Source organism: Mesorhizobium sp. M1312 (assembly GCF_040318115.1).
Classification (GTDB): domain Bacteria; phylum Pseudomonadota; class Alphaproteobacteria; order Rhizobiales; family Rhizobiaceae; genus Mesorhizobium.
The window spans coordinates 1-108,814 of record NZ_JAMYLQ010000011.1 but is presented as its reverse complement, the minus strand read 5'-3'; the positions used below and the strand labels follow the sequence as shown (position 1 = coordinate 108,814).

Genomic DNA, 108,814 nt, shown 5'->3' with positions numbered 1-108,814 from the left:
GATCTTCACTGTGCCGCTCACGCTGCTGTCGTTCGCATTCGGTCTCTTCGTAGGACTGGTTGCGGCGCTCATCCGGCTGTTCGGACCGAAGCCGCTGGTCGCCGTGGTCCGCTTCTACGTCTGGATCTTCCGTGGCACGCCGCTTCTGGTGCAGCTCTTCCTGATCTTCTACGGCCTGCCCTCGGTCGGCATCCTGCTCGACGCTTTTTCAGCTGCGTTGATCGGCTTCACGCTCAACATCGGCGCCTATACGTCGGAAATCATCCGCGCCGTCATAGGCTCGGTGCCGAAGGGGCAGTGGGAGGCGGCCTATTCGATCGGCATGACCTGGGGCCAGGCGATGCGACGCACGATTCTTCCACAAGCAGGGCGCGTCGCAGTGCCGCCGCTGTCAAACACCTTCATCTCGCTGGTCAAGGATACATCGCTGGCCGCCGCCATCACGGTGCCTGAGATGTTCCAGGCGGCGCAGCGCATCGTCGCCACCACCTATGAGCCGCTGATCCTCTATGTCGAGGCGGCGGCTCTCTACCTGGCGCTGAGCTCGGTGCTGTCGGCGTTACAGACGCGCTTGGAAAAGCGGCTCAACCGCTACGGCGGCTTCCTGGAGGCGCGCTCATGATCGGTCTCACCGACATCGAGAAGCGCTTCGGCGACAACCTTGTGCTGAAGGGCGTGACCGTCACCATCGAGGAAGGCAGCGTCACAGCACTTGTCGGTCCCTCGGGCGGCGGGAAAAGTACGCTTCTGCGCTGCATCAACCTGCTCGAGATCCCGACTTCGGGCACAGTGCGCATCGGTGACGACGCGCTCGAATTCCATGCCGGCGGCAAGGTTTCCGGCAGGGCCATCCAGCGCCTGCGGCTGCAGACCGGGATGGTGTTCCAGAATTTCCAGCTGTTCCCACACCGCACCGCTATCGAAAATGTCATGGAGGGGCTGGTGACCGTGCTGAAATGGCCGGTCGAGCGAGCGCGCGAGAGGGCGCTCGCTCTGCTGGAAAAGGTCGGGATGGCGCACAAGGCCGATGCCTGGCCCGCGACCCTGTCAGGCGGCCAGCAGCAACGCGTGGCGATCGCCCGGGCGCTGGCGCCGTCGCCGAAAGTGCTGCTGTGCGACGAGCCGACCTCGGCGCTCGATCCGGAACTGGCGCAGGAGGTGGTCGACGTGCTCGGTAAGCTCGCCCGTGAGGGTACCACAATGGTGATGGCGACGCATGATCTGCGCCTCGCCTCCAAGATCGCGCAGGAGGTGGTGTTCCTCGACGCCGGCGCCATCGTCGAGAAAGGCCCCGCCGCTGTCCTGTTCAGCAATCCGGAGCGGCAAAGAACCAAGCGATTCATCGCGACGCTGAAGCAGGAGGCGGAGAAGGAAGGCGGCGGCGAAGGTTAATGCATGTCGCCCAAAAGTGCGTAGCGGTTTTGGGATAACGACATGCATAAAAACAAGAACTTAAAGCGCGTCGCATCAATCCTTCAGACGCGACGCGCTTTAGGCAAGCCCGTTCGTCGGCGCGATGCCGTTCGATCTCCAAAAACAAAAAACCCGGCGCGAGGCCGGGTTTTTCCAAATTCGAAGGCGAGAAGCGCTCAGGCTGCTTCTTCCTGCTCGGCTTCTTCGTTGTCGGCCTTGGCGCCGCGCTTCGGACCCTTGTTGAGGTTCACTTCGATGAGGCGCACCGCTTCGGTTTCCGACATGCGGTTGACGGCCGCGATCTCGCGCGCCATGCGGTCGAGTGCCGCCTCATAAAGCTGGCGCTCGGAATAGGACTGTTCCGGCTGGTTATCGGCGCGGTAGAGATCGCGCACCACTTCCGAGATCGAGATTAGGTCGCCGGAATTGATCTTCGCATCATATTCCTGGGCGCGGCGCGACCACATGGTGCGCTTGACGCGGGCGCGGCCCTGCACGACCTTCAGCGCGCGATCGACATAATCCTCTTCCGACAGCTTGCGCATGCCGATGGAGGTCGCCTTGGCAACCGGCACCTTCAGACGCATCTTGTCCTTCTGGAAGTCGATGACGAACAGTTCCAGCTTGTGGCCCGCAACTTCCTGCTCGTCGATCGAGACGATCTGGCCGACGCCATGCGCCGGATAGACGATGTACTCGCCGGTCTTGAAACCGTGACGCGCTGCGCTGGACTTCTTCTGCGGGGTGATAGTTGCCATTACGCCATGAACTCCTTGGTGTGGTACCGGCATTCTGCCGGCCGAACTCGCGCGATCGGGTAACCGATCGTTAGCCGCACAACGATGAACCCACCGGAAAAGCCGAGGCCGGCAAACCGCATACTTGCGACCGCCTGCCCCAGATCACTCTGGTCCGGATTGAGAAATTCACCTTTCAGTGATTTGGGGCGTTTGCGCCATAAATCGACGTTGTGTCACCGGCATGTTTGGTTGATGTAGCACAAAAAGTCGGAAGAATCAAGGTTTTGCTGCACGCGCGAAGGCCATGCGCCATCGCCGCCTGTCAAGGCAGTTAATGCACCATGCCTTTTTCGCGGGGTTATGCTGACTGAATCAGCGGTCTTGTCAGTCGCCCTCGCCGGGCTCGGGGGAGAAATATTTCTCAAACTTGCCGGCTTCGCCGTCGAAGGATTTGGCGTCGGCCGGAGGCTCCTTCTTGGCGGTGATGTTGGGCCATTTATCAGCGTATTCGGTGTTGATCTGCAGCCATTTGTCGAGACCCGGCTCGGTGTCGGGTTTGATCGCGTCGGCCGGGCATTCCGGTTCGCAGACGCCGCAGTCGATGCATTCGTCGGGATGGATAACGAGCATGTTCTCGCCTTCGTAGAAACAGTCGACCGGACAGACTTCGATGCAGTCCATGTATTTGCATTTTATGCAATTGTCGGTCACGACATAGGTCATCAGTCGGCTCCGGGACGTCCCGTTTTTGTTGGGCTTTTTTGGTGAGGTAACGTCTTTGCCCGCCGCTTGCAAGGGCAGCCATTGCGCGCGATACCGGTGTTTCCGGAATGGAATTCCAGAGGGGCGATGCGGCGAAACCTGGTTATACCGTCAGTCGTCGCCGAACAACCGGTCGGTCTCCCGACGTTCCTTCTTGGTCGGGCGGCCGCTGCCGGCATCGCGCAGCGCGGGAATCGCATCGGCAACGGCCTCGCCCTTTGGCACCGGCGGTGGCGACATATCCTCGTAGAGCATGCGCGCTTCCTCTGCGGGGCCGCGCCGGCTCCCGGTGCCGAGCACCTTCCAGACGCAGATGCGCCGCTCGAGAGTGATGGTCAGGACGTCGCCGGCCCGGACCAGATCGGAGGCCTGCGCTGCTTTGTCGCGATTGATGCGGACGCGTCCGGCCACCGCCAGCTTCGCTGCCAGCGAGCGCGATTTCACCGCACGCGAAAAGAACAGCCATTTGTCGATGCGCTGGCGGCCTTCGGCGACCATCGGAGCGAGCGAACTTACTTCTTCAGCTGGTCGCGCAACGCGGCGAGCTTGGCGAATGGAGAATCCGGGTCGAAGCGCACGGGACGCTCCTCGCGAGGCTTAGGCTGGAACGCGGGCTTTCCACCTGGCGCGCCACCCTTGCCGTCCTGCCTGCCGCCCTTCCAGTCAGGCCGGCTTTCGCGACGATCGGAACGCTCGCCCTGCGGCTTGCCATCGCGCCGCTCTCCCGTCTCGCCCTGGGGCTTGGGCTTGAATTTGCTGCGGTCGAAACGCGGCTTGCCGTCGCCGTCGCGGCGTCCGGGCCGGCTGCCTGGAGCGCCGGCCGGTTGTCCGCCGGTGGCATCTGCCGGTGCGTCGCCACGGCCATCGCGCGCGGCTTGCCCGCTGCGTGGGCGATTGTCCTTGTCACGGGACCGGTTGTCGTGGTGGCGGTGGCGCGGGCGCTGGTCGAAGCGGCCCTGCCGCCACAACAGGATGGGTTTTGGCTCTTCAGGCTCTTTCTCGGCCTCTGGAGCAGCCTCGACGGTGGCGGCTTCCGCCGTCGCGGCAGGTTCGGCCGATATCGCTTCCATTGCAGGCGAGGCTTCGGAAGCCGGCCCTGCCGGTGCGACCTCAACCTCGGCGGCTTCGGGTTCTGCCTCTGGCCGAGCCGCTGATACCGCAGGCACTTCGGCTGCAGGCAGCTCCTCCTCCGTGACCTCAGCCGGAGTTTCCAGCTGAGCTTCCGCGACAGGTTCCGCTTCGGTGGCGGGTTCCGCGGAAACTTCGGCTGCGGCCTCTGCCACGGCAGCCGCATCCGGCTCCGAACTCTCGGCCGGAGCCGCGGCGGCTGCGTCCGCAATCGCGGCTTCCGCTGCCTTGGCCTGCTCGGCTTCTTCCGCCGCCTGCTTGGCCACGGCGGCTTCACGCGCGGCATTGTCCTGTGCCTCGAGCCGCGCCCTTACCTCCACTGCCGGCTTCGGCTCCGCCCGGTAGCCGAGGCCTTTCAAAATCTCTTCCATGTCGTCGGCCGTAGCGCCGAGGATCGACATCATCGGCGGCGTCACCATGAAGGACTGACCGTCATAGGCGCCGTCGGGGCGCTGGCCGAGGCCCGGCTTCCAGTTGGTTGCGGGCCGGATCAGGTCGGCCAGCCGTTCGAGGATGTCGACGCGCACCGCGCGACGGCCGAGATTGCGGTAGCCGGCCAGTTTGTAGAAGGCCTTGTCGAAGGTGGGATCGATGACCACCGAGGTGCGGCCGGAGGCCAGCGCGTGAACCACGTCGCCAAATCCGGGCTTGTCCTTGCCGTCGTTCCTCAGCGCCCACAACAGCGTCACCAGTCCGGCCGGGGCCGGCTTGATCAGCGCGGGCACGAAGACGTGGTAGGCGCCGAAGCGCACGCCGAGCCGGCGAAGGGCAGCGCGGCCTTCCTGGTCGAGCGACTTCATCTCCTCGGCGATGTCGCGGCGATTGATGAGGCCGAAATGCTCGACAAGCTGGAAGGCGATGCCGCGGCCGATGCCGGTGATCTGCTCGGCGTTCTTGAGGTTGACCAGCGGCTTCAGCAGGGACTCGATCTGGAAATTGACGAAGCGCTCGGCGCGCGCCGCGACCTTGTCGCGGGCGGGTCCGGTGAGCTGCTCGTCGGCCAGCAGCACAAGGCGCGGCTTCAACGGCTCGTCGCCTGCGACCAGCGTGCCGATCGGCGCGCCGATCCAGCGCAGCGTGCCATCGGAGCCGAGCGCGATGTCGCCATTGGCCGAGGCGCCGAAGCGTTCGGCCCGCGCCTCAAATTCGGCTGCAAGCGCCTTCTGGGCTGCTGTGCGCACCGCCTTGGCGTCCTCGCCGCCGGCGCTCTGGTCGGCGGTGAAGCGGAACCCCTGCAACTCGCCGACATGATGGCCTTCGACGAGGACGGTTCCGGTTGGACTGATTTCGGCTTCAGGCATGGTATTTTCTCTAAGGCGCCGCATGAGGACGGAAGTCCTGCGGTCTACGAAGCGTTTCGTCAACCGCTCATGCAGCGCATCCGACAATCTGTCTTCGATTTCGCGCGTCTTTTCCTGCCAGTGTGCCTGATCGGCCAGCCAGCCGGGCCGGTTGGAAACGAAAGTCCATGTGCGGATCTGGGCGATCCGGTGCGACAGCGTGTCGATGTCGCCCTCGGTGGCGTCGGCACGGCGGACCTGCTCGGCCATGTAATTCTCGTCGACATGGCCATACCTGGCAAGGTCCATATAGATCGAGGCGATCAGGTCGGCATGCTGGGCCGGTGCGATCTTCCTGTAGTCGGGAAGGGCGCAGGCCTCCCACAACAGCGCCACGCGCCTGGCGTCGGTGGCAAGCGCCCGAATGTCCTCGTCGCGGGACAAATGCTCGAGCGCCTGGGCATCCACCGCCGGCAGCGCGCGCGTCAGGCCTTCAACCGGCGCGTTGGTCTCGATCGAGCGCTTCAGCGCGTCGAGGTTGGCGAAATCGAAACGCGCGGTGCGCCATTGCAGCACCTTCACCGGGTCGAAATCATGCGCTTCGATCTTCTTGACCAGTTCCTCGTCCAACGGATCGACCTGGCCGGTGACGCCGAAGGTTCCGTCGCGCAAATGCCGGCCGGCGCGGCCGGCGATCTGGCCGAGCTCGGCCGCCGTCAGATTGCGGTACTGGTAGCCGTCGAACTTGCGGTTCTGGGCGAAGGCGACATGATCGAGATCGAGGTTGAGGCCCATACCGATCGCATCGGTGGCGATCAGATAGTCGACATCACCCGATTGGAACAGCGCCACCTGCGCGTTGCGGGTGCGGGGCGATAGCGCGCCGAGCACAACGGCCGCACCGCCCTGCTGGCGGCGGATCAGTTCGGCGATGGCATAGACCTCATCGGCGGAAAAGGCGACGATCGCCGTGCGTCGCGGCAGGCGGGTGAGCTTCTTCGAGCCGGCATAGGCGAGATGCGACAGCCGTGGCCGCGTCACCACCGACACGCCCTTCAGCAGCCGCTGGAGGATGCCGTGCATGGTGGCTGCGCCGAGCAGCAGTGTCTCCTGGCGGCCGCGCAGATGCAGGATGCGGTCGGTGAAGATGTGGCCGCGCTCGAGATCGCCGGCCAGCTGGACCTCGTCGATAGCAACGAAGGCGGCGTCGGTCTCGCGCGGCATGGCTTCCACGGTGCAGACCGAATATCTGGCGCCGTCGGGCTGGATCTTCTCCTCGCCGGTAATGAGCGCCACCTTGTGAGCACCGACCTTCTCGCAGACGCGTGAATAAACCTCGCGGGCGAGCAGCCTGAGCGGCAGGCCGATAATGCCGCTTTCATGCGCCACCATGCGCTCGATGGCGAGATGGGTCTTACCGGTGTTGGTCGGCCCGAGCACGGCAGTCACGTCGCGGCCCGACAGGATCAGCGGTTCAGTGTGTTTCGGCTGGATGTTCATCGACCTGGAAATAAGGCTCTCCGCCTCGCGTTGTCGGGAGCGCCCCGTGGCGGCGCGTGACAAGCGACACATAGGGATTTCGGGCGCGAAGCGAAAGCGGAATGTTCCGACGGCAGCTCGAAGGCTCTCGTCTGGCGTTGTCAACCGGTCCTGATTTAACAGTTGGAACGAGTCTGGAACAAATCAGCTACGAATCGCTGACTCGTGCTGATTCAGGTTTTGTTCACGGCTACATCTGGGTTTTTCACCAGCAAGTCTCACCACATGCTGAATCGCCGAACTGGCCCGATTCATGCAGGGCGGACGCGTCGTTAACATCTGCCGATGAACGATCGGCGCATGCCGGCAGGCGTCACCTAACCTTCTGAAATTATTGATCTTTCCTAACGTGCCTTAACGGTTTGAGGGATGTTTCGACCTTTGTCGTTAACCTTCCGGTCAAAACCGGAACGAAACGGCGACGAATCGGCGCTGGCGGATATTTCCCGTTTTGTTCACCCCAATATGTTGTGTCGTGAACAGGTTTTCCACCGAGAATCCACAGGTGGGGAACAGGGTTTTGCACAGGCTGCGCGGCTGCCGTTAACCTTTGCGTGCCGCTTCGGCACAGATCGGCGCCACGTCCATCGGTCGACGCAGTCGCTACACGAGGACCAGACCGAAAATGCTGAACGGCTGGTTCAAGGCGCGTCCTCGCCCGCGGCATAGCGCTGCAAAGTAGGGCCGACGGTCCGGATGATCTCGTCGTGGGACAGGGCGACGACGGGCGGAAGCCGCAGCAGGTATCGGCACATCGCCAGACCCAGCAACTGGCTCGAAACGAGCCCGGCACGTCGACCCGCATCGGCGGGGTCAGCGACCGCCGCAACCACCGGCCTCACCTGGTTGGCAAACACGTCACGTAACTTTTCGGCGGCGAATTCGTTCGACGTCGCCGAACGCAGCAGAATTGCCATGCCAGGACCGCTGGCCGGGCCTTCCCAGATTTCGAGAAAACGCCTGATCAGCGTTTCGCCGATGGTGTTTCGGTCGATCACCCGCAGTGCCGGCAATTGCAGATCGACGACCGCCGCCCGGGCGAACAGCTCGTCCTTGCTGCGGAAATAGCGGATCACCATGGCCGGATCGATCGAGGCATGCGCTGCGACGTCGCGGATGGAGGCGCCGTCATAGCCGTGCTCGGCGAACAGGAGCCTCGCGGCCTCGAGGATTTGGGCGCGCGTGCGGTCCGATTTGCTGGGTTTCTTCGGCTGATTCTCGGTCATGAAATTCATATGCCAACGGCCGTTGACAAAAGCAATGGGTGCGGCTAAAAAGTCAACAATCGTTGACAAATGGAGAGAAAAATGTTGCCCGATACAACGGAAGTCCTGATCATCGGCGCCGGCCCGACCGGCATGGCGCTGTCCATCGTGCTGCACCAGGCCGGTGTCGATCACGTTCTGATCGACAGGTTGGCGCAGGGCCTTCAGACCTCGCGGGCTGGCGTCATCCACGCGCAGACGCTGGAAACGCTGGAGCCTCTCGGCGTTACGCAGCGGCTGAGCGAACTTGCCCTGAAGCTTCAGGATTTCGCCCTCCGCGACCGCAATCGGGCGCTGCTCAAGCTCGATTTCAGCAAGCTTCCATCGAGGCATCCTTATCTGATGATGCTGCCTCAGAACCTGACCGAGCAGGTGTTCGCCGAACGGATCGCGGCCCTGGGCGGCGTGATTCACCGCACGGTCGAGGCCAAAGCGGTCGTTCAGGACGTTGACGGAGCGCGCGTGACGGTGGTCGAGAACGGCCGCGAGAGACTGATATCGGCACGCTATGTCGTTGGTGCCGACGGCATGCAAAGCCTGGTGCGCAGGTCGACCGGCATCGAGTTCGATGGCGCGGCCTATGACGCTTCGTTCGTACTCGCCGATGTTCGTCTCGACTGGCCGGTTGGGCCGACGGAAGTGTCGCTGTTCTTTGCACCGGCCGGGCTGGTGGTGGTGGCGCCGCTTCCGGACGGATCGTACCGGGTCGTCGCAACAATGGATGACGCACCGGAAAAGCCCGAGATCGCCGATATCCAGGCGCTGCTCGACAGCCGTGGACCGACCAAAGAAAGGACGCGGGTGCTCGAGCTGTCGTGGAGCTCGCGTTTTCGCGTGCATCACCGCCTGGTCCGCTCGTACCGCAAGGACCGATTGTTCCTCATGGGTGATGCCGCTCACGTGCACAGCCCGGCGGGAGGGCAAGGCATGAACACCGGCATCATCGATGCGGTCGTGCTTGGTCAGTTGCTTGGCGACGTGGTGAACGGCGTGCGCCTGGAAGCGGAGCTCGACCTCTACGAAACGCTGCGGCGCCCGGCGGCCCAAGAGGTGCTTGAACTGGCGGGCACGATGACAAACATGGCGCTTATCCGCAGTCCGGTGAAGCGGTTCGCCCGCAATCTCGTGCTTTCGGTGCTGAACCTCAACCCATTCTTGAAACGTCGCATCGCCTTGAAACTGTCAGGCCTCAGCCGGGCGCTGCTTGCCCGCCTGCCGGCACCTTCGCGCGAGCCGGTCCGATCGCCCAGACCAAGCCTGCAGCCGAACCAGGGCTGAAGCTCGTCGCCTGACCGCCGCGATTGTGCGGCTCCCAGCCTCGGTCTTGGCCGTTCGGGCGTTGGGCCGGTGCATCAGTCACCGGCCATGGGCCGACGCCTCAGGTGATGTACTGGCCGCCATTGGCGGAGATGGTCGAGCCGGTGATGAAGCCGGCATCGTCGGAAGCGAGGAAGACGACGCAGCGTGCGATCTCTTCCGGCTCGCCGAGGCGGCCGACCGGGATCTGCGGGATGACGCGCTCGTTGAGCACCTTCTCGTCCATCGCCCTGACCATCTCGGTGGCGATATAGCCGGGGCAGATGACATTGACGGTGATGCCGGCCCGCGCCCCTTCCTGGGCGAGCGCCTTGGTGAAGCCGATGTCGCCGGCCTTCGACGCCGAATAGTTGACCTGGCCGGTCTGACCCTTCTGGCCGTTGATCGAGGAGATGGTGATGACGCGGCCGAACTTGCGGTCGCGCATGCCGCCCCACAGCGGGTGCGTCATGTTGAAGACGCCGGAAAGATTGGTGTCGACGACCTCTTTCCATTGCTCGCGCGTCATCTTGTGGAACATGGCGTCGCGGGTGATGCCGGCATTGTTGACCAGAACGGAAACCGGGCCGAGATCGGCCTCGATCTGCTTGATGCCGGCGGCGCAGGCATCGTAGTCGGCGACCGACCATTTGTAGACCGGGATGCCGGTCTCTGCCTTGAATTTCTGCGCCGCTTCGTCATTGCCGGCGTAGTTCGCGGCAACTTTGTAGCCGGCGTTCTTCAGGCCGATCGAGATCGCGGCGCCAATACCACGCGACCCGCCGGTGACGAGTGCTACCTTTGTCATGATGTCCTCCCTTTTAATTCCTGAGTGGCGGGCGGGGAACGCTCTAACGGCGATTGAGCCCCGTTCGCCCCCGACTATTTCATGGCTTGCCTTGCGCATGAACCCCGAAAATCGAAATCGATTTTCGGAAAGCTACAGCGTCCTTTGCGCGTCCAAGGGACGCCCGGCGCTCTGTCTTCATAGCGCTTCCACGCACATGGCAACGCCCATGCCGCCGCCGATGCACAGCGTGGCGAGGCCCTTCTTGGCGCCGCGGCGCCTCATCTCGTAGACCAGCGTGTTGAAGATGCGGGCGCCCGACGCGCCGATCGGATGGCCGATGGCGATGGCGCCGCCATTGACATTGACGATGGACGGATCCCAGCCCATGTCCTTGTTGACGGCGCAGGCCTGGGCGGCGAAGGCCTCGTTGGCCTCGACCAGGTCGAGATCGCCGACCGACCAGCCGGCCTTGGCCAACGCCTTGCGCGAGGCGGGAATAGGCCCGGTGCCCATGATCTGCGGATCGACGCCTGCGGTTGCCCAGGAAACGATGCGCGCCAGCGGTGTGATGCCGCGCTTTGCGGCTTCGGCTTCGGTCATCAGCAGCACGGCGGCGGCGCCGTCATTGATGCCAGAGGCATTGGCGGCGGTGACCGTGCCGTCCTTGTCGAAGGCTGGTCTCAACTTGGTCATGGCGTCGATTGTCGCGCCGTGGCGAATATATTCGTCCTGGTCGACGATGGTGTCGCCCTTCTTGCCCTTGACGGTGAAAGCTACGATCTCGTCCTTGAACTTGCCGGCCTTCTGCGCAGCCTCTGCCTTGTTCTGGGAGGCCAATGCGAGTCGGTCCTGGTCCTCGCGGGTAATCTGGAACTGGCGAGCGACGTTTTCGGCTGTGTTGCCCATGTGGTAGCCATTGAAGGCATCCCACAGCCCGTCCTTGATCATGGTATCGATCGTCTTGTAGTCGCCCATCTTGACGCCGGCACGCAGGTGTTGGGCATGCGGGGCCAGCGACATCGATTCCTGCCCGCCGGCGACGATCACCTTGGCATCGCCGGTGGCGATCTGTTGCATGCCAAGCGCGATGGCGCGCAGACCTGAGCCGCAAACCTGATTGAGGCCCCAGGCGGTGGTTTCCTTTGGCAGGCCGGCATTGATAGAGGCCTGGCGGGCGGGGTTCTGGCCCTGAGCCGCGGTCAGCACCTGGCCGAGGATCACCTCGTCGACCTCCGCCGGCTCGACACCGGCACGCGACAGCAGTTCCTTGATGACCACGGCGCCCAGTTCGTGCGCCGGGGTGGCGGCAAAGGCACCGTTAAAGGAACCGACGGGCGTGCGCGCCGCGCTGGCGATGACAATGGCATTGGAAGCGGACATGTTCTTCTCCAGACTTCAGGGGGTATGGTTAGGGCTTTTCTTGCCCTTTCCATGACCCAAGTCAAACCGGAAATGGGCATGCCGGCCATGCGCCGCAAGCAGGTTGCGCATCGTCATGGAAACGGCCCGCCCATTGCTGCGCAGCATATTTAGGCCGCCCTGCAGCATTAATTGATCCCGCACTGCACAAACCACTTGGAATTGTGACGCTTTTGCGCATATCCTTGAAAAGGCGCAACCGTTACCGGCAGCTTACTCAAGTGCGCCGGTGTCCTGGGAGGATGCTGATGGCCGCGAAAGACGAACCGATTATCATCAAGAAGTATGCCAATCGCCGCCTCTACAACACCGGCACCAGCACTTATGTGACGCTCGAGGACCTTGCCGAAATGGTCAAGAAGGGCGAGGAGTTCACCGTCCAGGACGCCAAGACCGGCGACGACATCACCCATCCTGTGCTGACCCAGATCATCTTCGAACTGGAGAACAAGGAGGGGCAGAACATGCTGCCGATTCCGTTCTTGCGCCAGTTGATCGCCTTTTACGGCGACCAGATGCAGATGATCGTGCCGAGCTTCCTCGAACAATCGATGATCGCCTTCTCAAAGGAACAGGAACGCTTCCGCGAGCAGATGAAGGGTGCCTTGGGCAAGTCGCCGCTGGATATGATGAAGATCGCCACGCCGATCAAGGCGCTGGAAGAGCAGACGCGCCGCAACATGGAGATGTTCCAGAACGCCATGCGCCTGTTCACGCCATTCCCACCCGCAGGCTCGAATGGTTCTTCCCCAGCGCCGGCAGAGCCGGCCAGAAAAGAAACGTCGGAAAAACCCGACGACCTTCAGGAGTTGAAGGAACAGATCGCCGCCATGCAGCGCAAGCTCGATACTATGTCGTGATCGCCGGCCGGACTAAGCCCGGCCGAAATCTCTCATCAGCAGGCCGTGTCAGAGCATCTCCGCCTCGAATGAGGCTGAGTGCCTCCGGCCACGCTATTTTGTCGTCACCGTCACCAGCGCGGTAACGGGTTTGCCGTCCACAAGAATGGGCTTGTGATGATCATCGGCAAGTAAGACGCCGATCACGTGCTTGCCGGTGGCATTCGGACAATGGCCGAAACGAGCCTCGATAAGGACGCCGCCAAAGTCGCTGTTCATGCCGTTGTACGGCTTACCGGGAATGTTGCAGGTATCTCCGGCGGGATCGATCTTCATATGCACGTGGGCGCATTGGCTGACGCCGTCGCATTCACCCGCAGGCAATAGCGTGAAGTTGCTCCTGACGACGACGCCTATCGCCTTCTCGGGATCGGCGCCGAGTTCGATGGCCGAACCGGCCGCCGGCCAGACGATTTCCAGAGTTGGCCGATCTTCGGCCTGGGCAGACCCGAGCGATAACAAGGAGAAAGCGAGGGCAGTCGTTGCGATGATGCGAAGCATGGTAACCTCCGTTGACGTTGTAATCAGTGATTACATGTGAATCGCTTGGACGCAAGCAAATAATCGGCGATTACATCTCGGTCTCGTGCTATTGGGCAGGCATGACGAGCACCACGGATTCCGACGAAGCCGCCAACCCTAAGCGCTATCATCACGGCAATCTGGCTGAGGCCTTGATCGCTGCTACCGTGGAGATCATCGAAGAGCGCGGAGCAGAGCATGTCTCTGTGCGTGAGGCCGCAAAGCGTGCCGGCGTTTCGCCCGGCGCGCCATTCCGGCATTTTCGATCGAAAACAGCACTGCTGACCGCAGTCGCCGAACAGGCCATGAACCGGCTGACCGAGGCCGTTGCTGATGCACAGTCAATAGTCGACAGCGCAGATCCCATAGTGGCCTTCGAAGCGATCGGACAAGGCTATCTGGAATGGGCGATCAGCAATCCGACGCATTTCCAGATCATCAGTTCTCGAACGCTGATTGATTTCGACGCGTCGGATAGTCTTCGTGATCAGAATGAAGCCGTTCGCCGGAAGATGATCGACCTGCTGACCCAAGCGCAACAACAAGGTCGGCTTGCTCCGGACACCGACTTTGACCATCTTGTGCTTGCCGCGCGCGCCTTTGTCTACGGGTTGGCGCGCATGGCGATCGATGGTCATTTCCCGGAGTGGCATCCGTCCGAGCCGCCATCCCTCGCCGCGCGGAGGGCCCTCCATCTTTTCATGAGCCGGATGACCATTCCATCCAAAACGCAATCTCAGGAGCACCCCAAAGTGGCTTCCCGGGATCGCTGACAAAACTGTTTTCACACTGTCTGTCAGGCGCACAACTTCGAGTGAGGTGTCCTCATTCATGACGAAAATTTCATGGCATCGCCAAATCCGTGCCGCTGTTCTTGCGCCACACGAGACATATATGCTGCACTGCAATATGTCTCCGTTAGCACGCACTGAAGGATTTCGCCTTGCCCAGCAGAAAAACCGCCATCGTCACCGGTTCCACCTCGGGCATCGGGCTGGCCATCGCCCATGCGCTCGCAGCGGAAGGGTGCAACATCGTCGTCAATTCCTTTTCCGACACGGCCGACGACCAGGCGATCACCGATGCGATCGCCAAACATCACGGCGTGAAGACCGCCTACATCAAAGCAGACATGTCGAAGCCGGCCGAATGCCGGGCGCTGGTCGCAAAGGCAGCCGAGACCTTCGGCTCGGTCGACATCCTGGTCAACAATGCCGGCATCCAGCATGTCGCGCCGGTGGAAGAATTTCCGATCGAGAAGTGGGACGCGATCATCGCCATCAATTTGTCGTCGGCCTTCCACACCATCGCCGCCGCGATCCCGCTGATGAAACAAGCCGGCGGCGGCAGGATCGTCAACATCGCCTCAGCCCACGGGCTGGTCGCCTCGCCGTTCAAGTCGGCCTATGTCTCGGCCAAGCACGGCATCATCGGGCTGACCAAGACCGTCGCCTTGGAACTGGCGCGCGATAAGATCACTTGCAACGCCATCTGCCCCGGCTATGTGCTGACGCCGCTGGTCGAGGCGCAGATCCCCGACCAGATGAAGGCGAACAAGATGGACCGCGACACTGTGGTCCGCGAGGTCATGCTCGAAAAGCAGCCGACCAAGGAATTCGTCACGGTCGAGCAAGTTGCCGCTGCCGCGGTGTTCCTGTGCTCGGATGCAGCAGCGCAGATCAACGGCACGCATATTCCGGTCGACGGCGGCTGGACCGCCCAGTGAATTTGGCGCGCGGAACAAATCTCGCCGACAAATCAAGGGCAACGCCATGACGACGAACGGCAAGGTGGAGCAGCCCAAAAAGATCAACGTTGCGCTGCAGGGCGGCGGCTCGCACGGTGCCTTTTCCTGGGGCGTGCTCGACCTGCTGTTGGAGGACGGACGGCTCGACATCGCGGCGGTTTCGGGCACCAGCGCCGGCGCCATGAACGCGGTGGCGCTGGCCGACGGCTTCGTCCGCGGCGGCGTCGAGGGGGCGCGGCAGAAGCTCGACGACTTCTGGCACGCGGTGGCGCTGAAGGCCGGTTTAGCCCGGTGCAGCGCATGCCGTGGGACGTCGCCTGGGGCAATTGGTCGATCGAGCACACGCCGGGCTATCTCTTTTTCGACACCATGTCGCGGGTGTTTTCGTCTTATGTCGCCAACCCGCTCGGCCTCAACCCGCTGCACGACGTGATCGAACAGGAGATCGATTTCGGCAATGTGCGCGCCTGCAAGTCGATGGAGCTGTTCATCTCCGCGACCAATGTCGAGACCGGGCAGTTACGCGTCTTTTCCGACGGCGAGATCGATCTCGACACGGTGATGGCGTCGGCCTGCCTGCCGCAGCTGTTCCGCGCCGTCGAGATCAAGGGCGTGCCCTACTGGGATGGCGGCTATGGCGGCAATCCGGCGCTGTTCCCGTTCTTCAAGTCGGCTGTCACCGAGGACGTGCTTTTGGTGCAGATCAATCCGGTGGTCCGCGAGGGAACGCCGAAGAGCGCCAACGAAATCCAGAACCGCATCGACGAGATCACCTTCAATGCCGGGCTGCTGCGTGAATTCCGTTCGATCGCATTCGTCAAGGAACTGATTGCCGCCGGCCGGCTGCCGCATGGCGAATATCGCGACATTCGCATGCACCGCATCGACGCCGACGAGGCGTTCAAGGATCTGTCGGCATCGTCCAAGATCAATGCGGAATGGGCGTTCCTGACCTATCTGCGCGACCTTGGCCGCACCGCCGCCAGTGATTGGCTGGAGGAGAAAGCCGTCGGCAAGCGGCCGACGCTTGATCTCTCGGGCGAGCTCGACGACGGCTTCAAGCCGGTGCGCGGTCCGGCACCGGGGCGGCGGGTCAAAGAGTTCCTTGCAGCACGCAAGAAGCCCGAGGCAGCGCGCCGTCAGGTCTAACCTCACCCGGCTTTCAGCGCGAGGTCGATCACCTTGATCAGCGCGGCCGCAGCCTGCCGCTGCTCGTCCGGATCGCTGATGCGCGTCTTCATACCTTCCAGGCCGTCAAGCAGCATGTCGGCCAGCAGTTTTGCCGACAGGCCCTTGGCCGCCAGATCGACGGTATTCTGCTCGGCCTCGTTCCGGATTGCCGTGGTGATATGCTCGACAAGGCCGCCGCGCCAGCAGCCGACCAGGTCGGCGAGGCTCGACTTCATGTCGAGGAGTTCGGCGCCATGCGGCGAGGCGTGGACGGCACGCATCATCGAGATCAGCGCCTCGTCGACGGCCCGCATCATGCGCTCGGCAAACGGTCCTTCGCCGGCGAGTGCCGTTTTCGCCTGCTCGAGCGAGCGGGAAAGCAGCATCAGCGCGATGGCGCGATAGATGTCGGTCTTGTTCTTGAACTGGAGGTAGAGCGCCGGTCGCGACATGTCGGCGGCACGCGCAATGTCGTCCATGGTTGTGCGGGCGAAACCATAGGCCAGAAACATCTTCATCGCGCCGTCCAGAATGCGGGCGCGCTTGGGGTCTGTGGTGATGTCCTCGATTTCGATCATGGTGCAACCTTATCCTGTAAAAGCTCTGTTGACAAAATGACGTAATTTGTCAATATGTACGAAATGGCCGATCGGCCATTGGCCTCGGGCTGTGACGACAACGAAGGGGATTCCCATGCGCCTCACCGTCGACGGGCAGGAATTCGACGTCAATGCCGATCCCGAAATGCCGTTGCTGTGGGCGCTGCGCGATCTCATGGGCAAGACCGGGCCGAAGTTCGGCTGCGGCATTGCCGCCTGCGGCGCCTGCACGGTGCATGTCGATGGCCAGCCGGTGCGCTCCTGTTCGTTGCCGGTCGGTGAGGTCACCGGCGCGGTCACCACGATCGAAGGCATCGGCACCGAAGGCAGGCTGCATCCGGTACAGCAGGCATGGCTGGAAGAGCAGGTCGCCCAATGCGGCTACTGCCAGGCCGGCCAGATCATGAGCGCGGTGGCGCTGCTCGACAAGGTTGCCGACCCGACCGACGCCGACATCGACGATGCCATGGGCGGCAATCTCTGCCGATGCGGCACCTACCCGAAGATCCGTGCGGCGATCAAACGAGCGGTCGTGCTCAAGACGGCGGGGATCTGACCATGGCCAGTGTCGGCAAGATCGCCCGCCGCACGTTTCTCATCGGTGCGGCTGCCATCGCGGGCGGCATCGCCGTCGGTTATTATTACTACCGCAAACCCTACCCGAATCCGCTGGAAGGCGACCTCGCCGCTGATGAAGCGACCTTCAACCCCTATGTGAAGATCGGCGCCGACAACACCATCACCATCGTCGCACCGCGCGCCGAGATGGGCCAAGGCATCTCAACGACGCTTGCTGCCATGGTTGCCGAAGAGCTCGATGTCGACCTCGGCCAGATCAAGGTCGAGCACGGCCCGGCCTCCTATGCCTATTACAACTCAGCGATCCTGGAAGAGGGCGGTCCGTTCGCCTTCTTCGACGAAAGCATGACCGCGGAAATAGTGCGTGCCGGTATGGGCGTGGTCGGAAAATTCCTCGCCCTGCAAGGCACTGGCGGCTCGGCCTCGACGCGCGACGGTTTCGACAAAATGCGGCAGGCCGGCGCCGCCGCGCGGCAGATGCTGATTGCAGCGGCCGCGCAAAAACTCGGTATAGCTGCCGCCGATCTGGAAACGGCCAATGGCTCGATCCTGCACAAGGCGTCGGGCAAGTCGCTGACCTATGGCGCTGTCGCCGCGACCGCCGCGACGATGGCGCCGCCCGCGGATATCAGTCTCAAAGACAAAGCCGACTGGAAACTGCTCGGCAAACCGCAAAAACGCATCGACATGCTGGCCAAGGTCACCGGGGCGCCGATCTTCGGCATCGACGTGACGCTGCCGGAGATGCTGTACGGCACGGTCAAGATGAGCCCGCGCTTCTGGGCCAAGCCGGTCAAGGCGGATTTTTCCAACGCCGAGAAAATGCCTGGCGTCATCAAGATCGTGCCGATCGAAACCAATTACGGCCACGGCTTCGGCATCATAGCCGAAAACACCTGGGCGGCGTTCAAGGCGGCGGAGGCGATCGACGCCGAATGGGCCGATCCCGAATATCCGCTGGATAGCGCCGGCATTTCAGAGGTGCTGAAGCAGGCGCTCGGCACAAAAGGGTCGGTGATGCGCGACGATGGCGATGTCGATACCGCCTTCGCCGACGCGCCGCGCGGAAAGATCGTCGAGGCCGACTACGCGGTGCCTTATCTGGCACATGCGACGATGGAGCCGATGAACGCCACGGCGCGGTTGAAGGACGGCGTCCTCGACATCTGGTGCGGCAATCAGGCGCCGACATTGGTGCGGCAGCTTTGCGCCAATGCTGTCGGCATCGAGCAGGACAATGTCAACGTCCACACCACCTTCATGGGCGGCGGCTTCGGCCGACGTGTCGAGGTGGATTATGCGCTCTGTGCCGCACTGATGGCGAAAGAAACGGCAGGCCGGCCGATCAAGGTGATCTGGACGCGCGAGGAGGACATGCGCCACGACGCCTACCGGCCGGCTTCAGTCGGCAAATTCCAGGCGCGGCTTGGCGACGACGGCATGCCGGTGGCCATTGACATGACAATTGCCTCGCCATCGATGATAGCCAGCACCTTGCGCCGGCTGTTCCCCTCGATATCGCCGCTTGGCCCCGACAAGTCCATCGTCGACGGTGCCCACAACCAGCCCTATACGATCCCGAACTACCGGGTGACCGGCGTCGCCGCACCCGTCTCCATCCCCGTTGGCTCCTGGCGGTCGGTCGGCAGTTCAATCAATGGTTTCTTCCATGAAGGATTTCTGGACGAGATCGCTGTCGCCGGAAAAACCGATGCGGTCGAACTGCGCAAGAAGCTGATGGCTGCCTATCCGGCAGCGGTGAAGGTAGTCGAGAAGGTCGCCGAAATGGCGAAATGGGGCGAGGCGCTGCCCGCCGGCAAGGCCAAGGGCATGGCGTTCACGCTGTCCTTTGGCAGTTGGGTCGGCGAGATCGTCCAGGTCGCCGACACGCCGTCCGGAATCCGCATTGAGAAGGTGTGGATCGCCGCCGATGTCGGCACCGCGCTCGATCCTGGTATCATCGAGGCGCAACTCATCTCCGCGGCCATCTATGGCCTGTCGGCGGCGATGGTTCAGGAGATTACTTTCGCCGACGGCATGGTCGAACAGTCGAATTTTCACGACTACGATGCCATGCGCATCTTCCAGTGTCCGGCGTTCGAAGTCGCTATCCTGGAGAATTTTCACAAGATGGGCGGCGTCGGCGAAGTCGGCACGCCGCCGGCGGCACCGGCACTGGCCAACGCCATCTTCGCACTGACCGGCAAGCGCATCCGGACACTGCCCTTGTCGAAGGAGGTGACCTTTGCATGAAATATTCATCATGCTGACGGCTGCTGCCATGCTGTTTTGCTGGCGCCTTTTCCCAACGGCACTGGAAAGCCGGGCACGGCACCGATGATGGTCGATGCAGCCAAGACTTGCCCGAGGGACGCGGTCTGGCGGTTGCTTTCAGCATCCCGCGCTGCGCCGAGTGCGATGTCGCAGACGAACGGCTGCGCTGGTCCGGCCCGCCTCATCGCGGCGGGTGCATCCTGTCCAGCGAAGTATTACCCATCAACTTTTCTGACTATATTGCGGTGCAACTTTGATGTAGAAGCTCGTTCGCCGATCACGGCAAGTTGAACACGGCCTTGCGCGCACCCATATCGGCGACGCGCCGAGTTAGAAGACGCGGCCTGGCCGAACCCCGCGCACTGGAAAAACGACGATGCCGAAATACAGGTTTCACAAGCTTGCAGCCATTGTTGTGCTTGTCGGGTTCGCTGCATGGATGGTGACGGGCGAGTTCTCGTCCGTCGGCAGCGCGGCCGCCGACAACGAACCCAAGGCGGGGGAGGTCGAGCGGCCAAAGGCGGCTGACGCAGGCAAGGCCAAGCCCAGTGAGGCAGAGCAGCCCAAGGCGGCCTTGCGCACCGTCGCGACCATAACCCCGCCCAGGCGCACCTATGCGCGCGCCATCCGCATTTCCGGACTGACCGAAGCCGACAAGCGCGCGGTTCTGGCGACGCGCGTCGCCGGCGTCATCGACAAGCTGCCGGTCAAGCAGGGACAGCGCGTCAAGACCGGCGACCTCGTGCTGATGTTGGCAGCCGAGGAAAAGCTTTCGGCGGTCAGCAACGCCAAGCAGCTTCTGGTTCAGCGTCAGGCCGAACTGGATGCAGCATTGCGGCTGATGAAAACCGGTAATCTGCCCAAGCTGCAGCTCGATACGGCTCGCTCCAACCTGACGCTGGCCCAGTCGCACCTGGAAGCCGCGCAGGCCGAGCTTGACCGCAATGAGGTGAAGGCGCCGTTCGACGGCGTCATCGACCGGGTGCCGGTGGAGCTCGGCAGTTCCGTGATGCAGGGCGGCGAAGTGGCGACGATTCTGAGCCTCGATCCGGTGATTGCCCGCGGCGAGGTCAGCGAACGTGATCTCGGCTATCTGAAGATCGGCGACAAGGCGAATGTACGGTTGGTCAGCGGCCAGAATGTCGAGGGCACCGTGCGCTATATCAGCCGCGACGCCTCGTCTGCCACCCGCACTTTCCGCGTCGAGATCGCAATCCCCAACCCCGAGGGCACTATTCCGGCCGGGATGACCGCTGAGATCGCGCTAAGCGCGCAGCCGACCGACGCAGTCATGCTGCCGCGCTCCGTGGTGACGCTGGGCGACAAGGGCGACCTCGGCATTCGCGCCGTCGACAAGGACGACAAGGTCGTGTTCTTCCCGATCGATCTGGTCGACGACACGCCAACCGGACTGGTGCTCGGCGGCATCCCTGCCGATGCGCGCATTATCGTCGCCGGCCAGGAACTGGTGAAGGAAGGCGAAGTGGTCAAGCCGGTCGAGGCCGACCAAGCGACCATCCAGAAGCTGTTGGGCGAAGCGACGGCCGGGACGCAGTAATCATGGATATCGTCAAACTAGCAATCAGCAATGCCCGGCTGACCATTTCGGTCCTGGTCTTCCTCATCCTTGCGGGTGCGGTCGCCTATCAGTCGACACCGAAGGAAGCGGAACCCGACGTTCCGATTCCGATGATGTATGTCAGCCTGATCTATCAGGGCATCTCGCCCGAGGATTCGGAACGCCTTCTGCTGCGGCCGATGGAAGCCAAGCTGAAAAGCCTCAAGGGTCTCAAGGAGATGCGCTCGGCCGCCTTCCAGGGTGGCGGCTATGTGCTGGTCGAATTCCACCCGCAGACGGATCTGGCGACGGCGTTGCAGGACACACGCAGCAAGGTCCAGGATGGCAAGGCCGACCTGCCTCAGGCAGCCGAGGAGCCTGTAGTCTCCGAAGTCAACGTCTCCGAATTCCCCGTCCTTGTCGTGACGCTGTCGGGCGAGGTGCCCGAGCGCATGCTCACGGCGGCGGCGCGCGAGTTGCGCGACCGCATCGAGGAAGTGCCGGGCGTGCTGGAAGGCTCGCTGCAAGGTGCGCGCGACGATCTCGTCGAAGTCGTCATCGATCCGATGAAACTGTCTTCTTACGGGCTTCAGCTCGAGCAGCTGATCGGTGCGGTCGGCGATTCAAACAGTCTCGTCGCCGCCGGCAACATCGAAGGGTCCGAGGGCAAATACGCGGTCAAGGTACCGTCGCTGATCGAAACGCCGGAGGATGTGGCGGCGCTTCCGATCGTCGCCGGCCCCAATGCCGTGGTGCAGGCCAAGGATATTGCCACCGTCCGCTCCACCTTCAAGGACGCCGAGACGGTGACCCGTCTCGACGGCAAGCCGGCGATCGCCATCGAGGTGAAGAAGCGCATCGGCTCCAACCTGATCGATACGATCGCCCAGGTGAGGACCGTGTCCGAGGCCTTCATAAAGACCATGCCGGAAGGCATGCACGTCACCTACACGCAGGACAAGTCGGTCTTCGTCAACCAGCTGCTCGGCGACCTGCAGAACCACGTCATGATCGCCGTGATCCTGGTGTTCATCGTCATTCTCTACGCACTATCGGGCCGTGCATCGCTGCTGATCGGACTGGCCATTCCATCGTCCTTTCTGATCGGCATCCTGCTGTTGGCCATGATGGGCTACACGATCAACATGATCGTGCTGTTCAGCCTCATCCTGGCGGTCGGCATGCTAGTCGACGACGCCATCATCGTCACCGAATTCGCCGAACGACGGATGAGCGAAGGCATGCCCAAGGCACAGGCCTTCGAGCTTGCCGCCAAGCGCATGGCCGGTCCGGTCATCGCGGCGACGATGACGCGCATCGCCGCCTTCTCGCCGCTGCTGTTCTGGCCGGGCATCATCGGCGACTTCATGAAATACATGCCGATCACGCTGATCGTCACGCTCTCGGCCTCGATGCTTTACGCACTGGTCTTTGCGCCGGCGCTGGGCGCCTTGTTCGCCAAGGCGCCGCCGCATCACGAGAATGACAACCGCGACGGCTGGTACATGGCCGTGGTCAAGCAGGCGGTGCGCTTTCCCATCACCGTGCTTCTGCTCACCGTCGGCCTTTTGTTCGGTGTCGGCTTTGCCTATTCGAAATACGGCGCCGGCGTCGAGTTCTTCCCGAATGTCGAACCTGACTACGGCCTGCTCTATGTGCACGCCCGCGGCAACCTTTCGCTCGCTGAAATGGATGCCGCCACGAAGACCGCGGAAAACCGGCTTCTCGGCTGGCCAGGGGTGAAATCGGTCTATACCCGAGTCGGCAAGACGCAAGGCGGCGGCCAGGACATTCCTGAAGACGTGGTCGGCGTGATCCAGTACGAGTTCGTCGACTGGCGCGAGCGCAAATCGGCGAACGCGATCCTGGACGAACTGCGCGGCGTCATGGCCGGCATTCCCGGCGTCGACGTCGAGGTTCGCGTGCCCGAGGCCGGCCCGCCCACCGGCAAGCCGATCCAGATCAGGCTTTCGGCCGTCGACCCGAAAGGTCTCGACGACAAGGCGCGCGCCGTCGCCGCGCGCATTGCCAAGGTGCCAGGCGTCATCGATATTTCAGACGGCCTGCCGCCACCCGGCGTCGACTGGGCGCTCGACGTTGATCGCGCCAAGGCGGCGCAATACGGCATCAGCCCGACCTCTGTCGGAACGGTAGTGCAACTGGTGACGAACGGGCTGAAGCTTAGTGAATACCGGCCAGCCGGTGCTGACGACGCCGTCGACATCAGGCTGCGACTGCCCGAGGACCGGCGCACGCTGTCGACACTCGACGACCTCAGGGTGCAGACTTCGCAAGGGTCGGTGCCGATCTCGAACTTCGTCGTGCGCAAGCCCGAGCCGACGGTCGGCATCCTCAACCGCATCGACGGCGCGCGCACGGTGGTCGTCCAGGCCAATGTCGCCGCCGGCGAGCAAGTCGCTTCTGTCCAGCAGCAGGTCACCCAGGCTGTCGCCGATATGGATCTCGGCAGCGGCATACGCTGGAAGCTTGCCGGCTCGAACGAGGACAGCGCCGAGGCCAGTGCCTTCCTCAGCAAGGCCTTCGGTGCCGCGATCTTCCTGATCTTCCTGGTGCTTCTGATGCAGTTCAACAAGTTCACCAGCGTCTGGCTGGTGCTGTCCTGCGTGGTCATGGCTACGGTCGGTGTGTTCTTGGGATTGCTGTTGACTGGAGAGGCGTTCGGCATCGTCATGTCGGGCATCGGCGTCATTGCGCTGGCCGGTGTGGTGGTGAACAACAACATCGTGCTGATCGACACTTATGACCGGCTGCGTGAAGAAGGCTGGGACAAGATGGACGCGGTGCTGCAGACCTGCCGTGAACGTGCCCGCCCGGTCGTGCTGACCGCGGTGTCGGCGATCCTCGGCGTGCTGCCGATCGCTTTCGGCCTCGGTCTCGAAATCTTCCATCACGAGACGACGATCAACGCGCCGTCGACGCAATGGTGGATTTCACTGTCCTCGGCGATCGTCTTCGGCCTGTCCTTCGCCACCTTGCTGACGCTGGTGGTAACACCGTCGATGCTGATGGTGTTCACGCGTAGTAAGAACAGCCGCTTCTATGCATTCTTCCGTCGGGTGTTCCGACGCGGCAAGACAGTCGGTGCGACTGTAGAGACCTCCGCAAGACCGGGCTCGCTTGACGAGCCGGCGATCGCCTTCCCGAAGGCAGCCGAATAGGCCAAATTTGCTTGGAGCGCCGCGCGTATTCTGAACGCGCAAAGAAAAGGCCGCCGGGAACAACCCAGCGGCCTTTTGCATTGTCTGTCATGCGACACCTCAAAGCGCGGAGTTTTTCATGACGCTCAGCACCATTCTCGTCATCATTCTGATCCTCATTCTGATCGGCGCGGTGCCGGCATGGCCTCATTCGCGTTCCTGGGGTTATGGTCCCTCCGGCATTGTCGGCGTCATCCTGATCGTCCTCTTGGTGTTGCTGCTGATGGGCAGGATTTGACCCGGAGTTTGGTGCGCTCGACAAAGTGCAGCGCTGCGCGCCTTTTGCGGGCGCAGCGCTGTAGCATTTGAATTTTGGCTGTCCTTTCCGAGCCTTCGGTTCGGATCGTACATTTTTAGGCAGCTTTCGAAACGCCATCAATCGTGGCCACACCGATATCATCGAGGGCTTCTGCCACCGCCCTATCCAGCGGCGTATGCGGGATCGTGCCGATGATACCTTCCAGCCTTGCCGAGACCAGCTGGTGTGGCTCGAAGCGGAGATAGGACATGGAGACGAGCTCGCCCCACATCGCCACGAACGGGCTGCCGGCGCGGAGCACCCACCACGGCATCGACGTGAGTTTCAGCGTGCGCCCGAGCGCCTGTTCCGCGGCGGCCTTGATCTCCAGATCGGTGACGGCGTGGCCGGGAAAGTTCAGCGCTTCGTAGGCGCCGAGCTTGTCGCGATTCTCAGTCAGTCCGACGAAAGCCTTGGCCATATCAGGCAGATAGGCCCATTCATGCACGAGATCGGCCGGCCCGGGGGCGGTATAGACGCCCTTCTCCATCTTGGCGGCCACAACCAGATCGAACCACGAGCCGGTGCCGGTGCCGCCGAAGAAATCGCCGGCCCGCAGTAGAATGGTGCGTACTCGACCCGCTTCGGCCTCACGGCGAAAGAGGTCTTCCATGGCGACGCGGATGCGGCCCTTCACGGTCGTCGGGTGGAACGGCGTGTCTTCGGTGATGACCGCCGGCATCGGCGAGCCGTAATTGTAAACGTTGCCTGGAGCGAGGTGCAATGCATCGTTCGCCCGGCAGGCGGCCATGACGTTCTCGGCCATCGGCAGGCACTTGCCCCAGTCGGTGTAGATCGGGTTGAGGCCGGCGAAGATGATGTCGACGCCTTCGGTGGCGCGGATAAGCGCTTCGCGATCGAGGCCGTCGCCGGCGACGGCGGTGGCGCCTGTGAGTTCTGCCGGTATCTTGCGGGTGATGGCCCGGACATCGTAGCCGGCGTTGATGAAGGCCTTGGCCACCACGCGGCCGAGCCGGCCATTGGCACCCAGAATTGCGATCTTGGTCATTTTTCGTCTCCGTGTTGGTGTTGCGGTCACAATATGATCCGCTCGCAAACGAATAGAAATTGACTGAGTTTGGCGATCTGATATTCAGTTTTGAATGGAAGTCGACTGGAACCTGATCAAGAGTTTCGTCACCGTGGCGGAAACCGGCAGCCTGTCCGCTGCCGCGCGCAAGCTGGCCGCAAGCCAGCCGACGCTGGGCCGCCATATCGCCGAGCTGGAGCATGCGCTCGGCGTCACCCTGTTCCGGCGCGGGCGGCGCGGCTACGCGCTGACGGAAGCCGGCAGCACGCTCTATGAACGCGGCCGGGCGGTGAGTGAGCAGGCGAGCGCCTTTTCGCTATTGGCGCTGGGATCGGTCGAGGCGATAGAGGGCACCGTGCGCATTGCCGCCAGCGAGGTGGTGGCGGCCTATGTCTTGCCCGAGATGACGGCTCGGCTGGGTGCCGAGGAACCCGGCATCGAGGTCGAAATCGTCGCGTCGAATCAGGTCGAGAACCTTTTGCGCCGCGACGCCGATATCGCCATCCGCATGGTCAAGCCGGCGCAGAACGAACTGGTGGCGCGCAAGGTGACGGACATTCCGCTCCGCGCCTGCGCGGCAAAATCCTATCTCGACCGGCGTGGCCGTCCGCGCGAACCCGGCGATCTTGCCGGCCACGATCTGATCGGCTTCGACCGCAGCGATGAGATCATTCGCGGGCTTGCCCAGTTTGGTGTCCCGCTCACCCGCAATGCGTTCCGCTTCAGGACCGACAACCAAATCGTGCTGTGGGAGGCGGTGCGGGCGGGGAACGGCATCGGCTTTGGCCAGGAGCCGCTGGCCGACCGCGATCCGCTGATGGAAACAGTGCTGCCGGGGCTGGCGCTGCCGACGCTGCCGGTATGGCTGGCCATGCACCGCGACGTGCGCACCAGCGTGCGCATTCGCCGTGTCGCAGATTTCCTCTATGAGGAGCTGAAGCGCTATTCTGCCGGTGCGGGCTCGGGAGAAAATTCTGCGCGGTGAGCGAGCCCGGCCATCAAAAATACGACGACCAGCAGTCCCGACAAAGCAACGAAGATCGGACCGAAGCTTGAGTGCTCGGCGATGAAGCCGATTGCCGACGGCGCCACCAGAATGCCGGAATAGCCCATTGTGGTGACGACGCTCATGCCGGTGCCGGACGACATGCCTTCCTGATTGCCGCCGGCCGAAAACAGGATCGGCACCATATTGGCGATGCCGAAACCGCAAAAGGCAAAAGCTGAGATGGCGAGCCAGGGTGAGGGTGCCAGCCCGGCCACCAGCATACCGGCAGCGGCGACAAGGGCCGAGACGCGCAGTGTCGTCACCGCACCGAAACGGTTGCGGACCCCGTCGCCGAGGAAGCGCATGACGGCCATGACCCCAGAAAAGGCGGCGTAGGCAAGGCCAGCGATGGCAAGATCGGCACCGAGTTCCTGTTGCAGGTAAAGCGCCGCCCAGTCGAGCACCGCACCCTCGGAGATCATCGTCAGCAGCGCCATCAGTCCGACCAGATAGACCAGCGGATTTCCAGGCAGTGCGAATTTGTGATGCTCAGTCACCTGAGGCTTATCCTCGGCGACTAAGTAGCGGACTGCCACTGCAATCACGGCGAAAGCGAGAGCCGTCACGACCGTCGCGTGGGCGAGATGACCGTAGTTCTGGATGGCGAAGCCACCGAGAGCGCCACCGGCGAAACCGCCAAGGCTCCAGAAGCCGTGCGAGGACGACATGATGGCGCGGGACAAGCGTCGTTCCACCGTGACCGCATTGGCGTTCATGGCGACATCCATGCCGCCGATCGAACCGCCGAAGATGAACATGGCGATGGCCGCCAGCGGCACGTTGGGGGCCAGCGCCACAACCAGCAGGCCGAAGCTGCCGATGAGACCGAACCAGCGCAGCACGGTGCGCGACCCATGCCTGGAGATCAGGTGGCCGCACCAAGTCATGGCTGTGACCGCGCCGGCGCCGAACAGCAGGATCAGCAGGCCAAGCGTAAACTTGCTGATATCCAGCCGGGTCAGGACCACCGGAATCTGCGGCGCCCAGGCGCCGGTCAGAAAGCCATTGGCGAGGAAGATGGCCGCCACGGCCCATCGTCCACGAATGGCGGTCTGCATGACGTTTAGCGTGTCCATCGTGTAGAATCCGACGCGAAAATAGCTTCGCGCGGCAAATTAGATCGATTCAATCCTCAGTCAAGCGCTCGTTCTTGAAAAGTGCTTGGGCCAAGCGACTCACTTGAACCAGCGTTGGTGAGAGCCGATCGGGTTAGTGATCCCTGGGGCGTCTTGCCTCGAACTCCGCCTTCTTGGCATCGGAGGCCTCGGTCTGGTTGAGCGCCTGCCATTCGGCGTAGGGCATGCCGTAGATGATCTCGCGCGACTGGTCTTTGCTGAGATCGACGCCCTCGGCCTCCGCGGCGTCGCGATACCAGTTTGAGAGGCAGTTGCGGCAGAAGCCGGCGAGATTCATCAGGTCGATATTCTGCACGTCCGTGCGTTCGCGCAGATGCGCGACCAGTCGGCGGAAGGCGGCGGCTTCGAAATCGCGTTTCTGCTCGTGGCTGAGTTCGGTCATCGAAACCTCCTTACACCAGCCCGGTGCGCGAGCCGAATCGTTTGACCTGATGTATATCGGGACGGCGGTTGATCGCGTCAACGATCGGCGCCAGCCGTTCGGCCCAGGCGACCGCATCCTTCAGATCGGCGATCAAATCCTGGCGGATTTCGATCAGCGCATGGGCAAAGCCGTTGACGATGGCATGCCTGAACATGGTGTCGCCGCGCAGCGCGCCGTCGTAAGGCTCGTTGTCGCCGACGATAAGTCTTTTGTCCTCGGCAAGCATGTCGATCAGCGGTCGCGCCACGCGGTCGTCGCGATCCCACAAGATACCAACATGCCAGGGGCGTACGAATCCCTGCATGAACGGGGTGAAGGAATGGACCGAAAGGATGAAGGGGGCACTTGCGGAAGCCTGCGCCACCGAGGCGATCATGGCGCCGACGGCGTCATGATAGGGCCGGTAGAAGCGGTCGAGCCGCCTTTCGCGCTCTTCCCAGGCCATGGGATAGTTTCCCGAAATGACGGTGCCGTCATAGAGTTGGCGGATCAGCGTCGGATCGTCCTCGCCGCGATTGGGATCGATCAGAAGACGCGAAAAGTTGGCGAGTACCGCCGGCACGCCGAGCAAAGTCGCCAATTCGCGCGTCGCCGTCTCGACACCGATGTCGTAGGCGATATGGCGGTCGAATTCCGTCGCCGGCAAGCCGAGGCTGCCATACTCTTCCGGCAGGTCGCGACGGGCGTGATCGGCCAGGAGCACGATGCCTCGCCTGCGGTCGCCTTCGACGATGTCGAAAGGCGCGAAAACTGTGGAACGGGTCATCGGCGGGAATTGGTCTGTTCGCTGGCTTCCGGGGAGGGTGTTATCGTCATTCCCACGAAGGGGACGCTTGCGCAATGCCGTCGTTTGGCCACGGTTTCTGCGGAAATCTGGCAGAAGGCGACGGACCGTGCGCCGAAGCCTTTCTAAATCGATTGGAATTGAGCAAAAGGGCGCGTTGACATGCGCCCGGACTTTTCCGAAAAGGGGCGTTGAGAGATGCAAATGTGGTTCTTGAGAGGTTTCAGGATGGGTTCCGCCGGCAGGCCGCGCGTGCGCTATGCCTTCGCCATGCCGCTCCTGACCTTTGCTGTGGGCCTCGCCTCGCCGGCGCGCGCCGATTTCCGTGTCTGCAACGCCACGCAGAATCTGGTCGGCGTTGGCATCGGCTATCGCGCCAAGGCCGGCTGGATCACCGAAGGCTGGTGGCACATCGAAGGATCGAGCTGCAAGACGTTGATCGAAGGGCCGCTGTCATCAAGGTTTTACTATCTCTATGCAGAAGACGCCGAGCGCGGTGGGCGCTGGGATGGCCCGATCAACATGTGCGTGGCCGAAAAAGAGTTCAAGATCGCCGGCGTTGCCGATTGCGTCGCCCGGGGCTTTCAGCGCGCCGGATTCCAGGAATATGACACGGGCGAGCAGGCAAGCTGGATGGTCCAGCTGACCGATGACCCCGCAACGGGGGGCGTTCCAGCCGCCCCGGGAACAAATAGTCAATGAGACGCAGCCGCAAGGTCAAGATACTCGCCACCATCGGTCCGGCCTCCTCCTCCGAAGACATGCTGAAGAAGCTCTTCGAAGCCGGCGCCGACGTGTTTCGCATCAATATGAGCCACACCGATCATGAGTTGATGCGCACCCTTGTCGGTCGCATCCGCACCGTCGAGAAAGCGGTCGGCCGGCCGATCGGCATTCTCGCCGACCTGCAGGGGCCAAAGCTTCGGGTCGGCAAATTCACCAACGGCAAGGAGCTGCTGACACTCGGCCAGACTTTCACGCTCGATGACAATCCCGAGCCCGGCAATTCGGCCAGGGTCTATCTGCCCCATCCCGAAATCCTGAGATCGGTCGAGGCAGGTCACCGTCTTTTGATCGACGACGGCAAGCTCGAGCTGAAGGCGGTGAAGAGCGATGGCAAGGCGATCGTCTGTACCGTCGTCGCCGGCACCAGCATCTCCGACAAGAAGGGCGTCAGCCTGCCCGACACCGATCTGCCGGTCGGCGCGCTGACCGAAAAGGACCGCAGAGATCTCGATGCGGTGCTGGCCACCGGCGTCGACTGGGTGGCGCTGTCATTCGTCCAGCGGCCGGAGGATCTGGCGGAAGCGCGCAAGATCGCGCGCGGCCGGGCGCTGATCATGGCCAAGATCGAAAAGCCGCAGGCCGTCGCCCGGCTCGCCGAGATCATCGAACTTTCGGACGCCTTGATGGTCGCCCGCGGCGATCTCGGCGTCGAAATGCCGCTCGAAGCCGTGCCCGGCATCCAGAAGCAGATCACTCGCGCCGCGCGCCGCGCCGGCAAGCCGGTGGTGATCGCCACGCAGATGCTGGAATCGATGATCACCGCGCCGGTGCCGACCCGCGCAGAGGTGTCGGACGTCTCGATCGCCGTGTTCGAAGGCGCCGACGCCATCATGCTCTCGGCGGAGTCCGCGGCCGGCGCCTACCCGGTCGAGGCGGTGGCGATGATGAACCGCATCGCCAGCAAGGTTGAAACCGACCCGACCTATGCCGGCATCATCAATGCGCAGCGCTCGGAGCCCGAAGCGACCGGTGCCGACGCCATCTCGCTCGCCGCCCGCGAAATTGCCGAGACGCTGAAACTGTCGGCGATCATCAGCTATACGGCGTCGGGCACGACCGGCCTGCGCGCCGCGCGCGAGCGGCCGCAGGTGCCGATCGTCGCGCTGTCGCCGATCGTCAACACCGCGCGGCGGCTGTCGCTTCTGTGGGGCACGCATTGCGTCGTCTCGCCCGACGCCATCGACCTCGACGATATGGTCGACCGCGCCTGCCGCATCGCTTTGGACGAAGGGTTCGGCAAGCCGGGCGACCGGGTCATCATCACGGCCGGCGTGCCGCTGAGGACGCCGGGCTCCACCAACATGCTGCGCATCGCCTATGTCGGGTCGGACGTGCAGGCCCGCCGCTGATGCAAGTCGACCGAGACGCGCAGCGATCTTGGCATGACAACAACGACTTAAAGCGCGTCGCGTGAATCCCTTCGAACGCGACGGGTTTTAGGCCGCTCACCGGCGAATTCACCAAACTGAAGCTCGCCTCGATGGGGCTAGAAGCGCAGCGACTTACCGGCTCCAACCGAATCAAGTCGGTGAGGCGACGGCGAGTACGATCGAGATTATCAGCAAGAGCGGCCCCATCCATTTGAAATGGCTGGGAAGGCGTGCCAACCAAGCCTGTTGTCCAGCTTGGGGTTGGTTTGGCATCTGGAGGAACCCGTAGCCGACGCCCGACATCCATAGACCGGCGCAAAACATTATGAATTCGTCGATGTAAGCTGCAATCATGATTGCCACTCCAATACTGGACAGGAAACCACACGTCGCGCTCACCGACAAGCACTACCGAGACAGGTGAAGCGACGAGATTGCTGATTTCACTGACCGGATGGTGGGCGGCTTGCGGTTAGCATCATCAGTTTCCAGGCCTGATGCACTCGGGGATCATCTCAAACGGTTTGCGTCAGACTGCGCCCGGCTTGAGGCAGGTCGTAGGTTCCCATCGTACTTGAGCTTGAAGTCAGTTGAGGTAGTGTCTCCGAGGGAAAGAGGAGGTGATCCAATGTGGACTCGCACCGATCTTCTGAAGCTCCTCGGCATTGAGCACCCGATTATCCAAGCGCCGATGAGCGGCATCGCCACGCCGGACCTCGCGGCGGCAGTCAGCAATGCCGGGGCGCTTGGCTCGCTCGGATGTGGCATTCTGCCAGGGGCCGCCATTCGGGAGCAACTCACGGCGACACAGCGCGCTACCAATCGTCCGATTAATGCCAACTTCTTTGCGCACCCGTTGCCATCTCATGATGATGAAGCGGCTCAACACATGCGCGATCGCCTTCACGGCTATTACGACGAGGTCGGCCTCGGGCCCGTGCCCCAGCCGGGCGAGCCCTTTCCCACCTTCGATCAAGCGCGCCTCGACATTGTGCTCGAACTACGCCCAAAGGTGGTCAGCTTCCACTTTGGCCTGCCCGACACCAAAAATCGTGCAGCAGCTGAAAGAGGCCGGCTGTACTCTCTTGTGCTCGGCTACCACCGTCTCAGAAGCACGGCAGCTTGAGGCTGCGGGGGTGGATGCTATCATCGCTCAGGGATACGAGGCGGGCGGTCATCGCGGCACATTCACCAGTGACCCTGCTATCGGCACAGTCGGCTCGATGGCGCTGGTGCCGCAGATCGTTGATGCCGTGCGCGTGCCTGTAATTGCAGCCGGCGGTATTTTCGACGGTCGCGGCATTGCTGCCAGCTTTGCACTCGGTGCTTCTGGTGTGCAGATCGGCACGGCTTTCCTGGCGTGCCCCGAGGCCAATGTGCAGCCAGTCTATCGTGCGGCGTTGCGCTCGGCCACTGACGAGAGCACGTCGGTGACCCGCTGCTTCACTGGCCGCCCGGCGCGCGTGGTGCCCAACCGGTTTGTGATGGAGATGGCTGGCGAGGAACATGCCGCACTGGCGTTTTCGTTGCAAGCGAGCCTGGTCTTGCCGCTTTCAATGGCAGCGGATGAAAGCAGGCGGGCTGATTTCTTGCCCATTTGGGCCGGGCAGGGCTTTGCGAGGTTGCGGGAGATGCCGGCAGCTGCCCTTGTGGAGAAACTCGTCGCGGAAGCTGGTTCATATCGGCACTGAATGCCAACTGCAGAAGAGACGTCGGTAGCTGGAAACGTCGCATGCGCCCTTGAATTGGGGCCGACGCGACAGTCTCACCAGACTTTCGGTCTCGACGCCGCCGGCATCAAATCCCTTCGCCGGCAAGTTCTTCCGAAAGCGTGCCGACCTGATCCTGGGCGCTGCGCATCATCGGATAGATGCCGAGCACGCGCTGCCAAGCCTCCAGCGCCGACTGCTTGTGGCCGGTTACGGCCATGATCTGCGCCAGGCCGGACAGTGCGCCAAAATGGCGCGGCTCGAGCTGCAACGTGCGGTCGATGTCCGACATCGATTTTCCAAAGTTATTCATCATGAAATGTACGGTGGCGCGCCGGTTCCAGCCTTCCGCATAGGCCGGTTGCAAGGTCACCACCTGGTCGAGAAAATCGAGTGCCACGTCGAACTTCTTTTCTTCGATCGCCTTTTGCGACCATTGCATCATCAGATCGATCGAAGCACTGCCGGATTGCGACCACTCGTGCGAGATGCGAGCGGCGATGCGCTCGGCGGCCTTTTCATTGCGCTGGCGCTTCAGGTCGACGAACAGCTGGTCGAGCCTTGCCTCCCTGGTCGTGCCAACCGGAGGGGCGACCGCATCGTCCGCTTGAGCCGGAAGCGGGGCGGAACCGAACAGAAAAAGCGCCGCGAAGAGGGCAAAAAGAATCCGCATGGCCGAGAATCTAACCCCGGACAGCAGATCGTCAAACTGAATTTAACGTGAGAGGGCCGGCAGGCCGGTACTAGAGCGTTACGCGTCCTTTTGGACGCTTAACGGACGCTCTAACATTTTGAGTTCCTCGCATCGTAATTTCCGAAAATCGATTCCGATTTTTGGGTCGATGCGGTAACATCATGCAAGCGCGGAGGCAGGCGCCCCCACGCGAAAAGACTCAACCCTGACGCGCCTTGTAGCGCGGAGCGGTCTTGTTGATGATGTAAACGCGGCCCTTGCGGCGAACCAGCTGGTTGTCGCGATGACGCGCCTTGAGCGCCTTGAGGGAATTCTTGATCTTCATGGTCTTGCCCGTCGGTCTGGGCCCGGTCTTGGGCCGAATTATTAAGGCGCGCTCGGAAAGCGCGCCTCTCAACTTGTGCGTGGCTCATAAACGAGGAGCCTTGCCCGTGTCAACCGCAAGCATGCTTCATGGACGATGCTAGTGTGGCGGATTTGATTTCCTGCTCATCGGCGACATTAGGGCGGCCCAATCCGATCGCCTCAACGGTGCCGGCTCATTCGCGTAAAATGACCCATCTTGCGGCCGGGGCGCGCTTCGGCCTTGCCATAGAGATGCAGCATCAGATCGGGCTCGGCGAGCAAGGCCGGGACACGCAGGACGTCGTCGCCGATCAGGTTTTCCATGACGCAGTCGAAATGGCGGCCGGGATTTCCCAAGGGCAGGCCGGCGACGGCGCGAATGTGCTGCTCGAACTGCGAGACGATACAGGCGGCTTCCGTCCAGTGACCGGAATTGTGAACACGCGGGGCGATCTCATTGGCCAGCAGCGCGCCGTCGGCAAGGACAAAGAACTCGATGCCGATGACGCCGACATAGTCGAGTGCGGCAAGTATTTCTGCCGCCGCCGCCTGCGCCGCAGCGGCCGTTTCGGACCCTATCCTGGCCGGCAGGGTCGAGCTGTGCAGGATGCCGTCGCGGTGGACGTTTTCTGCCGGATCGTAGGCGGCGAGCGAACCGTCCATGCCGCGCGCCGCGATGACCGAAATCTCGCGTTCGAAGTCGACGAAGGATTCGAGGATCAGCGGCACGTTGCCCATCGCCTCGCAGGTGCCGGCAAAGCCGCCGGTTTCCATGTTGCGGAAGACGCGCTGGCCCTTGCCGTCATAGCCCATGCGCCGCGTCTTCAATATGCCGCTGCCGTCGAACTTTTTCAGCGCCGCGGTCAATTCGCCGTCATTGTCGACGGGACAGAAATCCGCGGTGGGAATGCCGATGCCGTTGAGGAATTTCTTCTCCGCCACCCGGTCCTGCGCCACTTCCAGTGCGCGCGCCGGCGGATGGACCGGAACCGTGACGGCAAGCGCGCTGGCGGCCACGACCGGAACGTTCTCGAACTCGTAGGTGACGACGGCGCTGACTGCAGCCAGTTCGGCGAGCGCGGCCGTATCATCGTAGGCAGCGGTGATCTGCCGGTTGGCGACCTGTGCCGCCGGGCAGTCCGGCTGCGGTTCCAGCACGACCGTGCGGTAGCCGAGGCGGGCGGCGGCCATGGCCAGCATGCGGCCGAGCTGGCCGCCGCCGATGATGCCGATGGTCGATTCCGCGGGCAGGCTCATGGCGTGTCCGTCGGCTCGGCGGCGACCTTGGCGGTCTGGGCGGCGCGCCAGGCATGAAGCCGGGCGGCGAGCTTTTCGTCGGTCAGCGCCAGCACGGCCGCAGCCAGGAGGGCGGCATTGATGGCGCCCGCCTTGCCGATGGCCAGCGTGCCGACCGGAATGCCGGCCGGCATCTGCACGATGGAGAGCAGCGAGTCCTGTCCGGAAAGCGCCTTCGATTCCACCGGCACGCCAAAAACGGGAAGTGGCGTCATCGCCGCCGTCATGCCGGGCAGGTGCGCCGCACCGCCGGCGCCGGCGATGATCACCCGAAAACCGGCCGCTTTGGCGCCCTTGGCGAAGTCATAGAGCCGGTCGGGGGTGCGATGAGCCGAGACGATCAGCCGCTTGTGCGGGATGCCCAGCGCCTCCAGCGTTTCGGCGGCGTGGCGCATCGTCGCCCAGTCGGACTGGCTGCCCATGATAATGGCGACGTCGGCGCGGTGATCGTCCAAGCTTCTGCTCCCGGCGGCAAAGGCGCGCATTAGCGGAATTCGGGATCGACGGCAAGGATACCATGCCTCTGTGCAGCATTCGGCCGGATGGCGCTGTCGTTACCTAATCCGGCCAGCGCAGGGCGCCGGCGCTATCCTTGCGGGCGGACTTCATCGCATCCGCCGGACGCTCGGCCGCGCTCAACACAGCCTGCAGGCGCTCGGCGACGATTTCCGCCTCGCCGGGATGAAGGTTGCACGGATCGAGGAAGAAGTGATCGCGCTCGACCTCGTGGTTGCGGACGATGATCGGGGGCGAGCCGGCCGCCAGCGCCGAGGCGAGGCCGGCGGCGCTGAAGCGGCTTTCCGGACGGACGAAAACCTGCAGGCGGTCGAGCGGATTGGCGGTCGGATCAGGGATGATCTCGACGCCGATACCGGGCAGCCCTTGCAATGCGTCCTTCCACAGATTGAGCGCCGCTTCTTCCCGCTTGCGGATGCCGGCATGGTCGCGCCGCTCCCAGGCCTCCAGTGCCGCCATGGTGCCGGCGATGCTTTCCTTGCCGACCTTCATCGCCCGAGCAACGCCACGATTCTGGAGATAGGCGGCCCGCACCATATCCTTGCGCCCGGTGACGATGCCGCTTGTCGGTCCGCTGAGGAATTTGTGCCCGCTATAGACGACGATGTCGGCGCCGCGTGCGAGAAAACCGCGCAAATCGTATTCGGAGGCGGCGTCGACGATCACCGGGAGGCCCTTGGCGTGGCAGATCTCGCAGAACTCCTCGAGCGAAAGCATGCCGTATTGCACGGTGTGATGGGCAACGACATAGAGGCCTGCCGCAGTGCGTTCGCGGATCGCCTCGCGTACGTGATAGTCCTGCGTCACGCTGACCGTGCCGGCCGGTACGGTCCTGGCCCCGGCAAGCCGGATCGACTGGTCATCGGCGCGCCATAATTGACGATGTGGCCGAGTTGGACGATGACCTCCGACTTGAGGCCCTCGGTGTCGTCCGGCAGCCGCTCGATCGCCAGAAGATTGGTGCCGGTCATCGTGCCGGCAATCGCCATGGTGATGCCGCTGGCGCAGCAAGCCGTGACGAAGCCGGCCTCGCCTCCTGTGAGGCGTGCGACGATCGTGCTTGCGGCGCGTTGCAGATCGTCCATCTCCACCCACTGCGAAGCGATCTCCGACATCGCAGCGATCGCTTCCGGGACGATGATCGAGGCGCCGAGCGCCGTCATCGTGCCGGAAACGTTGATGATCGGGCGAAGGCCGAGCCGTTGGCGGATTGTCGTGTTGGAGCCGTTTGCGGAATAGGTTTTCATCTCTAGAGATCCCATTGGTAGACTCAGGCGGCAATCTCGACGACCGCCTCGATTTCGACTGTGATGTTGCCCGGCAAAGAGCCGGCACCGATCGCCGAACGGGCGTGTCCGCCGATACTATCAAAGACAGCGGCGAAAAGGTCGGAGCAGCCGTTGACCACCTTCGGATGGTCGCTGAAGGTCGGGATCGCGTTGACGAAGCCAAGCAGCTTGACGACGCGCACGATGCGGCCGAGGTCGCCTGCCGCGGCATGCATAACGGCGAGCAGATTCAGGCCGGTGAGACGGGCATGCTTATAGGCCTCTTCCACCGTGACGTCCTCGCCCACCTTGCCGGTGCAAAGCGTACCGTCGCCGCGCAGCGGCCCTTGGCCGGAGAGGAAGATCAGCCGTCCGCTCTCGGCATGGGTAACGAAATTGGCGATCGGCGTCGGCGGCTCGGGCAGCGTCAGGCCCAATTCGGCGAGCCGGATGTAAGGCGTCATGAAAAGGCTCCTTGCGACAGCTTTCGCCGTCCGGTGTCAGAAATGCGAGGCACGAAACCGCGCCAGGAAGCTGCGAAGGCGTTCATTGTCGAACTCCGCCGCCAAGATCTCGGCGGGTGGTCCGACGGCACTGACGCCGCCATCCGCCATGAAAACGATGCGGCTCGATGCATCGCGCGCAAAGGCCATCTCGTGCGTGACCATCAGCATAGTCATGCCGTCTTCGGCCAGGCTGCGCACGACTTCGAGCACCTCGCCGACGAGTTCCGGATCGAGCGCGGAGGTTATCTCGTCGAGAAGCAGAATTTTCGGCTCCATCGCCACGGCGCGGGCGATGCCGACGCGCTGCTGCTGGCCGCCGGAAAGTTCGGCGGGCAGGCTGTCGGCCTTGTGGGCGAGGCCGACCCGGCCGAGCCAGTGCTCGGCAATGGCGCGGGCCTCGGTATTGCTCTTGCCGCGCACTTTGCGCAGGCCAAGCATGATGTTGCCGGCCGCCGTCAGATGCGGGAACAGGTTGAAACTCTGGAACACCATTCCGGTCTCGGCCCGCATCTTCGCCAAGTCGCGCTCGCTGCGGCGCTGGCGTGTTCCCGTCTCGCGGAAGCCGACCTCCTTGCCGTCGATGCGGATGGAGCCGCTGTCGTAGCTCTCCAGGAAGTTGACGCAGCGCAGCAGCGTGGTCTTGCCGCTGCCGGAAGGTCCGATGACAGTCACCACTTCGCCGCGTGTCACCTGCAGGCTGACGGAGCGCAGGACCGCGACGGATCCAAAGGATTTGGAAACCTCGGAGACATCGAGAAGCGCCGGATTGGCGGGCGGGGTGACGGACATCTTGTTATTCCCGGATGAATGAGAAACGCCCCTCCAACCGTCGGCTGGCCAGGGAGAGGGCGTAATTGACGGCGAAATAGATGACCGCGCCGAGGATGTAGAGCGGCATCGCTTCGTAGGTGCGGCCGATGACCTGGTTTATGGCGTGCATCAGGTCGGTGATGCCGAGCAGCGAGACCAGCGCGCTGCCCTTCACCGCATCGGTGACGCCATTGATCCAAGGCGGCAAGAAGCGCCTGAACGCTTGCGGGAAGATGACGTAAGCCAGGCGCTGGCGAAAGGTCAGCCCGATCGCCATCGCCGCTTCGGACTGCCCCTTCGGTATGGAACCGACCGCACCGCGCAGATATTCGATGACCTGCGCCGTCTTGAACAGCGTGAGCGCCAGCACGGCTGCCCAGAAGGATTCCAGATGGATGCCGACGGCAGGCAGGCCGTAATAGACGAAGAAGATGAGCACCAGGATCGGAATGCCGCGTATGGTATCGCTGAAAATGCGCACCGCCCAGCGCAGCGGAGCCGGGCCATAGACAAGCCCGACGCCCATCACCACACCGGCGACGAGTGACAACACCACGACCAGCAGCGACACCCATAGCGTCACGGCAAAACCTTGGGCCAGGAAGGGCAAGGCATAGGCGATCTGGCCAAGCATCTAGTGCGCCGCCCTGAACCGGCGCTCGACAAGCCGAAGCGCGTGAAGAAGCGCGTAGCCCGTGAAGAGGTACATCGCCGTCACCACAAGATAGACCTCGACGATGCGGAAGGTGTTGAAGTTGATCCACTGGGCGCCGTAGGTGAGCTCGGGCACCGAAATGACCGAGGCAACGGACGTGTCCTTGAACAGCGATAGGAACGTGTTGGAAAGCGCTGGCAGCGTTATCCGCAGCATCGTCGGCAGGCGCACATGGAGCAGCCTTTGCCATGGCGTCAGGCCGATCGCCTTACCGGCGTCGATCTGTCCGCGCGGAACCGCTTCGAGACCCGAGCGGAACACCTCGACCAGATAAGCGCCGCTATAGAGCGACAGTGTCGCAACGAACGAGGTCTGCGCGCTGTAGGCGATGTCGACCACCGTGGGCAGGCCGTAGAAGACGAGATAGACGAGCAGGATCAGCGGCACGTTGCGGATGAACTCGACATAGGCGGCGATTATGGACCGCACGACGCGCCCGGCCGACACGTACCAGACCGCCAGAAGCAGCCCGATGATGATGCCGATCGCGATGGAGATCACGGCCAGCTCGAGGCTGAGCAGCAGCCCGCCCCACAGCTTGTCGAAATGCCGCCAGATCAGGTTGAAGTTTAGGGTATAGCCCATGTGTCCCTGTCATATCCGAGGGCTGTCGACGAGAAGGAGGCGGAAGGGCGCGGCCCTTCCGCCGGCGTGCATCAGATGACCGGGAAGCCTGGATGGCGCGCCGGCGGCTCCTGTCCGAAATAGTCTTTGAATGCAGCGTCGTAGAGCGCCGTCTCATGGCCGAACATGGCGGTGGTGAAGGTCGTGTTGACGAAGGTCAGCCAGTCGAGGTCGCCTTGCCGAAGTGCGGCGCCATAAAGCATCGAGAACCAGCTCTTGCCGGCATCGAAGTATTTGTCCGGATTACGCGACGCGAGCCAGCGGACCGTCGACAGATCGACGGCGGCGGCGTCGACACGCTTCGATTCCAGTGCCTGCAGCACGTTGGCCTGCGTGTCTATCTGCATCACCTGCGCTTCCGGCAGGACAATGTGCACATTTGCTTCGGCATCGACATTCTGCAGGATGGAAATCCGCGTTGCCGAACCGCCGGCAAGCAGCTTGTCGACGGTCTTGTTTTCGGCATTCGGAAGGGTCAGCAAGGCGATGCCTTCGACGTAATAGGGCCGGGAGAAGTGGATCAGCTGCGAGCGCTGGGCGGTCATGGTCATGAACTGGATCGAGATGTCGACCTTGTTGGTGGTCACGTTGGGAATGCGCTGTGCCGGATCCTGCATGACGAATTCGACCTTGGTCGTATCGTCGAAAAGCCCCTTGGCAAGAATGCGCCCCATGGTGATGTCCATGCCGACCAGTTCGCCGGCATCGTTTTCGAAGTGCCAGGGCGCGTTGGTGCTGCCGGTGCCGACGATCACCTTGCCGCGCTCGAGAACGGTGCGCAGCAGACTGTCCGGTGCCGCTTGCGCCGCTGCCTTCTGAACATCGACTGTTGCCGCTGCGCCCACCACTCCGGCCGTTGCAAGCCCAGCCATTCCCAGTTTCAGAAATTCACGTCTTTTGGATGTGTCGTTCACGGCGACCTCCTTCGTGTTGGTGTTCCCCTTTGCCGATACATGCATCTGTGATCTGCTGGATTGTCTCTTACAAAAGACACATGTATCCTGTACAAGACAGATACTAACATCAGGAATCAGTAATGCAAGATGGCAATGCCTTCGCAGTTCGGCCGGACGCTGGTCCGGACGAAGATAAGATTTCGGGCTCCCGCGAGAAGGGTCTCAACCGGGTGCTCCATATCCTGGAGTTTCTTCACGCGAACCAGCGTGCGATCGGGATTGGCGATCTCGCCAAGGGAGTGAATGCGCCGCGCTCGACGATCTACACGCTCGTGCGCTCGCTCGTGGATGCGGGCCTGCTGGAAATGGCCGGCGACGGTAATCGGGTCTATTTCGGGAAGAAGCTTTATCTCTACGGAATGGATTATGTGCGCGGCAACGACCTGCTCAGGCGAGGGCGTCAGGAAGTCGACAACCTGTCGCGCGAGACAGGCGAGACCTCCGAATTGTGCATGCTGCAAAGCGGCCGCTACACGATTGTCCATTCCAGTCCAGGCACCAGGCCGTTCCGGATCAGTTCGGCCACAGGTCTGCAGATCCCGCTTCCCTGGACCGCTTCCGGGCGGTTGCTTCTCGCCGGTTTCGAAAGGGCGGTGATCGAAGACATGGTGTCCGAAGATGATCTCGTCCTGCCAGACGGCCGCAGATTGCTGCTGGACGACTTCATAGCTGATATCGCTACGGCTGGGGCTGCCGGCTACTGTGTAACCTCAGGTCTTGTCGACGCCTATACAAAATGCCTTGCCGCGCCGGTCTTTTCAGCTGCCGGCAAGGTCGAGGCGACGATGTGCCTGGTGGTTCCAATCGACACTTCCGAGGAGAAGACAGGCGAACTCATCGCCCTGCTGCGCGAACGCGCCGCAAGGCTTTCGATCACGGGATGAGCGGAATTTGTCGCGACCGTAAGTGGGATTCGCTCACGCGATGATGTCGGGGATGATTCGGTCTTCCAGCGCCATCAGCCGGTCTTTCAGGAAAAGTTTTTTCTTCTTCATGCGCTGGATCTGCAGAGGGTCGCAGTTCATGGCGATCATCGCGTTGATGGCCGCGTCGAAATCGGCGTGCTCCTGCTTCAGCCGAGAATATTCGAGGCGGATATCAGCCTGTTCCTGTTCGGACATTATCTACCGTCTGCACGTCTGCGGCGCCCAAAAATGGGCCTGATTGGGCGAGGCCGGAGGTATCTTGCACCGGCGCGCAGCCAATAACACATTTCGTATTGTCGTGGAATGCTACCACGCAGCATTCGACATCGGTGCCCGATAGTGGCACACTGTCATTATGCCGTCACAGAAGCGAACTTGCGGTGGACGCGCCTTGGCGGCTGCAATCGAGGAAACCATGAAAGGGAGAACCAATCATGTCTCTTGCATCCCATCTTGATGAGCTGCAGCGGAAACACGGCGACATCGAACGCGAAATCGATAATGCGATGAACCATCCATCGGTCGACGACCTCGAAATCGTGAATCTCAAGCGGCGCAAGCTGGCACTCAAGGACGAGATTGAGAAATTGAAGGCGAAACCGACCAAGCACTGACGCTCTTCTACAGCGCCGCGCGTCCTTTGGACGCGCAAAGGACGCTGTAGTACTTCTCATTTGGCGCATGATCCCCAGCGAAAATCGATTCCGATTTTCGGGATCATGCGGAGGGACAGCTCGCCCCTTTCGGCGCGCGACCATCTTTCCGGTGGCAGCCATGCCGCCGGAATTCCCTTTATTTTGTTCCAGCGATGGACACGACAAATGGTTGGCGCCGTCTTCCTGCCATCGATTTGGCAGGTCTGCCTGCCTGTCGCCATTGACAAGCCATCTTTGCTCCTCCACCTCATGCCCGGACCTTCTACAGCGCCGCGCCTCCTTTCGGACCCGCGAACGACGCTGTATTTTGATTTTTGCGCATGATTGTTTCCGGAACCGATTCCGGAATTCGGCGCTAACAAAGGGCAGCCGGCCATGACCGGATATTTTTCTTCTCCCTTCCCGCGCCGCACGTCGGTCGGTGTCGATGTCGGCGGCGTGATGGTCGGCGGGGGTGCCCCTGTCGTCGTTCAGTCGATGACCAACACCGACACCGCCGATGTCGACCAGACAGTCGCTCAGGTTGCGGCGCTGCATCGCGCCGGCTCCGAGATCGTGCGCATCACGGTCGACCGCGACGAGAGTGCTGCCGCCGTGCCCGCCATCCGCGAGCGGCTCGAACGGCTCGGCATCAACGTGCCGCTGGTCGGCGATTTCCACTATATCGGCCACAAGCTGCTCGCCGACCATCCCGCTTGCGCCGAGGCGCTGGCCAAATACCGCATAAATCCCGGCAATGTTGGCTTCAAGGACAAGAAGGATCGGCAGTTCGCGGCGATCGTCGAGATGGCGATCCGGTACGACAAGCCGGTGCGCATCGGCGTCAACTGGGGGTCGCTCGACCAGGAGCTTCTGACCCGGCTGATGGACGACAATCAGCGCCAGGGCTTTCCGCTGACCGCACAGGAAGTGACGCGCGAGGCGATCGTGCAGTCGGCGATCCTTTCGGCCGAAATGGCCGAGGAGATCGGCCTTGGCCGCGAGAAGATCATCCTGTCGGCCAAGGTCAGCGGCGTGCAGGATCTGATCGCCGTCTACACCGAGCTTGCCACCCGCTCCAACCACGCGCTGCATCTCGGCCTCACCGAGGCCGGCATGGGTTCGAAAGGCATCGTCGCCTCGTCCGCGGCGATGGGCATCCTGCTCCAGCAAGGCATTGGCGATACGATCCGCATCTCGCTGACACCGGAGCCGAACGGCGACCGCACCCGCGAGGTGCAGGTGTCGCAAGAACTCCTGCAGACCATGGGGTTCCGGCAGTTCGTGCCGATCGTCGCCGCCTGCCCCGGCTGCGGCCGCACGACCTCTACCGTGTTCCAGGAGCTCGCCCAGAATATTCAGGCGGATCTGCGCAAGAACATGCCGGTATGGCGTGAAAAATATCCCGGCGTCGAGAACCTCAAGGTCGCAGTGATGGGCTGCATCGTCAACGGTCCGGGTGAATCCAAGCATGCCGACATCGGCATTTCGCTGCCCGGCACCGGCGAGACGCCGACGGCGCCGGTGTTCGTCGATGGCAGGAAGGCGGCGACGCTGCGCGGCCCTACGATCGCCGCCGACTTCGAGAAAATGGTCGCCGACTATATCGAGCGGCGGTTTGGGCAACACGGCAAGGCCGCGGCGGAGTAGGTCGATGCGGCGCTTCCCCTGGGCGACGCCGGTCTTGTTTGGTGGATTGGTTCTGCTTTGTGGGCTGGGGTTGACGACAGCCCACGCCGATCCGCCGCGCTCCGCCAAGCAGAGGCTGCTCGACCGGGTTTGCAACCTGATCGAGGCTCATGCAGATCAAAACGGTCTGCCCAAGGATTTCTTTGCCCGGCTGATCTGGAAGGAAAGCCGCTTCGATCCAAACGCGGTCAGTCCGGTCGGCGCCGAAGGCATAGCCCAGTTCATGCCGGGCACCGCCAAGTTACGCGGCCTTGCCAATTCCTTCGATATCGAGCAGGCCATCCCGGCCTCGGCAAAATATCTCGCCGAAATGAAAACCGGCTTCGGCAATCTGGGCCTCGCCGCCGCCGCCTACAATGCCGGAGAAAACCGGGTATCGCGCTGGCTGAGTTCCGGTGGCTTCCTGCCGATGGAGACCGAAAACTACGTTCTGGACATTATGGGCGAGCCGGCCGACAGGTTCACCGACACCGCCTATGCCGGCACCATCCGGCCGCTTGACAAGAAGGCGAGCTTCGCGGTCGCCTGCCGCAGGCTGCCGGTCATCAAGTCCCAAACCGTGGCCATGGCGTCGATCAACATCAAGCCGTGGGGCGTGCAGGTGGCCGGCAATTTCCGCCGCGCCGCGGCGCTCAGTCAATGGAATGGTGTGAAGCGCCGGTTTCCGGCCTTGCTGAAGGGCCATGATCCGGTCGTAAGTCGGGTGCGCTCGCCGATCGGCAGGCGCGGCATCTATGCGGTCCGGATCGGCGCCGACTCCAAAGCCAAGGCCGACAACATCTGCCAGAAACTGCAAAGCGTCGGCGGTGCATGCATTGTCGTGCGGAATCGGTAAGGGCACCGACCGATTGGCCGCCAAACCGCCGAAGCTGTGCTTCACTTCACGAATTCTGCTGCTCCATGGCTCCAGCTATAGGTTTACCATGACCGACCGTCTCTATAGCGATCCCGACCTCGTCCAATTCTACGATATCGAGAACGAAGGCGGCGTGGACTTCGACTATTGCGTCGGCTTCGCCAAGGATGCCGGCTCGGTTCTCGACCTCGGCTGCGGCACTGGACAATTGGCCGCCGCGCTCGCCGACCGGCGCAGCGTGACCGGCGTCGATCCCGCGTCGGCGATGCTCGATATCGCCCGCCGCAGAGTCGGCGGGCAGAGGGTCGACTGGGTCGAGGCCGATGCGCGAAACGTCCGGCTCGGACGACGTTTCGATCTGGTGCTTTTGACCGGGCACGCCTTCCAGGTGTTTCTGACGCCAGAAGATCGAGAGGCGGTGCTTGCCACGATCGCCGCTCATCTGGCTCCGGCTGGGTGCTTCATCTTCGACACGCGAAATCCAGTCGCGCAGGAATGGGTCGAGTGGACGCCGGAACGGTCCCAACGGGAACTCAGTCATCCCCAATTGGGCACGGTAAGAGCGTGGAACGATTTCCGGCACGATCCCGCTACCGGTGTCGTCACTTACTCCACCCATTACGAAATTCCCGACAGCGGACGGGTGCTCAGCGCCGAATCGAAAATCGCCTTCCCGACAAAGGAAAGCCTTGCGCAGATGCTGGACCAGACCGGGCTGGTCGTCGAAGAGTGGCTCGGCAACTGGCGTGGCGAGCCATACGCTCTGACATCGCCCGAAATCATTCCGATCGGCCGGCTGCGCTAGCCCGGACGTTGCTCCTTGAGCGGTTCCCCATCCTCGACGTGACCGACTTGAGCACGCGGATAATCCGAAGGCATAACCGACCAATTGCGGCGCTGCGCTGGCGACGTGCCCATCGATGCAACTCGTGAGCATCGCGCAGATTTGGCTGTTCTGAACGCATTGCACCTCCTCGGCGGTATTTTGGATGCTGAGGAGGGAATCATATTATGTATCGCACGTGCCGATAATCGGTGATAATTTCCGTTCATCTGTGACGAATTGGAATAGATGGCATGGACCGGTCAGAAACGTTGGGTGTGTTCCTGTCGGTTGTCGAGGAAGGCGACTTCTCGGCAGCGGCACGCCGGCTGCGGATGAGCCCATCGGCTGTCAGCAAGATCATCGGGCGGCTTGAGTCCCGCCTTGGCGTGCGATTGGTGCAACGCTCGACGCGGCGGATCAGCTTGACGGCGGAAGGCAGCACCTATGCCGATAGCGCCCGCCGTATCCTGAACGACATCAAAGAGGCTGAAATCGCGATTCAACCCGGCGCAGAACCGCGCGGCCGGCTGCGCATCAGTCTTCCGAGCGCCTTCGGCCATCGTTTGATCGTGCCGATGTTACCGGCTTTCATCGAACGCTACCCGGCCATCGAGCTCGAGCTGATGTTCACAGATGCGATTGTCGACGTATTGGCTGAGGAAACGGACGTCGCCGTGCGCGTTGCCGCCCAGACCGATTCCAGGCTGGTGATGCGGCGGCTGGCGCCCAGTCACCGTGTCGTTTGCGCGTCAGCTCAGTATCTCGAAAAACACGGTATCCCGATGACGCCAGGCGATCTTCAACATCATACCTGTCTTGGCATCACATCACGCGGCGGCCTCAACATCTGGGAATTCGATGGCCCGGACGGTCCGCAAAGCATGCGTATCCGCAGCCCGATAGAGGCCAACAGCACGGAAGCCCTACGCCGGCTGGCGCTCGCCAGTGTCGGCATCATCCGCATGTCGGAGATATTGGTCGGACCGGATATCAGGATAGGCAGACTGACCGCATTGCTCACCGGATACAATCATCATGACGGACCGCCAATCTGCGCCGTCTATCCGCCTGGTCGAATCCTGGCGCCGCGTGTGCGCGTGTTCGTGGATTTCCTGGCCGAACAATTCGCCAACCCTCCGTGGCTACACGGCGCGCCGTAGGGCTGGAGTACAGTTTGGAACAGCATCAGCTGTTGCGGGCCGCCACGAATTCCGCGGCTTGCTTCAGAAGCATGGCGTCTTCGCCATAGGGATAAAGCAAGGCGTGGGCCTGGTCGACGAGGCCTTGAAGCTGGTCCCGCGCCCAGTTCGCGCCGTGCAGTGCCACCAGCGTTGCCTTGCCGGCGGCGGCATCCTTGCCGGTCGCCTTGCCCATCTGGTGCGCATTCGCCGTCAGATCGAGCAAATCGTCGGCAAGTTGAAAGGCAAGCCCGATCGCCGAGCCGAACTCCGCCAGTCTTTCACGGTCGGCCGCTGGCGCGCCGGCAAGGATTGCGCCCGCCTCGCATGCGAAGCGGATCAGTGCGCCGGTCTTCATTGCCTGAAGCCGGATGATACCGGCTTCGTCCGGCCTGATACGCTCGGCTTCGAGATCGAGCATCTGGCCGCCGACCATGCCACCGGCTCCGGCGGCGCGGGCCAGCGCCAGCACCAGCGCCGCCCGTCGCTCGGCCGGCAGCATAGTCGCTTCGTCGGCAATGATGTCGAAGGCGAGCGCCAGCAAGGCGTCGCCGGCGAGGATAGCGGTCGCCTCGTCGAAGGCCTTGTGCACGGTCGGCTGGCCACGGCGCAAATCGTCGTCGTCCATGGCCGGCAGATCGTCATGGATCAGCGAATAGCAATGCACGCATTCGAGCGCCGCCGCCACGCGCAGCGCCGCCTCGCCGTCGGCGGAAAACAGCGCGGCGCTTTCAATGACCAGGAAAGGGCGCAGGCGCTTGCCGCCGTTCAGCACGCCGTGGCGCATCGCCTCCATCAGACGTTGCGGCCGCGCGATCTCGCCTGAAAGCGGACAGTCGTCGAGCAGTCGCCTGAGCAGCGCCTCGACCGGACCTGTGCGCGCGACAAGCGCTGCCTCGAACGGCATTTGATCGTCTTTCGTCATGCCGGGGACGGGTAGCCGACACTCAGACGTTGCGCAAGAAGCCAAGCGCCATTATGCCGGGGGCAGGGAGCAGCATGGATTGAGCGGCTTGGCGGAACCGATCGTCGATCACGAAACCGAAGGGCTGGACATGGTGAGGCCGAAACGCGGCAACCGCACCGGTCTCAAACGTTGGCCCCGGCACTGGGTCCGGCGCGGTATCACCGTCGCCGTCGTGCTGGCGCTGATGCCCGTGGTGCTGACCTTTCTCTATCTGCCGCCGTTCGTGCATCCGGTATCGACACTGATGCTGAAGGATCTGGCGACGTTTTCCGGCTATGACCGGCGCTGGGTCTCGATCGACGATGTGGCGCCGGCGCTGGCGAATTCGGTCACCATGTCGGAGGACGGGCAGTTCTGTTTCCATCGCGGCATCGACCTTGGCGAGTTGAGGGGCGTCGTCGACGATGCGCTGGCCGGCGAGATGACGCGCGGCGCCTCGACCATCACCATGCAGACCGTGAAGAACCTCTATCTCTGGTCGCGGCCGCTGGGCTCGGTCCGGAAAGTCGTCGAACTGCCGCTGGCCGTCTATGTCGACATGGTGATGTCGAAACGGCGCATCATGGAAATCTATCTCAACATCGCCGAATGGGGGCCGGGCATCTATGGCATCGAGGCCGCCGCCCAGCACCATTTCGGGGTTTCGGCAAAACGATTGTCGCGTCGCCAGGCGGCGCTGCTTGCCGTCACCCTGCCGAACCCGATCGCACGCAACCCGGCGAAGCCCGGACCGGGGCTGAGACGGCTGGCCTCGCTGATCGAACGGCGCGCGGGCCGGTCCGGCGCCTATGTCGGCTGTCTGCGATAGTTTAAAAAAATTCGCGGCGGCGCTGGCCAAAACGGCGCAGGGCGTGTATAGGCACCCGACTTTCTCAGATTCCGGCCCCTGATGCGGCCCTTTCACGAGGGCAGCCGGGGCATTTTGACCATGTAATGGAGCATATCCATGGCCGTACCGAAACGAAAAACCTCTCCGTCGAAGCGCGGCATGCGCCGTTCGGCCGATGCCCTGAAGGCCCCGAGCTATGTCGAGGACAAGAATTCCGGCGAGATGCGCCGCCCGCACCATATCGACCTGAAGACCGGCATGTATCGCGGTCGCCAGGTTCTGGAGCCGAAGGAAAGCTGAGAACGCTTTCGACGGTTTTGTGACTCCCGAAGACCGGCCATTGCGCCGGTCTTTTTGCATTATGCGCGGATGATCGCCCATTTTCGAACAGCCCAGCAGCCGTGTCGGGTGGCAGCCGTGCCGGCTGGCACTGTTATTTCGCACGGTCTCTGTCCGTGTTTACGGTCGTGTACGAAATTTCTTGACGGCGAACGCCGGGCGCATACTACAGAAAGCTGTCCAACCGGAGCTTTCTGATGTTCGGTGCCATCCCGCTGCTGATCGTGCCCTTCGTCCTCTATAATCTCGGGCTTCTGGGAATATTCGGCGGCGGCGACGATCCTTGGGCAAGCGAAATGTTCTCGATCCGCATGATGTCGGGCGGAGTGTTCTCGATGACGCTCGGCGATCTGATCGTGCTGATCGGGCTGCTTCTCTTCTTCGTCGAAATCGTGAAATCGACGCGTACGACAAACGCCTCGATCATGGACCACCTGTTGTCGACCTTCGTCTTCGTGGCGTTCCTGGTCGAGTTCCTGCTGGTGAAGGGCGCGGCGCACTCGGTTTTCTTCACGCTGATGGTCATCGCACTGGTCGACGTACTGGCTGGCTTCTCGGTGTCGATGCGAGCGGCCACCCGTGACATAAACATGGGCTAGAGACCCGGCCTCAACAGCGCCGATGGTGGCGCCGGCCTCGCGCGGATCAGCACCCGCCGGTGACGAGCAGGACACGCCCGCGCCGGGACGTCGGAGACACGCCGGCGATTTCAGATGGGTTATCGAAGATTAGAGCGCAGTGCGACGCGCAAAGGACGGTCTGCAATTTGAATCGCGCAAGCGGAAACCGATTCCGGCTTCCAGCATTATGCGCTGCGAACCAGCCCTATTTTTTCTTGGCGCGCGCCGGCTTCTTCACCGGGGCAGCCGGCGCATTGGCGAGGTCTTCCGCTTCCTTGGCAAGGCGGAGCGCCTTCAGTTTGTTGGTCTTTATCTGGCGGGCGTCGCTCTCGGCGACATATTCCGCCATCGCCTTCTGGCGAACCGTGGCTGCCTCTTCCTGCTTCTTGAAACGCAAATCGGCCCGCGCGCGGGCAGTATCCTTAGAGTTCTCAACCAAGGGCTTTTCCAATCCCGTAAATTATAGTTTTCAACCCCTTTAATAGCAGAGCCGGCCTGCGATGGGGAAAATAAGTTGGTCAGGCACAGGGATCGCACGCGGCGCCCGGTGCCTTTCGGGCGACAACTGCCTTGTATCCGGCCTGCAAGGTGGCACGCACGGTGGCATCCGGCGGCGTGTCGGAAGGTGTGCCCAGATGTTCGTGGCGCAGCTCGTCCATGAACTTTTCCCACATCGGCGGACCGCCCTTCTCCAGAAGCTCGGCGCGGATCGAGAGCTCCTCGCTGACGGGCAGCCAGACACGACCCCAGGCGCCGAGATGCGCCAGGATCGGCACCAGCGTGATCGCCATTTCGGTCAGGCTGTAGATTGCCTTCTGCTTGTGGGTGGGATCGTCCGCCCTAGTCAGTATGCCGAGCTCCATCAGCCGCTTCAGCCGATCAGCGAGGATGTTGGACGCGATGCCTTCCAGAGACCCGTTGAGCAGGTCGCGAAAGTGGCGTTTGCCGCCGAAAATCATGTCGCGAAGGATGATCAGGCTCCACCGGTCGCCAAACACTTCAAGCGACAGGTTGATCGGGCACCCAGACCGGCGATCGATGCTCATGCGATTCTCCGACAGAAACCGGTTGCATTATTATATCAGTCTTATTATCGTGCAACTGATTGCCAAATGCAATCGGTTTTGCAGAGAGGAGATTGCGATAATGACAAAGGCAGCGGAACCGGAAATCGCGTCGCAGACGTTTGGTGATCCCGCGCATCCACCAATGCTGCTGATCATGGGCGCCATGGCTTCGATGCTCTGGTGGCCGGAGGCGTTCTGCCGGAAACTGGCCGGCAAGGGTCTGTTCGTGATCCGCTACGACAATCGCGATACAGGCCGTTCAACCAAGTATGCGCCGGGCGAACCGCCTTACACATTCGACGACATGGTGGACGACGCCATCCGCGTCCTCGACAGTTATGGCATCGCGAAAGCGCATGTGGTCGGCATGTCGATGGGCGGCATGATCGCGCAGCTTGTGGCGCTGAAATATCGGTTGCGGATCATCTCGCTTACGGCGATCAGCACTTCGCCAATCGGGATCGACACGTCGCATCTGCCAGGGACGACCGAAGCCTATATGAAGCATTCGGCCGAAGGCGCTGATGTCGACTGGTCGGACCGAGTCCAGGTGGTCGACTTCATCGTCAAGGACGCGCACGCGATCGCCGGCACAGCGCATCCCTTCGACGAGACGCGGACGAGGACGTTCGTCGAACAGGATTACGACCGATCCGGCGGCTTCTTGAGCGCGACCAATCATTTCATGCTCAAGAGCGGCGAAGATCGGGGCGGCGAGGACCGGAAGGGCCGTCTGCACGAATTGAAGGTTCCGCTCCTCGTTATCCACGGCACGGTGGATCCGGTCTTTCCGGTCGAGCATGGCGTTGCTCTCGCAGAGGCGGTTGCCGGCGCGAGGCTTGTCCGTATCGAAGGCGGCGGCCACGAACTCCATCCCGACGATTGGGCCGCAATCGTCGATGCCATCGTCACCCATAGCCAAGCCAGATAAGCGCGGAGCTGGACCTTGACACACCATCTCTGCGGGAATAGTTAAGTAATTGCTTCAGTGTTTGGCTGTCTGTAAACCATGCGGTGGCGAACCACCAAGGAACGAGCAAAACAATGTCCTTGACGATGCATCTCCATCCGCTGGCCTTCTTCTGCTGGAAGCGGCTGATCGCGCTCTATGAAAACGGCACGCCGTTCACTGTCATCATCGATTTCGGCAATGAACAGTTGCGCGCTACCACGACCGGTTGCTGCAACGGCCGTCGGTCGCTCGCGTGATCGAGGAAGCACAGCCCTATTTCAAGCTCTTCCCCTACAACAACGGCTAAGCCCGATGCTGCACGATACCGCCCAGCTCGACCTGATGTTCCAGGCGCTCGCCGACCCGGCGCGGCGGCACATGGTGGAGCGGCTGTCGCGCGGCCCCGCCTCGGTCAGCCAGTTGGCAGAGCCGCTGGCGATGTCGCTGTCGGCGGTCGTCCAACACCTGAACGTGCTGGTGACGAGCGGCCTCGTCCGCACCGAAAAGCTCGGCCGGGTGCGCACTTGCCAGCTCGAGCCGAAGGCGCTGAAGACCGCCGAACACTGGATCAACGAACGGCGCCTGAGCTGGGAACAGCGGCTCGACCGGCTCGGCGGCTTTCTTGCGGAAACCAAGGACGAAACCGAAGGAAACTGAGGAGGCCAACATGAGCGAACGCTCCGTCGTCCATTCGACCATAGTGCTCGAACGCAGCTACGACGCTTCGCCGGCGCGAGTGTTCGCCGCCTGGTCCGATCCCGCCGCATTGCAGCGCTGGGGCTCGCCCGGCGAGGGGTGGGAAAGCAGCATTGACCGCTTCGAGTTCCAGGTGGGCGGCATTGCGCTCAGCCGTTTCGGACCCAAGGGTGGCGAGAGTTATGTGAACGAGACGCGCTACCTCGACATCGTGCGCGACCAGCGCATCGTCTCGGCTGGCGGCATGACCAGCAGCGGCGAGCGTTTGTTTGTCGGGCTGCTGACAGTTGAATTCAGTCCAGAAGGCACAGGTTGCCGGCTGGTGATGACCGAGCAAGGCGCCTTTCTTGACGGCCATGATCAGCCCGAAAACCATCAGGCTGGCTGGAGCCAGATGCTCGACAATCTGCGGGTGGAATGCGCATGAGCGCCGCAGCCTGAGCCAAAGATCAGCAGAATCGGGAGGATAGAATGAAACTCTACTGCGGCATCGGTCCGAATTCCTATCGCGTCCGCATCTTCATGGCCGAGAAAGGCATCGACGTCCCGCGGGTCGATGTCGACCTCACAAAAGGCGAGCACAAGGCACCGCAATTCCTTGCGCTCAACTCACTCGGCCAGATTCCCGTGCTCGTGCTCGACGCCGGCACGGTGATCACCGAAAGCATTGCCATCTGCCGCTATCTGGAGGCGGTTCATCCGACGCCGGCACTGTTCGGCTCGGACGCGGTCAGCCAAGGCAAGGTCGAGATGTGGAACCGCCGCGCCGAGATCGAGATCTTCGGAACCATCGGCAGCATTGCCCTGCATTCCGATCCCATGTTTGCGGAGCGGCTTGTGCAGTTCCCGGCTTTCGCCGAAACCCAGCGCGAAGCCGTTCCGGCAAAGTGGGCGTGGCTTGACCGCGAGATCGCCGATGGCCGCCCGTTCATCGCCGGCGACCAGTACTCCGTCGCCGACATCACCGCCGCCGTCGCAGCCTGGCTTGGCGCATTCTTCGGAGCCGACATTCCGGACGCGCTCGTCAATGTCCATCATTGGCTCGACCGCGTTCAGAAACGTCCAAGCTGGAACGCTTAGCCCGATGCCTGACATTGTTTCAATGAGATGTGCGGCTCAACGCCAGCACCTGAATCCGGAGGAGCTTTCGCCATGCCTGTCAAAAGCAGATCGGATCTGATCCGCAGTTACTTCGCCGCCTACCAGGCCAACGACCGCAGCGTCATCGAGGCGGTGCTGACAGACGATTTCACCTTCACCAGCCCCTATGACAATGCCATCGACCGCGCGACCTACTTCGCGCGCTGCTGGCCGAACAGCACGCTGTTCAAGTCAGTCGCCGTCGAGAGGATTTGCGAGGACGGTAACGACGCCTTCGTTCGCTATCGCTGCGAAACGCTTGACGGCAAGGTTTTCCGCAACACCGAATTGCATTCGTTCCAGAACGGCAGACTGCACAGTGTCGAGGTCTATTTCGGTGCTGCCTACAAGGACGGCGTTTTCGTCCCGCAACAACCATCGAGCTAGCTCATCGGCCTGCCGAGGAGATATGACCGACGGCCATGATGTCCCTGCCACCCGCGAGCATGGCACGGGCGAGCTGCTCCATGCGCTTGGCGCGTCGCTGGCCGGGAGGTGACGGCGCATCTCAGCTTCCGGGGGAACCAAGCTGCTCTGCATCCCAGAACTGGTCGAGCCAGATGTTTAGCTTCAGGAAGCCGGCACTGCTGACCGTATAGACGCGCCTTGTCCCTTCCGGCTTGGCGTTGACCAGCCCGGCGTCGAGCAGCACTTTCAGATGCTGCGAAACAGCCGGGCGCGAGACCGGCAACCCGGCGGCCAGTTCGTTGACGGTCTTCGGGCCGCGCCGGAGCTCTTCCAAGAGATAGCGCCGGTTGGGATCGGCAATCGCCATGAAGGCGTCGGAAAACATCATGCCTTATTTGTGAGGCAAAGTTTTCCAAATCTCAACCGTTGGTTTCAGGCTTTCTGCGCGGATCGAGCCGCAAGGCTTCCGGCGTGATCGAGCGCTCGGCCGGTTGTGTCGTGAAGGCGTCGCGGTCTTCGATCGGCACCGGTGCGCGCCGGCTGATGCGCAGCAGCGTATAGCCCGCCAGGCAAAGATGCGCGAGGGCCGTTGCAAGGAACAGGCTTTCCGGCCGCATCCAACCCATCAGGCCGGCGGCCAGCAGCGGCCCGATCATCGTGCCGAAACCATAGAGCAGCAGCAGGCCGCCGGACACCTTGACGAAATCCTCCGCTCGGGCGTGGTCGTTGGCATGAGCCACAGCGATCGAATAGAGCGTGTAGGCGAAGGCGCCGTAGGCGGCGGTGCAGACGATGACGAAGACGCCGGAGCGCGGCTCGAACAGGAAAAGCGCGAGAGCGAACAGCGCGGCACCGAAGGCCAGGCCTGCCAGCACAAAGCGGCGGTCGGTCTTGTCGGAGAGACGCCCGGCCGGAAGTTGCATGGCGGCGCCAGCGACGACCACCAGGCTCATCATCAGCGCGATCTCGGCCGTGGAAATGCCGATGCGGGCGCCATAGACCGCGCCAAGCGTGCCCCAGGCGCCGTTGGCGACGCCGATCAAAACGCAGGCGATCGCCGACACCGGCGAATTGACATAGAGCCCCTTGACGTCGAGCGAGACGTCCTGCAGCGGCTTGGGATGCGAAGCCGTCGACACTGCGGTCGGAATGAGCGACAGGCAGAACAGGATACCGGTGATCATGAACAGCGAGGCCGACTTCACGTCACCGCCGGCAACGATCATCTGGCCGCCCATGATCGAGGCATAGGTGACCATCATGTAAAGCCCGAAGACGGCGCCGCGGTTCTCGTTGGTGGACTTCTCGTTCAGCCAGCTTTCGATGACCATGAAGGCGCCGGCCATGGTGAAGCCGGTGAAGGCGCGCAGCAGGATCCAGACATATTCGTCGATGATCAGGCCGGTGAGCAGTGCGACGATGGCTCCCGATGCCGCAAAGGCACCGAAAGCGCGTACGTGACCGGCCCGGCGCACGAGGCGCGGCGCAAAGAAGCAGCCGGTGACGAAGCCGCCGGCCCAGGCCGTGCCCATCAGGCCGAGCGATGCGGTCGAGAAACCTTCCAACTGGCCGCGCAGCGGCAACAACAGCCCGTGCAGTCCGGTCGCCGCCAGCAGGAAAGCGGTGCCGCGAAGCAGCGAGAGAATCGGTCGGTAGCTTGCAAACATTTAGCTGATCCGGCTGGAATCTGGGGTGGTCTGAAGACAGTCGCATTCGAGCTTTTCGGCGGCGGGCGCTTCGGCTCTGGAAACTATTCGCGGCGGAACAGCGCCTCGGCGGCTGATTTGGTAATGCTCTTGGTCTTGAGCTCGGCTTCGAGCCGGGCGATCTCGTCGCGCAAGATGGCGATCCGCTCGGACAGTTCATCGACGGAAAGCAGCGACAGGTCCTGCCCGATCTCACGCAGGCGCGCTTTCTTTTTGGGTTCGTCGTCGAAGATCGCCATCGTCGCTCCTCGCTCATGCGCAACAAATTAAACTGCTACAGCGCCGTTTGCGCGTCCAATCGCACGCCGGCGCTGCAGTGGCCATTTGCCTGATTTGGCAATCAGCATACATAGGGCAGGGGCATGGATGCAAACAGTCGGCGAGAAAACCGGCAGCCGGCAAGAAACTGGCGAAGCGAGACGGGAAAATTCATGGCGAGCGGACAGAACAAAATTCCGGCGAAGATGACGGCAATCGCGATCTCGGAACCCGGCGGACCGCGGGTGCTGAAACCGGAAACGCGCGACGTGCCCGTGCCCGGTCCCGGCGAAATCCTGATCCGGGTGCGCGCCGCCGGTATCAACCGGCCGGATGTGCAGCAGCGCAAGGGCGTCTATCCTCCGCCGCCCGGTGCGTCGGACCTGCCAGGCCTCGAAGCGTCAGGCGAAGTCGCGGCTCTTGGCGACGACATATCGCGCTGGCGCGTCGGCGACCGCGTCTGCGCGCTGACGCCCGGCGGCGGCTATGCCGAATACGTCAAGGTCCATGCCGGCAGCGTGCTGCCGCTGCCCGCCGGCTTTACCCACACCGAAGCAGCGGCGGTGCCGGAAAACTACTTCACCGTCTGGCATAATGTCTTCGAGCGCGGCGGCCTGAAGAGCGGCGAGACGCTGCTCGTCCATGGCGGCTCGTCCGGGATCGGCACCACGGCGATCCAACTCGCCTCGGCCTTCGGAGCCTATGTCATCACCACCGCCGGCAACCAGGAGAAGTGCGACGCCTGTCTTAAACTTGGCGCCGACCGCGCGATCAACTACCGCGAGGAGGACTTCGTCGCGGCGGTCAAGGACGCGACCGGCGGCAAGGGTGCCAACGTCATCCTCGATATGGTCGGCGGCGACTATGTGGCGCGAAACTACGAGGCCGCCGCGGTGGAAGGCCGCATCGTCCAGATCGCCACGCAGAGTGGGGCGGTGGCAAGCGCCGATTTCTCGAAGATGATGGTCAAGCGGCTCACCCACACCGGCTCGACGCTGCGGCCGCGCACCGTCGAATTCAAGGCGGCGATCGCCGCAGCACTGGAGGCGCAGGTGTGGCCGCTGCTCGGCACCCGCAAGCTAGCACCCGTCATGGACATGATCTTCCCGCTCAAGGAGGCGTGGCGGGCGCATGAGCGGATGGAAGATGGCGACCACATCGGCAAGATCGTGCTCGATGTCGGCTGACGGTCGGCAAACACGCTGAACAAACCCTTAATTGTGCAATGCAACAAACGCATTGCGGCCATGCAAAAGCGTCTGTTCAACTTTTCATCAACGATGCCTATTTGAGCGGCATCGAAACGATGGAGGACTACCATGAACCCGATCCGTGCTTTCCGTAACTGGCGCATGTACAATGAAACCGTGCGCGAACTGAACCGCCTGAACGCCCGTCAGCTCAATGACCTCGGCATCAACCGTGGTGACATCGAGAGGATCGCCCGCAAGGCGCTTTGATCTCGATCTGATCTCGCCCGAAAGCATCAAGCCGCTTTTCGCGAAGTGGTGCTTCGGTCCGAGATCAGCTTTAGAAGCCAGAGCCGCAGCAGACGGGTTTCCCGTCGCCGGTTCCGAGCCCGCTGGACCCTGTCCGGCGGGTTTTGTCGTTTTGAAGTCCGTGCAGCAGCAGCTGCGATGATCGATCGGTGCCACGAAGGCGCCGCCGGCAAGATGCTGCAAAAAGCTCCACGCCCCCAGCGGCGCAACACTCCCACAAACTTCTGCATTCTCCGGTCCTGCAGCCATGCTGCCCGCTCATCCCAGCCTCCGTTCGCTGGTGATCAAACCGGACAACTCATCTGCTACCTAATTCGGACAACTCATCTGCTTACGACAGGACCTTCCAAAAGCGTTGCGAAACGGCAACGGAGTGGTTATATACGCAGCGAATTTCCCATTTTGGTGGCTCTAAAACCACCGCCCGCGCGGGAACGCGGGCGAACGAGAAGGATATCTCATAATGGCCAATACGCTGCTGATGCCCAAGGCGACCGCCGTCTGGCTGGTCGACAATACCGCGCTCTCCTTCGAGCAGATCGCGCAGTTCTGCGGGCTGCATCCGCTCGAGGTCAAGGCGATCGCCGACGGCGAATCGGCGCAGGGCATCAAGGGCATGGACCCGATCATGACCGGCCAACTGACCCGCGACGAGATCGCACGCGCCGAGAAGGACCCGAACCATCGGCTGAAGCTGTCAGACCCCAAGGTGCGGGTGCCGGAATCCAAGCGCAAGGGTCCGCGCTACACGCCGCTGTCGAAGCGCCAGGACCGGCCCAACGCCATCCTCTGGCTGGTGCGTAATCATCCCGAGCTGAAGGACGCGCAGATCGCGCGCCTCGTCGGCACCACCAAGTCGACGATCGATCAGATCCGTGACAGGAAGCACTGGAACTCGGCCAATCTGCAGCCGATGGATCCGGTGACATTGGGTCTCGCCTCGCAGATCGACCTCGACATGGAAGTCAACCGCGCCTCGCGTGGCCGCGAGCAGGCACAGCCGGCCGGCGACACCCTGCTGCCGGCGGCATTGACCGAGCGCCTCGTGCCGGCAGCGGAGAAGCCAAAGGACGAGGATGCGGAACTCGACGCCAACGCCGTCTTCGCCAAGCTTTCGGCGCTGAAGTCGAAGGACAAGGACGAGGAAGCGGACGACGAGTAAGCCAACGTCCGTCGCCGGCAAACAACCCCATAGCCCTCATCAAAAAGCCCGCTTTCGAGCGGGCTTTTTTCTTAGTATCAGGTTCGCGCGGCCCGGTCCGGCGCCATGCCGTAGTCCTCGCTTCGCTCCACCGCACGGTAGAAATCGGCGAGCTGCTTGCCGCGCTCCGGCTTGAAGACGCGGCCGGCGATGACCACCGAAGCGATGCGGTCGATGCGGAAAGCGCGAAAATCGTCGCGCATCTCGCACCAGGCGACCAGCGTCCACACCTTGCCCCAGAACCACAGGCCCAATGGTCTGATGTCGCGCGCGGTGCTGCGACCTGCTTCGTCGGAGTAGTCGATGGTCAGCACCTGGCGTTTTTCCACCGCGCGCTCGATCAAGTCGATTGCTTCGCGGGCGGCGTCGCTCACCACCCACATCGGCGTGTGGATCTCGGTGCGGGCGATGCGGTCCTTTTCGGCATCGGGCAGCACGGCGCCGATCTTGACCAGCGCCTCGTCGGCGGCCCGCGCCATGGCAGCCCCGCCAAACGCGCGCACCATGCGGGCGCCGGCGACCAGCGCGACGATCTCGTCACGCGTGAACATCAGCGGCGGAAGGTCGAAACCCTCCCTCATCATGTATCCGACGCCGGCCTCGCCGTCGATCGGCACTCCGGTCGACTGCAGGTCGGCGATGTCGCGGTAGATGGTTCGCTCGGAAACCTCGAGCCACGTACCCAGCTTCTGAGCGGTGACCAGCCGGCCACCGCGCAGATGCTGCACGATCTGGAAGAGCCTGTCGGCGCGACGCATCGTATGGTCCCTCGGTGTTGTTTCTATGCATGTCGTTTTCCCAAAACCGGTTCGCACTTTTGGGCGACATGCATTATGATTCGAGCCCTTCGCGCTTGCGCTGCGCGGCGACGAAAGCCGCGCCGAAGGACAACTTCCCTGTTGTCGCCGTCTTTGCATCCAGCACCCGCCAGAACGGCGCGATGTCGCTCAGCGTCATGCCGCGTTCCAGATCCTCGTTGGCGGCCTCGGCGACGGTGCGCAGATGATAGCCGATGGTGACCGGACATGTCACTTCGGCGCCGTGCTCGATGGCGAGCGCGGTGCGCAACGCGCGGACATCCATGGCCACGCCCTTTGGGATGGAGCGGATGAAATCATCGACCTGCCGTGCCGTCGGCACCAGCATCGGCTGGCCCTCGACGACGTCGCCAACAGTGCGCGGCGTCGGCTTGATGCCGTCGGTGCCCGGCGTATTCAGCCTGTCGCTCCAGCTCTTTACCATGCGCCACCTAGACGAAGAGCCCAAAGCTGTTGCCGTCCGGGTCCAGGCAATAGGCAAATGTGCCGGCCGGAATGGAGATCGCCGGCGAGACGACCTGACCGCCGTTCTGCCTCACCCGTTCCATTGCATCCTCGATCGGCGCGGCAACCGACAGATGGATAGTTGGCCCGGTTCCCGATGCTGCGGGTTTTCCGGGGTAGACATGCCCGGAAGCCGTTCGGTCCTGCGCGGCGAACATGGCCATCGGGTTCGGGCCGCTCTCCTCCAGAGTGAGATCGTTCTGAAGCACTGACCCATAGAAGGCGCGCGCCCGATCCATGTCGGTGACGGGGATCTCGAACCATGCCGAGGCTTTTGCAGGGGTGAAGGCCATGTCTGTCTCCTGATAGTATCGCACTATTGCATGCCGCTCCTGACACCATACTGTCAGGATGCTTCAGCATATTCCCCTTCAGCATACTCCTTGGCGAACAGCGTACGCATCTCAGCGAGGTCGCTGCTTCTCTGGGGATAGAGCGTCTTCAAATAGGCAAGAGCGAACGTGCCGGGAGCCGAACCCGGCGCGGACACGATGCGACCGTCGGCGACCGCATAGGGCACGTCCTGATAGTTCTGGGCGCCCGGGTAACCCGGTTCCTTTTCGTTGATCCAGTCACGACCATTGCTGGTGTGTTTGGCCTTGCCGAACAGGCCGGCACGCGCCAATGCCAGCGTACCGGCGCAGATGCCGCCGACCACGCCGCCACCCGCTGCGACCGCTGTCAGCAGTCCGGAGATATCAGGCGGGGCATCGACCCACTGGTCGGAGCCGATGACTGCGACAGCGTCGAGATCGGTATTTTCATCAACCTCGGTGGAGCGGTCGGGCGTCAGCATAAATCCGCCGGCCGAAGTCACCGGCTTGCCGTTTGGCGTCAGCGACACCGCGCGTGCGCCGAACCATTCGACTGCCGAAGCCGCCAGTAGGCCGTATTCCCAGTCGGCAAAGCGATCGATGAAAAGGACGCCGATGGTTTTCTGTTCGGACATTTCCTGCTCCGTCTTTTCGGCCCGCCGGACCTATTTATCTGGGCGCTGTGGCGTCCGCATCCAACTGCTGCCGCGAAAAAATCGCCTCAATGGCCGCGGCCGTGGCGGCCTTCGTAATTATCCGGCCAACCGATGTCCTTGCGGATGCTCTGCGGCAACCCGTTCATGAAACGCCGGGTGCGGATCTCGTTGCGCATCGTCCTGATCTTGCCGACATAGTGCTGCACGCTGCGCAGAATGGTAAAACCGTTCATAGCTGGTCTCCTCTCTTTCGATGGAGACACTATCGCACACCCCTCCTGACAGCAGTCTGTCAGGAGGCTTGATGGCCTTTGGTGATGCTGCCGGTTTGTCTTCCCGATCTCGCCGATACGAGGCACGCCGGCTTGTTCATCGCATGTCCCTGTCAGAATTGAGATCGTTCAGCTTGCAGCGACGGACTGTCGGAATTCGCATCCTTCTGCGATAGGGTCGGCGTTCTGATATTGAAGGAGAAAAAATTTTCCAGAAATCAGGGAGACGACCATGGACCTGCAACTGACGGGAATCCACCATCTAACCGCTATCACCGCGAATGCGCCGGGAAACCTTCGTTTCTACACCGGCACTTTGGGGCTGCGGCTGGTCAAGAAGACGGTCAATCAGGACGACACGTCAGCCTATCACCTGTTCTATGCCGACGCCGAGGCGACGCCTGGCACCGATCTTACCTTCTTCGATTGGCCGGTCGGACGCGAACGGCGCGGCACCAACAGCATCGTGCGAACCAGCCTGAGGGTCGCCAGCGCTAAAAGCCTTGCCTGGTGGAAGGATCGCCTGGCCGACGAGACCGTCGCGACGGGAGAGATCGGTGATGTTGGCGGCTGCCCGTCGCTGGATTTCGAAGACCCAGAAGGCCAGCGCCTGCGTCTCGTCAGCGACGGCGGCAACGGCGACAGTCATCCCTGGGCTCAAAGCCCGGTCCCAGTCGAGCACCAGATACGCGGGCTCGGTCCTATCGTCATCAGCGTCCCCGACATCACCACCACCGAAGCCGTGCTGATCAGGGTGATGAACATGCACAAGGCGCGGGATTATGCCTCGCCGGATGGTCAGGGCCAGGTTCATGTCTTCGAGATGGGAAAAGGCGGCCCGGCGGCGGAACTTCATGTCGCGGTGCAGCCGGGCCTTGCGCCGGCACGGCAAGGCGCCGGTGCGGTCCACCACGTCGCATTCAGGGCGCCGGACCAGGAGATTTTGCACCAATGGACGGCGCGGTTGGCCGAGTTTCGTCTGCCGTCGAGCGGCGAGGTTGAACGATATTACTTCCGTTCGCTCTATTTCCGTGAGCCGAACGGCATATTGTTCGAGATCGCCACCGACGGCCCCGGGTTCACGGCCGACGAGCCGCTGGAAACGTTGGGCGAAAGGCTGGCCTTGCCGCCGTTCCTCGAACCGAATCGGGCTGCGATCGAGGCCGGCCTCAAGCCGCTGGCATAGCGCTGTCGTGAGCGAGCGATAGGAGCACTTTGACAGCCGACCGCGATGCTTTAGTGCGCAGCGCGTCCTTTTGGACGCGCAAAGGGCGCTCTAGCACCTTTGAATCTAGGCATCGTGCTTTCCGAAAATCGATTTCGATTTTTCGGGCCGATGCGCTAGTCAAAAGCGGCATGTCGAAACTCCTCGCACTCGTTATCATTGCCATGATGGTCATCCAGCTGATCAAGCCGCTCGGCTGGCCAGGGCTGAAACGGCGCAGCGATTTTTGGAAGCTGGCGGTATTGGCGATGGCGGCAATTTCGATAACAGCGGCGCTGGGCCATTGGACCTAAAGCGCGTCGCGTTCGACCGACCTCACGCGACGCGCTTTAGGTTGTTGGTTTATGCATGTCGTTTTCGCAAAACCGCTGCACACTTTTGCGCGACATGCATTAGGGCTTGGCGGCCGCTACGCGGGGCGTGGTTCGTTGGCCAGTACCAGGTCGACCAGATGTTCCGCCCAGGCCCGGTAGCCGGCTTCCGAGGCATGAAATCCGTCGGAGGCAAAACCGGCTTCGGCATCGGTGATCGGCAGGCGCGGCGCCGGCACCGCGCCGCGTTCGAGGCAGAGGCGCTCGCCCATCCGGTTCATCTCGGCGGCGCGGATCTCCAGGATCTTTCCCAGCAGCGGCGGCATTGCCGGCGCACGGGTGAATTCCAGCACCGGCGACCACACCACGCGCGCCTCAGGCCATTTGGCGCGCAGCGCGTAGAGCAGGCCGCCAAAATCGCTCTTGAAGCGTGGCACCGAGTGAAAGTTCTTGGTGTCGTTGGTGCCGATGGCGAGCACGATATGCGTCCAAGGATCAGCCGACAGATTGGGCAGCACGTGGTCGCGGATCTGGCCTGAGGTCGCCGAGTTAAAGCCGGCTGCCCGCCAGCGCACCGCAAGGCCAGTGCGTTTCGAGATCAGCTCGGCCAGTTGCGCGGCCAGCCCGTACTCGGAATTGCCGATGCCGACCGAGGCGGCGGAAGAATCGCCAAGCATCAGAAGCGAGAGCGCTGGCGCCTGGCCTGATATCTCGTGCATGACCGGACCTTGCGCCGGCAGCATGCGGGTGGTGCGGCGGCGCACGCCGAGCCCCTGCCAGACATAAACCGGAAAGGCGAGCCAGGTGAGGAGGGCAAGAAAGCGCTGCATCGCAAGTCCATTAAAGGGCATAGCGAGCAGCACTTAGCGCATATCGGCCTAAGGGCGAAAGACCTTGCGTCGACTGCCCGTCGTCAATGGCAACAGGCGTCCTGCACCTCGGGCCTGTGTGCATATTCGTCGTGCAGCCGCACCCAATCCATCAGGCTGTGGTGGGGACCTGTCTCGTTGCGGCCCTTTGGCGTCAGGTCGAGATAGTGATAGGCACCGATCAGCGGATCACCGCCCTTCGATCGCGACATGAAGGTCAGGAAGATGTCGCCGTTCTCATCCCTGTAGAACACGCTGGTGCCGGGAAGGTCCTTCGATTTCAGCGCGCGCTGCTCGAAATTATAGGTCGTGTCGCCGGATGTGATCTGCTTGTCGGTGAAGGAAACCTGCATGTCGAAGTTGAAGTCCGAGGCGTAGGGCGACACCCAGTCGAATTTCCAGCCCATGCGTTGTTTGTAGGGCAGAAATTCGGCCAACGGCGTCCGCGAGATCACGATCAGCGACACATCGTGGTGCTTGAGGTGCTGGTTGGCGCCGTCGATGTGGTCGGCAAGGAAGGAACACCCTTCGCAACGGTAGTCGGCGCCCGGCCCGAACATGAAGTGGTAGACGATCAGCTGGCTTGCGCCGGCGAATAGGTCGGCCAGGTTCTTCGGCCCCTGTTCGGTCTCGAAGACATAGTCCTTCCGCATCTTCAACCAAGGCAATTCCCGCCGTTCGGCAGCGATGCGGTCGCGAAATCGCGTCAGTTCCTTTTCGCGCGCCAGATGCGCCTTGTGCGCCTGGAACCAGTCTTCCTGTGAAACGACCTTGTTGTTTGGCACCAGCCTGCTCCTCTTTGAGCCCTAAGGACGTTTGGGCTCAACGCGAGCCGACACGGCCGTCGCGTTTTTTAGAGCAGATGAAACCCGGGCAGATGGCCCAGGTTCGGATCAAAGAAACCGGTCAGGCGGCCTGTTCCAGTTCCGGCTGCCATTTTCCAAGCGCGGCCAGATGGTTCATATGGGCGCGGTGGGCGAAGGCGGCCTGGGCAGCGGCGACGTTGGCCGCCTTGCCGCTCCACGCCTTCTGTGGCGCCGCCTGCAAGGCGCGGCCATAGGAGAAAGTCAATTTCCATGGATGCGGGCCGATGGCGTTGATGGCGTTTAGGTTGGCGGTCGCCTCCTCGTCCGATTGCCCGCCGGAGAGAAAGGCGATGCCCCCAATCGCGGCCGGCACCGTTTCGCGGAACAGTTTTATGGTCTTTTCGGCGACTTCCTCGGGGCTGCTGGTCTTGCCCGACTTCTTGCCGGCGAGAACCATGTTCGGCTTCAGGATGGTGCCTTCGAGGACGACGCGGGCCGCGTAGAGCTCGGTGTAGAGTTTTGTCAGCGTTGCCTTGCTGATCTCGTAGCAGGTGCCGATGTCATGGGCGCCGTCCATCAGCACCTCCGGCTCGACGATCGGCACGATGCCGGCCTCCTGGCAAAGCGCCGCATAGCGGGCGAGCGCATGCGCATTCGAACCGATCGACGTGGCTGAAGGCACGCCCTTGGCGACATCGATGTCGATCACCGCACGCCATTTGGCGAAACGGGCGCCGAGCTTGTAATAGTCTGCGAGCCGCTCGCGCAGGCCGTCGAGGCCTTCGGTGATCGTGTCGCCGGGGAAACCGGCGAGAGGCTTGGCGCCGGCATCGACCTTAATGCCTGGAATGGCGCCGGTCGCCTTGATAATGTCGACCAGCGGCGTGCCGTCGGCGGCCTTCTGGCGGATGGTCTCGTCGTAGAGGATGACGCCGGAGATGTATCTGGTCATCGCCTCCTTGGCGCGGAACATCATCTCGCGATAGTCGCGGCGGCTGTCGGCGGTCGATTCGACGCCGATCACGTCGAAGCGCTTCTTGATGGTGCCGGAGCTTTCGTCGGCGGCCAATAGACCCTTGCCGTCGGCCACCATCGCGGCGGCAATGTCCTCGAGACGTTCGCTCATTGTGCATCCTCCTGAACCGGTTGTTCCAACAGTGTGAAATATCCGGGGTAGCAGACCACTAGAGCAAGGCATGTTCAAGTCGAACCATTCCAAGCGGAAAACTCGAATCGATTGAAACGCGCAAACGCTGTCGTTCGCCTCAGAGACTGTTTCGAAATTCGCTCTGGCGAGTCATATGGTGGTGGTTTCGAGAACCGGAGCGCAGCGGACATTTGGTCCGTGAGCACCGGAAGCGCAGAAAACGCCATCAGATAGGCGCCAGAGTAGAGTTTCCAAACAGGCTCTCAGCGCTTCAGCACATCGACACCGGGGAGCGGCTTGCCCTCCATCCATTCCAGGAAGGCGCCGCCAGCGGTCGAGACATAGGTGAAGTCGTCGGCGACGCCGGCATGGTTGAGTGCTGCCACCGTGTCGCCGCCGCCGGCGACCGAGATCAATTTGCCGGCCTTGGTGCGGGCCGCGGCGTGCTTGGCTGCCGCCACCGTCGCCCGGTCGAACGGTTCGATCTCGAAGGCGCCGAGCGGACCGTTCCAGACCAGCGTCGCGGCGCGGTCGATCCAGTCGGCAACGGTCTTCACGGTCTTTTCGCCGACATCGAGGATCATGGTGTCGGCCGGCACCTCTGATACGGCGACGGTTTCGCTGGCGGCGCCGGCCTTGAATTCCCTGGCGACGACACCGTCGACCGGCAGGATGACGGCGCAGCCGGCTTCGGCCGCCTCGATCATGATCTGCTTAGCGGTGTTGGCGAGGTCGTGCTCGCACAGCGACTTTCCGACATCGGTGCCGCGCGCGGCCAGGAATGTGTTGGCCATGCCGCCGCCGATGACCAGCGCGTCGACCTTCTTCACCAAATTCATCAGGAGGTCGATCTTGCTCGAGACCTTGGCGCCGCCGACGATGGCGACCACAGGGCGCGCGGGATTGCCGAGGCCCTTTTCCAGCGCGTCGAGCTCGGCCTGCATGGTACGGCCGGCAAAGGCCGGCAGCAGGTTCGCAAGCCCCTCCGTCGACGAATGGGCGCGGTGGGCGGCGGAAAAGGCGTCGTTGACAAAGATGTCGCCATTGGCGGTGAGCTTTTCGGTGAAGGCCGCGTCGTTCTTCTCCTCGCCCTTGTAGAAGCGGGTGTTTTCGAGCAGCAGCACGTCGCCGTTGTTCATGGCGGCGACGGCGCTCGCCGCTGCGTCGCCGATGCAATCCGGCGCGAAGCCGACAGGGCGGCCAAGCACCTTCGCGGCCGCCTTGGCGATCGGCTCAAGCGAGAATTCGGGCGAGGGTCCATCCTTGGGCCGGCCAAAATGGGCAAGCAGGATGACCTTGGCGCCCTTGCCGGAAAGCTCGGCGATGGTCGGCGCGATGCGCTCGATGCGGGTGGCGTCGGTGACCTTGCCGTCGGCGACGGGAACGTTGAGGTCGACGCGCACCAGCACACGCTTGCCGTCGATGTTGCCAATGTCGTCCAGTGTCTTGAAGCCGGCCATGCTGTTCCCTTTCGCAAAAAACGCCGGGACCTTAACCCGCACCAACGACGATGCAAGACCTGCAATGGTGCTACGCAGAAAATATGACCACGGCCTGTGTCGGGGCAGTCAGCCCCCGTCGGTTGCCTTTTCCACCACCGGCTGTGGAGCGGGTTCAGCGTCCGCCGGCGTCTCGGCGCTCTGCTTTTTGATCCGCTTGCGCCAATTGCGCACAAAGGCAACGATGCGGTCGGCGATCTCGCCGGCACTCAGGAACACCGGCACCCGTGCCACGGGCGCGGTCGGCTCAAGGGAAAGACCGAGGCCAGTGATCTTCCCTTTGTCGTCGACGTCGCGGACGATCAGCTCGATCGGACCAATCAGCACGCGGTCGGCATATTCGGCATGGCCGCCGAGCCGCTCCGTCACTAGGTCGCCGACGGTCAGCTTGCGTTCCTCCTCGGTCAGGCCCGGCGCGTAAGCGGCTTCCAGTTCCGCGGCGGAGCGCGCCGGATCGACGGCGAAGGCGCCGAAGAAATCCGCATCCTCGGGATCGACCACGGCGCGGCTGGCGAACAGCTTGTCGAGCAGGGCTGGATAGCGATCCGGCACGAAGATGTAGACGTGGTCGCCGGCGGCGAGCCTGCCCATGTCCTGGAAGCGCATCGACCGGCCGTCGCGCAGCACCAGCGACGGCCTCGCCCAGCGCGGAATGCGCTCACCGCGCGCCACCGGGCTGCCAGGTGCTACGCGGTAGGCGAGAAGCTCGTGATGGGCGGAGCCAGGCAATTCGAGTTCGACCTTGTCCAACGGCCCCAGGCGGGCCGGCACGATCAGGCCGAGGCGGCGCGCCAGCGGTCCGACAGTCCATCCCTGGATGACCAGCGACACCAGTACGATGATGAAGGCGGTGTTGAAGATGAGGCGGCCATTCTCAAGACCGCCAAGCAGCGGCGTGATGGCGAGCAGGATCGACACGGCGCCACGCAGGCCCACCCATGAGACGAAGGCGACTTCCGGACGCGGCAGACGGAACGGTATCAGGCAAAGCCAGACGGCGATCGGCCGCGCGACGAATATCAGGAACAGGCCCAGCAGCACCGCCGGCAGCAGGATCGCCGGAAATTGCGAGGGCGTCGCGAACAGGCCGAGGATCAGGAACATGATGATCTGTGCCAGCCACGACATGCCGTCCTGAAAGCGCTTGAGGATGGTGACGGCGCGGATGTCGGAATTGCCGGCAATGAGGCCGGCAAGATAGACCGCCAGAAAGCCGGAGCCGCCAATTGCGCCGGCAGCGGCGAACACCATCAGCGACAGCGTCAGCACGAAGATCGGCAGCAGCCCATGATCGAGATTGAGCCGGTCGACAAGTCGCACGATGGCGAGGCCGCCGAAAATGCCGACAATGGCGCCAAGCCCCATGTTGAGAAGGAAGCCGAGGACGAGGTCGGTGACCAGCACCCTGGCCTCGGGATCGGCGTTGGCGGCGATGATCTCGACCAGGCTGATGGTTAGGAAGATGGCGATCGGGTCATTGGTGCCGGATTCCACCTCGAGGGTCGAACGAACGCGTTCGCGCAAATTGATCTCGCCGGCGCGCAACAGGAAGAACACCGCTGCCGCGTCGGTTGACGCGACAGCGGCCCCGAGCAGGAAGGATTCCAGCCAGCTAAGATCGAGCAGATAGTGGGCGACGACGCCGAACAGGCCAGTGGTCAAAAGGACGCCGATGGTCGCCAGCGACAGTGCCGGTCCGGCCGCCTGCCGCAAAGCGTTGAGCGGCGTGCCGAAACCGGAATCGAACAGGATGACCGCCAGCGCCAGTGAGCCGGCAAAATAAGCCAGCCGCGCATTGTCGAACTGGATGCCGAGGCCGTCGGTTCCCGTCGCCAGGCCAATGCAGAGAAACAGCAGCAAGAGAGGGGCGCCGAAGCGGAAGGCGATCAGGCTCGAAAACGCGGCGGCGACGACCAGTGCGGCGCCGACCAGCGTCACGAGGTAGATCGCATGCTCCATCCGCCAATTGCCCCTCGAATTCGTGTTCCTATCGCTTTACGGGAGAGTGAGGCGAAGACATGACCGGTGCAAGGCGTGAGGGTGGTTTTTTGCCCTATGCCGCTGATTTTTGAGTGTTTTGGCGCTCAAGGCGCGGGCTTGCCAAACAAACCGTTAGAGCGTCGTTTGCGCATCCAAAAGGGCGCTGGGTGCTCTCATAAAAACGCCCGGACAGAGCCGGGCGTTTTCCAAGTCGCGAGAAGATGGTTCTGCGATCAGGCGATGGTCTTGCCGAACGCGACGGCGGTGTCGGCCATGCGGTTGGAAAAACCCCATTCATTATCGTACCAGGACAGCACCGAAACGAAGTTGCCGTCCATGACCTTGGTCTGGTCGAGCGCCATGATCGAGGAATGCGGATCGTGGTTGAAGTCGATCGACACGTTCGGGTGATGGGTAACGGCGAGAATGCCCTTCAGCTTGCCGTTGGAGGCGGTGATCACCGCTTCGTTGATTTCCTGTACGGTGGTCGGCCGCTTGGCGATGAACTTGAAATCGACGACCGAGACGTTCGGCGTCGGCACGCGGATGGAGATGCCGTCGAGCTTGCCCTTGAGGTCGGGCAGCACCAGGCCGATCGCCTTGGCCGCGCCGGTCGAGGTCGGGATCTGCGACAGGGCCGCGGCGCGGGCGCGGTAAAGATCCTTATGCATGGTGTCCAATGTCGGCTGGTCACCGGTGTAGGAGTGGATCGTCGTCATCATGCCCTTTTCGATGCCGACGGTCTCATGCAGCACGGCCGCCAGCGGTGCCAGGCAGTTGGTGGTGCAGGAGGCGTTCGAGATGACGATGTGGTCCTTGGTCAGCTTGTCATGGTTGATGCCATAGACGACGGTGAGATCGGCGCCCTCCGCCGGCGCCGAGACGAGGACGCGCTTGGCGCCGGCGGTCAAATGCGCGGCTGCCTTGTCGCGGGCGGTGAAGATGCCGGTGCATTCGAGCGCGATGTCGATGCCAAGGTCCTTCCACGGCAACTGCGTCGGGTCCTTGATCGCGGTGACTTTGAATTTTTCGGTGCCGACGGTGATCTGGTCACCGTCAACCGTCACTTCATGCGGGAAGCGGCCATGCACGCTGTCGAAGCGCAGCAGATGCGCGTTGGTCTCGACCGGGCCGAGGTCGTTGACGGCGACGACGTCGATGTCCTTGCGGCCGGATTCGTGGATGGCGCGCAGGATGTTGCGGCCGATACGGCCGAATCCGTTGATGGCAACTCTGACGGTCATTTTTCTCTCCCTGGGAGTTGGAGGCCGAAGATCAAGTCCGCAGCTTCATAACGGCGGGCAGCCAAAGAATCCAGCCGTCGCTGGGTTGGATTTAAGTCCACTAGGTCGAGGCTGCCGGCAAAACCGCTATGCCGTTTTGCCGGATACCAGCATCCTTACTCGCCGTGCAAGCGGGCTTCTGCTGCCCTCACCGTCGCTTCGGCGGTGATGCCGAAATGCGGATAGAGCTGTTCGATCGTGCCAGAGGCGCCGAAGCCGGTCATGCCGATGAAGATGCCGTCGGTGCCGATGAAATGATCCCAGCCCTGGCGGATGCCGGCTTCGATGGCGATCTTGATCGGCGCGTTGCCGATTGTCTTGATGCGATAGTCGGCGCTCTGCTTGTCGAACAATTCGAAGCAGGGGACAGAGACGACGCGGGTCGGATGGCCGTGCTTCTCCAGCGCCTCGCGCGCCGCCAGCGCGATCTCGACCTCGGAGCCTGAAGCGAAGATCGTCACCGCCGCATCGCCGCTGGCGGCAGCCAGCTCATAGGCGCCCTGGCGGCTGAGGTTTTCCGCAACGAAGTCGTTGCGCACCGTCGGCAGGTTCTGCCGGGTCAGCGCCAGCGTCGAAGGCGTCTTTTCGTGCTCGATGGCCAACTGCCAGCATTCGGCTGTCTCGACCGCGTCGGCCGGGCGGAAGACATTGTGGTTCGGAATGGCGCGCAATGCGGCCAGATGCTCCACCGGCTGATGGGTCGGGCCGTCTTCGCCGAGAGCGATGGAATCATGGGTCATGACGAAGATCGAGCGGATGCCCATCAGCGAGGCAAGCCGCATCGACGGACGGGCGTAGTCGGAAAAGCACATGAACGTGCCGCCATAGGCGATGATGCCGCCATGCAGCGTCAGTCCGTTGAGCGCGGCAGCCATGCCGTGCTCGCGGACGCCGTAGTGAACGTAGCGCTGGCCGTAGTCGTCGGCAGTGATGTTCTTGGTCTGGCTGGTCTTGGTGTTGTTGGAGCCAGTCAGGTCGGCCGAGCCGCCGATGGTTTCCGGCACCGCGCCGTTGATGATCTCGAGCGCCATTTCCGACGATTTGCGGGTGGCCACCTTCGGCTTGTCCGTGCTGAGCTTCTTCTTGTAGTCGGTGATGACGGCGTCGAAATTTGCTGGCAGCGTGCCACTGATGCGGCGCTCGAATTCGCTGCGCAATTGGGCGTCGGCCTCGGCAAGGCGGCCTTCCCAGTCGGTGCGTGCCTTGACACCCGTCTTGCCGGCGTCGCGCCAGGCATCGAGAATATCGGCAGGAACTTCGAAGGGCGGATAGTCCCAGCCGAAGAACTTCCTGGCGCCGGCGATTTCCTCTGCGCCGAGCGGCGAGCCGTGCGCCTTGTTGGTGCCGGCCTTGGTTGGCGCGCCGAAGCCGATCGTCGTCTTGCAGGCGATCATCGTCGGTTTGTCTGAATGGCGGGCCGCCTCGATAGCATAGGCGATCGCTTCCGGGTCCTGGCCGTCGATGTGGCTGGCGTTCCAGCCGGACGCCTGGAAGCGAGCGACCTGATCGGTGTTGTCGGCCAGCGACACCGGGCCGTCGATCGAGATGTTGTTGTTGTCCCAGAAGACGATCAGCTTGTTCAGCTTGAGATGCCCGGCAAGTGCGATGGCCTCCTGGGAAACTCCCTCCATCAGGCAGCCGTCACCGGCCAGTACATAGGTGTAATGGTCGACGAGGTCGTTGCCGAAGGCGGCATTCATGATGCGCTCGCCGAGTGCGAAGCCAACCGAATTGGCAAGCCCCTGGCCGAGCGGGCCGGTCGTCGTCTCGATGCCGGCGGCATGGCCATATTCGGGATGACCCGCCGTCCGCGATCCCAACTGACGGAAATGCTTGATCTGGTCGAGGGTGATGTCCTCATAGCCGGTCAGATAGAGCAGCGAATAGAGCAGCATCGAACCGTGGCCGGCCGACAGGATGAAGCGGTCGCGATCGGGCCAGTGCGGGTTCTTCGGATCGTATTTCAGGAAACGCGTGAACAGCACCGTGGCAATGTCGGCGCAGCCCATGGGCAGGCCGGGGTGGCCGGACTGGGCCTTCTCGACGGCGTCCATGGAAAGAAAACGGATCGCATTGGCCATCCGGTCATGTTGTTCACGCGAGGTCATGCTTCCTCCAGTGTGGGGGCTTGGGCCTTTGGGAGAGCCCTGGAAAAGGGTGCGCGACACATAGCAGGCGCGGCTTTTTAGTCAATAAACCGGCGTGCTTTTGCCGATCCTGTTAGTCAATAAACCGGCGCTTTTGCCGGTCTTGTGATTGCGCCAGAAGGGTCCTGGAGGCCCTAAATTAGCGTTAGCAGGGGACAGTCGCGAGAGCTTTATTGACGTTGGCTTCACACGGCGCGTAATGTTTCACACATAACGCGTTCTGAACGTGGATGATTCGGTGATGGGCAGGGCGCAGGACGAAAGCCATGACCGGGGAAACGACACTCAAGGAAGTCATCGCCAGGCTGGGTAAGGCCATCGAGGGGCTGGAAAATGCCGTCGCAGCCAAGCTCGATCACGAGCGCGACTATACGGAAGCCGAGGCGGAGGTGCAGCGTATGAACGCCGACCGTTCACGGCTGGCGCAGGAACTTGACAATTCCGAAGCGCGCGCCGAACGGCTGGAAGACGCCAACAAGGAAGTGTCGCGTCGGCTGGTGACCGCCATGGAAACCATCCGCGCCGTGTTGGACAGATAGGGGCTGGCCCAATGGCACAAGTCACGGTTTCCATCGACGGCAAGCAGTATCGCATGGCTTGCGACGAGGGCCAGGAAGAGCATCTGATCGACCTGGCCGAGCGCTTCGACCGCTATGTCTCGCATCTGAAGGATTCTTTCGGCGAGATCGGCGACCAGCGGCTGACCGTGATGGCCGGCATCATGGTCATGGACGAGCTTTCGGAACTGCAAAAACGCGTCAAGGGCATGGAAAGCGAAGTGCTGACGCTGCGCAAGACGCGTGATGACGCGCTGACCAAGGCCGATAAGAACGATTCCGTGCTGACCAATGCGCTTGGCGCGCTAGCCCAGCGCATGGAAGATCTGGCCACGACGCTGGCGGTGAACAAGGCCTGAGCCAGCGCAGCGGAAATCCTGCTGCATTGCCGAGAAGCAATGAAAATTTTTCGCCGGCGGCCTCAATGCCGGTGGCAACAGGCGTTTGAAGGATGACACCGGAGTGGTAGAAAGGCAGAGCAGCGCCGGCGGGTGCCGGCTGCAATCTGCAAATCTGCAATCACAGGGTAGGGACACGTCATGAGCCTTCGTATCAACGATATCGCGCCGGATTTCACAGCTGAAACCACGCAAGGGACGATCAGCTTCCACGAATGGATCGGTGACGGCTGGGCGGTGCTTTTCAGCCATCCGAAGAATTTCACGCCGGTCTGCACGACCGAGCTCGGCACGATGGCCGGGCTGGAAGGCGAGTTCAAGAAGCGCAACGTCAAGATCATCGGCATTTCCGTCGATCCGGTCGCGAACCACGCCAAATGGCAGGACGACATCAAGACGGCGACCGGCCATTCGGTGAACTATCCGCTGATCGGCGACAAGGATCTCAAGGTTGCCAAGCTTTACGAGATGCTGCCGGCCGGTGCCGGCGAAACCTCGGAAGGGCGCACGCCCGCCGACAATGCCACGGTGCGTTCGGTCTATGTCATCGGCCCCGACAAGAAGATCAAGCTGGTCCTCACCTATCCGATGACGACCGGCCGCAACTTCGACGAGATCCTGCGCGCGATCGATTCCATGCAGCTGACTGCCAAGCATCAGGTGGCGACGCCGGCGAACTGGAAGCAGGGCGAGGATGTAATCATCACCGCCGCCGTCTCCAACGAGGACGCGGTCAAGCGTTTCGGCGCCTACGAGACGATCCTGCCTTATCTCAGGAAGACCAAGCAGCCCTCCGCCTGAACACACAGAGGCGGCACGGAGAAATTTTGGTTTTCTCGCCTGCGTGAGCATGCGGTGCTTGACGGCGTGGCGCTGGCGAACGACCATGCTCTTCTTTTGCCCCGGCAGGGAAAACCATTCCTGCCGGGTGGGAGTTGAGGGAGCCGGGATTGGACGCGACATCGGCCAAGCTGCAGGTGGCAGGCTTTTACGACAAGCCGAGCGGGTCCATCCAGTATGTCGTAGCCGACCCGCAGACGCGACGATGTGCAATCATCGATCCGGTCCTAGATTTCGACGAGAAGTCCGGCGCCACTGCGACGAAGAATGCCGACGCCCTGCTCGACTTCATCAGAGATCAACGGCTGGTCGTCGAATGGATTCTCGACACCCATCCGCATGCCGACCATTTCTCGGCGGCGCACTACCTCAGCGCGAAGACCGGAGCGCCCACGGCGATTGGCGAGAAGATCATCGATATCCAGAAATTGTGGAAGGCGATCTACAACTGGCCGGATTTTCCTGCCGACGGATCCCAGTGGAACAGGCTGTTTGCCGATGGTGAGACCTTTTCGGTCGGCGGCATTCCGGCAAAGGTGCTTTTTTCACCCGGCCACACCCTGGCCTCGATCACCTATGTGATCGGCGACGCCGCTTTCATCCACGATACGCTGTTCATGCCGGACAGCGGCACGGCGAGAGCGGATTTTCCCGGCGGCAGTGCCGCGCGACTCTGGCGCTCGATCCAGGATATCCTCGCGCTGCCGGACGAGACACGCCTGTTCGTCGGTCATGACTACCAGGCGGAGGGGCGCGAACCCTTGTGGGAGAGCACGGTCGCGGAGCAGAAATCCAAAAACACCCATGTTGCCGCCTGCAAGACGGAGGCCGATTTCGTGGCGTTGCGCGAGGCGCGCGACAGGACCCTGCCGATGCCGAGGCTGATCCTGCACGCGCTGCAGGTCAACATGAATGGCGGGCGCTTGCCGGAACCGGAATCCAACGGCCGCCGGTATTTGAAATTTCCGTTGGATTGCTTGTGATGAGATGGCGCCAGCTAGTCTAGCTTCAGGCTTTTGTTCGGCGGGCTAAATGTTCATACGTGATTTGCCAAGGGTCGCTCTCGGAAGATCTTTCCTCGCCGATCCAATGGAAGCTGTCGGCAGTGATCTCAGTGAAACGCCATCGAGTTTTCAGACCGCGCGAGTCATTGCCGAGCTGGACAATGTCCTTATCCTCGGCCCGCCCGATCTGGCGTGAGTGATCGCGGTTGAGCGGGTCGTTCCATATGATGTGCCAGCCATCGATTCCAGGATCGAAGATGCGCAAAGTCGTGCCATACATCGTGGACGGCGCAGGGCGCTTGGGCCTGATCCAAACGTCCTGAATCGCGCGGCCTTCGAGCACCCAGCCAAAATGGCATTCTCCATTCCATTTCTGGATCGTGCCGTCGTCGAGATAGTGGACCGTGTCCATTTCCCAGCTTCCAATTAGCCATCCATACAGGTCCATGTCTTTCGCTCGGTCGGCTGGGGGAGCTTCGGATCCGAGAGCAGTGAGAAACGGAGAAATCGTCATCGTCATATTGCCTTTGGTTTCCAAATAGACGAGCTCAATTGCCCAGCGCAGTCCCGGCGGCCCATTGTCGCGCCCGCCTGCCGCAAGCGCCGCCTTATGGAATTTCGAGACGACAGCCTGTGTCGGCGCCGGAACATTGCCGCCACAACTTGCAGCGTTGCGGTCTCCGGGGCTTGGGGAAAATTGCTATAATGCCACTATGAGCCGGCCAGGCTGTTCACATCGATGATTGAGCGATTTTTGGCGACGGATTGGGCGTTCGCGAAGGCGCGGCGGAACCGGCAACCCCAGCTAGAATATGGCACTAAGGGACAGTTCTCCACAGCAGTCGGCGGACCCATAAAAAGGCGGCGCCAGTTGCCTGACGCCGCCGTTATTTGTTTCCGTCGGAGACTTTACGCCGCCGGCTGCGCCTCGATGGTGCGCAGGGCCTGCATCTGGCGCTTTGCTGCGGCCTTGACCGCGTCCTGCACCTTCTCGAAGGCGCGCACCTCGATCTGGCGCACGCGCTCGCGGCTGATGTCGAACTCGGCCGACAGCTCTTCCAGCGTCAGCGGCTCCTCGGCAAGGCGGCGCGCCTCGAAGATGCGCCGCTCGCGCTCGTTGAGCACGGCAAGAGCGCCAGACAGCATGCCGCGCCGGTTTTCCAGCTCGTCCTGCTCGATCAGCGCCTCTTCCTGGCTTTCGTGGTCGTCGACCAGCCAGTCCTGCCATTCACCCGATTCACCTTCGCTCGCCCGGATCGGTGCGTTGAGCGAGGCGTCGCCCGACAGGCGGCGGTTCATCGACACCACCTCCGCTTCGGACACGTTGAGGCGGGTGGCGATCTCGGTGATCTGGTCGGGCTTCAAGTCGCCGTCGTCGAGCGCCTGGATCTTGCCCTTCACCTTGCGCAGGTTGAAGAACAGGCGCTTCTGGTTGGCGGTCGTGCCCATCTTGACCAGGCTCCACGAGCGCAGGATGTATTCCTGGATCGAGGCCTTGATCCACCACATAGCGTAGGTGGCAAGCCGGAAGCCGCGCTCCGGTTCGAATTTCTTGACGGCCTGCATCAGGCCGACATTGCCTTCCGAGATCACTTCGCCGATCGGCAGGCCGTAGCCGCGATAGCCCATGGCGATCTTGGCGACGAGCCGAAGGTGGCTGGTGACGAGCTTGTGCGCAGCCGTGGTGTCCTCATGCTCAGCGTAACGCTTGGCGAGCATGTACTCTTCCTGCGGCTGAAGCATCGGAAAGCGACGGATTTCTTCCAGGTAGCGGCTGAGGCCGCCTTCGCCGGAAACGATACTGGGTAATGACTGGGCCATGATAGCGCCCCCTCTCTCTTGGAGTGGTGCCCCCGAAACGCGGCGGGCATATGTCGCGAACGCCAAAAGGCTCGTTCGCGACGACGGATGTATATAGGAACAAAACCAGAAAGGACAGCTTTGGTTCAACACGAAACAGTGTGTCACGCCAAAGTGAACAACGCCGGTCAGGTTTTCACGATCAGGTTTTGAATGATGGATGGCGGTTCAGAGTTTGCGAAAACCGTCGACGAGTGCCTCCATATCCCTCGGTACCGGCGCCTCGAACCTCATCGTCAGATGGGTGGTCGGATGCCGAAATTCAAGGAGGCGGGCATGCAATGCCTGTCGCGGAAATGCCTTCACCCGGCCTTTCAGCGGCTCGGGCAGCCGGTTCGCCTTGGTGCGAAAGGCCTGGCCATAATCGGGATCGCCGACGACCGGATGGCCGATATGAGCCATGTGGACGCGAATCTGATGGGTGCGGCCGGTCTCGAGCCGGCATTCGACCAGGCTTGCCGTGGCAAATTCCTTTTGCTGCTCGCCAAAGCGCTCGATCACGGTGAAATGGGTGACGGCGTGGCGGGCATCGTCGCGGCCCTCGGGCACCACGGCACGGCGCACGCGGTCGGCGGCGCGGCCAAGCGGCTCGTCGACCGTGCCTGTCGGTCGCATCGGTATGCCCCAGACCAAAGCCAGATAGGCGCGTTTGAGATCGCCGGTCAGGCCATGGTCGGCAAAGGCCTCCGACAATGACTTGTGGGCGCGGTCGGTCTTGGCGACGACCATGACGCCGCTGGTCTCCTTGTCCAGGCGGTGGACGATGCCCGGCCGCCGCACACCGCCGATGCCGGAAAGACTGTCGCCGCAATGGTGGATCAGCGCGTTGACCAGCGTGCCGGTCCAGTTGCCGGCGCCGGGATGGACGACCAGCCCCGACGGCTTGTTGATGACGATCAATTCATTGTCTTCATAGAGGACGTCGAGCGGGATGTTCTCGCCTTGCGGCTCCGCCGGCTCCGGCTCCGGCATGTCGACCGACACGCGGTCACCGGCCGCCATCTTGCGCTTCGTCTCGTTGACCGGCTGGCCGCCGACCTTGACGGCGCCCTGCCTGATCAGCATCTGCACCCGGCTGCGCGACATGTCCGGACCGAGCTTGCCCGCGAGCCATTGATCGAGGCGCTGGCCGGCCGCATCGGGACCCGCTTCCAGCACGGTCGATCCCCCGCTTGGCGATCCAACGTCTGGCGATCCGCCCTCCATCAATCCGTCCTCTATCAATATGGGGGCCTCTTCGTTATGAGCGCTCATCGAAAATCATTCCGGAATGTTTTGCCATGGCTGTTGCCGACGAAGACGAGGAAAAGCCGCTCGACCCCGAAGTCGAAAAGGTGCGCAAGAAGCTCGTCCGCTTCGTCGCCATCAATCTCGGCCTGCTGTTCCTCGCCCTTATGGTGGTGATTGCAGCCCTTGTCTACAAAACGCGCACCGCGCCGCCAGCCAGCCCGCCGCTGGCAGGCGACATCCAGGTGCCATCAGGCGAACCGCTGACCGGCGACATCGTGCTGCCGGTCGGTGCCAGGGTTGTCAGCCAGTCGCTCTCCGGCAACCGCATCTCCATCGATGCGGAGCTTGCCGACGGCAGCCGCGCGATCTTTGTCTATGACATCACTGAGCGGCGGATCATCGGCCGCTTTTCGATCCGGAACAAATGACTGGTTTCGCCGAAAATCGTCGCGTCGCCACGGTCGCGCTTGTCGTCGCCAATTATGACGAGGCGATCTCCTGGTATGTCGACAGGCTGGGCTTTTGGCTCATTGAGGACGCCGATGTGGGCGGCGGCAAGCGCTGGGTCACGGTGGCGCCGGCCAATGGACAAGGCGCGCGGCTGCTGCTGGCCGAGGCGGCCGATGATGCGCAAAGGGATAGCATCGGCAACCAGACCGGCGGCCGCGTCTTTTTGTTTCTCGAAACCGACGATTTTGTTCGCGACCACGCGGCGATGCTCACAAAGGGCGTCGAATTCCGTGAGGCACCTCGCCACGAGGCCTACGGCACTGTGGCGGTTTTCGCCGATCTCCACGGAAATCTCTGGGACTTGATCGAGCCAAAACGGTAAGCTCGCAACGGGTATTTTCACGGCACCATCGACCTTCCGAAGCCCAGTTGCTTTTTTCCAGCCGTCAGCCTATATCGCCGGTTCTTGAACGCGCCCATCGTCTAGCGGTCAGGACACCGCCCTCTCACGGCGGGAACAGGGGTTCGATTCCCCTTGGGCGTACCAAGAATCTCAAAACATTTGCGTCACGGGTATCGCCGTCGGTCACGGCCGGAGTCGCCACTTCTGGCGCGGCGCCGGCAATTGAATTAGCATCGCGTCATGAATTGGGGCTAAGGGTCCAGGACGGTGCGCAGAACGCCGCCGGGACGAAGCTGTCGCGCAGCGAGTAGATCGACGCTCGCCTCGGGGACGAGAAGATCGCAGGGAGAGGGCCAATGCAGAAACTGCAGTCGCAGGGCGTCCATCACATCACGCTGGTCGGTGCTGGGCGTCAGACCTCTATCGATTTCTGGGAGGGCGTGCTTGGCATGCCTTTCATCTTCGAGCAGCCCAACCTCGACAAGGCCAGCGAAAGCCACCTCTATTTCGATCCGGGCGACGGCCGGCTGATCACCATCTTCACCGACGAGAGCCGCACGCCGGAGAAACGGCGCACGCCGACCGATCCGGGCTGCGTCCATCATATCGCCTTTGCGGTGTCGCGCGTTATCTTTCTGCAGGCGGTCGCCCGGCTCGACGAGCGCGCCATCAAGCATAGCGGCGTCAAGGATCGCGGTTTTATGGATTCGATCTATTTCGAGGATCCGCTCGGCCTGCTGATCGAACTCGCCTCCTACCGTTTCGAGCCGCCGGCGGGCTTCACCCACGCCGAGGTTCTGATGCAGGCGCACAAAATCCGCGTTGGGCGCGGCGACTACGCAATAGCCGAGATGCATCTTGCCGATGCAATCCAGGCGCTTGTCGAGCGCTCCCGCGCGACTTTGTCGGACGACCGGACTCCGAAAAATCCATACTGACGACAGCAACCCCGAGGGAGGACCATAATGGCAAAGACGACAACGAAGAGTGCGAAGAAGCCGGCCGCCGAGGCCGCTGCGAAACCAGCTGCCAAGGCCGCAACAAAGCCTGCAGCCAAAGCGTCGAAAGCTTCCGCCAAGCCGGCAGCGAAAGCCGCCGTGAAGCCCGCAGCCAAAGCATCCGCGAAGTCCGCGCGGAAGGCCGTAGCGAAATCAGCGAAGAGGCCCGGACTGACGCTCAGCATGCTAAAGCCGAGCGTCAACAACATGAGCGTTCGGGTGTTTGCCCGCGCGGCCGGGCTTGACCATGCCGAGACCGACGTATGGGGCCACACGCGCTCGTCTGAATACATGGCGCGAAACCCGGCCCATCTGACGCCGATGATCGAGGACGAGGGCTTGCCGAGAGGCGTCCTGTGGGAAAGCTGCGCCATCATGCAGTATCTCGCCAACAAGCATGGGCTGGAGAAATTATATCCCAAGGCGCCGGCTAAGCGGGCAATGATCGACAGCGCCATGTTCTACCTGATCGGCACGCTCTACCCCTATGTGGCGCGCGCCACCTATCCTGCGCTGAACTTCCCGCAGTATGCCGGCGAGGTCGGTCACAGCGACGCCCACCCCGACAGGAAGTCGGAAGCCCAGAAGGCTGCGGCGGCCGCAATTGCCGAGCCGCTGGAGGTCTTTCACAGCTTCTTCAGGAACGGCAAACCGTTCATCGGCGGCAACAACCCGTCGATTGCCGACATCCGCCTGGCGGCGACGCTCGAATTCCTGGCCGTCATCGACTACGCGCTGCCCGAATGGGCAAAAGACTACATGGCGGCGATCGAGAAGAAGCTCGGCAAAGCCTATGCCGAGCCGGCCGCCGACGTGCGCGGCTACATCACCTATGTGAAGTCGCAGGCCGGGGCGTGAGGCTTTCGCTCTAACGGTTGCTTGCCCAGGCCGACCTAAACCGAGGCCGAAGGCCCGCCGCCTTTTCAGGGACCGAATATCACAAGCTCGGTGAACGTCAGATCTCCGAGCGAGGGTGGTCTGGGACCCTTGAAGTACTTCAGTCCACTGTTGGGGCGATACCACCCGAACAGACCTGCAATCGGCTCCTTGGCGTCGACGACGCAGAGCAGGATGCCGCTTCGCAAGAGAAAGCGCCCGATGGCACCGGCGCACCGGCTCAAATCCGCGAGAGAGCGGCAATAGACGATCTGATAGGATGGGACAAGACCGCGCAATATTCGGCGCGGCATCAACACGAAAGGAAACGCTGCTCCGTCGCAAATGCCAATCAATGACAGGCAGCCCAGCGCGGCGTGTTCCGAGAGTATGTATCTCTCACTGTCCGGCAGCGTCGCCATTTCCGCAAGATCGGGACGGGCTTCAAGCACGCGACATGACCGCTGCGCCGAACTAAAAGCCGGCAAGAAGGCAAACTGTCCGGTGGAGAAGGGGCGAAAGCCGAGCGCCCAGTTGGCTTTTAACGTCGCGGGCGCCGGCGAAATATTCGTGTAGGTCACGTCCCTTCGCCTGAGAATCGTCGTAACCAATTTGGCGCCATAGGGACGGAATTCTGCGTCGACGGACCAGCTTGAAAGGTTGCAGCGGACTTCTTCGCCTTCCCGCCCCCGATAAAGGGTATACAGGGTCAGTACAACGCCGACGATCCGATCAGCCTTCTCCAAAGCCAGGCCGTATTGTGGGAAGTCGGCGACGGCAGGCCGCTGCGACAAACGGGTCAGCGCCTGTATCCAGTAACTCCGGTCACGCTCCGGAAAGCCCCGGCACAGGCAGTCGACCACTCCTTCCCAATCAGCTTCGCGAATTGGTCGACAGACAACGTCGGGAGGGAGGGCGCCGAGTACGGCCATAAATCGACTTCCAGAATACGATAGTTACTTAGATATATCTCACCCGCCAACATGTTGGTGCACAACGATTAATAGTCCGTGCTGCTTTTTAAGACGACTTTCCGTACTCATCACGAAAACGCAGATCAGATTGGCTATGCGCGTCGACGAGCAGCTCCCCTCCGTTAAGGATTCGTTAACCAAATCCCTATCTACTGATCGGCAATTCACCTCCAACTCGTGACCACGGATGTACTGGCGCGGTCGAGGTGGAAGGAAAGGTCGGCCATGTGCCGGCCTTTTTGTTCCAAGGGCTATTGTTCCCAGGAAACCGCGGCCTGACTTTGGCTTGTCATCGGGCATCACGCCCTGAAGTACATCAAGCCTCTGCGCCACATCCGGTTCACCAGATGTCAGTGTTGCCCGCGTCTCGCATTGACATGGCGTGCCAATTCCGGAGTCTCGAAGACGTAGTCGCTCCAGGCTGATTCCGGAATCTGGCCGACCAGATAGCATTCCAGCAAAAGACTTTGCTCAGGGCTGAGAGGTCTCGGCGCACGCTCATGGTCCAGTCTCAACGAGTGAAACAGATTCCTGGGCGAGTGAAACAGATTTTGGGGCGAGTGAAACAGATTTCTGGTCAGGTCCGAGACACTGAAGTGAATCGACATGTGCGGTTTCCTTTGACCATCCAGCGCATCACCCCAAAGATCGGGATTGATCTCTGCTCCGCTGTCCTTCGGTTCGAAAGGACCATGCGCCAATCAAAACGCTGCAGTGTGCTTTGAGCGTCCAAAGGGACGCGCGGCGCTGCAATAGGCGTTTAACGTCGACAGCCGGATAAGGTTTCAATGTGGCTGGCGGTAACGCCGGACTGATCGTGGCCGGTAAGGGTGGTCGGGCCAGCGTTTTTCCCCGAGAACTGACCCTCGTTGCGCTTAAATTAGGCGACGAAATTGAAGCGCCTGACCGACCCGCTGCGGTGAGTGCGGAGCCAGGTTTGAAGGCGCATCTTTTTAGCTGCCGCCATTTGAATGCCGGCTGGCTATTCGCAGACCATGCGGACCCGTTTTCCGGGTTGGCTGACGTTTCTGCAGGTGAGCGGTTTTGCCGGCTCGGATGACGGCGTCGGCGGAACTTTGGAAACCTTGGTGATTTGCCTTCTCCGCGCGACGGGGGCGCTGATTCTGGGGGCCTCCGCTCTTGCCGGCGTTTCGGGCGCCACAGGAAAGACATCGGCCCGCAGCAACTGCGGCTGTTCGGCCTGCGCCTGCTGCGGCGGCTTGTCCCAGAACCGACGGACATCGAGCGGCCTTGGAATGACGACGGTGCCGTCGTAGCTGCGCGAGCAGCCGCTCCCCAACAGCAGCATCGGGCACAGGAAAAAAGGCAGGATCCGTCCCAACATCGGCAATACCTTGCGGGATTGTAACGCGGCTTCGGCTCTACCGACAACCGTCGGAATACACTGCGGGCAAGGCTAGCGCATGACCCGGAGAATCGGAATCGATTTCTCTGGGGTCATGCGCAAAATCAAAGTGCCGCGGAGTCCCTGGCGACTGGGGCGGGCATGGACGATTACCTGCCCAAGCCCATCAGCTCCAGGTCGCCTTGCTCGAAAAGGTCGGCGCAGACGGAGAAATCCGGCGCAACGCGGGATAGGCCTGTCAGGCTGTAGAGTTCAGCCGATTCGGCGACGCATTGCGGACAAGACTATGGTGCGATCGCACCATACCAAAGCGAGCGTCCGGTTGGGACAATAAGCGCATTCGAGTTCCGCTCCTCCAGTTACGGGCGGGAGCAGCGACCGCCGGCAAGAAGCAGGGTCAGATTTACCCCAACGGACCTGTTTCGGCGATGGCGCGGCCATGACCTCCTTTGGCCGCATGCAACGCGCTCCCGCCCGGATTTTCTTTTTCGGCGCCAATTGTCTCGCCTGTCGAGGGCAAATGCCGGCCGGAAATCGTGCAAGCTGCTGATTCCAGCGGCAAACCACGGCTGTGCCGGCGAGACCCGCGGCCCTTCCTTTTCGACATGGCATTGCAGCGTTACGGGGCTGACGTCAAACTGTCATGTGACTGTAATAATCGGGGGCTATTGGCCTCAGCGGGCGCCGAAGGAATGGCGCCGAGAGACCATTTTCCGAACAGGAGCAGGCCACATGAAGAAATTCCTCCTTACGGCATCGGCCGCGGCGCTTGCGCTCGCCGCGTCGGCTGGTTATGCCGCCGCGCGCGACCAAATTCAAATCGTCGGTTCGTCCACAGTGTTCCCCTTCACGACGGCTGTCGCTGAAAAGCTCGGCCAGAGCGGAAAGATCAAGACCCCGGTCGTCGAGTCGACCGGCACCGGCGGCGGCATGAAGCTGTTTTGCCAGGGCGTCGGCGAAAATACCGCCGATTTCACCAACGCCTCGCGCGCCATCAAGGACAGCGAGCTTAAGACCTGCAAGGCCAACGGCGTGACGCCGGTCGAGATCAAGGTCGGCTTCGACGGCATCGTGCTCGCCAACTCGAAGGCAGGGACTGTCGTTGATCTGACCAAGGAACAGGTTTTCAAGGCGCTCGCCAAGAACGTCGCTGTTGACGGCAAGGTCGTCCCCAACCCCTACAAGAACTGGTCGGATGTCGACGCGTCGCTTCCCGCGACGAAGATCGAGGTGCTTGGCCCGCCGCCGACATCCGGCACGCGCGATGCGTTCGTTGAACTCGTCATGGATGCGGCCTGCCAGGAAGAAGTGAAGGCGGCTAACGAAAAGGGCTGCGGCGAGATCCGCGAAGACGGCGCCTTTGTCGAGGCCGGCGAAAACGACAATCTGATTGTCCAGAAGCTGGAAGCCAACCCCAATGCCTTCGGCGTCTTTGGCTTCTCGTTCCTTGACCAGAACGCTGACAAGCTGCAGGGTCACAAGATCGACGGCGTCGAGCCGACCTTCGAGAACATCGCATCCGGCGATTACGGCGTTTCCCGCTCGCTCTATGTCTATGCCAAGAAAGAGCATGTTGGCGTCATCCCCGGCATGCAGGAGTTCATCGCCGAGTACACCTCGGAGGCTGCATGGGGTCCTGAGGGTTATCTGGCCGACAAGGGCCTGATCCCGCTGCCGGACGCCGAACGCGCTAAGTGGGCCGAAGACGCCAAGGCCCTGAAGGGCATGGGTTCCTGATGTTTCGGGGTCCGAGCGTACCGCTCAGACCCTCATATTCTAAAGCCCAAAGCGCGGGACCAGGTCCCGTGCTTTGAGCCGGTGAATGACCGGCGGTCGAGGGGACGTCCCGAATCATGGTCGGTTATCTCGTTGTTCTTCTGTTAGTTCTGGCCGCTGCGGCCTATTGGATCGGCCGGACACGCGCCATTGCCAGTGTCAATGGCGACGTCGCGCGATTGCATTCGCTGCCTGGCCAACACGGCATGTTTCTGGCGCTTTTTGCTGCCGGTCCCGCACTGCTTGCGATCTTGTTGTGGTCGCTGGTCACACCGGGAATTGAGTCGTCGATCATTGCCGACCGCTTCTCCTCCGAATTGTCGGGAATGGGCATTCCGCAGGTCGAAGCTTTCATCCGCGACGCTCGCGCGATGGCCTTTGGCGGGCATGTCGGCTTCGCCGATCCCACGAAAGAGGCAGCCGCGGCCGTCTACAAATCGATCCATACGACCAGCATCTGGATCATCTGGGCCGTCGCGCTCGTGCTTTCCGCGTCCGGATTTTACTGGGCCTATTCGCGCATTGCACCGGCCTACCGGGCGCGCCACGTGGTCGAGCGCGTTCTCCGCGCATTCTTGATCGCCTGTTCGGTGGTCGCGATCCTGACGACGATCGGCATCGTTCTCTCGCTCATCTTCGAATCCCTGCGGTTCTTCCAACAGGTGCCGTTCTACAAGTTCCTGTTCGGCACGCATTGGTCGCCGCAGAGCGCCTTCACCGGCGCCGGAGCGGAAGCCGGGGCGGTCAACGAGGACATTTTTGGCATGGTGCCGCTCTTTGCCGGCACGTTGCTCATCACCTTCATCGCCATGCTGGTGGCTGCGCCTATCGGGCTGATGGCTGCGATCTACCTTTCGGATTACGCTTCCAAAAGCGTCCGCGCGGTCGCAAAGCCGGTACTGGAAATCCTCGCCGGCATTCCGACCGTCGTCTACGGCTTCTTCGCCGCGCTGACGGTTGCGCCCTACTTCCGCGGTATCGGCGAAAGCCTGGGCCTCAACGTCGCGTCCGAATCGGCGCTCGCCGCAGGCGTGGTCATGGGTATCATGATCATTCCCTTCGTTTCCTCGCTTTCCGATGATGTGATCAACGCCGTTCCGCAATCCCTGAGAGACGGTTCCGCCGGCCTCGGCGCGACCAAGTCGGAAACCATCCGCAAGGTGGTCCTTCCTGCTGCCCTTCCGGGCATCGTTTCGGCGATGCTGCTTGCCGTCAGCCGCGCAATCGGCGAGACAATGATCGTGGTCATGGCGGCGGGGCTGGCGGCAAACCTAACGGCCAACCCGCTCGAAGCGGTCACCACCGTGACCGTGCAGATCGTGACGCTGCTTGTGGGCGATCAGGAATTCGACAGCGCCAAGACGCTTGCAGCCTTCGCACTCGGCCTGGTGCTGTTCTGCATCACGCTTACCCTCAACATCGTCGCTTTGCGCGTCGTCCAAAAATACCGAGAGCAATATGACTGATGCGATCTCGTCATTCGGCGCCGTCGGACGGCCGGTCAGCATTCATACCGATGATGCCGCGAAGGCGCGGCTGAAGGGTCGTTACCGCACCGAAACGTGGTTCAAATGGCTCGGCGCCGCAGCCGTCGCGTTGGCCGGCTTATTCCTTGTGCTGCTCCTGTCGACGATCGTCACGCAGGCGATCCCGGCGCTCCGGCAGAACTATCTGACGCTGCCGATCGATCTTTCGGCGTCCAAGGTCGACCCGGCAAAACTCGACGCCGTCAACTACGACGCCATCGCTCAGGAAGCGCTTACGGCAAAATTTCCCGATGTGAAGAGCCGTCAGGACAAGCGCCTTCTGCGCGGACTGATTTCCACCGGCACAGGCGTCTTCCTGCGCAAGGATATTGCGGCTGATCCGGGGATGCTCGGAGGAACGGTGGACTATGCGGTTCCACTTGACGATTTTGCCGACCTCTATCTCAAAGGTTTGCTTGCCGACGTCGGTTCGGACGAAGCGATTTCGACGAGCGTCACGCCTTCGGAAACCAGCGGCGACATCGATCTGACCTTCGGCGACGATGCCATGCTGACGCTGGCGCGCGGCCATGGTGCGACCGAGCGAGAAAACGGCACGCTCACGCTGACGAGCGGCGCGTCGTCGCTGCTGGTCGCGTTCAATGGCGGCACGGTCAAGCTGACCGCGCTGTCGTCTGGGACCAACGGAACGGCGGTCGCAAAGGGCACGGTGATCGAGGCGCTGGACAGCACGGCGCCCGCCGCGAGCGGCCAGGCATTCCTGCGCGTCATCGATACGCCGGAAGCATCGCGAAAGATTTCCGACAAGATGATCGTCTGGCTCGACACGCTGAAGAGCGCCGGCCTGATCGAAAGCCGGTTCAACTCGATCTTCTTCTTCACCGGCGCAAGCCGCGAGCCGGAACTGGCCGGCGTCTGGGGCGCGGTCGTTGGATCGTTTCTGACCATGATCGTAACGCTCGCCATCGCCTTCCCGATCGGCGTTTCGGCGGCGATTTATCTTGAGGAATTTGCCCCCAAGAACCGGCTGACGACGATCATAGAAGTGAATATCAACAACCTGGCGGCGGTGCCTTCGATCGTCTTCGGCCTGCTTGGACTTGCCGTATTCCTGAATTTCTTCGGCATGCCGCGCTCGGCCCCGGTGGTCGGCGGCATGGTGCTGGCGCTGATGACCCTGCCGATCATCATTATCGCCTCTCGCGCTTCGCTGCGCGCCGTGCCGCCGTCGATCCGCGAAGCGGCGCTCGGTATCGGAGCGTCCAAGGTCCAGACCGTATTCCATCACGTCCTGCCGCTGGCGATGCCGGGTATCATGACCGGCACCATCCTCGGAATGGCGCATGCGCTGGGTGAAACCGCGCCCTTGCTGATGATCGGCATGGTCGCCTTCATCGTCGACATTCCCGGCGGCTTTACCGATCCCGCGACGATCCTGCCGGTGCAGATATTCATGTGGGCGGATTTCCCAGAAGCTGGATTCCAGCAGAAGACTTCGGCGGCGATTTTGATTTTGCTGGTGTTTTTGGTCATCATGAACGCCATCGCGGTGATACTGCGCAGGCGCTTCGAGCGGCGCTGGTAAGGAGTACTGGTAAGGAGTAGAGGATATGAACATCATGACGGAAGCCGGCGTCGAGCAGAAACTGAGCAGCGGAACCAATGCCCCCTCGATCAAGATGAAGGGCGAAAAGGTCTCCGTTCATTACGGCGAGAAGCGAGCTCTGTTCGACGTGGATCTCGATATCCGCGAGAACCAGGTGACGGCGTTGATCGGCCCATCGGGCTGTGGCAAGTCGACCTTCCTGCGTTGCCTGAACCGAATGAACGACACGATCGATATCGCGCGGGTGAGCGGCAAGATCACGCTCGACGGCGAGGATGTCTACGACCCGAAAATCGATGTCGTCGAGCTGCGAGCTCGCGTCGGCATGGTATTCCAGAAGCCGAACCCGTTTCCGAAGTCGATCTATGAAAACGTCGCCTACGGTCCGCGCATTCATGGCCTGGCCAGGAGCAAGGCCGAGCTGGACGGCATCGTTGAATCGAGCCTGAAGAAGGCCGGCCTGTTCAACGAGGTCAAGGATCGCCTGCTCGAGTCGGGCACCGGTCTCTCCGGCGGACAGCAGCAGCGCCTGTGCATCGCGCGCGCCATCGCCGTGTCGCCGGAAGTTATCCTGATGGACGAGCCCTGTTCGGCGCTCGATCCGATCGCCACCGCCCGCGTCGAGGAACTGATTGACGAACTGCGCCAGAACTACACGATCGTCATCGTCACCCATTCGATGCAGCAGGCAGCGCGCGTGTCGCAACGCACGGCGATGTTCCATCTCGGCTATCTGGTCGAGGAGGGCGCGACCGACAAGATGTTCACCAATCCCGACGACAAGCGCACCCAGGACTACATCACCGGCCGGTTCGGCTGAGCGGTCCGGCGGCGAATTTCGAAAACGAGGACAGTATCATGGGTGAACACACCGTCGCATCTTTCGACGAGGAACTGGAGCACATCGACAGGCTGATCCGCGACATGGACGAGCTCGCCGCGGCGATGGTCGCAGCCTCGATTCGCGCGTTGCTTGCGTCAGACAATGCGATGGCTCAGCGCGTCGTCTCGGACGACGCCATCATGGATGCGCGGCAGCGCGAACTCGACGATAGCGCGATCACGCTGATCGCCAAGCGGCAGCCGATGGCGCAAGATCTGCGCGCCGTGGTTGGCGCAATCCGCATGGCCGGTGATCTCGAGCGCATCGGCGATTTGGCCAAGAACATAGCCAAGCGGGTCAGCGCAGTCGGGCAGAGCGCCACGCCGCGTAATCTATCGCACGGGATCGACGCGATGGCGGATCTCGTTCTTGTGCAGCTCCGCGGGGTGGTTGAGCACTATGTGTCGCGCAATGCCGGCGCGTTGAAAGAACTGCGCGCCGACGACCAGAAGATCGATGTGAAATACACGGCGGTTTTCCGCGAACTCCTGACCTATATGATGGAGGATCCGCGCAACATCACCGCCTGCACGCATCTTCTGTTCTGCGCCAAGAATCTCGAGCGTATTGGCGATCATGTCACCAACATCGCCGAAAACGCCTACTTTGTCGTGACCGGGCAGCAACTGCCGGCGGATCGGCCGAAGCTAGACGAAACGATGATCTCGGCGCCAGCGACATGACAGGAGTGACCGGCCGATGATCGCGCCGCGCATCATGGTGGTGGAGGATGAAGAGCCGCTGGGCGTCCTTCTTCGTTACAATCTGGAATCCGAGGGTTATCAGGTCGAGGTGGTGACGCGCGGCGACGAGGCCGAAATTCGGCTGCAGGAAAACGTGCCCGATCTTCTGGTGCTCGACTGGATGGTGCCGGCGGTTTCCGGCATCGAGCTTTGCCGGCGCCTTCGGGTGCGTCCCGAAACCGAGCGGCTGCCGATCATCATGCTGACCGCGCGCGGCGAGGAGAGCGATCGGGTGCGCGGCCTTTCCACCGGAGCCGACGACTATCTGGTCAAGCCGTTCTCGACGCCGGAATTCATGGCCAGGGTCAAGGCGCTGCTGCGCCGCGCCAAGCCGGAAGTGCTGTCCAGCGTGCTTAAGGTCGGCGACATCGTGCTCGATCGCGAATCGCACAGGGTCTATCGCAAGAGGAGCGAGATCCGGCTCGGGCCAACCGAGTTCCGGCTGCTCGAATTCATGATGCGGCACCCGGGTCGAGTCTTCTCGCGCAGCCAGTTGCTCGACAATGTCTGGGGCGAGACGATCTACATCGACGAGCGCACGGTGGACGTCCATGTCGGACGGTTGCGCAAGGCGGTCAACAATGGTCGCATGCCTGATGTCATCCGCACCATCCGCGGCGCGGGCTATGCGATCAGGGAAGACTAGCTGATATTCAGGGTGATGCCGGCCTGCGACCGGCGGCCTCCTGCGCTTCCGCTCCTCACGTACCCAAAAGTACGCTCCGCTCCGGTTCTCGGAACCCACCATTCTCGACTCGGCCTGACCTGAATCAACGCACCCCAAGTCGCGATCCGGCGATCCCTGCCTTCGAATTCAAGCCACGTTCCTTCCGACCGAGCCGGCTCGCGCCTGAATGCCCGGCGCGAAAATCTCCTGGTCGACGAAGCTCAGCGCCCGCATGGCACAGCCTTCGCGGATCAGCGGCAGTTCGTTCGGCTCGGTGTCGAAGGAAATCGAACCCGAATGCTGGCCGCCGGCGGTCTGGGCGATGGCCTCGCGCAGGGCCGGCTCAATCAGGTCGAAGGCGGCAGCGCTAGCGCCGACCATGGCGACCGGCGCCGGATCGATCAGCGCGAACAGGCTGCCGAGCCCGAAGCCGAGTGCTTCGCCGGCCTTGCGGTAGGCTTCGCGCTCCGGTCCGTCCGTCTGGCGCGCCCGGGCCGCCAGTGCCCGCATCTCGGCGTCGCTGACATCGGCGACCGGCTCGGCGTTCTCGCTCAATTGCCTTGCGTTGCGCCAGATAGCGTAGTTGCCGGCGTAGGCCTCGACGCAGCCGCGCCGCCCGCAACGGCAAAGCGCGCCGCCCGGCCGGTGGATCATGTGGCCGAATTCACCGCCTGAGGAATGGGTGCCGGTGAACAGTTCTCCCTTCAGCACCAGCCCCATACCGATGCCGTGCGAGAGCAGGACGGCGATGAAATCGTCGCGGTAGCGATTCGGGTCGCGCCAGCGCAGCGCCACGGCCATCATGTTGCAGTCGTTCTCCATGATGGCCGGGATGCCGAACTCGCGTTCCAGAATGTCGGCGAAGGCGATATTCGTCTGCGGCGTGATCGGCGACCACAACATGGCGCGCGCATGGGAATCGGTGATGCCCTGGATCGCCAGCGCGATGCGGGCGACGCTTTGGACATCGAGGTCGGGGTCTTCGACCCGGCGCCGGACGATGGCGACACATTCGCCGATCAGCTCGTCGCGCGACATGGTCAGCGTGTCCAGCCGGCGCTGTTCCTCTGCGACCACCTGTCCGGCATAATCGATGACGGCGACCGACAGGAAATTCAGCGACAACACGACCGCCAATACCGCAGCGGCTTCCGGATTGAGGCTGAGGCCGACCTGCGGTCGGCCGCGTTTCATCGAAACGGTCTCGCTCGCCTTGATCTCGGTCAGGATGCCTTCCTGGATCAGGTCGGAAGAGATCGCCGATATGGTCGAATGGCTGAGGCCAGTGGTTGCGGCGATCTCGGTTCGCGACGGCTGGCCGGCCCGGCGTACGGCCGAAATCACCATGGCCCGGTTGCGCCGGCGCAAATCGTCATGACGGATTCCAACCGACATTCTTTTGCTTCCTCCCTATTGCCGCGGCCGCTCATGGATCGGAAGCCGTCGGTAATGTCCGATAAATATTCGCAGAAGCAGCGGGCCCTGTCATTGTTTATTCCGAGACTCGAAATAAGTCGGCAGGGACATCAAGATCCATCAGGTTTGATGTTGACAGCGCTTCGGCGTTGGACCAGTATTTTTTCGAGGCTCGAAAAAATAGAGCCTTTGTGCCGGCCTTCGGGCCAGTCTGGTCGTGCCGTACGCGGCGCAGGGAGGAATATCATGAAGAGATTCACAGCCGCCATTCTGGTGGGGGTCGCGATGTCGCTGACGCTCGCGTCGGTCGCACAGGCGAAGGACAAGGTCATTGGCGTTTCGTGGTCGAACTTCCAGGAAGAGCGCTGGAAGACCGACGAAGCCGCCATGAAGACGGCGATCGAGGCAGCCGGCGACAAGTATATTTCCGTCGATGCACAGTCCAATCCCGGCAAGCAGCTGACTGACGTCGAGAGCCTGATCTCGCAGGGCGCCAACGCGCTGATCATCCTTGCGCAGGATGCCTCGGCCATCGGGCCGGCGGTGCAGAAGGCGCTGGACGAAGGCATTCCGGTCGTCGGCTATGACCGGCTGATCGAGAACAAGGACGTCTTCTATCTGACCTTCGACAACCAGGAAGTCGGCCGCATGCAGGCCCGCGAAGTGTTCAAGGTGGCGCCGGAAGGCAATTACGTCTTCATCAAGGGCTCGGGCGCCGACCCGAATGCCGATTTTCTGTTCGCCGGCTCTATGGAAGTGCTCAAGGATGCCATCGACAGCGGCAAGATCAAGAATGTCGGCGAGGCCTATACAGACGGCTGGCTTCCCGCCAACGCCCAGAAGAATATGGAACAGTTCCTGACCGCCAACGACAACAAGGTCGATGCGGTGGTTGCCGCCAATGACGGCACCGCTGGTGGCGTCGTCGCGGCGCTGACGGCGCAAGGCTTGGCCGGATCCGTCCCGGTGTCGGGCCAGGACGGCGACCATGCCGCGCTGAACCGCATCGCGCTCGGCACGCAGACCGTATCGGTGTGGAAAGACGCGCGCGAACTCGGCAAGAACGCTGCCGAGATCGCCTCGCAGCTGGCCGACGGCAAGCAGATGACAGACATTGCGGGCGTCAAGGACTTCACCACGCCGGGCGGCAATGTCGTTAAGTCGCTGTTCCTGACGCCGATTGGCATCACCAAGGACAATCTCAACGTCGTCATCGACGCGGGCTGGATCAAGAAGGAAGAGGTCTGCGTCGGCGTGGCGGCGGGCACTGTCCCGGTCTGCAACTGATCCGGCCTTCGCAAGAAGCCTGAAACGCCGCGGCTTCACGCCGCGGCGTTTTTTCAAAAAGAATTGTTTTTCCGCTTCTCGCGGCTAACTTCTAAGCTGCTTCCGGCATCCCGCGGCAGACGGCAACCCGGTGGGAGGACATCATGACCGACACGACTTCCAACACGCCGGCCGCCGATACAGCTGCCGATCGGGCGCGCGAATCCGAGCTCAGCCCCGTCGGCCGCTTCCTCAAGGCAACCGAGCTCGACATACGCATGCTCGGCATGGTCGGCGCGCTGCTGGTCATCTGGGTTGGAATTCACATCCTGTCGGGCGGGCTTTTCCTCACGCCGCGCAATCTCTGGAACCTGTCGGTGCAGACCTCCTCGGTAGCGATCATGGCGACCGGCATGGTGCTGGTCATCGTGATGCGCAACATCGATCTTTCGGTCGGCTCCGTCGAAGGCGTGATCGGCATGGTGATGGGCGTCGCGCAGGCCGAATTCCTGATCCGGGTCATGGGGTTCCAGCTTGGAAATCCCTGGATATGGATCATCGCACTGGCTGCCGGCGTGGTCCTCGGCCTGATGATCGGCGCGCTCCAGGGCTTCATCATCGCCTATCTCGAGGTTCCGGCCTTCATCGTGACGCTGGGCGGCCTGCTGATCTGGCGCGGCATGGCGTGGCTGATGACGAGCGGGCGCACCGTCGCGCCGCTCGACGCCACCTTCCAGCTCATGGGTGGCGGGCCGCGTGGCTCGATCGGGGCAACCGCAAGCTGGATCGTCGGCATTCTCGCCTGTGTTGCCGTCGCCTTCATGCTGCTCAACGGCCGGTCGCAGCGCAAGCGGTTCAAATATCCGCTGCGCCCCGTCTGGGCGGAGACCCTGCTCGGTGCTGTCGCCTGCGCGGCCATCCTTTGCGCCGTTTGGATCGCCAATTCCTATCCCTGGCCGATCGGCATCGTTCGCCAGTACGCCCAGCGGACCGGCATCACCGTCCCGGAAGGCGGGCTGTTCATCGCCCATGGCATCGCCATACCGGTGCTGATCGCGGTCACTGTCGGCATCGTCATGACCTTCATCTCCAGGCGCACCCGTTTCGGCCGCTATGTCTTTGCCATCGGCGGCAATCCGGAAGCGGCGGAACTCGCCGGCATCAACACGCGCTGGGTGACCATGAAGGTGTTCATGATCATGGGCGTTCTGGCCGCGATCAGCGCGGCGATTGCGTCGGCCCGTCTCAATGCGTCGACCAATGCGCTGGGTACGCTGGACGAGCTCTTGGTCATCGCAGCTGCGGTCATTGGAGGCACGTCGTTGGCCGGCGGCTCCGGCACCGTGCTTGGTGCTATGCTGGGCGCACTTCTGATGCAGTCCCTGCAGTCCGGCATGGTGTTGCTGGGCATCGATTCACCGCTTCAGAGCGTCGTCGTCGGCGCCGTCTTGGTGATCGCCGTCTGGCTCGACACCGTCTATCGCAAGCGGGTCTGAGCATGATCCAGAGCCGAAGGGCCGCGTCAGGTGAAAAGTGGATACCGGGTTTTCGGTCAACATCATGCTCAAGCAAAAACCATAGGGAGGAACGATCATGGCTGACACAACTGCTCCCACGCCACTGATCGATATGCGCAATATTTCGATTGCCTTTGGCGGCATTCGCGCCGTCGACGATGCGTCGATCGACCTTTTCCCGGGCGAGGTCGTGGCGCTGCTTGGCCACAACGGCGCCGGCAAGTCGACGCTGATCAAGATACTGTCCGGCGCCTACAAACGCGATTCGGGCCAGATCTTCGTCAATGGCGAGGAGGCTTCGATCTCCAATCCGCGCGACGCCAAGAAATACGGCATCGAGACGATCTACCAGACGCTGGCGCTCGCCGACAATGTCGACGCCGCCGCCAACCTCTTCCTCGGCCGCGAGCTGATGACCGGCTGGGGCACGCTCGACGATGGCGCCATGGAGGCCGAGGCGCGCAAGGTGATGGGCAGGCTCACTCCTCGTTTCCAGCGCTTCAAGGAGCCGGTGGTCAAGCTTTCGGGTGGCCAGCGGCAGTCGGTGGCAATCGCGCGCGCCATCCTGTTCAACGCCCGAATCCTGATCATGGATGAGCCGACGGCGGCGCTGGGCCCGCAGGAAACGGCGCAGGTCGGCGAATTGGTCATGCAACTCAAGGGCGACGGCATCGGCATCTTCCTGATCAGCCACGATATCCACGATGTGTTCGAGCTTGCCGACCGCGTCTGCGTGATGAAGAATGGTCGGGTCGTCGGCACGGCGCGCACCAGCGACGTGACCCAGGACGAGGTGCTCGGCATGATCATCCTGGGCAAGTGCCCGCCCGGTGCCATTCCGGGGCCAGGTGCGCTGAAGATCGCCGCCTGAGGCTTCAATAAGCTGGCTAAGTACCTGTCATGCGATGTGCCAGCGGTCATGATGGTTTGGCCGCGCCATTGTGTTGATGCGGGGACTTGCCCATAAGATGGGGAACCATGGGCCGCAGCAGCAATTTGAAGAAGTTCTTTCCGATCGTCGCTTTCATCGCCGTCGCGCTGATCAGTCTGACGATGGCGGGATTCGCCTATTTCGCCACGCAGGAAGCGGCGCGCATCAAGTTCGAGGCGACGGCGGACGATGCGCTCAACCGGATCGATAGCCGCATCGACCTGCATCTGTCGCTGCTGCGATCGACCCATGCACTGTTCGAGGCGCGCAATGGTGGCATTTCGCGGGGTGAATTCAAGGCGTTCTTCGAAGCGCTTGGTATCAACGACAATTTTACCGGCCTGCGCGGTATCGGCTTTCTCCGGCTGGTGAGAGCCGGTGACGAGGCAGCCGTCGAGCGTGCCATCCTGCACGACTATGGCGCCAGCCATGCGATCTATCCGGCTACAACAACGCTGCCATGGCGTACGCCCATTATGCTGTTCGAGCCGCTGGATCCTTCCAATCAATCCAGCATCGGCTACGACATGTTCACCGAACCGGTGCGGCGCGAGGCGATCGAAAGGGCGATGGCCGACAACCAGCAGCACGCGAGCGGGCGCGTGCAGCTAGGCCAGGGAACAGGTGCTGCGCAGACCTTCACCGGATTCCTGGTCTTCGTGCGGCTCAACGTCGAAACCGCCCAGGCCGGCATCGATGCGTCAAGATCCTCGACAACAGGTTTTCTTTATGCGGCCTTCCGCGCCCGCGATCTGTTCCAGACCGCGCTCAGCCGGACGCCGCTGCTGCCGGTCAACATCGAAATCTATGACGGCAAGGTGGATGCCGACCATCTTCTGTTCCAGTCGGAAACGCCGCCGGCGTCGAGCTTCGGCGACAGGCTGCTGGTCTCTCGTGAGATCACCATCGCCGGACGCCCATGGACCGTCCTGTTCAGGCCGACAAGCGCCTTCTCGCAACCCTCCTCGCGCGCCATTCCGGTGATGCTCGGCCTGTTCGGACTGCTGCTCGCGGGAACCATCGCGCTGGTGGCACGCTATCAGGAGCGGGCCTATGACGCGGTCTCGCTGCTTCATGAAACGACGGAAAAGAGCCTGCTCGAAAAAGACCTGATGCTGCAGGAGATGAAGCACCGCATCAAGAACTCGATCACGCGGGTGCTGGCGATCGCGCGCCAGACGGCATCGCACGCCACCGACGTCCACGAGTTCTCGTCCTCTTTTTCGGCCCGGTTGCAAGCGATGGCGGCTTCCCAGGACATGCTGACGCGCTCGCGCTGGCAGAAGGCCGATCTCGGCGATCTCTTGCGCATCGAGCTTGGCCAGGTGTTCGGCAAGGAGCTTCCCGAGGGGATATTGTCGGGGCCAGAGGTGCTGCTCGACGAGACGACGACGCAAGCGCTCGGCCTGACCTTTCACGAACTGGCGACGAACGCGCTGAAATATGGCGAAGCCGGCAATTCGGCCAATACTCGAAGGGGCGACTGGTCGCTCAAGGTCGACTGGTCGGTCGAAGGCCGCGGGCGCGACCGGACGCTGGTTCTCAACTGGCGCGAAGTCGGCCAGAAGAAACTCGAACCACCTGTCAAAATCGGTTTTGGCACCAAGCTGATCGATCTGAACGTCACGCGCGAATTGCGCGGTACGATCAATCGCGATTTTCATGATGACGGATTGCGCGTGGAAATCAGGGTTCCACTGTCGGACTGAAACGCTGCCGCAAACCGACCGTTTTCGAAGGCGCAAGTAATTCGAAGACACAGGTAAACAGAGACCGGACGAGCCGGTCTCCACTTCTGTTGCCTCATGCGGTTTGAAAGGATCAGCAACGAGCCGTAAAGAGACGGCCACGGTTGTCGCGGTACTGGCAATAGCCATTGCGAAGGTTGCGCACCAGCAGGCCGGAACCGGCACCGACGGCTGCGCCGACGAGCGCACCCCTGCCGCCGCCAATCAGGCCGCCGGCCAGAGCGCCGACACCGGCACCGACGCCGACATCCTGCTCAGTGGTGCTGCAACCGCTGACCGCGACCACGGCAACCATGGCAATAATCATCTTCCGCATAGGGCACTCCTCGCTTTGTCCCACTTGTAGCTCCGCCCGTCATTTATCACGCGAAAAAGGGTTTTGCTTGCTCGATTTCATTGTTGGCTAAGAGAATCTTTTTCGGGGCGCGCGCCGGTCGAGGCAACCTCAAGGTTGGAAATCTCCACGGAAGCGTCGAGCGTGCCGTCCGGACGCACATCCCAAACGATCTGGTCGTAATCATCCTCAAGTGCCGGATCGACGGAAAGGCATTTGGCAATTATGCGCGGAGCCTGACCCTGCACGTCGCTCAAGGCAAACGGACGCGCGGCGGTACATTCCTGAGCGGTTTCGAAAACGCTCACCGGTACGGGCAGTTCGCGACACTCGGTCATCGCGTTCGAACAGCCAATAACCAGCAACACGGCAGCGATGTGTTCCATGGCAACGGTCCTCTCGCCATAAGAACGGGCCACATTCGTCAAAGTTCCTGCGATGCAGGCTGGCGCGGAGACAGGTCGACATGAGGCGAGCACAAGCAGCCGGCTACTTTGGGTCCGACGCTCTAGATCAACTGGAACGCGGCGGCCAGGACGACCACTGCAGCTAGCCCGATCGCGGCGAGGCCGGGGGGCGGGAGGGAAGCACGGGGCGACGGCATCACGGATGTTTCGAGATCCTGAAACCCGCCCATCGAAACGCGTGCGGCCTGTTCCAGCCTGTTGATGTCGGCAACCGTCAAAGCCATTCCTCCCGTACTGAGCAGCAGACTGCGATCGAAAACGTCATGCTGTGTCTGGAAAAAACAGCATCGGACTTTATGGTGAACAGATGGTTAAAGCCGGCGCGGCCGGTGTCAATCCCAACCCTCTTGGCCCCAGCCCTCTTGGTCTCGGCTGTTGTCCGGTCAATCCGTCTCGAAATTGCCGCGAGGAACGACAAGACGATATTCGAGGCGGTCCCCGGTGATTTCAAGTGTCGCCTTACCGTTCAACGACGCAGGCACAACGCGCTCGAGCGCTACACTGCCAAAACGCTTCTCATTAGGATGATTGTCATTGGCTCCGATGGCTTCGGCCCATGTCAGCGACAGGGCGGTCTCGCCAGCTGAAGCGGCCGTCAGATCGGCCGTCACCTCGACGAATCCGTCGGCTCGCGACAGAGCGCCATAGCTGACCGAATTGACGGCGAGCTCGTGCATGGCCAAGCCGATATGCAGGGCGGCATTGGGGTTTAGGTATGGGTTTGCACCGCGGAAACGCAGGCTGCGCACGGGGTCGGCTCCATAGCGGCCGACCTGGCCGGACACCAGTTCGCGCAGTGCCGCTCCCCGCCAGTTGGACGAGGTCACCAGGTCCTGGGATGAGGCAAGCGACTGCAGACGGCCGCGAAAGCGTGTCAGGAAATCGGTAAGCGTGTCCGAATAACGGCTGGTCTGGGTGGCGATGCTCTGGATAATTGCCAAAAGGTTCTTTGAGCGATGGCTGACCTCTCGCAGCAGCGTCTTCAGGGTTTGCTCGCGACGTTTCTGCTCGGTCGTTTCGACCATAGTGGTGACGACGCCCTGCACCGCGCCACCGTCGTCGCGATCCGCGTCTACCCATATTTGGAACCAGCGAACGCCATCGTCGGCGGGAATGCTTAGCTCAAGGTGTTCCGGGTTGCCGGATGCGACGACGTTGCGTTTGGCCGCACCGATGCGCTCCGCCTGCGCCAGCGGCAGCATGCCGTTGCTGTCGGCCGTATCGGAAGCCCATGGCGGGCGCATGTTGCGGGCCCAGACGGTTTTCATGTCGCGATCCTGATAGACAACCGAAATGCCGGCATTGTGCAGCGCATGGAGAAGGGCACGGCCAAGCTGCATTCCGCTCTCAGCGGACTGCGAAGCGATGATCTCATCGCTCCGTCCGCTGTCTTTCATGTCTCCGGCTCTGGACTGCATTTGATCACTTCACCCACCCCCTGCAGGCTGAACGACTGACTGAAAAATGGGTTCCCAAAAGAAGTCCGCCGAGCGATGTCCAGCTAAGGACACCGCCCGGCGGTAGCTGGAAACCGCTTGAGGGGTGCGGCTCCCAGTGTTGGATCTCAGTTCACGACGCGCGTTTGAACAAGCCCGCAATAAGCGAGATGATCAGGAAAGCGAGAAAGATGAAAAATAGTATCTGCGCTATACCAGCCGAGGTACCGGCGATGCCGCCGAAACCAAGAGCGCCTGCAATGATCGCGACGACGAGAAATACGAGCGCCCAGTAAAGCATGATCCATCTCCTTCAAATGGTACGGCAAAAACGTCTTTCTCTGCCGTTTGTTCCACCATTTCCCGAAAAAGACGATCCCTGCAAATCTTTCCGGCCCGAATGAATCGACATTGCTCAAGGGAAGTTCGAGGCGCAAGTGACGTTTGCCAGCCGCAAGAGGTCAGCATCCATTCGATCAGTAGAAAACGGGCGATCTGTCGAAACGGGCGGCGCGAGGCCGGGCCTGCCCGGTCCTATGCAGCGGCTTTCGCATGCCGGTCGAAGAACAGCGCCTGGCTGATCAGGGCCTTGACCATATCCGGATTGAACGGCTTGGTGACGAGGAAGGCCGGCTCCGGCCGCTCGCCGGTCAGAAGGCGCTCGGGAAAGGCGGTGATGAAGATCACCGGCACCGGTGTGGACGACAGGATCTCGTTCACCGCCTCGATGCCTGAACTGCCGTCGGCAAGCTGGATGTCGGCCAGCACCATCTTCGGCCGCGTCTTTGTGAACATTGCCACCGCTTCGGCGTGGGTACGGGCAGTCCCGACAACGCGATGGCCCAGGCTTTCGACCATTTGCTCGATGTCCATGGCAATCAGCGGCTCGTCCTCGATGATCAGGACATCGGTTTGCACCTGGCGGGAAATCTCGTTGCTGGCCTCGGCAAGAAGGTCGGAGAACTCCTGATCGTCGACGTCGAGAATCTCCGCCGCCTCGTCTTCGCTGAAACCTTCGACGGCGACCAGCAGGAAGGCCTGCCGGGGACGGGGTGAGATCGCGTTCAGATTGGCGGCGGCGCGCTGTTCCCACGCCGACTGCGGGTGTTCTTGCGGAACGCGGATGGCGACCGAGGTGAACAGCCTGGCGAAGACCTTGTAGAGCGCGATGCGGTCGCTCGACGCGTTCGGAAAGATGTCAACGTCGGCGATGATGGCTTCGAGCATCGCGGCGACCAGCGCGTCGCCACTCTCCTGCGATCCGGAAACGGCCCGCGAGAAGCGGCGCAGGAACGGTAGGTGCGGAGCGATGGTTGCGGATAGGCTCATGATGGACGTCTCCCTCTGACGTAATTGCATAGATTGTGGGCCAAGCTGATTACAAGCCCCGAAATAGCCCTGAAAACATAAACGCCGGCTTTGGGAAAAAGTTCCGATGCTTTTGGAACTAATGTAAGAGGACGGCGTTTGAGGTCGGGACGGGCAACCAGGACAAGGGGACCGCCGGCTTTGCATCGTGTATTGAAGGGCGGCACGGTGCTGGGAATAAAGGGCGAAATGAGGACATGACGAAAGATAACACGGCTGGTGCTGCCAACAGGCGCCGGGCTGCTTCCGGCGACCCGCTCGGGCCAAACTCGGAAATCGGCCGCAAACTCAAACAATATTACGACGAGCTGGTCTCCGACAACGTGCCGGATCGCTTCGCCCAATTGCTCAGCCAGTTGGAGCAGGCGCAACCTGCACGGAAAAAGGACTGAGGCATGGCGGTCGTCTCCCAGAGCTTCAAGACGGATCTGCTCGGCTCGATTCCGAGCCTGCGGGCCTTTGCCGTGTCTTTGACGCAAAACGCCGACAAGGCAGACGATCTGGTGCAGGAAACACTGGTGAAGGCGTGGGACAAGCATGAAAGCTTCGAGCCGGGCACCAATCTCAAGGCCTGGCTGTTCACCATCCTGCGCAACGAATTCTATTCGCAGATGCGCAAGCGCGGCCGCGAGGTGCAGGACAGCGACGGGATCATGACGGCCAGGCTGGCCGTCCATCCGGCCCAGCACGGCCAGCTCGACCTCAAGGACTTTCGTAGCGCGCTCGAGCAATTGCCAGAGGACCAGCGCGAAGCCATCATCCTCATTGGCGCGTCGGGCTTTTCGTACGAGGAAGCCGCCGAAATTTGCGGCTGCGCGGTCGGAACGATCAAGAGCCGCGTCAGCCGCGCGCGCACGCGGCTGCAGGAGATCCTGAAGATTTCCGGCGATGACGAGTTTGGCCCGGATGCGATCTCGGCTCAGGTGACGGGGTCGAACGCCGCCTGAATACGGACCATCAAACAAGAGGTCCGCGCCCGCACGCCGCCGCCACCGCCTCCACGAGATCCTCTCCCGAATAGGGCTTGGTGACCAGTCTGACATCCGGAAAGGACACCTTGATTTCGTCCATCTCGGAATAGCCCGAGGCGAAGACGAAAGGGACGCCCGATTCGCGCAGCCGCGAAGCGAAATCGAGTGTCGAAGTGCCGCCCAGCATGAGGTCGACGATGGCCGCATCGAATCGCGAGGCAACGCTCTTCCGATCGATCTCAGCCAGATCGCGGGCGATGACCACGTCGCCTGCGCCATAGTCGCGGCAAAGCTGCTCGACATCCATGGCGATCAGGAATTCATCCTCCAGAACAAGAATCCGCAATCCGTCCAGCAATGGGGGCACGTGGCAATGTCTCCGTGGGGCGCCGGGAACAGGGAACGCAGGGAATAGAGGAGTGATGTTCCCTATTTGGCTTCCTGTCATTTAATGTTATTTGGCATCCTGTCATTTAAAAAAGACATGTCGTCGCAGATGGCGTAACCTCGACGCCTGCAGGGCGTTTGCTATCGCCCTCCGGAAAGGGCCCGCTCTCGAAGAGGGATTGAAATGCCTGGCCAGAACGGCCGTTCTTTGTCCACCCGCCGGTATTCATGTGAGTACTGCCCACTGCGGCCGTTGCCGGCGTTCCGGGCGTTCGAGGAGCAGGAACTCGTCTTCGTCAACGCACACAAGAAGGGCGAACTGGCCTTCGACAAGGGGGCTACCGTTCTGGTGGAGGGAAGCCACAGCGCCCATCTTTACACGGTGCTGTCGGGTTGGGCTTTCCGCTACAAATTGCTGCCGGATGGCCGCCGTCAGATTCTGAATTATTCCATGCCAGGCGATCTCATCGGTTTGCAAGGCAGCCTGATGGGCGAAATGCAGCATTCCGTGGAAGCGTTGTCGCCGATGCTGCTCTGCGTCTTCGAGCGGGAAGCCCTTCCCGAGCTCTACCGCAGCCATCCTGGCCTCGCCTACGACATCACCTGGATCGCCTCGCGAGAGGAGCGCATGCTGGACGAGAACCTGCTCAGTATCGGCAGACGCACCGCGCTCGAGCGTGCTGCCTATCTCATCGCATTCATCTCCAGCCGCGCCAGGGTGGTCGGGCTGAACGGCAGGACGCCGGTGCAGATTCCGATCACGCAGCAGCACCTCGCCGACACGCTCGGCCTGTCGCTGGTCCACACCAACAAGACGATCCGTAAGCTGATGGACCGCAAGCTTATCTTCTGGCGCGACGGCGGCTGCGAGGTGGTCGACAACGAAAGGCTCAAGGAACTCGCCCGCTGGGAAGGGTTGAGCGAAGATCGCCGACCGCTGATCTGAGCGGCTACCGGAGACGTGCCGGGCTGGACTCGCCTGCGGAAACACCCTTTCATGGGAGTTGTTCCGATTTCGGAACCTTGGGGTGGGTCGAACGTTTCGACCCGAGCAAACGCAAGGAGTCAAGCGATGGCGACTGCCGCAGGAAAGTCCCCGAACGAAAGCCGGACGAATTCGGCCCTTGAAGCCGACATCAGGCAGTTGAAAGTCGACATTCAGAAACTCACCGAACAGCTGGCCGAGACCGGCCAACATGGGTACGGGGCTGCTCGTCGCGTTGCTGCGGAAGGAGTCGAGCAATTGCGCGCCCAAGGCGAAGCAGCGTTTGAGAATATGCGCAGCAACGCCAAGGATCTCGAAGCGCAAGTGGTGGCGAGCGTGCGCGAAAAGCCGGTGACGTCGCTGGCAATCGCGGCAGGCCTCGGCTTTCTGTTCGCGCTTCTCGCGCGCCGCTAAGCCTCAGCCCAGATGGGAATGCTGGCATCGTTGATCTCGGGCCTCGCCTCGGGTGAAGCGCTGGCAGCCATGCGCCGCGCGCGCACGGCTGCAATCGTCTATGCGCTCGCAGCACTTGCAGCACTTTGTGGCGTCGGTTTCCTCGTCGGAGCGGCCTATGTCTGGGTGGCGGGTCGCTACGGGCCGATGGCAGCCTGCCTTGGTTTCGGCGTCGGCCTCCTAGGGATCGCAGGGCTTCTCCTGCTCTTCCATCAGCTGTCGGCCGGCGCGCGCGCCCGACGCCGGGCGCGGAGGCGCCAAGCCGATATGAAGGCGGTCGGCATCACAGCCGCGCTCGCCGTGCTGCCGGCGCTACTCAAGGGGAAAGGCGGCCTGGGCACCCTACTCGGCCCAGCGATTGCACTCGCCGCCTACGCCATCTACCGCGAGAACGTGAAGCCCGATGCCGACGATCCGGATGCCGGCGAAGCGAAATAGTTCGAAGCGATTCTTCTTGTTGTTTGACCACCATCTTATCCGAAAACCGAGCTCCACTTTTCGCTGACGCGGACCTTCGGTTCGGGATTCATGGTCGAGCCGTCACTTGGGCAGATCCTCCAGCGGCATCGATATTTCGGCGAACACGCCTTCCGGCCGGAATTCGTGGGTCACTTCGCTGGAGATGACCTTGGCCAGGCTGCGGCGGATCAGGATCGAGCCGAAGCCGTGGCGTTCGGGCGAGGCAACTTCAGGCCCGCCGCTTTCGCGCCAGGTCAGCACCAGGCGCCGTGCGCCTTTCCGGCCCTGTGCCCGCCAGTCGAGATCGACCTTGCCCGAAGCCGCCGACAGCGCTCCGTGTTGCAGCGCGTTGCTGGCCAGTTCATGCAGGATCAGGCCGAGCCCGACTGCCTGGTCGGGCGAAAGCAGCAGATCGGCGCCTGAGATCGTCATGCGCGGCTGTTCGGCGGTGTCGAACGGCTTGACCTCGATCTGCACGAGATCGCGAATGCCGATACCGCGCCACTCGCGGTCGGACAGCAGGCTGTGGGCGGCGCCCAGCGCCTGAAGCCTGGCGCTGAAGGCTTCGAGGAACTCGCTCGGCTGGCGGGCATGGCGAACGGTCTGCGTCGCCAGCGCCTGCACTGTCGCCAGCGTGTTCTTGACGCGATGGTTCAGCTCGCGCAGCAAGAGCCGTTGCCGCTCGTCGCCCAGCTTGCGTTCGGTGATGTCGTAATTGACGCCGAAGATCAGCGTCGGCTTGCCGTCGCCGTCGCGCTCGATGACACGGCCGCGCGTCGCGAGCCAGCGCGGCGGAGTGAAGCTTTTGACGCGATATTCGCCAAAATAGTCGTCGCCGCCGGTCAGCGCGTCACGAAAGCGCGTCTCGGTTTGGTAGACATCACGCGGGTCGATGGCGGCAAGGATATCGCGCGCCCTCAGCCGGTTCGAGCGCGGCAGGCCGAACAGCTCGGACAACCGGACATCGCATTCGATCACATCGGTGTGGATATCCCATGCCCAGCTTGCGAGCGAGGCGGCATCAAGCGCGATGCCGCGCCGCTTTTCCTCGCGCGCCAGCGCCGCAGCGATGCTGGCGCCGTTGCGGGTGGCGTTCTTCAATGCGAACAGGCTGGCGGCGAGGCCGGCGAGCGCCATCAATTGTTCGAGCTGGGCGGCAGACGGGGACGCGCGCGGCTTCCGGTCAAGCACGCAGAGCGTGCCGACCCGGGCGCCGGCCACCACAATCGCCGCACCCGCATAGAAACGGACATGGTGCTCGCCAGTGATCAGCGGTCTGGCGTTGAAACGTGGATCCGTGGTCGCATCGGTCACCACCATCGGCTCGTCGCCGCCGGCAATGGCATGGGCGCAGAAAGATGCATGGGTCGCGGCCTCGGTCTCATCCAGGCCGACACAGGACTTGAACCATTGCCGCTCGACATCGACCAGCGTCACCAGCGCGATGGGCGCTTGCATGACCGCGGCGGCAAGACCGCTGATATGGTCGAAGTCAGGATCGGCCGCCGTGTCCATTGCATTGAGACCGTGCAGTACTGCAAGCCGATCCTGCGCCCTTACCACGTTAAGGACATCGACCGGCAGATTCGGCGTTTTCTCTACCCTGCTATCCACAAGGCCCCCAAAAGCATCGGCTTGCAGCCATTCTCGCCAGGCCAGTTGCCTGGCTCTGAGACCGGAACCTTCGCCTTGAGGAACCGTTACCCAACCACATTTTGCCAGCGCCCGCCGGCGCCAAACGACTTGCCGGCGCTAAACGACATGCCAGCGCCAAACCATATGGAGGCCGATCATGCCCAGGATCGTTCCTGAAGACAAAGCCCGCCAAGGACGCTGGGGGTGGATACTTTCCGTATCTTGATAGCCGCGCTGCTGTTGGCGTTTATCGCCTGGGGCATCGCGGAGATTTACGGCAACATGATAGACAAGACGTCGACAACCGAACAGGGCGAGCTTCCCAGGGACGAACAGGGAGAGATTCCCAAAGGCTGAAGCCTTCCGATCGACTATGCCGGGATCCATCACGCGGCCTTCGCTTGGACAGCGCGCGCCGGGACGAGAACATTCAGCGCGCCAGGATGGATTTCGACCGTGGTTTCGCGATCAAGCCCGACCAGTTCGCCGTCCATGACGGCGCGACGTTTCTTTGCGGAGTCGACTTTCAAAATGACCCGGTCGGCTTGGTGGATTTCGACGTGCTCACTGTCGCGCCATTTACCGCGCGCCACGTCGAAGAGGAACCTGACCAGTTCGCCACGCCGCCGCGCCACCGTGACATAGATGCCGAGCACGCCGCCGGCGGGATTGTCGGCATAGGGCAGATGACCCTCACCGAACAGATTGTTGGTGATGCCGATGCCGGTGGTGCGCGTCACGATCTCGGCTTCGCCTATGGTCAGCGTCACCTTCATTGCCGACGGATTGTTGATCGCCGCCCACGCAGCCTTCACCGAGGCCCGCATCTTTCCTAACCGCGAGCCAAACTCCATGGTCTGGCGAAGCTGAACCATCCTGGCATGCATGCCGATCGAGAACTGATGCACGAATGGCTTACCGTTGGCGGTTGCCATATCGACTGCGATCACCTCGCTGTCGGCAAACGATTTCACGGCCGCGTCAAGGGTTTGCGGAATGCCGAGCCCACGGGCGAAGAGGTTCATCGTGCCAGCCGGTAGAATGGCAAGTGCTTTCTTCCTGCCCATCAACCGAGCCGCCGCAGCCGAAATGGTTCCGTCGCCGCCACCGGCCAGCACAATGTCGACGCTGTGCTTCGAAGCGATGCGGCCCAGCGTTGCGACGATATCCTTGCCGGCAACGATGTCGATATCGATGGAGTGACCTGCTGCCTCCAGCGTCTGGCGCATCCGGTCCGTGAAGGCCGAAAGATCAATCGTGCGCAGAGTGCCGCCCTCCTGGTTCAGCACCGCCGCAAATCGCATCCCCCCGCTCCGTTTTTTCTTGGCAGCCATTGAATAATCATCGGCCAGAACACACCCAGCCATAGGCTGGAACGGGGCGGCTGAAAAAAAGTTCCGCAGCTCTGACGAATATACAGGAGCGAATCTCACCCGCCGACCGCCTGGTTGGGCGCGATTCGGGTGGTTTTTGCACGACACTCGCCATGGTGTCGGAACAACCGCGCGGTCACGACGTTGTGAATGTGTGACGCCGCGACCGATCTCCCATGCTCGCGGCCCCAACGAGATATACGCGAGGAGTATTACGATGATCCGCACCCTTTTGACCACCACCGCGCTCGCAGCGCTGATTGCGACCGGTGCATATGCGCAGACGGCCACAACCCCGGCCCCGACGCAAGACCCGGCAGTCCAGGATACCGCCCCGGCGACCCCTGCTGCCCGCGCCGAGGGTAGTCTGGTGACGAATATCATTGGTGAATCGGTCTATAATGGCACAGGCGACGATGCCGAGAATATCGGTGAGGTCAGTGATGTCGTCTTCGATGAAAACGGTCAGGCGAAATCCGTCGTCATCGGCGTCGGCGGCTTTCTTGGCGTTGGCGCCAAGAACGTCGCATTCGACTATAACAAGCTGCAATGGGCCGAACGGAATGGCGACCGCTGGCTGATTGCCCAAACCACAAAGGATGAGTTGACGGCTCAGCCGGACTTCGACCGTGACGCTTACGATCCGGCTCCGGCGGCCAATGATACCACGGCTACGGCTCCTGCCGCCCCTTCCGGCTCGACGGATACCACCGCACAGAATGCTCCGGCTGCTCCAGCCGATAGCACCGCAGCTCCGGCCGAACCTGTGAAGCGTGCCGACGGTAATCTTGCCACCAATATCATCGGCGAAACCGTCTACAACGGCACCGGCGACGATGCTCAAAATATCGGCGACGTAAACGACATCGTCTTGGCCAAGGATGGCAAGGCCGAGTCGCTGATCATTGGCGTCGGCGGCTTCCTTGAGGTTGGCGAAAAGAATGTCGCCTTCGAGTTCGATAAGGCCAAGTGGGCGGAAAGGGACGGCGATCGCTGGCTGGTGGCCGAGACCACGAAGGAAGACCTGGAGGCGCTGCCGGAGTTCAAGCGCGAGGCCTATGATCCCGCCCCGGCGACTACAGCATCGAATGACGCGGCGTCACCGGCGCCAGTGACAACCACCCCTACTGTCGATGCGGCCCCAGCCCCGGCAGACAAGACAGCGCAGGCCCCGGCAACAACGCCTGACACCGCTGCTCCGGCACCGGCGGACAAGACAGCGCAGGCCCCGGCAACGCCTGACCCCGCTGCTCCAGCACCGGCGGACAAGACAGCCGAGGCTCCGGCTGCAGCAACGCCTGACGCAACCCCTGACCAGACGCAGACCGCGGCGATCGACAAATCGGCGCTGACCGAAATGCCGATCAACGAAATCCGGTCCGAAGATTTGGTTGGAACCACCGTCTACGGCGCCAATGATGTCAACGTCGGTGAGATTGGCGACGTCGTGCTGACGGGCGACAAGAAGGTCGACGCCGTCATCATCGACGTCGGCGGTTTCCTCGGCGTCGGCGAGAAGGAAGTGGCTGTCGGCATGGACAACCTTAAATTCATGACCGACAAGGATGGCAACCGCTATCTCTACACGAACTTCACCAAGGAGCAGCTTGAGGCGCAGGTCGCCTATGACAAGGGCACCTATACGCAAAAACGCGACGAACAGCGTATGATCATGCGCTAAGGCCCAGTGATTGACCCCGAAAGGGGGCGGGGCGCGGGGGGGCGGGGCGGGTGTTTTTAGTGGTCTTTGGGGGGGCGGGCCCGGGGCCCCCCCCCCCCGGCCCCGGGGGGGGGGGGCGCCCCCGCGCCGCGAG

The 108,814-nt window shown here is 62.2% G+C and carries 119 protein-coding genes, 1 tRNA gene and 4 pseudogenes (1 of these 124 cut by a window edge); 64 read left to right on the top strand and 60 right to left on the bottom strand.

What is annotated here, in order from left to right:
• Positions 1–622: the 3' portion of an amino acid ABC transporter permease gene (locus NKH36_RS15360; RefSeq protein ID WP_352963050.1), read on the top strand. The gene continues 59 nt to the left of window position 1, outside the view; the window shows 622 of its 681 coding nt (coding positions 60–681); its start codon lies off the left edge, out of view; it ends in the stop codon at positions 620–622.
• Complete coding sequence (locus NKH36_RS15355) at positions 619–1,392, top strand: amino acid ABC transporter ATP-binding protein (RefSeq protein ID WP_352963048.1); 774 nt, start codon at positions 619–621, stop codon at positions 1,390–1,392. The genes NKH36_RS15360 and NKH36_RS15355 overlap by 4 nt, the downstream gene beginning before the upstream one ends.
• Before the next feature lie 197 nt (positions 1,393–1,589).
• Here NKH36_RS15355 and NKH36_RS15350 read toward each other — a convergent pair whose 3' ends face one another.
• From NKH36_RS15350 to NKH36_RS15330, 5 genes are all read right to left on the bottom strand, one after another.
• Positions 1,590–2,171, bottom strand: a complete 582-nt coding sequence (locus NKH36_RS15350; RefSeq protein WP_027152934.1) for a CarD family transcriptional regulator — start codon at positions 2,169–2,171, stop codon at positions 1,590–1,592.
• A gap of 366 nt (positions 2,172–2,537) precedes the next feature.
• On the bottom strand, positions 2,538–2,876 hold the full coding sequence (gene fdxA / locus NKH36_RS15345) for a ferredoxin FdxA (protein ID WP_023762879.1): 339 nt from the start codon (positions 2,874–2,876) through the stop codon (positions 2,538–2,540).
• A 150-nt stretch (positions 2,877–3,026) separates the two neighbouring features.
• Positions 3,027–3,413: an RNA-binding S4 domain-containing protein gene (locus NKH36_RS15340; protein WP_352963047.1), complete on the bottom strand. Its 387-nt coding sequence runs from the start codon at positions 3,411–3,413 to the stop codon at positions 3,027–3,029.
• Between the two features lie 14 nt (positions 3,414–3,427).
• A complete protein-coding gene (locus NKH36_RS15335; RefSeq protein WP_352963044.1) occupies positions 3,428–6,823 on the bottom strand; it encodes a helicase-related protein in 3,396 nt (1,131 codons plus the stop codon).
• A gap of 680 nt (positions 6,824–7,503) precedes the next feature.
• Positions 7,504–8,262 carry a TetR/AcrR family transcriptional regulator gene (locus NKH36_RS15330; protein ID WP_352963040.1) on the bottom strand — a complete coding sequence of 253 codons (759 nt, stop codon included), beginning with the start codon at positions 8,260–8,262 and terminating at the stop codon, positions 7,504–7,506.
• Between NKH36_RS15330 and NKH36_RS15325 the strand changes: the two genes are divergently transcribed.
• Positions 8,221–9,405 (top strand): FAD-dependent oxidoreductase, encoded by a 1,185-nt coding sequence (locus tag NKH36_RS15325; RefSeq protein WP_352963039.1) that lies wholly within the window; start codon positions 8,221–8,223, stop codon positions 9,403–9,405. The genes NKH36_RS15330 and NKH36_RS15325 overlap by 42 nt on opposite strands.
• A 100-nt stretch (positions 9,406–9,505) precedes the next feature.
• On the opposite strand, the gene phbB is transcribed toward NKH36_RS15325, so the two are convergent.
• The 3 genes from phbB to NKH36_RS15310 all read right to left on the bottom strand — a co-directional run bounded on the left by phbB (position 9,506) and on the right by NKH36_RS15310 (position 11,761).
• Complete coding sequence (phbB, locus tag NKH36_RS15320) at positions 9,506–10,231, bottom strand: acetoacetyl-CoA reductase (protein ID WP_352963037.1); 726 nt, start codon at positions 10,229–10,231, stop codon at positions 9,506–9,508.
• Positions 10,232–10,408: 177 nt separating this feature from the next.
• Positions 10,409–11,593 carry an acetyl-CoA C-acetyltransferase gene (locus NKH36_RS15315; RefSeq protein ID WP_352963036.1) on the bottom strand — a complete coding sequence of 395 codons (1,185 nt, stop codon included), beginning with the start codon at positions 11,591–11,593 and terminating at the stop codon, positions 10,409–10,411.
• 15 nt (positions 11,594–11,608) lie between these two features.
• Positions 11,609–11,761 carry a hypothetical protein gene (locus tag NKH36_RS15310; protein WP_352963035.1) on the bottom strand — a complete coding sequence of 51 codons (153 nt, stop codon included), beginning with the start codon at positions 11,759–11,761 and terminating at the stop codon, positions 11,609–11,611.
• A 119-nt stretch (positions 11,762–11,880) separates the two neighbouring features.
• Here NKH36_RS15310 and phaR point away from each other — a divergent pair, with 119 nt between their 5' ends.
• Positions 11,881–12,492 carry a polyhydroxyalkanoate synthesis repressor PhaR gene (gene phaR / locus NKH36_RS15305; RefSeq protein ID WP_352952128.1) on the top strand — a complete coding sequence of 204 codons (612 nt, stop codon included), beginning with the start codon at positions 11,881–11,883 and terminating at the stop codon, positions 12,490–12,492.
• 93 nt (positions 12,493–12,585) lie between these two features.
• Here phaR and NKH36_RS15300 read toward each other — a convergent pair whose 3' ends face one another.
• Positions 12,586–13,032, bottom strand: a complete 447-nt coding sequence (locus tag NKH36_RS15300; protein ID WP_352963033.1) for a hypothetical protein — start codon at positions 13,030–13,032, stop codon at positions 12,586–12,588.
• Between the two features lie 101 nt (positions 13,033–13,133).
• Here NKH36_RS15300 and NKH36_RS15295 point away from each other — a divergent pair, with 101 nt between their 5' ends.
• The 3 genes and pseudogenes from NKH36_RS15295 (at position 13,134) to NKH36_RS15285 (ending at position 15,949) form a co-directional block, all read left to right on the top strand.
• Positions 13,134–13,826 (top strand): TetR/AcrR family transcriptional regulator, encoded by a 693-nt coding sequence (locus NKH36_RS15295; RefSeq protein ID WP_352963030.1) that lies wholly within the window; start codon positions 13,134–13,136, stop codon positions 13,824–13,826.
• Between the two features lie 170 nt (positions 13,827–13,996).
• Positions 13,997–14,779 carry a 3-hydroxybutyrate dehydrogenase gene (locus NKH36_RS15290; protein ID WP_352963028.1) on the top strand — a complete coding sequence of 261 codons (783 nt, stop codon included), beginning with the start codon at positions 13,997–13,999 and terminating at the stop codon, positions 14,777–14,779.
• 46 nt (positions 14,780–14,825) lie between these two features.
• Positions 14,826–15,949: pseudogene (locus NKH36_RS15285) on the top strand (patatin-like phospholipase family protein).
• Between the two features lie 2 nt (positions 15,950–15,951).
• Here NKH36_RS15285 and NKH36_RS15280 read toward each other — a convergent pair.
• The gene (locus NKH36_RS15280) at positions 15,952–16,548 is read right to left on the bottom strand and encodes a TetR/AcrR family transcriptional regulator (protein ID WP_352963025.1); all 597 of its coding nucleotides are present in this window, start codon (positions 16,546–16,548) and stop codon (positions 15,952–15,954) included.
• A 115-nt stretch (positions 16,549–16,663) separates the two neighbouring features.
• Here NKH36_RS15280 and NKH36_RS15275 point away from each other — a divergent pair, with 115 nt between their 5' ends.
• From NKH36_RS15275 to NKH36_RS15255, 5 genes are all read left to right on the top strand, one after another.
• The gene (locus NKH36_RS15275) at positions 16,664–17,125 is read left to right on the top strand and encodes a (2Fe-2S)-binding protein (protein WP_352963023.1); all 462 of its coding nucleotides are present in this window, start codon (positions 16,664–16,666) and stop codon (positions 17,123–17,125) included.
• Between the two features lie 2 nt (positions 17,126–17,127).
• A complete protein-coding gene (locus tag NKH36_RS15270) occupies positions 17,128–19,401 on the top strand; it encodes a xanthine dehydrogenase family protein molybdopterin-binding subunit (protein ID WP_352963020.1) in 2,274 nt (757 codons plus the stop codon).
• A 397-nt stretch (positions 19,402–19,798) separates the two neighbouring features.
• Positions 19,799–20,980, top strand: a complete 1,182-nt coding sequence (locus NKH36_RS15265; RefSeq protein ID WP_352963019.1) for an efflux RND transporter periplasmic adaptor subunit — start codon at positions 19,799–19,801, stop codon at positions 20,978–20,980.
• Positions 20,981–20,982: 2 nt separating this feature from the next.
• Entirely contained in the window at positions 20,983–24,159 is a 3,177-nt protein-coding gene (locus NKH36_RS15260) for an efflux RND transporter permease subunit (protein ID WP_352963016.1), read from the top strand.
• A gap of 118 nt (positions 24,160–24,277) precedes the next feature.
• Entirely contained in the window at positions 24,278–24,436 is a 159-nt protein-coding gene (locus tag NKH36_RS15255) for a DUF3309 family protein (protein ID WP_036267059.1), read from the top strand.
• A gap of 115 nt (positions 24,437–24,551) precedes the next feature.
• On the opposite strand, the gene NKH36_RS15250 is transcribed toward NKH36_RS15255, so the two are convergent.
• On the bottom strand, positions 24,552–25,505 hold the full coding sequence (locus NKH36_RS15250) for an NAD-dependent epimerase/dehydratase family protein (protein ID WP_352963013.1): 954 nt from the start codon (positions 25,503–25,505) through the stop codon (positions 24,552–24,554).
• A 94-nt stretch (positions 25,506–25,599) separates the two neighbouring features.
• Here NKH36_RS15250 and NKH36_RS15245 point away from each other — a divergent pair, with 94 nt between their 5' ends.
• Positions 25,600–26,511: a LysR family transcriptional regulator gene (locus NKH36_RS15245; protein ID WP_352963010.1), complete on the top strand. Its 912-nt coding sequence runs from the start codon at positions 25,600–25,602 to the stop codon at positions 26,509–26,511.
• On the opposite strand, the gene NKH36_RS15240 is transcribed toward NKH36_RS15245, so the two are convergent.
• The 3 genes from NKH36_RS15240 to NKH36_RS15230 all read right to left on the bottom strand — a co-directional run bounded on the left by NKH36_RS15240 (position 26,469) and on the right by NKH36_RS15230 (position 28,900).
• Positions 26,469–27,650 carry an MFS transporter gene (locus NKH36_RS15240; RefSeq protein ID WP_352963007.1) on the bottom strand — a complete coding sequence of 394 codons (1,182 nt, stop codon included), beginning with the start codon at positions 27,648–27,650 and terminating at the stop codon, positions 26,469–26,471. The genes NKH36_RS15245 and NKH36_RS15240 overlap by 43 nt on opposite strands.
• Before the next feature lie 133 nt (positions 27,651–27,783).
• Positions 27,784–28,092 carry a DUF1244 domain-containing protein gene (locus NKH36_RS15235; protein ID WP_352963004.1) on the bottom strand — a complete coding sequence of 103 codons (309 nt, stop codon included), beginning with the start codon at positions 28,090–28,092 and terminating at the stop codon, positions 27,784–27,786.
• A gap of 10 nt (positions 28,093–28,102) precedes the next feature.
• Positions 28,103–28,900: an N-formylglutamate amidohydrolase gene (locus NKH36_RS15230; protein WP_352963002.1), complete on the bottom strand. Its 798-nt coding sequence runs from the start codon at positions 28,898–28,900 to the stop codon at positions 28,103–28,105.
• Between the two features lie 246 nt (positions 28,901–29,146).
• Here NKH36_RS15230 and NKH36_RS15225 point away from each other — a divergent pair, with 246 nt between their 5' ends.
• Together NKH36_RS15225 and pyk are read left to right on the top strand one after the other, a co-directional pair.
• Positions 29,147–29,620: a DUF1036 domain-containing protein gene (locus NKH36_RS15225; protein ID WP_352963168.1), complete on the top strand. Its 474-nt coding sequence runs from the start codon at positions 29,147–29,149 to the stop codon at positions 29,618–29,620.
• Entirely contained in the window at positions 29,617–31,053 is a 1,437-nt protein-coding gene (gene pyk / locus NKH36_RS15220; RefSeq protein WP_352962999.1) for a pyruvate kinase, read from the top strand. The genes NKH36_RS15225 and pyk overlap by 4 nt, the downstream gene beginning before the upstream one ends.
• A gap of 171 nt (positions 31,054–31,224) precedes the next feature.
• On the opposite strand, the gene NKH36_RS15215 is transcribed toward pyk, so the two are convergent.
• Positions 31,225–31,428 carry a hypothetical protein gene (locus tag NKH36_RS15215; protein ID WP_352962997.1) on the bottom strand — a complete coding sequence of 68 codons (204 nt, stop codon included), beginning with the start codon at positions 31,426–31,428 and terminating at the stop codon, positions 31,225–31,227.
• A 274-nt stretch (positions 31,429–31,702) separates the two neighbouring features.
• Between NKH36_RS15215 and NKH36_RS15210 the strand changes: the two genes are divergently transcribed.
• Positions 31,703–32,200 carry an NAD(P)H-dependent flavin oxidoreductase gene (locus tag NKH36_RS15210; protein WP_352962994.1) on the top strand — a complete coding sequence of 166 codons (498 nt, stop codon included), beginning with the start codon at positions 31,703–31,705 and terminating at the stop codon, positions 32,198–32,200.
• Positions 32,127–32,765, top strand: a complete 639-nt coding sequence (locus NKH36_RS15205) for an NAD(P)H-dependent flavin oxidoreductase (RefSeq protein ID WP_352962991.1) — start codon at positions 32,127–32,129, stop codon at positions 32,763–32,765. The genes NKH36_RS15210 and NKH36_RS15205 overlap by 74 nt, the downstream gene beginning before the upstream one ends.
• Positions 32,766–32,871: 106 nt before the next feature.
• On the opposite strand, the gene NKH36_RS15200 is transcribed toward NKH36_RS15205, so the two are convergent.
• The 10 genes and pseudogenes from NKH36_RS15200 to NKH36_RS15155 all read right to left on the bottom strand — a co-directional run bounded on the left by NKH36_RS15200 (position 32,872) and on the right by NKH36_RS15155 (position 40,471).
• Entirely contained in the window at positions 32,872–33,456 is a 585-nt protein-coding gene (locus tag NKH36_RS15200) for a tetratricopeptide repeat protein (RefSeq protein WP_352962989.1), read from the bottom strand.
• A 220-nt stretch (positions 33,457–33,676) separates the two neighbouring features.
• Positions 33,677–33,802, bottom strand: coding sequence for a type B 50S ribosomal protein L36 (ykgO, locus tag NKH36_RS15195; RefSeq protein ID WP_006327841.1), 126 nt, complete (start codon positions 33,800–33,802; stop codon positions 33,677–33,679).
• A gap of 200 nt (positions 33,803–34,002) precedes the next feature.
• Positions 34,003–35,079 (bottom strand): 5-(carboxyamino)imidazole ribonucleotide synthase, encoded by a 1,077-nt coding sequence (locus NKH36_RS15190; protein WP_352962986.1) that lies wholly within the window; start codon positions 35,077–35,079, stop codon positions 34,003–34,005.
• Complete coding sequence (gene purE / locus NKH36_RS15185; RefSeq protein ID WP_352962983.1) at positions 35,076–35,573, bottom strand: 5-(carboxyamino)imidazole ribonucleotide mutase; 498 nt, start codon at positions 35,571–35,573, stop codon at positions 35,076–35,078. The genes NKH36_RS15190 and purE overlap by 4 nt, the downstream gene beginning before the upstream one ends.
• A 103-nt stretch (positions 35,574–35,676) precedes the next feature.
• Positions 35,677–36,881 (bottom strand): annotated as a pseudogene (locus NKH36_RS15180) (aminotransferase class V-fold PLP-dependent enzyme).
• 23 nt (positions 36,882–36,904) lie between these two features.
• Positions 36,905–37,366, bottom strand: a complete 462-nt coding sequence (locus tag NKH36_RS15175; protein WP_352962980.1) for a RidA family protein — start codon at positions 37,364–37,366, stop codon at positions 36,905–36,907.
• Positions 37,367–37,402: 36 nt separating this feature from the next.
• Positions 37,403–38,197 (bottom strand): amino acid ABC transporter ATP-binding protein, encoded by a 795-nt coding sequence (locus NKH36_RS15170; RefSeq protein ID WP_352962977.1) that lies wholly within the window; start codon positions 38,195–38,197, stop codon positions 37,403–37,405.
• 4 nt (positions 38,198–38,201) lie between these two features.
• Entirely contained in the window at positions 38,202–38,852 is a 651-nt protein-coding gene (locus tag NKH36_RS15165) for an amino acid ABC transporter permease (RefSeq protein ID WP_352962976.1), read from the bottom strand.
• Entirely contained in the window at positions 38,853–39,518 is a 666-nt protein-coding gene (locus NKH36_RS15160) for an amino acid ABC transporter permease (protein WP_352962973.1), read from the bottom strand. It abuts the gene before it with no gap.
• A 71-nt stretch (positions 39,519–39,589) separates the two neighbouring features.
• Entirely contained in the window at positions 39,590–40,471 is an 882-nt protein-coding gene (locus NKH36_RS15155) for a transporter substrate-binding protein (RefSeq protein ID WP_352962971.1), read from the bottom strand.
• A 122-nt stretch (positions 40,472–40,593) separates the two neighbouring features.
• On the opposite strand from NKH36_RS15155, the gene NKH36_RS15150 reads away from it, so the two are divergent.
• On the top strand, positions 40,594–41,397 hold the full coding sequence (locus tag NKH36_RS15150) for an IclR family transcriptional regulator (RefSeq protein ID WP_352962968.1): 804 nt from the start codon (positions 40,594–40,596) through the stop codon (positions 41,395–41,397).
• Between the two features lie 33 nt (positions 41,398–41,430).
• Here the strand turns inward: NKH36_RS15150 and NKH36_RS15145 are convergent, their stop codons facing one another.
• Positions 41,431–41,634 carry a YdcH family protein gene (locus NKH36_RS15145; RefSeq protein ID WP_077380473.1) on the bottom strand — a complete coding sequence of 68 codons (204 nt, stop codon included), beginning with the start codon at positions 41,632–41,634 and terminating at the stop codon, positions 41,431–41,433.
• Between the two features lie 239 nt (positions 41,635–41,873).
• Between NKH36_RS15145 and NKH36_RS15140 the strand changes: the two genes are divergently transcribed.
• The 5 genes from NKH36_RS15140 (at position 41,874) to NKH36_RS15120 (ending at position 46,605) form a co-directional block, all read left to right on the top strand.
• Complete coding sequence (locus NKH36_RS15140) at positions 41,874–42,053, top strand: YdcH family protein (protein WP_352962966.1); 180 nt, start codon at positions 41,874–41,876, stop codon at positions 42,051–42,053.
• A gap of 417 nt (positions 42,054–42,470) precedes the next feature.
• The gene (ispG, locus tag NKH36_RS15135; protein WP_352962963.1) at positions 42,471–43,724 is read left to right on the top strand and encodes a flavodoxin-dependent (E)-4-hydroxy-3-methylbut-2-enyl-diphosphate synthase; all 1,254 of its coding nucleotides are present in this window, start codon (positions 42,471–42,473) and stop codon (positions 43,722–43,724) included.
• Between the two features lie 4 nt (positions 43,725–43,728).
• Entirely contained in the window at positions 43,729–44,598 is an 870-nt protein-coding gene (locus tag NKH36_RS15130) for a lytic transglycosylase domain-containing protein (RefSeq protein ID WP_352962960.1), read from the top strand.
• A gap of 88 nt (positions 44,599–44,686) precedes the next feature.
• Complete coding sequence (locus NKH36_RS15125; protein ID WP_352962957.1) at positions 44,687–45,424, top strand: class I SAM-dependent methyltransferase; 738 nt, start codon at positions 44,687–44,689, stop codon at positions 45,422–45,424.
• A 272-nt stretch (positions 45,425–45,696) separates the two neighbouring features.
• Complete coding sequence (locus NKH36_RS15120; protein ID WP_352962954.1) at positions 45,697–46,605, top strand: LysR family transcriptional regulator; 909 nt, start codon at positions 45,697–45,699, stop codon at positions 46,603–46,605.
• Between the two features lie 25 nt (positions 46,606–46,630).
• Here NKH36_RS15120 and NKH36_RS15115 read toward each other — a convergent pair whose 3' ends face one another.
• The gene (locus tag NKH36_RS15115) at positions 46,631–47,548 is read right to left on the bottom strand and encodes a polyprenyl synthetase family protein (RefSeq protein ID WP_352962951.1); all 918 of its coding nucleotides are present in this window, start codon (positions 47,546–47,548) and stop codon (positions 46,631–46,633) included.
• 79 nt (positions 47,549–47,627) lie between these two features.
• Between NKH36_RS15115 and NKH36_RS15110 the strand changes: the two genes are divergently transcribed.
• The 3 genes from NKH36_RS15110 (at position 47,628) to NKH36_RS15100 (ending at position 49,357) form a co-directional block, all read left to right on the top strand.
• On the top strand, positions 47,628–48,398 hold the full coding sequence (locus NKH36_RS15110) for a biosynthetic peptidoglycan transglycosylase (RefSeq protein WP_352962948.1): 771 nt from the start codon (positions 47,628–47,630) through the stop codon (positions 48,396–48,398).
• Between the two features lie 138 nt (positions 48,399–48,536).
• Entirely contained in the window at positions 48,537–48,719 is a 183-nt protein-coding gene (gene rpmF, locus NKH36_RS15105; protein ID WP_274626899.1) for a 50S ribosomal protein L32, read from the top strand.
• A gap of 236 nt (positions 48,720–48,955) precedes the next feature.
• Positions 48,956–49,357 carry a hypothetical protein gene (locus tag NKH36_RS15100; RefSeq protein WP_352962945.1) on the top strand — a complete coding sequence of 134 codons (402 nt, stop codon included), beginning with the start codon at positions 48,956–48,958 and terminating at the stop codon, positions 49,355–49,357.
• A gap of 226 nt (positions 49,358–49,583) precedes the next feature.
• Here NKH36_RS15100 and NKH36_RS15095 read toward each other — a convergent pair whose 3' ends face one another.
• On the bottom strand, positions 49,584–49,817 hold the full coding sequence (locus NKH36_RS15095; protein WP_352962943.1) for a hypothetical protein: 234 nt from the start codon (positions 49,815–49,817) through the stop codon (positions 49,584–49,586).
• Between the two features lie 79 nt (positions 49,818–49,896).
• Positions 49,897–50,424: a winged helix-turn-helix transcriptional regulator gene (locus tag NKH36_RS15090; RefSeq protein ID WP_352962940.1), complete on the bottom strand. Its 528-nt coding sequence runs from the start codon at positions 50,422–50,424 to the stop codon at positions 49,897–49,899.
• Between the two features lie 100 nt (positions 50,425–50,524).
• On the opposite strand from NKH36_RS15090, the gene NKH36_RS15085 reads away from it, so the two are divergent.
• From NKH36_RS15085 to NKH36_RS15060, 6 genes and pseudogenes are all read left to right on the top strand, one after another.
• Positions 50,525–51,376: an alpha/beta fold hydrolase gene (locus tag NKH36_RS15085; RefSeq protein ID WP_352962938.1), complete on the top strand. Its 852-nt coding sequence runs from the start codon at positions 50,525–50,527 to the stop codon at positions 51,374–51,376.
• Positions 51,377–51,489: 113 nt separating this feature from the next.
• A pseudogene (locus NKH36_RS15080) lies at positions 51,490–51,612 on the top strand (glutathione S-transferase family protein); the annotation flags it as partial.
• A gap of 97 nt (positions 51,613–51,709) precedes the next feature.
• Positions 51,710–52,054, top strand: a complete 345-nt coding sequence (locus tag NKH36_RS15075) for an ArsR/SmtB family transcription factor (RefSeq protein ID WP_352962936.1) — start codon at positions 51,710–51,712, stop codon at positions 52,052–52,054.
• A gap of 10 nt (positions 52,055–52,064) precedes the next feature.
• Positions 52,065–52,520 (top strand): SRPBCC family protein, encoded by a 456-nt coding sequence (locus NKH36_RS15070; protein WP_352962933.1) that lies wholly within the window; start codon positions 52,065–52,067, stop codon positions 52,518–52,520.
• A 44-nt stretch (positions 52,521–52,564) separates the two neighbouring features.
• Positions 52,565–53,173, top strand: a complete 609-nt coding sequence (locus NKH36_RS15065; RefSeq protein WP_352962930.1) for a glutathione S-transferase family protein — start codon at positions 52,565–52,567, stop codon at positions 53,171–53,173.
• A gap of 72 nt (positions 53,174–53,245) precedes the next feature.
• Complete coding sequence (locus tag NKH36_RS15060; protein WP_352962927.1) at positions 53,246–53,620, top strand: nuclear transport factor 2 family protein; 375 nt, start codon at positions 53,246–53,248, stop codon at positions 53,618–53,620.
• A gap of 121 nt (positions 53,621–53,741) precedes the next feature.
• Here the strand turns inward: NKH36_RS15060 and NKH36_RS15055 are convergent, their stop codons facing one another.
• From NKH36_RS15055 to NKH36_RS15045, 3 genes are all read right to left on the bottom strand, one after another.
• A complete protein-coding gene (locus tag NKH36_RS15055) occupies positions 53,742–54,029 on the bottom strand; it encodes an ArsR/SmtB family transcription factor (protein ID WP_352952093.1) in 288 nt (95 codons plus the stop codon).
• Positions 54,030–54,060: 31 nt separating this feature from the next.
• Positions 54,061–55,308, bottom strand: a complete 1,248-nt coding sequence (locus NKH36_RS15050; RefSeq protein ID WP_292512199.1) for an MFS transporter — start codon at positions 55,306–55,308, stop codon at positions 54,061–54,063.
• Between the two features lie 83 nt (positions 55,309–55,391).
• On the bottom strand, positions 55,392–55,586 hold the full coding sequence (locus tag NKH36_RS15045) for a DUF1192 domain-containing protein (protein ID WP_352962924.1): 195 nt from the start codon (positions 55,584–55,586) through the stop codon (positions 55,392–55,394).
• Positions 55,587–55,778: 192 nt separating this feature from the next.
• Here NKH36_RS15045 and NKH36_RS15040 point away from each other — a divergent pair, with 192 nt between their 5' ends.
• The 3 genes from NKH36_RS15040 to NKH36_RS15030 all read left to right on the top strand — a co-directional run bounded on the left by NKH36_RS15040 (position 55,779) and on the right by NKH36_RS15030 (position 58,266).
• On the top strand, positions 55,779–56,792 hold the full coding sequence (locus NKH36_RS15040; RefSeq protein WP_352962662.1) for an NAD(P)H-quinone oxidoreductase: 1,014 nt from the start codon (positions 55,779–55,781) through the stop codon (positions 56,790–56,792).
• Between the two features lie 132 nt (positions 56,793–56,924).
• Positions 56,925–57,065, top strand: a complete 141-nt coding sequence (locus NKH36_RS15035) for a DUF1127 domain-containing protein (RefSeq protein ID WP_065011316.1) — start codon at positions 56,925–56,927, stop codon at positions 57,063–57,065.
• 502 nt (positions 57,066–57,567) lie between these two features.
• Positions 57,568–58,266, top strand: coding sequence for a DUF1013 domain-containing protein (locus NKH36_RS15030; protein ID WP_352962665.1), 699 nt, complete (start codon positions 57,568–57,570; stop codon positions 58,264–58,266).
• 77 nt (positions 58,267–58,343) lie between these two features.
• On the opposite strand, the gene NKH36_RS15025 is transcribed toward NKH36_RS15030, so the two are convergent.
• The 5 genes from NKH36_RS15025 to NKH36_RS15005 all read right to left on the bottom strand — a co-directional run bounded on the left by NKH36_RS15025 (position 58,344) and on the right by NKH36_RS15005 (position 60,830).
• The gene (locus NKH36_RS15025; protein WP_095487267.1) at positions 58,344–59,063 is read right to left on the bottom strand and encodes a helix-turn-helix transcriptional regulator; all 720 of its coding nucleotides are present in this window, start codon (positions 59,061–59,063) and stop codon (positions 58,344–58,346) included.
• A 73-nt stretch (positions 59,064–59,136) separates the two neighbouring features.
• Positions 59,137–59,547 carry a hypothetical protein gene (locus NKH36_RS15020; RefSeq protein WP_352962668.1) on the bottom strand — a complete coding sequence of 137 codons (411 nt, stop codon included), beginning with the start codon at positions 59,545–59,547 and terminating at the stop codon, positions 59,137–59,139.
• 7 nt (positions 59,548–59,554) lie between these two features.
• Entirely contained in the window at positions 59,555–59,920 is a 366-nt protein-coding gene (locus NKH36_RS15015; protein ID WP_352962671.1) for a VOC family protein, read from the bottom strand.
• A gap of 53 nt (positions 59,921–59,973) precedes the next feature.
• Complete coding sequence (locus NKH36_RS15010; RefSeq protein ID WP_352962674.1) at positions 59,974–60,576, bottom strand: DJ-1/PfpI family protein; 603 nt, start codon at positions 60,574–60,576, stop codon at positions 59,974–59,976.
• Positions 60,577–60,662: 86 nt separating this feature from the next.
• Positions 60,663–60,830, bottom strand: coding sequence for a hypothetical protein (locus NKH36_RS15005; RefSeq protein ID WP_082982284.1), 168 nt, complete (start codon positions 60,828–60,830; stop codon positions 60,663–60,665).
• A gap of 271 nt (positions 60,831–61,101) precedes the next feature.
• Here NKH36_RS15005 and NKH36_RS15000 point away from each other — a divergent pair, with 271 nt between their 5' ends.
• Together NKH36_RS15000 and NKH36_RS14995 are read left to right on the top strand one after the other, a co-directional pair.
• Entirely contained in the window at positions 61,102–62,055 is a 954-nt protein-coding gene (locus tag NKH36_RS15000; RefSeq protein WP_352962677.1) for a ring-cleaving dioxygenase, read from the top strand.
• A 29-nt stretch (positions 62,056–62,084) separates the two neighbouring features.
• Positions 62,085–62,387 carry a hypothetical protein gene (locus NKH36_RS14995; RefSeq protein ID WP_352962821.1) on the top strand — a complete coding sequence of 101 codons (303 nt, stop codon included), beginning with the start codon at positions 62,085–62,087 and terminating at the stop codon, positions 62,385–62,387.
• Between the two features lie 116 nt (positions 62,388–62,503).
• Here NKH36_RS14995 and NKH36_RS14990 read toward each other — a convergent pair whose 3' ends face one another.
• From NKH36_RS14990 to tkt, 7 genes are all read right to left on the bottom strand, one after another.
• Positions 62,504–63,235, bottom strand: a complete 732-nt coding sequence (locus NKH36_RS14990; protein ID WP_352962680.1) for an SGNH/GDSL hydrolase family protein — start codon at positions 63,233–63,235, stop codon at positions 62,504–62,506.
• Between the two features lie 83 nt (positions 63,236–63,318).
• Positions 63,319–64,059: a DUF899 domain-containing protein gene (locus NKH36_RS14985; RefSeq protein WP_352962683.1), complete on the bottom strand. Its 741-nt coding sequence runs from the start codon at positions 64,057–64,059 to the stop codon at positions 63,319–63,321.
• A gap of 121 nt (positions 64,060–64,180) precedes the next feature.
• Positions 64,181–65,206, bottom strand: a complete 1,026-nt coding sequence (locus NKH36_RS14980) for a class I fructose-bisphosphate aldolase (RefSeq protein WP_352962918.1) — start codon at positions 65,204–65,206, stop codon at positions 64,181–64,183.
• A 284-nt stretch (positions 65,207–65,490) separates the two neighbouring features.
• On the bottom strand, positions 65,491–66,687 hold the full coding sequence (locus NKH36_RS14975; RefSeq protein WP_352962689.1) for a phosphoglycerate kinase: 1,197 nt from the start codon (positions 66,685–66,687) through the stop codon (positions 65,491–65,493).
• A 108-nt stretch (positions 66,688–66,795) separates the two neighbouring features.
• Positions 66,796–68,685 carry a potassium/proton antiporter gene (locus NKH36_RS14970; protein ID WP_352962692.1) on the bottom strand — a complete coding sequence of 630 codons (1,890 nt, stop codon included), beginning with the start codon at positions 68,683–68,685 and terminating at the stop codon, positions 66,796–66,798.
• A 254-nt stretch (positions 68,686–68,939) separates the two neighbouring features.
• Positions 68,940–69,950, bottom strand: a complete 1,011-nt coding sequence (gene gap, locus NKH36_RS14965; protein ID WP_352962695.1) for a type I glyceraldehyde-3-phosphate dehydrogenase — start codon at positions 69,948–69,950, stop codon at positions 68,940–68,942.
• 155 nt (positions 69,951–70,105) lie between these two features.
• A complete protein-coding gene (gene tkt, locus NKH36_RS14960) occupies positions 70,106–72,097 on the bottom strand; it encodes a transketolase (RefSeq protein ID WP_352962698.1) in 1,992 nt (663 codons plus the stop codon).
• 305 nt (positions 72,098–72,402) lie between these two features.
• Between tkt and NKH36_RS14955 the strand changes: the two genes are divergently transcribed.
• The 4 genes from NKH36_RS14955 (at position 72,403) to NKH36_RS14940 (ending at position 74,914) form a co-directional block, all read left to right on the top strand.
• Positions 72,403–72,675, top strand: coding sequence for a DUF4164 domain-containing protein (locus NKH36_RS14955; RefSeq protein ID WP_352962701.1), 273 nt, complete (start codon positions 72,403–72,405; stop codon positions 72,673–72,675).
• Positions 72,676–72,686: 11 nt separating this feature from the next.
• The gene (locus tag NKH36_RS14950) at positions 72,687–73,052 is read left to right on the top strand and encodes a cell division protein ZapA (RefSeq protein WP_095487243.1); all 366 of its coding nucleotides are present in this window, start codon (positions 72,687–72,689) and stop codon (positions 73,050–73,052) included.
• 180 nt (positions 73,053–73,232) lie between these two features.
• Complete coding sequence (locus NKH36_RS14945; protein ID WP_352962704.1) at positions 73,233–73,892, top strand: peroxiredoxin; 660 nt, start codon at positions 73,233–73,235, stop codon at positions 73,890–73,892.
• A 149-nt stretch (positions 73,893–74,041) separates the two neighbouring features.
• Positions 74,042–74,914 carry an MBL fold metallo-hydrolase gene (locus tag NKH36_RS14940; RefSeq protein ID WP_352962707.1) on the top strand — a complete coding sequence of 291 codons (873 nt, stop codon included), beginning with the start codon at positions 74,042–74,044 and terminating at the stop codon, positions 74,912–74,914.
• 25 nt (positions 74,915–74,939) lie between these two features.
• Here the strand turns inward: NKH36_RS14940 and NKH36_RS14935 are convergent, their stop codons facing one another.
• Positions 74,940–75,347 (bottom strand): hypothetical protein, encoded by a 408-nt coding sequence (locus tag NKH36_RS14935; RefSeq protein ID WP_352962912.1) that lies wholly within the window; start codon positions 75,345–75,347, stop codon positions 74,940–74,942.
• Between the two features lie 312 nt (positions 75,348–75,659).
• On the opposite strand from NKH36_RS14935, the pseudogene NKH36_RS34835 reads away from it, so the two are divergent.
• A pseudogene (locus tag NKH36_RS34835) lies at positions 75,660–75,716 on the top strand (hypothetical protein); the annotation flags it as partial.
• A gap of 128 nt (positions 75,717–75,844) precedes the next feature.
• On the opposite strand, the gene rpoH reads toward NKH36_RS34835, so the two are convergent.
• Entirely contained in the window at positions 75,845–76,756 is a 912-nt protein-coding gene (gene rpoH / locus NKH36_RS14930; RefSeq protein WP_029348727.1) for an RNA polymerase sigma factor RpoH, read from the bottom strand.
• Positions 76,757–76,963: 207 nt separating this feature from the next.
• A complete protein-coding gene (locus NKH36_RS14925; RefSeq protein WP_352962713.1) occupies positions 76,964–78,049 on the bottom strand; it encodes an RluA family pseudouridine synthase in 1,086 nt (361 codons plus the stop codon).
• Positions 78,050–78,075: 26 nt separating this feature from the next.
• Between NKH36_RS14925 and NKH36_RS14920 the strand changes: the two genes are divergently transcribed.
• From NKH36_RS14920 to NKH36_RS14900, 5 genes are all read left to right on the top strand, one after another.
• Positions 78,076–78,453 carry a fimbrial protein gene (locus tag NKH36_RS14920; protein ID WP_352962716.1) on the top strand — a complete coding sequence of 126 codons (378 nt, stop codon included), beginning with the start codon at positions 78,076–78,078 and terminating at the stop codon, positions 78,451–78,453.
• The gene (locus NKH36_RS14915; RefSeq protein WP_352962719.1) at positions 78,450–78,857 is read left to right on the top strand and encodes a VOC family protein; all 408 of its coding nucleotides are present in this window, start codon (positions 78,450–78,452) and stop codon (positions 78,855–78,857) included. The genes NKH36_RS14920 and NKH36_RS14915 overlap by 4 nt, the downstream gene beginning before the upstream one ends.
• Before the next feature lie 90 nt (positions 78,858–78,947).
• Positions 78,948–79,022: transfer RNA gene (locus tag NKH36_RS14910), tRNA-Glu, on the top strand.
• 212 nt (positions 79,023–79,234) lie between these two features.
• Positions 79,235–79,816 carry a VOC family protein gene (locus tag NKH36_RS14905; protein WP_352962722.1) on the top strand — a complete coding sequence of 194 codons (582 nt, stop codon included), beginning with the start codon at positions 79,235–79,237 and terminating at the stop codon, positions 79,814–79,816.
• A gap of 27 nt (positions 79,817–79,843) precedes the next feature.
• On the top strand, positions 79,844–80,734 hold the full coding sequence (locus NKH36_RS14900) for a glutathione S-transferase family protein (RefSeq protein ID WP_352962725.1): 891 nt from the start codon (positions 79,844–79,846) through the stop codon (positions 80,732–80,734).
• Between the two features lie 65 nt (positions 80,735–80,799).
• Here the strand turns inward: NKH36_RS14900 and NKH36_RS14895 are convergent, their stop codons facing one another.
• The 3 genes from NKH36_RS14895 to NKH36_RS14885 all read right to left on the bottom strand — a co-directional run bounded on the left by NKH36_RS14895 (position 80,800) and on the right by NKH36_RS14885 (position 83,071).
• Positions 80,800–81,684 carry a hypothetical protein gene (locus tag NKH36_RS14895; RefSeq protein ID WP_352962728.1) on the bottom strand — a complete coding sequence of 295 codons (885 nt, stop codon included), beginning with the start codon at positions 81,682–81,684 and terminating at the stop codon, positions 80,800–80,802.
• Between the two features lie 392 nt (positions 81,685–82,076).
• Positions 82,077–82,334 carry a hypothetical protein gene (locus tag NKH36_RS14890; protein ID WP_352962731.1) on the bottom strand — a complete coding sequence of 86 codons (258 nt, stop codon included), beginning with the start codon at positions 82,332–82,334 and terminating at the stop codon, positions 82,077–82,079.
• 374 nt (positions 82,335–82,708) lie between these two features.
• A complete protein-coding gene (locus tag NKH36_RS14885) occupies positions 82,709–83,071 on the bottom strand; it encodes a hypothetical protein (RefSeq protein WP_352962734.1) in 363 nt (120 codons plus the stop codon).
• 753 nt (positions 83,072–83,824) lie between these two features.
• On the opposite strand from NKH36_RS14885, the gene NKH36_RS14880 reads away from it, so the two are divergent.
• From NKH36_RS14880 to phoB, 6 genes are all read left to right on the top strand, one after another.
• Positions 83,825–84,829, top strand: a complete 1,005-nt coding sequence (locus tag NKH36_RS14880) for a PstS family phosphate ABC transporter substrate-binding protein (RefSeq protein ID WP_352962737.1) — start codon at positions 83,825–83,827, stop codon at positions 84,827–84,829.
• A 116-nt stretch (positions 84,830–84,945) separates the two neighbouring features.
• On the top strand, positions 84,946–86,334 hold the full coding sequence (gene pstC / locus NKH36_RS14875) for a phosphate ABC transporter permease subunit PstC (RefSeq protein WP_352962740.1): 1,389 nt from the start codon (positions 84,946–84,948) through the stop codon (positions 86,332–86,334).
• Positions 86,327–87,940, top strand: coding sequence for a phosphate ABC transporter permease PstA (gene pstA / locus NKH36_RS14870; RefSeq protein WP_352962743.1), 1,614 nt, complete (start codon positions 86,327–86,329; stop codon positions 87,938–87,940). The genes pstC and pstA overlap by 8 nt, the downstream gene beginning before the upstream one ends.
• 25 nt (positions 87,941–87,965) lie before the next feature.
• Positions 87,966–88,781, top strand: coding sequence for a phosphate ABC transporter ATP-binding protein PstB (pstB, locus tag NKH36_RS14865; protein WP_352962746.1), 816 nt, complete (start codon positions 87,966–87,968; stop codon positions 88,779–88,781).
• 38 nt (positions 88,782–88,819) lie between these two features.
• On the top strand, positions 88,820–89,527 hold the full coding sequence (gene phoU / locus NKH36_RS14860) for a phosphate signaling complex protein PhoU (RefSeq protein ID WP_352962749.1): 708 nt from the start codon (positions 88,820–88,822) through the stop codon (positions 89,525–89,527).
• A 16-nt stretch (positions 89,528–89,543) separates the two neighbouring features.
• Positions 89,544–90,233: a phosphate regulon transcriptional regulator PhoB gene (phoB, locus tag NKH36_RS14855; RefSeq protein ID WP_352962752.1), complete on the top strand. Its 690-nt coding sequence runs from the start codon at positions 89,544–89,546 to the stop codon at positions 90,231–90,233.
• 168 nt (positions 90,234–90,401) lie between these two features.
• Here phoB and NKH36_RS14850 read toward each other — a convergent pair whose 3' ends face one another.
• Entirely contained in the window at positions 90,402–91,649 is a 1,248-nt protein-coding gene (locus tag NKH36_RS14850; RefSeq protein WP_352962904.1) for an ROK family protein, read from the bottom strand.
• 267 nt (positions 91,650–91,916) lie between these two features.
• On the opposite strand from NKH36_RS14850, the gene xylF reads away from it, so the two are divergent.
• From xylF to NKH36_RS14830, 4 genes are all read left to right on the top strand, one after another.
• Positions 91,917–92,957 (top strand): D-xylose ABC transporter substrate-binding protein, encoded by a 1,041-nt coding sequence (gene xylF / locus NKH36_RS14845; protein ID WP_352962758.1) that lies wholly within the window; start codon positions 91,917–91,919, stop codon positions 92,955–92,957.
• A 143-nt stretch (positions 92,958–93,100) separates the two neighbouring features.
• Complete coding sequence (locus tag NKH36_RS14840) at positions 93,101–94,432, top strand: sugar ABC transporter permease (protein ID WP_352962761.1); 1,332 nt, start codon at positions 93,101–93,103, stop codon at positions 94,430–94,432.
• A 97-nt stretch (positions 94,433–94,529) separates the two neighbouring features.
• Positions 94,530–95,324, top strand: coding sequence for an ATP-binding cassette domain-containing protein (locus NKH36_RS14835; RefSeq protein ID WP_352962764.1), 795 nt, complete (start codon positions 94,530–94,532; stop codon positions 95,322–95,324).
• Between the two features lie 125 nt (positions 95,325–95,449).
• Positions 95,450–97,093 carry a CHASE domain-containing protein gene (locus NKH36_RS14830; protein ID WP_352962819.1) on the top strand — a complete coding sequence of 548 codons (1,644 nt, stop codon included), beginning with the start codon at positions 95,450–95,452 and terminating at the stop codon, positions 97,091–97,093.
• 112 nt (positions 97,094–97,205) lie between these two features.
• Here NKH36_RS14830 and NKH36_RS14825 read toward each other — a convergent pair whose 3' ends face one another.
• The 6 genes from NKH36_RS14825 to NKH36_RS14800 all read right to left on the bottom strand — a co-directional run bounded on the left by NKH36_RS14825 (position 97,206) and on the right by NKH36_RS14800 (position 100,698).
• Complete coding sequence (locus NKH36_RS14825; protein ID WP_352962767.1) at positions 97,206–97,448, bottom strand: YMGG-like glycine zipper-containing protein; 243 nt, start codon at positions 97,446–97,448, stop codon at positions 97,206–97,208.
• 77 nt (positions 97,449–97,525) lie between these two features.
• Positions 97,526–97,852 carry a hypothetical protein gene (locus tag NKH36_RS14820; protein ID WP_352962770.1) on the bottom strand — a complete coding sequence of 109 codons (327 nt, stop codon included), beginning with the start codon at positions 97,850–97,852 and terminating at the stop codon, positions 97,526–97,528.
• A 122-nt stretch (positions 97,853–97,974) separates the two neighbouring features.
• Positions 97,975–98,157: a hypothetical protein gene (locus NKH36_RS14815; protein ID WP_352962773.1), complete on the bottom strand. Its 183-nt coding sequence runs from the start codon at positions 98,155–98,157 to the stop codon at positions 97,975–97,977.
• Between the two features lie 159 nt (positions 98,158–98,316).
• Positions 98,317–99,351: a sensor histidine kinase gene (locus NKH36_RS14810; RefSeq protein WP_352962776.1), complete on the bottom strand. Its 1,035-nt coding sequence runs from the start codon at positions 99,349–99,351 to the stop codon at positions 98,317–98,319.
• Positions 99,352–99,502: 151 nt separating this feature from the next.
• Positions 99,503–99,670, bottom strand: coding sequence for a DUF1328 domain-containing protein (locus tag NKH36_RS14805; RefSeq protein ID WP_023797107.1), 168 nt, complete (start codon positions 99,668–99,670; stop codon positions 99,503–99,505).
• Between the two features lie 233 nt (positions 99,671–99,903).
• On the bottom strand, positions 99,904–100,698 hold the full coding sequence (locus tag NKH36_RS14800; RefSeq protein ID WP_352962780.1) for a response regulator: 795 nt from the start codon (positions 100,696–100,698) through the stop codon (positions 99,904–99,906).
• 236 nt (positions 100,699–100,934) lie between these two features.
• Between NKH36_RS14800 and NKH36_RS14795 the strand changes: the two genes are divergently transcribed.
• Positions 100,935–101,129: a NepR family anti-sigma factor gene (locus tag NKH36_RS14795; RefSeq protein WP_292512052.1), complete on the top strand. Its 195-nt coding sequence runs from the start codon at positions 100,935–100,937 to the stop codon at positions 101,127–101,129.
• Positions 101,130–101,132: 3 nt separating this feature from the next.
• Positions 101,133–101,684: an RNA polymerase sigma factor gene (locus NKH36_RS14790; RefSeq protein WP_128284126.1), complete on the top strand. Its 552-nt coding sequence runs from the start codon at positions 101,133–101,135 to the stop codon at positions 101,682–101,684.
• Positions 101,685–101,694: 10 nt separating this feature from the next.
• Here NKH36_RS14790 and NKH36_RS14785 read toward each other — a convergent pair whose 3' ends face one another.
• Positions 101,695–102,015, bottom strand: a complete 321-nt coding sequence (locus NKH36_RS14785; RefSeq protein WP_502912047.1) for a response regulator — start codon at positions 102,013–102,015, stop codon at positions 101,695–101,697.
• Between the two features lie 264 nt (positions 102,016–102,279).
• Here NKH36_RS14785 and NKH36_RS14780 point away from each other — a divergent pair, with 264 nt between their 5' ends.
• The 3 genes from NKH36_RS14780 to NKH36_RS14770 all read left to right on the top strand — a co-directional run bounded on the left by NKH36_RS14780 (position 102,280) and on the right by NKH36_RS14770 (position 103,971).
• Positions 102,280–103,041, top strand: coding sequence for a Crp/Fnr family transcriptional regulator (locus tag NKH36_RS14780; protein ID WP_352962786.1), 762 nt, complete (start codon positions 102,280–102,282; stop codon positions 103,039–103,041).
• Positions 103,042–103,167: 126 nt separating this feature from the next.
• Positions 103,168–103,494 carry an ElaB/YgaM/YqjD family protein gene (locus NKH36_RS14775; RefSeq protein WP_352962789.1) on the top strand — a complete coding sequence of 109 codons (327 nt, stop codon included), beginning with the start codon at positions 103,168–103,170 and terminating at the stop codon, positions 103,492–103,494.
• Between the two features lie 12 nt (positions 103,495–103,506).
• Entirely contained in the window at positions 103,507–103,971 is a 465-nt protein-coding gene (locus NKH36_RS14770; protein ID WP_352962792.1) for a hypothetical protein, read from the top strand.
• Positions 103,972–104,073: 102 nt separating this feature from the next.
• Here the strand turns inward: NKH36_RS14770 and NKH36_RS14765 are convergent, their stop codons facing one another.
• On the bottom strand, positions 104,074–105,606 hold the full coding sequence (locus tag NKH36_RS14765) for a sensor histidine kinase (RefSeq protein ID WP_352962795.1): 1,533 nt from the start codon (positions 105,604–105,606) through the stop codon (positions 104,074–104,076).
• A 225-nt stretch (positions 105,607–105,831) separates the two neighbouring features.
• Between NKH36_RS14765 and NKH36_RS14760 the strand changes: the two genes are divergently transcribed.
• Positions 105,832–105,984 (top strand): hypothetical protein, encoded by a 153-nt coding sequence (locus NKH36_RS14760; RefSeq protein WP_502912041.1) that lies wholly within the window; start codon positions 105,832–105,834, stop codon positions 105,982–105,984.
• 29 nt (positions 105,985–106,013) lie between these two features.
• Here the strand turns inward: NKH36_RS14760 and NKH36_RS14755 are convergent, their stop codons facing one another.
• A complete protein-coding gene (locus NKH36_RS14755; RefSeq protein WP_352962798.1) occupies positions 106,014–106,931 on the bottom strand; it encodes a diacylglycerol/lipid kinase family protein in 918 nt (305 codons plus the stop codon).
• A 286-nt stretch (positions 106,932–107,217) separates the two neighbouring features.
• Between NKH36_RS14755 and NKH36_RS14750 the strand changes: the two genes are divergently transcribed.
• On the top strand, positions 107,218–108,681 hold the full coding sequence (locus tag NKH36_RS14750; RefSeq protein WP_352962892.1) for a PRC-barrel domain-containing protein: 1,464 nt from the start codon (positions 107,218–107,220) through the stop codon (positions 108,679–108,681).
• Positions 108,682–108,814 lie beyond the last annotated feature (133 nt).

What these genes read in the sequence shown, in the direction of transcription:
- NKH36_RS15355 (WP_352963048.1), top strand. Translation starts at nt 619, where the DNA reads ATGATCGGTCTCACCGACATCGAGAAGCGCTTCGGCGACAACCTTGTG.
- NKH36_RS15350 (WP_027152934.1), bottom strand. Translation starts at nt 2,171, where the DNA reads ATGGCAACTATCACCCCGCAGAAGAAGTCCAGCGCAGCGCGTCACGGT.
- fdxA (WP_023762879.1), bottom strand. Translation starts at nt 2,876, where the DNA reads ATGACCTATGTCGTGACCGACAATTGCATAAAATGCAAATACATGGAC.
- NKH36_RS15340 (WP_352963047.1), bottom strand. Translation starts at nt 3,413, where the DNA reads ATGGTCGCCGAAGGCCGCCAGCGCATCGACAAATGGCTGTTCTTTTCG.
- NKH36_RS15335 (WP_352963044.1), bottom strand. Translation starts at nt 6,823, where the DNA reads ATGAACATCCAGCCGAAACACACTGAACCGCTGATCCTGTCGGGCCGC.
- NKH36_RS15325 (WP_352963039.1), top strand. Translation starts at nt 8,221, where the DNA reads ATGGCGCTGTCCATCGTGCTGCACCAGGCCGGTGTCGATCACGTTCTG.
- phbB (WP_352963037.1), bottom strand. Translation starts at nt 10,231, where the DNA reads ATGACAAAGGTAGCACTCGTCACCGGCGGGTCGCGTGGTATTGGCGCC.
- NKH36_RS15315 (WP_352963036.1), bottom strand. Translation starts at nt 11,593, where the DNA reads ATGTCCGCTTCCAATGCCATTGTCATCGCCAGCGCGGCGCGCACGCCC.
- NKH36_RS15310 (WP_352963035.1), bottom strand. Translation starts at nt 11,761, where the DNA reads ATGCTGCAGGGCGGCCTAAATATGCTGCGCAGCAATGGGCGGGCCGTT.
- phaR (WP_352952128.1), top strand. Translation starts at nt 11,881, where the DNA reads ATGGCCGCGAAAGACGAACCGATTATCATCAAGAAGTATGCCAATCGC.
- NKH36_RS15300 (WP_352963033.1), bottom strand. Translation starts at nt 13,032, where the DNA reads ATGCTTCGCATCATCGCAACGACTGCCCTCGCTTTCTCCTTGTTATCG.
- NKH36_RS15295 (WP_352963030.1), top strand. Translation starts at nt 13,134, where the DNA reads ATGACGAGCACCACGGATTCCGACGAAGCCGCCAACCCTAAGCGCTAT.
- NKH36_RS15280 (WP_352963025.1), bottom strand. Translation starts at nt 16,548, where the DNA reads ATGATCGAAATCGAGGACATCACCACAGACCCCAAGCGCGCCCGCATT.
- NKH36_RS15275 (WP_352963023.1), top strand. Translation starts at nt 16,664, where the DNA reads ATGCGCCTCACCGTCGACGGGCAGGAATTCGACGTCAATGCCGATCCC.
- NKH36_RS15270 (WP_352963020.1), top strand. Translation starts at nt 17,128, where the DNA reads ATGGCCAGTGTCGGCAAGATCGCCCGCCGCACGTTTCTCATCGGTGCG.
- NKH36_RS15265 (WP_352963019.1), top strand. Translation starts at nt 19,799, where the DNA reads ATGCCGAAATACAGGTTTCACAAGCTTGCAGCCATTGTTGTGCTTGTC.
- NKH36_RS15260 (WP_352963016.1), top strand. Translation starts at nt 20,983, where the DNA reads ATGGATATCGTCAAACTAGCAATCAGCAATGCCCGGCTGACCATTTCG.
- NKH36_RS15255 (WP_036267059.1), top strand. Translation starts at nt 24,278, where the DNA reads ATGACGCTCAGCACCATTCTCGTCATCATTCTGATCCTCATTCTGATC.
- NKH36_RS15250 (WP_352963013.1), bottom strand. Translation starts at nt 25,505, where the DNA reads ATGACCAAGATCGCAATTCTGGGTGCCAATGGCCGGCTCGGCCGCGTG.
- NKH36_RS15245 (WP_352963010.1), top strand. Translation starts at nt 25,600, where the DNA reads ATGGAAGTCGACTGGAACCTGATCAAGAGTTTCGTCACCGTGGCGGAA.
- NKH36_RS15240 (WP_352963007.1), bottom strand. Translation starts at nt 27,650, where the DNA reads ATGGACACGCTAAACGTCATGCAGACCGCCATTCGTGGACGATGGGCC.
- NKH36_RS15235 (WP_352963004.1), bottom strand. Translation starts at nt 28,092, where the DNA reads ATGACCGAACTCAGCCACGAGCAGAAACGCGATTTCGAAGCCGCCGCC.
- NKH36_RS15230 (WP_352963002.1), bottom strand. Translation starts at nt 28,900, where the DNA reads ATGACCCGTTCCACAGTTTTCGCGCCTTTCGACATCGTCGAAGGCGAC.
- NKH36_RS15225 (WP_352963168.1), top strand. Translation starts at nt 29,147, where the DNA reads ATGGGTTCCGCCGGCAGGCCGCGCGTGCGCTATGCCTTCGCCATGCCG.
- pyk (WP_352962999.1), top strand. Translation starts at nt 29,617, where the DNA reads ATGAGACGCAGCCGCAAGGTCAAGATACTCGCCACCATCGGTCCGGCC.
- NKH36_RS15215 (WP_352962997.1), bottom strand. Translation starts at nt 31,428, where the DNA reads ATGATTGCAGCTTACATCGACGAATTCATAATGTTTTGCGCCGGTCTA.
- NKH36_RS15210 (WP_352962994.1), top strand. Translation starts at nt 31,703, where the DNA reads ATGTGGACTCGCACCGATCTTCTGAAGCTCCTCGGCATTGAGCACCCG.
- NKH36_RS15200 (WP_352962989.1), bottom strand. Translation starts at nt 33,456, where the DNA reads ATGCGGATTCTTTTTGCCCTCTTCGCGGCGCTTTTTCTGTTCGGTTCC.
- ykgO (WP_006327841.1), bottom strand. Translation starts at nt 33,802, where the DNA reads ATGAAGATCAAGAATTCCCTCAAGGCGCTCAAGGCGCGTCATCGCGAC.
- NKH36_RS15190 (WP_352962986.1), bottom strand. Translation starts at nt 35,079, where the DNA reads ATGAGCCTGCCCGCGGAATCGACCATCGGCATCATCGGCGGCGGCCAG.
- NKH36_RS15175 (WP_352962980.1), bottom strand. Translation starts at nt 37,366, where the DNA reads ATGACGCCTTACATCCGGCTCGCCGAATTGGGCCTGACGCTGCCCGAG.
- NKH36_RS15170 (WP_352962977.1), bottom strand. Translation starts at nt 38,197, where the DNA reads ATGTCCGTCACCCCGCCCGCCAATCCGGCGCTTCTCGATGTCTCCGAG.
- NKH36_RS15165 (WP_352962976.1), bottom strand. Translation starts at nt 38,852, where the DNA reads ATGCTTGGCCAGATCGCCTATGCCTTGCCCTTCCTGGCCCAAGGTTTT.
- NKH36_RS15160 (WP_352962973.1), bottom strand. Translation starts at nt 39,518, where the DNA reads ATGGGCTATACCCTAAACTTCAACCTGATCTGGCGGCATTTCGACAAG.
- NKH36_RS15150 (WP_352962968.1), top strand. Translation starts at nt 40,594, where the DNA reads ATGCAAGATGGCAATGCCTTCGCAGTTCGGCCGGACGCTGGTCCGGAC.
- NKH36_RS15145 (WP_077380473.1), bottom strand. Translation starts at nt 41,634, where the DNA reads ATGTCCGAACAGGAACAGGCTGATATCCGCCTCGAATATTCTCGGCTG.
- NKH36_RS15140 (WP_352962966.1), top strand. Translation starts at nt 41,874, where the DNA reads ATGTCTCTTGCATCCCATCTTGATGAGCTGCAGCGGAAACACGGCGAC.
- ispG (WP_352962963.1), top strand. Translation starts at nt 42,471, where the DNA reads ATGACCGGATATTTTTCTTCTCCCTTCCCGCGCCGCACGTCGGTCGGT.
- NKH36_RS15130 (WP_352962960.1), top strand. Translation starts at nt 43,729, where the DNA reads ATGCGGCGCTTCCCCTGGGCGACGCCGGTCTTGTTTGGTGGATTGGTT.
- NKH36_RS15125 (WP_352962957.1), top strand. Translation starts at nt 44,687, where the DNA reads ATGACCGACCGTCTCTATAGCGATCCCGACCTCGTCCAATTCTACGAT.
- NKH36_RS15120 (WP_352962954.1), top strand. Translation starts at nt 45,697, where the DNA reads ATGGACCGGTCAGAAACGTTGGGTGTGTTCCTGTCGGTTGTCGAGGAA.
- NKH36_RS15115 (WP_352962951.1), bottom strand. Translation starts at nt 47,548, where the DNA reads ATGACGAAAGACGATCAAATGCCGTTCGAGGCAGCGCTTGTCGCGCGC.
- rpmF (WP_274626899.1), top strand. Translation starts at nt 48,537, where the DNA reads ATGGCCGTACCGAAACGAAAAACCTCTCCGTCGAAGCGCGGCATGCGC.
- NKH36_RS15100 (WP_352962945.1), top strand. Translation starts at nt 48,956, where the DNA reads ATGTTCGGTGCCATCCCGCTGCTGATCGTGCCCTTCGTCCTCTATAAT.
- NKH36_RS15090 (WP_352962940.1), bottom strand. Translation starts at nt 50,424, where the DNA reads ATGAGCATCGATCGCCGGTCTGGGTGCCCGATCAACCTGTCGCTTGAA.
- NKH36_RS15085 (WP_352962938.1), top strand. Translation starts at nt 50,525, where the DNA reads ATGACAAAGGCAGCGGAACCGGAAATCGCGTCGCAGACGTTTGGTGAT.
- NKH36_RS15075 (WP_352962936.1), top strand. Translation starts at nt 51,710, where the DNA reads ATGCTGCACGATACCGCCCAGCTCGACCTGATGTTCCAGGCGCTCGCC.
- NKH36_RS15070 (WP_352962933.1), top strand. Translation starts at nt 52,065, where the DNA reads ATGAGCGAACGCTCCGTCGTCCATTCGACCATAGTGCTCGAACGCAGC.
- NKH36_RS15065 (WP_352962930.1), top strand. Translation starts at nt 52,565, where the DNA reads ATGAAACTCTACTGCGGCATCGGTCCGAATTCCTATCGCGTCCGCATC.
- NKH36_RS15060 (WP_352962927.1), top strand. Translation starts at nt 53,246, where the DNA reads ATGCCTGTCAAAAGCAGATCGGATCTGATCCGCAGTTACTTCGCCGCC.
- NKH36_RS15055 (WP_352952093.1), bottom strand. Translation starts at nt 54,029, where the DNA reads ATGATGTTTTCCGACGCCTTCATGGCGATTGCCGATCCCAACCGGCGC.
- NKH36_RS15050 (WP_292512199.1), bottom strand. Translation starts at nt 55,308, where the DNA reads ATGTTTGCAAGCTACCGACCGATTCTCTCGCTGCTTCGCGGCACCGCT.
- NKH36_RS15045 (WP_352962924.1), bottom strand. Translation starts at nt 55,586, where the DNA reads ATGGCGATCTTCGACGACGAACCCAAAAAGAAAGCGCGCCTGCGTGAG.
- NKH36_RS15040 (WP_352962662.1), top strand. Translation starts at nt 55,779, where the DNA reads ATGGCGAGCGGACAGAACAAAATTCCGGCGAAGATGACGGCAATCGCG.
- NKH36_RS15035 (WP_065011316.1), top strand. Translation starts at nt 56,925, where the DNA reads ATGAACCCGATCCGTGCTTTCCGTAACTGGCGCATGTACAATGAAACC.
- NKH36_RS15030 (WP_352962665.1), top strand. Translation starts at nt 57,568, where the DNA reads ATGGCCAATACGCTGCTGATGCCCAAGGCGACCGCCGTCTGGCTGGTC.
- NKH36_RS15025 (WP_095487267.1), bottom strand. Translation starts at nt 59,063, where the DNA reads ATGCGTCGCGCCGACAGGCTCTTCCAGATCGTGCAGCATCTGCGCGGT.
- NKH36_RS15020 (WP_352962668.1), bottom strand. Translation starts at nt 59,547, where the DNA reads ATGGTAAAGAGCTGGAGCGACAGGCTGAATACGCCGGGCACCGACGGC.
- NKH36_RS15015 (WP_352962671.1), bottom strand. Translation starts at nt 59,920, where the DNA reads ATGGCCTTCACCCCTGCAAAAGCCTCGGCATGGTTCGAGATCCCCGTC.
- NKH36_RS15010 (WP_352962674.1), bottom strand. Translation starts at nt 60,576, where the DNA reads ATGTCCGAACAGAAAACCATCGGCGTCCTTTTCATCGATCGCTTTGCC.
- NKH36_RS15005 (WP_082982284.1), bottom strand. Translation starts at nt 60,830, where the DNA reads ATGAACGGTTTTACCATTCTGCGCAGCGTGCAGCACTATGTCGGCAAG.
- NKH36_RS15000 (WP_352962677.1), top strand. Translation starts at nt 61,102, where the DNA reads ATGGACCTGCAACTGACGGGAATCCACCATCTAACCGCTATCACCGCG.
- NKH36_RS14990 (WP_352962680.1), bottom strand. Translation starts at nt 63,235, where the DNA reads ATGCAGCGCTTTCTTGCCCTCCTCACCTGGCTCGCCTTTCCGGTTTAT.
- NKH36_RS14980 (WP_352962918.1), bottom strand. Translation starts at nt 65,206, where the DNA reads ATGAGCGAACGTCTCGAGGACATTGCCGCCGCGATGGTGGCCGACGGC.
- NKH36_RS14975 (WP_352962689.1), bottom strand. Translation starts at nt 66,687, where the DNA reads ATGGCCGGCTTCAAGACACTGGACGACATTGGCAACATCGACGGCAAG.
- NKH36_RS14970 (WP_352962692.1), bottom strand. Translation starts at nt 68,685, where the DNA reads ATGGAGCATGCGATCTACCTCGTGACGCTGGTCGGCGCCGCACTGGTC.
- gap (WP_352962695.1), bottom strand. Translation starts at nt 69,950, where the DNA reads ATGACCGTCAGAGTTGCCATCAACGGATTCGGCCGTATCGGCCGCAAC.
- tkt (WP_352962698.1), bottom strand. Translation starts at nt 72,097, where the DNA reads ATGACCTCGCGTGAACAACATGACCGGATGGCCAATGCGATCCGTTTT.
- NKH36_RS14955 (WP_352962701.1), top strand. Translation starts at nt 72,403, where the DNA reads ATGACCGGGGAAACGACACTCAAGGAAGTCATCGCCAGGCTGGGTAAG.
- NKH36_RS14950 (WP_095487243.1), top strand. Translation starts at nt 72,687, where the DNA reads ATGGCACAAGTCACGGTTTCCATCGACGGCAAGCAGTATCGCATGGCT.
- NKH36_RS14945 (WP_352962704.1), top strand. Translation starts at nt 73,233, where the DNA reads ATGAGCCTTCGTATCAACGATATCGCGCCGGATTTCACAGCTGAAACC.
- NKH36_RS14935 (WP_352962912.1), bottom strand. Translation starts at nt 75,347, where the DNA reads ATGGACACGGTCCACTATCTCGACGACGGCACGATCCAGAAATGGAAT.
- rpoH (WP_029348727.1), bottom strand. Translation starts at nt 76,756, where the DNA reads ATGGCCCAGTCATTACCCAGTATCGTTTCCGGCGAAGGCGGCCTCAGC.
- NKH36_RS14925 (WP_352962713.1), bottom strand. Translation starts at nt 78,049, where the DNA reads ATGAGCGCTCATAACGAAGAGGCCCCCATATTGATAGAGGACGGATTG.
- NKH36_RS14920 (WP_352962716.1), top strand. Translation starts at nt 78,076, where the DNA reads ATGGCTGTTGCCGACGAAGACGAGGAAAAGCCGCTCGACCCCGAAGTC.
- NKH36_RS14915 (WP_352962719.1), top strand. Translation starts at nt 78,450, where the DNA reads ATGACTGGTTTCGCCGAAAATCGTCGCGTCGCCACGGTCGCGCTTGTC.
- NKH36_RS14905 (WP_352962722.1), top strand. Translation starts at nt 79,235, where the DNA reads ATGCAGAAACTGCAGTCGCAGGGCGTCCATCACATCACGCTGGTCGGT.
- NKH36_RS14900 (WP_352962725.1), top strand. Translation starts at nt 79,844, where the DNA reads ATGGCAAAGACGACAACGAAGAGTGCGAAGAAGCCGGCCGCCGAGGCC.
- NKH36_RS14895 (WP_352962728.1), bottom strand. Translation starts at nt 81,684, where the DNA reads ATGGCCGTACTCGGCGCCCTCCCTCCCGACGTTGTCTGTCGACCAATT.
- NKH36_RS14890 (WP_352962731.1), bottom strand. Translation starts at nt 82,334, where the DNA reads ATGTCGATTCACTTCAGTGTCTCGGACCTGACCAGAAATCTGTTTCAC.
- NKH36_RS14885 (WP_352962734.1), bottom strand. Translation starts at nt 83,071, where the DNA reads ATGTTGGGACGGATCCTGCCTTTTTTCCTGTGCCCGATGCTGCTGTTG.
- NKH36_RS14880 (WP_352962737.1), top strand. Translation starts at nt 83,825, where the DNA reads ATGAAGAAATTCCTCCTTACGGCATCGGCCGCGGCGCTTGCGCTCGCC.
- pstC (WP_352962740.1), top strand. Translation starts at nt 84,946, where the DNA reads ATGGTCGGTTATCTCGTTGTTCTTCTGTTAGTTCTGGCCGCTGCGGCC.
- pstA (WP_352962743.1), top strand. Translation starts at nt 86,327, where the DNA reads ATGACTGATGCGATCTCGTCATTCGGCGCCGTCGGACGGCCGGTCAGC.
- pstB (WP_352962746.1), top strand. Translation starts at nt 87,966, where the DNA reads ATGAACATCATGACGGAAGCCGGCGTCGAGCAGAAACTGAGCAGCGGA.
- phoU (WP_352962749.1), top strand. Translation starts at nt 88,820, where the DNA reads ATGGGTGAACACACCGTCGCATCTTTCGACGAGGAACTGGAGCACATC.
- phoB (WP_352962752.1), top strand. Translation starts at nt 89,544, where the DNA reads ATGATCGCGCCGCGCATCATGGTGGTGGAGGATGAAGAGCCGCTGGGC.
- NKH36_RS14850 (WP_352962904.1), bottom strand. Translation starts at nt 91,649, where the DNA reads ATGTCGGTTGGAATCCGTCATGACGATTTGCGCCGGCGCAACCGGGCC.
- xylF (WP_352962758.1), top strand. Translation starts at nt 91,917, where the DNA reads ATGAAGAGATTCACAGCCGCCATTCTGGTGGGGGTCGCGATGTCGCTG.
- NKH36_RS14840 (WP_352962761.1), top strand. Translation starts at nt 93,101, where the DNA reads ATGACCGACACGACTTCCAACACGCCGGCCGCCGATACAGCTGCCGAT.
- NKH36_RS14835 (WP_352962764.1), top strand. Translation starts at nt 94,530, where the DNA reads ATGGCTGACACAACTGCTCCCACGCCACTGATCGATATGCGCAATATT.
- NKH36_RS14825 (WP_352962767.1), bottom strand. Translation starts at nt 97,448, where the DNA reads ATGCGGAAGATGATTATTGCCATGGTTGCCGTGGTCGCGGTCAGCGGT.
- NKH36_RS14820 (WP_352962770.1), bottom strand. Translation starts at nt 97,852, where the DNA reads ATGGAACACATCGCTGCCGTGTTGCTGGTTATTGGCTGTTCGAACGCG.
- NKH36_RS14815 (WP_352962773.1), bottom strand. Translation starts at nt 98,157, where the DNA reads ATGGCTTTGACGGTTGCCGACATCAACAGGCTGGAACAGGCCGCACGC.
- NKH36_RS14810 (WP_352962776.1), bottom strand. Translation starts at nt 99,351, where the DNA reads ATGCAGTCCAGAGCCGGAGACATGAAAGACAGCGGACGGAGCGATGAG.
- NKH36_RS14805 (WP_023797107.1), bottom strand. Translation starts at nt 99,670, where the DNA reads ATGCTTTACTGGGCGCTCGTATTTCTCGTCGTCGCGATCATTGCAGGC.
- NKH36_RS14800 (WP_352962780.1), bottom strand. Translation starts at nt 100,698, where the DNA reads ATGAGCCTATCCGCAACCATCGCTCCGCACCTACCGTTCCTGCGCCGC.
- NKH36_RS14795 (WP_292512052.1), top strand. Translation starts at nt 100,935, where the DNA reads ATGACGAAAGATAACACGGCTGGTGCTGCCAACAGGCGCCGGGCTGCT.
- NKH36_RS14790 (WP_128284126.1), top strand. Translation starts at nt 101,133, where the DNA reads ATGGCGGTCGTCTCCCAGAGCTTCAAGACGGATCTGCTCGGCTCGATT.
- NKH36_RS14785 (WP_502912047.1), bottom strand. Translation starts at nt 102,015, where the DNA reads ATGGATGTCGAGCAGCTTTGCCGCGACTATGGCGCAGGCGACGTGGTC.
- NKH36_RS14780 (WP_352962786.1), top strand. Translation starts at nt 102,280, where the DNA reads ATGCCTGGCCAGAACGGCCGTTCTTTGTCCACCCGCCGGTATTCATGT.
- NKH36_RS14775 (WP_352962789.1), top strand. Translation starts at nt 103,168, where the DNA reads ATGGCGACTGCCGCAGGAAAGTCCCCGAACGAAAGCCGGACGAATTCG.
- NKH36_RS14770 (WP_352962792.1), top strand. Translation starts at nt 103,507, where the DNA reads ATGGGAATGCTGGCATCGTTGATCTCGGGCCTCGCCTCGGGTGAAGCG.
- NKH36_RS14755 (WP_352962798.1), bottom strand. Translation starts at nt 106,931, where the DNA reads ATGCGATTTGCGGCGGTGCTGAACCAGGAGGGCGGCACTCTGCGCACG.
- NKH36_RS14750 (WP_352962892.1), top strand. Translation starts at nt 107,218, where the DNA reads ATGATCCGCACCCTTTTGACCACCACCGCGCTCGCAGCGCTGATTGCG.